The sequence below is a fragment of the Flavobacterium orientale genome (assembly GCF_014638005.1).
Lineage (GTDB): Bacteria > Bacteroidota > Bacteroidia > Flavobacteriales > Flavobacteriaceae > Flavobacterium > Flavobacterium orientale.
Window position 1 is genome coordinate 1 of record NZ_BMFG01000001.1, and the last position, 115,343, is coordinate 115,343.

Genomic DNA, 115,343 nt, shown 5'->3' on the forward strand with positions numbered 1-115,343 from the left:
CCATCACGGTGAATGTAACGGGCGGTTTAGGCGATTATGAGTATCAGTTAGACAACGGACCGTTCCAAGACAGTAATGTGTTTACAGATGTGAGTGCAGGAAGTCATACCATTACCGTTAGAGATAAAAACGACGGGGGTTGTGATACGGTGATTATCATCAAAACAGCCATCAATTATCCGTTATTCTTTACACCAAATGGGGATGGATATAATGATACATGGAATATTATTGGATTAGGTGACCAACCTAATGCAAAAATTTATATATTTGACCGCTATGGAAAACTACTCAAACAGATTAGTCCAACAAGCAATGGATGGAACGGAACTTTCAACGGACAGCCCGTGCCATCAACAGATTACTGGTTTACAGTAACCTATGAAGAAAACAATCAAACAAAAGAATTTAAAGCACATTTCTCATTAAAACGATAGCACATGAATCTTAAAAAAGGTTATTTACTTTTATTATTAGTATTTACACAATTTTCATATTCTCAAGAAGGTATTGCAGTTTATTCCGATTATTTAACCGATAATTTATATCTGATCCATCCATCAATGGCCGGAGCTGCAAATTGTGCTAAAGTCAGAATGACAGGAAGAAGACAATGGTTTGATCAGGATAATGCCCCTCAATTGAATACGGTAAGTTTTAATGGAAGAGTTGGCGAACAATCCGGTTTAGGGGTTATTTTATTCAGCGACAAGAACGGATACCACTCTCAAAGAGGAGCTAAGTTAACTTATGCACATCACATTATGTTTTCACGTAATGAGATTGATCTTAATCAACTATCTTTTGGTATGAGTGGAGCTTTGGTTCAAAGTCAGTTGGATGAAACCAGCTTCACTGAATTTGATCCCATCATTGGAGGAATTTATCAGAAGGATTCTTATTTCAATGTGGATATTGGAGCATCGTATTATTATTTAGATTTTTATACGCACTTCACTGTTAAAAATGCAATTGCCAATGTTAGAAGAGAAATTTATACCGAATTTGAATCTGATAATTTGAGAAAGTTTTTGTTTAGTGCCGGTTATGTTTTTGGGGATAGTGATAGAATTCAATGGGAACCATCCATCTTATTTCAATTGGTTGAACAAACAAAAGAAAAGTCGATTGATATCAACTTGAAGGCCTATAAAGATTTAGATTTTGGTAAAATATGGGGTGGGTTATCGTACAGAAGAAGTTTTGACGGAGCACAGTATGTAGATGGCAATGCAATCTCTGATCAAAAGTTACAATATATCACTCCTATATTAGGCGTAAATTATAATCAATTTATGTTTGCTTACACCTATTCCTATTTAGCGGGTAATGTGCGTTTTGATAACGCAGGTTTTCACCAGATTACTTTAGGTATTAATCTGTTCTGTAAGCGTGACAAGTTTGAGTGTAATTGTCCTGCAATTAATTAACAATTTTAAAATCCCGATTCATTCGGGATTTTTTATAGCATATAATATGGTTATTAAATCTGTAAACGGAAAGTCACCACAACTACCCTCGGATTGTTTTGTGGCTGAAAATGCGACTATAGTTGGCGATGTAACTTTAGGTGCCTCTTGCAGTGTTTGGTTTAACGCTGTGATTAGAGGTGATGTTCATTTTATTACAATAGGAAATAAAGTAAACATCCAAGATGGTGCTATTATTCATTGTACTTATCAAAAGCATCCTACCATTATTGGAAATAATGTTTCAATAGGGCATAATGCCATTGTTCATGGTTGTACTATTCATGACAATGTTTTAATAGGAATGGGTGCTATTGTGATGGATAATTGTATTGTTGAAAGCAATTCTATTATTGCTGCAGGAGCTGTAGTAACTCAAAACACAGTTGTGGAATCGGGGTCTATTTATGCCGGAGTTCCCGCAAAAAAGGTAAAGGAAATTGATCAATCTGCTTTTAAAGGAGAGATTGAGAGGATCGCAACTAATTATGTGATGTATTCCAGTTGGTTTAAAGAGTAATTAAAACTCTTTGAAAAGCACAGGGAAGTTGTGGTTAACTATTTTGGTTAGCACCTCCGGATTGCTGTTTGTATAGAAAATTTGAGTGCTTTTTTCAGTAGCAGCACTTCCGGTTATTTCTGTAATTATTTTTGCTGTTTGTTTGGCAACTGCTTGTCCTGAATCAATTATTTTAACGCTCTTGGGGAGTATTTTTTTTATTTGCGGAATCAAGTAGGGATAATGACTGCAACCGAGCACTAGGTAGTCTATATTGGCTTCAATCATTGGGTTTAGATAGGTTTCTAACAATTCTTTTATTTCCTTAGAATCTATTTTGCCTTCTTCAATAAGTTGTACTAAACCATATCCTATCTGTTCAATAATTTTTGTGTTTGGATAATTCAATACTGCTTTATGAAATAAGGCACTGTTCAACGTTCCTTTTGTTGCTAATATTCCGATGCTATTTGTTTTGGATTTGTTTGCCGCCGGTTTTATGGCGGGCTCAATGCCGATAAAGGGGACATTATATTTAGCTCTTAAATCTACAATAGCATTTGTGGTTGCTGTGTTACAGGCCACAACTATTACTTTACAGCCCATATCCAGCAGTAATTCAGTATTTTTAAAACTTAGTGATTGAATTTCTTTTTTGCTCTTACTACCATAGGGTGCGTTTTTACTATCAGCCAGATAAATGGTGTTTTCATTTGGAAGTAATTGATGAATTTCTTTCCAAATGGAAGTTCCGCCGATACCGGAATCAAAAAGGCCTATTGGAGCATTATTTGTCATAAAACAAATGTAAAAAAAAACTGCTCAAATGATTGAGCAGTTTACTATGAACTTTACGTTTATTTTAGAAACCTAATTCTTTTTTAACATCCGTAGTTAAATCAGGACCGTCGGCCAATAAAAGTCCAGTAGAATTAATAACATATTGGTATCCTTTTGCTTTTCCTACTTTTTCGATTGCAGCTTTAGCACGATCCATTAATGGTTTCATTAAATCCTCTTCTTTTTGATTTAATTCTTTTTGAGCCGTTTGTCTGTAATCTTGTATTCTTTTTTCCATGTCTTGCACTTCTTTCGCTCTTTCTGTATTTAATTGCTCAGTTACAGTCTCCGCTTCACGGTTGTATTTTTCTAATTTAGATTGGTATTCATCTACCATCGTTTTGAATTCTTTGTCATATGTTTTCTGAAGGTTGTCAAGTTGTTTTTGAGCTTCCATCATCGCAGGCATTTTAGACATAATTTCATTTGTATCTACGTGAGCGATTTTTGCCTGTGCAATAACTTGACTTGTGCTAAATAATAGAGTTGCAGCAATTAGTAAAGTTTTCAATTGTTTCATCATTTCTAAGTTTAATTATTTATTTAATTTTAATCTTTATTTTCGGTATTCTCTTTTGCTTTTTCTTCTCGTGCTTTTTTGGCAGCTTCACGATCTTCTAGTATTTTTTTCTTTCTTTCTTCAATTTCTTTCTTTCTGTCATCAATCAATTTCTGACGGGCTTCTTGTGCTTTTACTTTGTCATCTTCTGCTTTTGTCTTTGCCGCGTCTTTTTCAGGATTCTTTTCAGCTGTAGTTTCCTCTTCTTTTTTAGCCTCGCCTTCTTCCTTATCTGAAGACTTCTCAGAAACCGTGCCACTTTTTTTAGCCTCGCGTTCCTCTAAAAGTTTTTGTCTTCTATCTTCAAATTCTTTGCGTTTTAATTCGGCGGCTGCTTTTCTAAGTTCTGCAATACTATCTCTTGCTGATTTTCTTTCTTCCAGGATTTTTTTGCGTTCTGCTAAAGCCGGATTGTCATCAACAAAATCTTCTTTGCGTTCTTGTTCTTCTAATGCTTTTAATTGTTTGTTGGAAAGTTGCTGTCTTTTTTCAGCTCTAGTAAGTGTCCGAATTACTCGGTCACTCAAATCATGTCTTTTTGCTGCAAAAAGCAATGTCAAATCGGATGATTTGTCTAAAATAAAATCATATTTTTGGGCTTCAGCAATATCTTGTATGGCAGAAAAAACTTGATCTTGTATCGGCTTTACTAAAACCGCTTTTTGTGTCACTAAATCACCCAATGGGCCAAAACGTTTTTGTTGAAACTCAATTAACTCAGTTTCTAAAAAAGCAATTTCTTCTTCTCTTTCTTCAATCAATTCTTTAGTTAAAAGCACTTTTTCAGTTTTCAACGACTCTTTTAGTGTGTTTATTTCGTTCTTTTTAACGTCAATTTCTTGTTTCCACTTTTGGGCTTTCAGCTCTAATTGATTTTTAGCTTCGGTGTAGTCAGGGACATTCTGTAGAATATATTCCATATCAATATATCCGATTTTAACACCTCGAGTTTGTCCATAAACAAATGAGTTTACGGTTAAAAATAAAATTATAAAAAGTAAGTTTTTCATATTCTTTAAATTACATGGTAAATATAACTTAAAATAATAATTAAAATTGTTGTCCAATAATAAAATGTGTCTCCCAACCATTTTTTTGTACCTGACCCGGTAATGCATCAAAACCATGTCCGAAGTCAATTCCTAATAGACCAAAGGCCGGCATGAATACTCTAAGTCCAAAACCTGCGGAACGATTTAAGATAAATGGATTGTAGTTTTTAAAATCAGTATATGAGGCACCGGCTTCTAAAAATGACAATACATAGATTGATGTTGCAGATTTTAAGGTTATTGGATATCTTAATTCCAATGAAAATTTATTATAAATGGTACCTCCATCAACATTAGATAACGATTGGTTAGGATATCCTCTTAATTGAATTATTTCTCTTCCGTCTAAGGCAAAGTTTGCTAATCCATCACCACCTAAAAAGAAACGTTCAAAAGGCACTAAACCTCTGTCGTTATTGTAGGCTCCTAAGAATCCAAACTCTGTATTTGTACGAAGTACTAATGCTTTTTGCGGTGTTCCGGCAATTCGAGTAAACCAATCTGCTTTGAATTTAATTTTATAAAACTCTAACCAATTAAATTTTACTTGATCTACTTTACTTGGATCAGCTGCAGCATCTTGAAAATTTTCTACCCGATTTCCTCTAGTGGTTTGTGTGGGAAGTGCATCAACGAAATCACCTTCTTGAACAAAAACTCCATTGCTGTCAAAATAAGAGCTTCCGGTATGTTTGTATTTATAGGCTTCCTGATTTGGTAAATCAGCATAATCAACACCATTTAACAAAGAATAAGGTGGTGTGAATTTACCACTGATACTAAACTCAGATCCATAAATTGGATAAATTGGGTTAACGCCTTTACTGAATCTGCTTAAGCCGATTGTGTAAGCTAAATTTCTTGACGATCCATTTCCAAATGTAAATAGTCCGGTATTGTAGTTGTTTAGATTATAATATTGAAAACTTAACGATTGCGATAAAACGAAATAATCATCCGGAACTGATAGTTTTTTTGCGATACCAATACTTAACGAGGTGATATCAAAACTTCTTGATCTGTCTACGTCGCGACTAGCAAAATTATTCAAAAATTGTTTACTGTGAGAAATAGAAGTACTCAACTGAATTGGTCTTTTGTTTCCAAACCAAGGTTCGGTAAAAGTCAAACTATAAATTTGAAAAAAGTTACTTGCTTGAAGGCGAAGTGCCATTCTTTGTCCGTCACCCATAGGTAAAGGTTTATATGCCTTTTTATTGAAAATATTTGCAAGAGAAAAGTTATTAAAAGACAATCCTAAAGTTCCAATAAATCCGCCGGCACCATAACCTCCTTGTAATTCGATTTGACTGGCACCTTTTTCCACCAGGTTGTATTCAATATCAACAGTTCCGGCTCCCGGATCCACATTTTTAAATTTAGGGTCAATAGCTTCAGGATCAAAAAATCCTAATTGACCTATTTCACGAATAGTTCTAACTAAATCGTCTTTGCTGTATTTTTGGCCTGGTTTGGTTCTGAGTTCTCTATAAATTACTTTGTCATTTGTTTTGTCATTACCAACAACAGTAATTTTATTGAAATAAGCCAAAGGCCCTTCCATGATTCTAACTTCAAAATCTATGGTATCATTTTTTGTTCTAACTTCAACCGTATTGATAGTTGAGAAAAGATAACCGTTGTTTTGATAAAGGTTAGTAACGTCGAATGCGTCGGGTCTTGTTTTGTCTGCAATCCTTTTTTCTAAAAGTACACCATTATAAACATCCCCTTTTTGAATACCTAGTAATTGCGACAAATTTTCATCTGAATAAATAGTATTACCTAAGAATTTAATGTCTCCAAAATAATATCGATTTCCTTCTTCCACTTTTAAATTGATGGTAACCGTATTGTTTTTAGCATCAAAAGAAACACTGTCAGAAACTACACGTGCATCACGATATCCTTTTTCTTTGTACTTAGATACAATGTTTGTTAAGTCTTCTTTGTATTTGTCCTTTATGAATTTTGAACCTTTCCAAAATCTACCCGGAAACTGAACTTTAGTATTTTTCATTGCTTTTCTAATCTTTCCATCTGAAAGTTTAGAATTGCCATCAACTACGATTTGTTTTACTTTAATTTTTTTACCTCTATCGATGTTCACCACCATTTTCACTTGATTGGTGTCGGTAGTGTCAGGAATCGTGTTAATGGCAACTTTTGTATTATAAAAGCCGTCTTTTTTGTATTTATTTTCAATAAAGTTTCTAGTGTTTGTAATGAAGTTTTCATTTACAACAGTACCTTTAGAAAGTTTAGATTCCTTAATTATGGTTTCAGTTTTCGACTTTTTAAGACCTTGAATTTTAACATCACTAAGTTTTGGAAGTTCATTGATTTCAAGTTCCATAAAAATAGTATCACCTCTCACTTCGGTCATGTATAAATCAATGTCTCCAAAAAGACCCAATTTACCCAATTTTTTTATGGCATTACTTAATTCTTCTCCGGGAACAACAATGCGTTGTCCTTTTTCTAAACCGGCAAAAGTGATAATAGTTTGTTTGTTGAAGCTTAAATTTCCGGTTACTTCAATGTCTCCCAAAATATATTGTGAGCCTCTTTCATAATCGTTTTGTGCTTGTATAGTTCCCAAAAAAATACTACTAAACAGTAGTAGGAGTAGGGATGTATTAAATTTATCTAAAATCACTAATTTATTGTTTAATTTGTTCACTTGTTTTTCCAAATCTTCTTTCTCGGTTTTGATAACTTAAAATGGCTTTGTAGAAATCTTCTTCTAAAAAATCGGGCCATAATACATCAACAAAATAAAGTTCTGCATATGCAATTTGCCATAATAAAAAGTTGCTTATTCTGTGTTCGCCACTGGTTCTAATAAGCAAATCTACATCGGGTAAATTGTGCGTGTAAAGATGTTGATTTATAATTGATTCGTCAATACTTTCTAAAGAAATTATATTATTTTTAACTTTAAGAGCAATGTCTTTAATGGTTGATACCAGCTCTTCTCTTGAACCATAGCTCAATGCTAAGGTTAAGGTCATTGCGGAGTTTTCTTTGGTTATGTTAATAACTTCTAAAAGTTCTCTTTGAGCACCGGTTGGAAGCAAGGCAATTGTTCCAATAGTATTCAACTTTATATTGTTTTTTACTAATGTTGGAAGTTCATTTTTTAACGATTTAATCAATAAATTCATTAAAGTATCTACTTCAACTTTTGGTCTGTTCCAATTTTCTGTAGAAAAAGCATAGAGTGTCAGGTTTTCAATTCCTAGTTTAGCGGAAGCCTCAACTACTTGTCGAACGGCTTTGGTTCCGTTTTCATGACCAAAAACGCGAAGCATCCCTTTTTGTTTAGCCCAACGTCCATTGCCATCCATAATTATGGCGACGTGTTTTGGCAGTTTATCTTTTACTATAGAATTTTCTAAGCTCATTTATTAATTAGGGCAAAAACATGGGTTTTCACCAAAAGTATAAGTTAGTGTTATGCCTGAAAAGACATACCAATCATTACTGTTTAAATTTCCAAATCTCAGATTGCTGTAATCATTATTCTTAGGATTACTTCCATCCAAATTGTCTGTAAAAGTATAGCGAACTCCCGCTTCTATACCTATAACAAAATCATTATTTATTCTACTTTTAACTCCTAAAATAATAGGAATTGAAATACCTCTTTCTTTTGCATCTTCTCTAACAATGCCATCAAAAAAATACAATTCGTTATAACTGTAATAGTTTATACCGGTGGCAATATATGGCGTTGTTTGCGGTTTGAAATGATGCAAATCGAAATCAAAAAAATTAAACTCAAATCCCGCAGACAACTCGTTTATTGTGTTTTCAAACGAATAGCCTCTTTCTCTTCTTCCTGAAGCCTTTGAATCCGCGTCATCTGCCGCTATTTTGCTATGAGTAAAGCTAAATCTATAGGAATGTCTGGTGCTTCGGTTCCATTTATAGATTAAACCTAAAGCCACTTGATTTGGATTAATGAAGTTGGTTTTTCCTATATCGCCAATATAGTTTGAACCGCCTGCAAAAATGCCGACTTCATTAATTTGAGCGTTAGATAAAAGCCCACATGCCAAAAAGATAATCAAAATCAGTACTCTATTCATTGCTTTTGAAATAGCGTGCAAATATAACAATTATGAGAAGTTAACAGCTAAATAATTGGTATAAATCACATATTTATATTCAAAAAAAACGAAATATATAGGATAGTAGTATATGAGTTTGTAAAAGAAGCTGAAATTGAGGTTTAATTTCGCTTGTCTTCACCCCAAAGAAGTTTGTTTCGCAACGTATTTAAGAAGGTTTCGTTTTCAATTTCAACCATATTAATTTTGAAAGGTGTTCTTTTGATTGTCAGTATGGTGTTGTTTGAAAGCGTAGCAATTCTGCTGTCTAACGAAACCAAATAATTCTGCTCGCGTCCGGAAACTTTAATTTTGATTTCGGTTTTGTCAGGAATCACCAAAGGTCTTGCGTTGAGATTGTGAGGTGCAATTGGCGTGATGACTAAACTCTTCACATCGGGAGTAAGAACCGGTCCACCACAACTTAACGAATAACCTGTTGAGCCTGTTGGAGTTGAAATAATCAAACCGTCTGCCCAATAGGAAGTAAGAAATTCACCATTTAAGTAGGTTTCAAGTGTAATCATTGAAGTGGTATCTTTTCTACTGATTGAAATTTCATTCAAGGCAAAATTAATTTCTTTGATACTATTGTTTTTTGGAGAGGTTTCTAAACTAACCAACGTTCTTTTTGAAAGTGTGTATTTTTTATTCAGCACCTGCTGCATAAAAACTTCAATATTTTCTTTTTGAACTTTAGCCAAAAACCCCAATCTTCCGGCATTTACACCCAAAATTGGAATTCCGGTGTTTCTAACATAAGTAACAGCCCTCAATATGGAACCATCACCACCTATACTGAGTAACATATCAAAACTTGCGTCTAAATCAGCATGAGAAGAAAAGGTTTTGTATTCTTTTTTTAAAATGTCTTCTTGGTATAAAACTTTCAAAAATTCGGTTTCAATCACCAATTCCACATCATTTTTATTTAAAAAAACAAAAATATCACGAATAATCGGACGCGTATCGTTTTGATAATATTGACCGTAAATGGCAAATTTCATAGTTTAGATATTAAGATATTTGTCAAGATAATCAGAGCGATCTTTTAGATTTTGAATGTAAAAATCTTCTTGATGATCAGAAACTATTTCATAGGAATACCTGCGGAAGGTTTGAATTATTTCGTTCAAGCTTCCCAAAGTGGTTTTTATAGTAATTTGAACACTGTCGGGCGTAGCTTCAGATAAAAACATTCCTAAGATTTTACCATTGTTGGTTTCCACAATTTGAGCCACTTGACTCATCGAAAAATCTTTTGTCGCTTTTCTGACAATTATAATTCCGCCTTGTTCATTCATAAATGGGGTTTCATGAAAAAATTGAATTATGTCATTCAATTCATAATAGCCAACATATGCATTGGTTTCATCTAAAACAGGAACAATATTGGCATGATTTTGAGCAAAAACTTCCAAAACATCCAGCCATATCATTTGAGTTCTTGCAAAAAAACCTTCTAAAGTATAGCGATAATCCAATATGGTTTTGTTGTTGTCAAAAGTAATCACATCGTCAGCGGCAATATTTCCAATATAAACACCTTCAGAAACAACCGGAAAATGCGAGTAGGTCATGTCTGAAAAAAAATTCTGAACCGAATCAATGGTTTCATTTCCATCAAAAGGTTTGAAGTCGTTGATAATATAATTGGTGATGTCTAGCATTTACTTGTGAATTTTCGTTGCAAAATAATCAAAAAATAGCATATCTAGGCTTGTTTTAGTTTGTATTTTTGCAATCAGTTACTAAAGAAATGGTTTAAAATAATTATAATGACAAAGTTAAGTGTAAATATTAATAAAATTGCTACGTTACGAAATTCTCGTGGTGGAAATGTTCCCAGTGTGACACAAGTGGCTATTGATGTACAAAAATTTGGAGCTCATGGTGTGACTATTCATCCGCGACCCGACGAAAGACATATTCGTTATCAGGATGCCAGAGATTTGAAACCTTTGGTTTACACGGAATTTAATATAGAAGGTAATCCGGTTCAAAAATTTATTGATTTGGTTTTGGAGACTAAGCCAACGCAAGTAACATTGGTTCCTGATGCTGATGATGCATTAACATCAAATGCCGGATGGGATACGATAAAGAATCAATCTTTTTTAACCGAAGTTATTGCCGAATTTAAACGAAATTCTATCCGAACCTCCATTTTTGCTGATCCGGTTTTAGCCATGATTGAAGGAGCAAAAGCTACCGGAACGGACCGTATTGAATTGTATACAGAAAGTTTTGCACATCAGTATGGTTTAGGAAATACAAACGGCATTCAACCTTATGTTGAAGCGGCAAATCTATCCAATCAATTGGGTTTAGGAATTAATGCGGGTCATGATTTGAGTTTGGAAAATATCAAGTTTTTTAAAGAGCATATTCCGAATTTATTGGAGGTTTCAATCGGACATGCTTTAATTTGTGAGTCCCTTTATTTAGGGATTGAAAATGTGGTGAATATGTATTTACATAAATTAAAATAAATAACAATTTTATGTTGTATTCAAAAATTGAAGGCGAAGGTAAGCCGTTGGTCATCCTTCATGGTTTTTTAGGCATGTCTGACAATTGGAAAACATTGGGCACTCAATTTGCCGAACTTGGTTTTGAAACACATATGCTGGATTTGAGAAATCACGGCAGAAGTTTTCATTCAGAGGATTTCAATTATGAAGTCATGGCAAATGATGTTTTGGATTATTGTAAAGACAAGAATATTAGTAGTGCTGTTTTTTTGGGACATTCAATGGGCGGAAAGGTGGTGATGAATTTGGCAACAACTCATCCGGAATTGGTTGAAAAATTAATTGTTGCCGATATTGGCACACGATATTATAAACCCCATCATCAAGAAATTTTGGAAGGTTTAAATGCTGTTGATTTTTCGCAACAACCCAGTAGAAATGAAGTGGAAGACATTCTTAAAAATTATATTCCTGATTTTGGCACGCGTCAGTTTTTAATGAAGAGTTTGTATTGGGAAACCCCGGGTCAATTAGCATTCCGGTTTAATTTGAAAGTTTTTACGACTAAAGTTGAAGAAATTGGCAAAGCTCTTGAAGCACATCAAAAATTTGATAAGCCCACTTTATTTATAAAAGGAGGTCTTTCGAGGTATATTTTGGAAGAAGATTTTGAGTCCATCAGAAATCATTTCCCGATGGCAATATTTCAAACTATTCCAAACGTTGGACATTGGCTTCATGCAGAAAATCCAAAAGCATTTTTTGAAATTGTTAGTGAATTTATTCGTTAATTCATTTTTTTTCTTACTTTTATAATAAAAAACATACCGTATGAATTTAATAATTAGAATTATCGTAACAGCTGCATTGGTTTTACTTTTGGCTCATATTTTGCCGGGAGTTGCGGTTGCAAATTTTATGTCGGCGGTTTTAGTGGCTATAGTTTTGGGGTTATTAAATATTTTTATAAAACCCATTTTAGTGATTTTGACATTACCGATAACCATTCTTACTTTAGGACTTTTCCTTTTGGTAATTAATGCGTTAATCATACAATTTTCAGGCTATATTGTTGGCGGATTCAGCGTGTCCTCTTTTTGGTATGCCATGCTTTTCAGTATTGTTTTATCTGTTGCACAGTCAATTGTTTATAATCTTACAGGAGGAGAAAAGGGGTAGATTTGTCTTATTTCTGAAGTCCTAAAATTCAATTCATTATACTTGTTTGGGTTGCAAAAAAGTTATACTTTTGCAACCCAATTTTAGTATATAATAATAGAAGCAATGAATATTACAAGAACCAATGTTGATGCCCTAAATGCTGTGTTAACCGTTCCGGTTACCAAAGCCGATTATGCAGATAAAGTACAAAAAGTTTTGGCTGATTATCGCAAAAATGCCGCTATTCCCGGGTTTAGAAAAGGAACTGTGCCGATGAGTTTGATTCAAAAACAATACGGTAAAGCAGTATTATTAGAAGAAGTAAACAAAATTTTACAAGAGAAATTAAATTCGTATTTGGTTGAAGAAAAATTGGATATTTTAGGAAATCCACTTCCAAAAGTGACTCAAGATTTTGATTGGGAAACTGAAAATTACAATTTTGATTTTGAATTAGGACTTGCTCCTGAGTTTACGGTTGATCTTGCAGCAAAAAATGCTATCACGAGCTATACAATTATTGCAGATGATAAAATGTTGAACGATCAGGTGGAACGCATTCAAAAACAATACGGAAAATTAATTTCTAAAGAAACTGTTGAAGAAGGTGATGATTTGAATGTGACATTCATCAATGAAGCGAATGGAATTAACAATACTACATCAATTTCATTGGATGTTTTTAAAGACAAAAAAGCGGCAAAGAAATTTATTGGTAAAAAAGTTGGTGATGTAGTTTCAATTGGAACCAAAGGTTTGTTTGATGATGATCACAAACTAATGGATTACTTGAAAGTAGACCATGACTTGGTTCACGGATTAGATGTTGCTATTGATGTAAAAATTGAAGGTATCACAACCAGTGAAAAAGCAGAATTGAATCAAGAATTGTTTGATAAATTATTTGGCGAAGGTGTTGTAACTTCTGTTGAAGAAGTAAAAGCAAAAATTAAAGAAGATGCTGAAAAGCAATTTGTACAACAAGCAGATCAGAAATTTTTGAATGATGTTACAGAATTTTTACTAGAAAGTACAAAATTTGATTTGCCATCAGAGTTTTTGATTAAATGGTTACAAAATTCAGGTGAGCAACCGCTTTCAGAAGCACAAGCCAGAGAAGAATTTGCTAAATCAGAAAAAGGATTGCGTTATCAGTTGATTGAAGGAAAGATTATGGCCGAAAATCAATTGCAAATCACTTTTGAAGATTTAAAAGCATTTACTTCAGAATTAATAAAGAAACAAATGGCACAATTTGGTCAAATGAATCCTACTCAGGAAGATATTGACGGGATAGTAGCACGTGTTTTATCAAATCAAGATGAAACCCGTCGTTTGTCAGAACAAGTGATGAGCGAAAAAATGTTGCAACTTTTCAAAGAAAAAGTAAAAACTAAATCAAAAGAAGTTTCTTACGAACAGTTCGTTAAAGAAATGTATGGCGAATAAGCACTATCAAAAAAAATAGTATCTTTGAGCGTCAAATTTAGGTTTGACGCTTTTTTATTCTGAACTAGTTTCAGAAACGTTTTAAATTTTTAATTTTATAAACCTTAAGTATTTATACTATGAACTTCGGAAAAGAATTTAAAAAATTTGCTACCAAACACCACGGTGTGAATAGCATGTATTATGATAAAATTGTAGGAAGCATGACACCTTATATTATTGAAGAACGCCAGTTGAATGTTTCTCAATTGGATGTTTTTTCAAGGTTAATGATGGATAGAATTATCTTTTTAGGAACAGGTGTTGATGATCATATTGCAAACATTATCCAAGCTCAATTGTTGTTTTTAGAAAGTGTTGATGCTTCAAAAGACATTCAAATTTATATCAATTCTCCCGGTGGAAGTGTTTATGCCGGACTAGGAATTTATGACACCATGCAATATGTTAAGCCTGATGTAGCTACAATTTGTACAGGTATGGCAGCATCTATGGGAGCTGTTTTGTTATGTGCCGGTGCAGCAGGAAAACGTTCTGCATTACCACATTCACGAGTAATGATTCATCAACCATCGGGTGGTGCACAAGGTGTTGCAACTGATATGGAAATCAACTTAAAGGAAATGTTGAAGTTGAAAAATGAATTGTATGAAATCATCGCATTGCATTCAGGGCAAACTATAGAAAAAGTGTATCAGGATTCAGAGCGTGATTATTGGATGATTGCTGATGAAGCAAAGGAATATGGAATGATTGATGAAGTATTAAGAAGAAAATAGTTGTGGCTCGGGTAGTTTAATCAATTACCAAAACCCATAACCGATTACCCAAAAAAAATGGCAAAAGAAATTTTAGAATGTTCCTTCTGCGGAAGAAAAAAACCCGATACCAATCTATTGATTGCCGGAATTGATGCACACATCTGTGATCGTTGCATTGAGCAGGCCCATGGTATTGTTATGGAAGAATTAAAAACATCAAAAACATCCGGAAATTTAGGTGATTTGGTGTTGAAAAAGCCACTTGAAATCAGAACATTTCTTGATCAATATGTAATTGGGCAAGAACAAACAAAAAAAGTTTTGGCAGTTGCAGTTTACAATCACTACAAAAGATTGATGCAAAAGCAAAACGATGAAGAGGTTGAAATTGAAAAAAGCAACATTCTGATGGTTGGAGAAACCGGAACCGGAAAAACATTGGTTGCTAAAACTATTGCAAAGATGTTGAATGTTCCTTTGACTATAGTTGATGCTACCGTTTTAACAGAAGCAGGTTATGTTGGAGAAGATGTTGAAAGCATTCTAACCCGATTGCTTCAAGTTGCCGATTATGATGTAGCAAAAGCGGAACGCGGTATTGTGTTTATTGATGAAATTGATAAAATTGCCAGAAAAAGCGATAATCCATCAATTACTCGAGATGTTTCGGGTGAAGGTGTGCAACAAGCCTTACTTAAATTATTAGAAGGAACGGTGGTAAATGTTCCGCCAAAAGGAGGAAGAAAACATCCGGATCAAAAATTTATTGAGGTGAATACACAAAACATCCTATTCATAGCCGGTGGTGCTTTTGACGGAATTGATAAAGTGATATCAAAACGATTGAACAGACAAGCGGTAGGCTATAGTGCTTCGGCTAATTTGGACAAAATTGACAAGGATAATTTATTGCAGTATATCATACCAAAAGACGTAAAAGATTTTGGTTTGATTCCTGAGATTATTGGTCGATTACCGGTTCTAACGTATATGGATCCTTTGGATAGAGATGCTTTACGAGCTATTTTAACCGAACCAAAAAATGCTTTAATTAAACAATATCAAAAGCTGTTTTTGATGGATGGTGTTACGTTTACCATTGATGAGGAAGCACTCAATTTTATTGTAGAAAAAGCTTTAGAATATAAGTTAGGAGCAAGAGGGCTTCGTTCGCTTTGTGAAGCCATTTTAAACGATGCTATGTTTGAATTACCAAGCAGTGAAGAGAAAGTATTGCATATTGACAAAAGTTATGCAGAACATTCGTTAGATAAAAATTTATTGAAAAGGCTGAAAGCAGTTTCTTAGAAACTTCTATAAAATTAAACTAATCCTGAAATTATTGTTTCAGGATTTTTTTGTTTTAAAATGTTGGGGAGTTGTTCAACATCACATCGGCCAGGGCCACAACCCAGTCGTTTCGGGCCACAAGATAGTAGTGAAGTTACTAGTATCAGGAAAGCAATATAATTTAGCAGTTTTTTCATATCGAAATAATTTGCATGCTTTTCAGTTGTTCGAGATAGGTTCTTTCATTTGATAATCTCGGAATTTTGTGTTGTCCGCCTAACTTGTCATTTTCTTTTAACCAATCATAAAACAAACCTTGTCTGGCAACATTCACTTTAAGTTGATTTAAAGTCATGTTATTGAATCGTTTGGCTTCATAATCCGAATTTACATCCTGAATACATTGATCCAACAAACTACTAAAAAGAGCTAAATCTTTTGGCGGATATTTAAATTCAATCATCCATTCATGAGCACCTTTTTCTCTGTCTTTCATAAAAATGGGAGCAACAGTATAATCTACTACTTCATTTTGAGTAAGTTCACAGGCTTTTGCTAAGGCGTGGTCTGTATTTTCAACCATTAATTCTTCACCAAATACATTAATATGATGTTTGGTTCTTCCCGTAACTCGAATTCGATAAGGATTCAGGGAAGTAAACCTAACCGTGTCTCCGATTGAATAACGCCACAACCCGGAATTGGTGGTGATAATTAAAGCATAATTTTTGTTTAACTCGACTTCTGCCAATCGAATAATTTTTTGATTTGGTTTGCCAAAGGTATCTAACGGAATAAATTCATAGAAAATTCCATAATCCAACATTAGTAAAAGTTCATTGCTGTTGTTTTGGTCTTGAATAGCAAAAAAACCTTCAGATGCATTATAAATTTCGTAATAATTAAAATCTTTTTTCGGGAATAATTTTTTGTATTGATCGCGATAGGGGTCAAAACTTACACCGCCATGAAAATAAACTTCGGCATTTGGCCAAATTTCATTGATGGTATTTTTTCCGGTAACTTCTAATGCTTTATTTAATAAAACCAACATCCATGACGGAACGCCGGCCAAACTGGTAACGTCTTCCTGAATAGTTTCTTCAATAATAGCTTGTAGTTTCACTTCCCAATTTCCCATTAACGAAACACGATTACTTGGTGTGGAGCTGAATTCTGCCCAAATAGGCATGTTGTCAATTAAAATGGCAGATAAATCGCCAAAGAAAGTATTATTATCCTGATACAATTCTTTACTTCCACCCAAACGCAGACTTTTTCCAACAAACAATTTAGAATCTTCATTGTTATTTAAATACAAACTCAACAAATCTTTACTGGCTTTATAGTGGCAATTTTCCAGAGCTTCTGCACTAACGGGAATGAATTTGCTTTTAGCATTGGTAGTGCCGCTTGATTTTGCAAACCATTTTATTTGACTTGGCCAAAAAATGTTTTGCATGCCACAGCGGGTTTGTTCAATCATCGATTCTAATTCTTCATAGCTGGAAACCGGAACGCGATTTGAAAAAGTTTCATACGTTTTAATCGAATGAAAATCATATTGTCTGCCTAAAACGGTATTTTCTGCCGTTTTTATTAAGTTGAATAACAATTCTTCTTGTACCTCATTAGGATATTTAATAAACAATTCAATTTGATGGAATCGTTTTTTTAAAATCCAAGCAGCTATAGAATTTATTATTGGTAGTGGCATTAATTCCGATATTTAAATTGTCATCGTTTGATTTGAATATTGAAAACACAAAACCTAACTTTACGACTTCATCAAAAATAACAAATTTTGTTAAACGATGAAGCTAAATTTTAAAACTTTACAAGCAATGATTTACGAAGGAGTTCTGACAAAAATGCAAACCGAGTTTGGCAACCCCATTCAGTATTATTTAGTTTTTGAAAACAGTTTTTTAAATGTTAATCAACTGCTTGACAAAGAGATTGAAATTTCGTTTCAAGGGTATCAATGTTTGAATTGTGGCAAGAAAAAGAAAATTTTTCGTCAAGGTTTTTGTTATGATTGCTTCATGTCGAGTGCGGCAGTTGGGGATTGGATCATGAAACCCGAACTAAGTACGGCTCATTTAGACATTGAAGATCGTGATTTGACGTATGAAAAGAGAGTGCAATTGCAACCTCATATTGTTTATTTAGCGTTATCAAGTGAAATAAAAGTTGGCGTGACTCGTGGCACACAAGTGCCCACTCGATGGATTGATCAAGGTGCTTCTCAAGCCATTCCTATTGTTGAAGTGCCTAACCGATATTTAGCCGGAATTACAGAAGTTGCTTTAAAAAACAAGTATTCTGACAAAACCAATTGGCAAAAAATGTTGAAAAACGAAGTGGCTCCACTTGATTTAGTTCAAGAAAGATTAAAAGCCCAATCTTTTTTACCCAATGAAGTAATGCCTTATTTTTCGGAAAACAATTCAAAGTTGTATCAACTACATTATCCGGTATTAGAATATCCAAAAAAAGTGACTAGTTTAAATTTGGATAAATCACCCAACTTTCAAGGACGGCTTTCGGGAATTAAAGGTCAATATTTGCTATTTCAGGATGGAACTGTTTTTAATATCAGAACCTTTGAAGGCTATGTTGTAAAATTTCAATTATAAAATTTAAACTACATCGTTTTCGAAATACTTCACACTAATAAAATATAATATTCTTATAAAAGACTGATATTCGTCATGTTTTTTTTCCTTTAACTAGCGGAAATTTGTACCATAATTCAAAACCTCAACATTATGCTACAATTATTCAACTCAGTAAAAGGATTTATGTTATTACTATTTTTAGTAACAACTTCCTTAAGTTTTGCACAGAAAACTTTTCAACTTGATGCAAAACCACAATTAAAAATTTCGGGAACTTCCAGTTTACACGACTGGGATATGGTGTCAGAAATAGCAACAGGTAAACTTGATGCAACTTTTGAAGGCAATAAAATTACAGCCATAAAATCATTGGTTGTTGAAATGCCGGCAGAAAGCATCAAAAGCGGTAAAAACGGAATGGACAAAAATGCTTATAAAGCTTTAAAAACCAATCAATTTAAGACCGTTAAATTTGATTTAAAATCAGCCTCTAAGAATGCCGACGGTACATGGAATTTCACCGGAACATTCGCTATAGCCGGTGTTACAAAATCAGTTACATTAAAAATTAAAGAAACAGCTGTTTCAGGACAATCCGTTTTTGAAGGCACTTATGCTTTTAAATTAACCGATTATGATATTACACCACCAACTGCTTTAATGGGAACCGTAAAAACAGGCAATGATGTAAAAATAAGTTTCACAGTAAAATTCAAATAATTTTCAAAACAACCTCTTAATTAATTTAAAAATGAAAAATTTAATCACAACTGCCTTAGTACTATTTAGTACTTTGGCTATAGCACAAAAACAACAATATCAATTGGATAACTGGCGGCCTTATGATAAAACAGGACTATCCATGTTTGAAGCTCCAAAAGATACCGCTACAACTTTTGATCAAGTAAAAGTTAGAATTGGTGGAGCATTTGCTCTTCAGTATCAAGCATTAGACCATGAAAATAACGCTGATCCGGTTTTGAATGTGAACAATGTGAACACAAATCAATTAACAAATTTAGGAAACAACTTTAACTTAGCTACTGCAAATTTTGATATTGATGTGGCACTTTATGATGGTGTAAATTTACACTTACGTACCTATCTTTCTTCACGTCACCATCCGGAACCTTATGTAAAAGGTGGTTATATTCAATTTGATAAATTAGAATTCATCAGTCCCGGTTTTATGGAAGATGCAATGAAATATTTAACTATCAAAATAGGACATATGGAAAATAATTATGGAGATGCTCATTTCAGACGTTCTGATAATGCTCAAGCTTTATACAATCCATTTGTTGGAAATTATATCATGGATGCTTTTACAACCGAGGTTGGTGCAGAAGTATATTATAGAAGAAATGGTTGGATTGGTATGCTTGGTGCTACAAACGGCAAGTTAAATCAAACAACGAATGCTCCCGGCGTTACAAGTCCTTCCGTAATGGCAAAAATAGGTTATGATAAACAAATTAATGATGATCTTCGATTCCGTTTAACAGGTTCGTTATACAATACAGCCCAATCAGCAAGAACTTATCTTTATGGTGGTGACCGTGCCGGTTCAAGATACTATTTTGTAATGGAAAACACATTGGCTACTTCAGCAGGTAATTACTCTTCAGGGTTGGTAACACCAGGTTTTAATAATGAATTGACCGCAATTATGATTAATCCATTTTTGAAATACAAAGGTTTTGAATTCTTTGGAATGTATGAAACTGTAAGTGGTAAAACTAGAGTGGAAACTGATGAGAGAAACTTTCAACAAATTGGAGCAGAGTTAATTTATCGCTTTGGGAATAACGAAAATCTATATGTTGCAGGTAGATATAATAACGTTTCAGGAGAAACAGTGACCAATGACGATATTGATGTAACTCGATTTAATCTTGGTGCCGGTTGGTTTATGACAAAAAATATCTTAATGAAATTAGAATATGTAAACCAAAAGTATGATGGTTATGCAAAAACTAGTATTTTTAATGAAGGGAAATTTAATGGATTCGTTGCAGAAGCTGTAATTTCCTTCTAATAAAAAACAAAAAAGATGCGTGTTTTTAGTCTAATATTTATGATAACAGTAGCACTGTTTTCAACACCTAAAGATTATCTGTTGGTCAGTACAAAACAGTTTATTGTTAGAGGTACTACTTCAATTGGAGGTTTTGAATGTAATTATGATATGAACGCTAAAGACACGCTGTATTTTAATAAAGCACAAAAGTTAAATAAAATTTCACATTCAATTCCTGTTAAAAAATTTGGTTGCGGAAACTTTATTTTAAACCATGATTTTAGAAAAACACTTAAAGAAAAAGAGTTTCCTCAAATAGAAATTGAATTATCAAACTTTAAAAATCACAATAATCAATATAGCTGCGATCTTATTTTAAAATTGGTTGGAAAACAAAGAGTTTACAAAAACCTTCCTCTGAAAATTAACCAAAACAGATTGCATGGTAACATCATTTTAAACTTTAGTGATTTTGAATTAACACCACCCAAAAAAATGGGAGGAGCAATTAAAGTTGGAGAAGAAATAGAATTATTTATAAATTTATATACCCAATAGTGTTAGTTAGTTTCATAAAAAAACCCAAACGTTTCTTTTTCGTTTGGGTTTTTTGCCTTTCTAATTGTCTTTTTTCTTTTTATTAAGCAAACTATTGAGTCCCTCTTTTACTTTATCTTTCACGGCTTCTTCTGTTTTAGCTTTTACTTCTTCACTTGTTGTTGGTGTAGTTGCTTTAGTTGTATCTCCGGGTTTTGGATTCTGATTTAACAAATTTCCTAAAGCAGATGTTCCCTGATTAATTAGTTTTTGTTTTTGATATTCTACCAATTGATTGGCTAATTTTGTTGTAGCTTGTTTCATATCAGTAGAAATTTTCGGATTTGAAAAATTTCCACCAACCAAAGCATTTATTGGAATATTATCAAGTTTTGAAGCTTCTGCAGGTGTAAGCTTTGAAAGTAAACTAGTTACCTCGCTACCCAAATATTTTGTTGGGACGTCAAACTTAACGTTGTAATTCATTGCTTGGTCAAAACCATGAGAACCACCAACCGTAATTGCTATGTCTTGATATTTGATGTCAAATGGTGCTACATTTACTTTTCCGTCATTAAAAGTTAGTTTAGTTTTTAAATCGTTTAGATTAATTTTATTCAAATCAATAAAACTTATATGACTATCCAAACTACTCAAAAGGGTTGAATTTGAAGCATTTATTGTTGTAGAAAGTAATTGTCCAATTAAATCACCGGTAATGGTTTTTAAATCAGGAGTCAATTCAATAGGGTCTAAACTTCCTGATAAATTAATGGTAGAATTTAGTTTTCCGTTGATTGTGTTTGCAATAGGAGCAATGTTTTTCATCATGTCTAACATGGTGAAAGTTTCAGAAATGTTTACCTGCTTCATATCTAACCCCATAGTGAAAGTTGGTGTTTTAGTTTTGGTTGAAACCGTTCCGTTTACTCCAATTTGACCACCGAAAATAGAGGTTTTTAGATTTTCTAATGTAACTTTTTCATCTTTAATAATTATTTTTCCTGAAACATCTTTTAAGGTTAAATTGTCATATAAAACAGTTCCGGCAGTAGCGGTTAAACTGCAATCTAAAAAAGCCGGTATTTTCATAGCTTCACTAGGTTTTTCTCCTTCTTTTGTAGGTTCGGATGCAGTCATAAAATCAGCCACTGCAAATTGATTTGAAACCAAATTGAAGTTTCCTTTTAAATTTTTATCGTTAAATAAATAACCATAAAAATTTTCAATAATTCCGGTGATTTTTAAATCACTTTTTCCGGTTTTAGCATCAAACTTTTGAAGATTTAAGGTGCTGGGGTTGAACTGAACGATGGCTTCATTGATGTCCATTCCTTTTCCGGCATCATCAGTATATTTAAACCCTGTTACACTAACCAAACCGGCACTTTGAATGTTTTGGTAATTTTCTTTTTCAACCGATTGCATATCAAATTTAGTGGTAACATCAGCCTTTAAAATTCCTGTTAATGGTTTGTCCAATTTAATTGGATATGCTTTTGATAAATTTGATAAATTGATAGTTCCTTTTAAATCAGCATCTACTAAAGCATTTTCTGTTATGTTTTTAATGGTAGCTTTTGTGGTGAATACATCTTGATCAATTTTAAAAGATAGATTGTCAATGTTGACATAGGTATCGTTTAAAACGCCGGTTTCGTTTTTAATTTTTGTGTCAATCACAATGTTTTCAACTGTTTTTGGCAAATCAGGATATTTAAAAGAAGCATTATTAGAAGCAATTAACAGTTCAAAAGTTGGAATTGTTGTTTCAGAATAAAGTCCTTTTGCAAATCCTTTTATTTCAAAATCGCCAGATGTTTTGATTTTATCCAAGTCACCTTTGTAAGCCGATGGAATTAACCCCAAGAAGTTTTTAAATGATGAGGTTGGTGTGAAAAAAGTCAAATCATAATTTTGTCCGGCTTCAACTAATTGAATAAAACCTTTAAATTCTAGTGGTAATTGGTTAATTAAAGCTTTGTTGTCTTTAAATTCATATTTGCTATTTTCTAAATCAATTCCTAAAATGGCATCAAGATTTAAAGCGACGTTGTTCATGTAGTTGGTTTTGTCCATATCAAGAGACAAATTGGCTTTGGTAAAAGTAGCTAAATCTAACTTTGATTCGGCAAAATTTCCTTTTCCAGTGTGTTCAATTTGGTCAATAACCATTTTTATTTTTGAACTTTCATCAAAATAAACAAACTTCAAATTTTCAATTGTATAGTTCTGAATGTTTAAAGCAAAGGGTTTATTTTCATTGGCCTCATTCTCTTTTTCATCTTTTATTGCAATGTCAAAATTTCCAATGCCGTCTTTGTTAAACAGAATATTCACCAATCCGTTTTTACTCGAAAAAGATTCAATTTCCATTGCTTCACCATCCGATTTAAAAAGTTCTTTTACTGACATTCGTAAATTTACTTCTCCAGAATAGAACAAGGTGTCTCCCGCAAAAGGAGCTTTGTTGATTAAACTTAATTGGTCGATGGTGACATTTGCCTTTGGAAAACTTTTAAACAAACTGACGCTAACATCTTCAAATGCAACAGTTGCATCTACTTTTTCATTAATTGATTTTAAAACCAATTCTTTGATTTTGTTTTTAAACAAAAATGGAGTGGCAGCCAAAGCAATTATAGCTACTACTAAAAAAATTCCGAAACCTTTTAAAACTTTTTTTAACATGAGTTCATTTTTTTATTGGGGTACTTTACTTTATTAATCTAAAACTAATTCTTCGCCTCTTTTCAAATTAAAACGTTTTTGAAACATAAATACTACTGCATACAAAATGGGAGTATCTAATGCTGCAATAATTACTTTAAATAGAAAACCACTTATCAGTAATCCGTTGAACATTTCCCACGGAAGAATCTTGAAGTTACATAGCAAAAATAATACCGCAAATGTATCTACAAATTGCGATGTAAACGTGGAAAAGTTGTTTCTTAACCATAACATCTTTCCATTTGTAATTCGCTTCCAAAAATGAAAAATATAAATATCAATATATTGTGCCGCCAAATAAGCAATCATTGAGGCTAAAACGGCTAAAGCAGTTTGACCAAATACTTTTGAAAAAAGCACATCTGAAACCGGGGAATTTTCAATGGCCGGAACAGCATTGGCAACATAAATAATTCCTAATGAAAAAACTGAGGCAAAAATCCCCATCGTTACCACTTGATTGGCTTTTTTCTTTCCGTAAATTTCAGAGATGATGTCGGTAATTAAAAAGGTGATGGGGTAGGGTAAAATCCCTACCGAAATTTCAAATCTATACCATCCGAAAAAATCCCAATAAAAAAATTTCTGAAAAATTAAATTTGATACAACTAGTGAAGCAATAAACAAAGCTCCAAGAATCAGATAAATTTTGAAAGCAAGCAATCGGTCTTTCGTTTCCAATCTTTTTTTTAACAAATTTAATAAAATACGTTGTTTCTGAAGTTAATGAAAAATTAAAAAATAGTTCATTTCAAAAAAAAACCTCTTGTCAATTTTGGTTGCAAGAGGTTTGTTTAATTTTGTTCAAATATTATTTTATTCTTATTTCATAAGGCATCATGGCTTGAACGCCTTTTTGCTGACTCACTTTTTTAATTTGTTGTAAGGTTTGATAAGCTTCAATGCCAATTTCTTCACGAATATAGGCCTCTTTTGATTTTGCAAAAGGCAACGAATTGGAATCACTTAAAAAGTCCATAAAGTTTTTATCAAATTCAGGTAAGTTTTGAACTTTATATTTTTTGATTTTAGCCAATTTTGCAGCTTCTGCTAAAGCATTGTCCAATCCGCCTAGTTGATCAACTAAACCAAGTTCCAGTGCTTCTGTTCCGGTCCAAACTCTTCCTTGAGCAATTTCATCCACTTGAGCAAAAGTCATTTTTCTGCCTACGGCAACACGCGTCACAAATGTGGAATATATGTTTTCTATGCTTTCCGTAATTGTGGCTTTTAATGTTGGATCTAATGGCTTGAACACACTATATTCTGCGGCATTATCATGTGTTTTGATGATACTGGTGTTTATTCCGATTTTTTTAGAAAGTTCAGTCATGTTCGGAATTGCCCCAAAAACCCCAATCGATCCGGTTATGGTTGTTGGTTCTGCAATAATTTTATCAGCATTACAAGCGATATAATAACCTCCTGAGGCTGCCACATTGCCCATTGAAACTACTACAGGTTTTGCTTTTTTGGTTATTTCAATTTCTCTCCAAATTAATTCGGAAGTTAATGCACTTCCACCCGGACTATCAATTCGAAGCACAATGGCTTTTATATTTTCATCTTTTCTGGCTTCAATTAATGCTTTTCTCATGGCACCTTCACCAATAATAGTTACATCGCCATCACCTCCCATAATTTCTCCCTGAGCATAAATAACTGCAATTTTGTCTTTGGTGCTTACTTTTGACGGTTTAGTCAGAAAGTTTTGAGCATAATCAGCAATTTCAATGCTTTTATAATCTTCATCAAAATCAACTTTAAGAGCAGTTCGAATCCCGTCGTGGTATTCGTCTTCATAACCAATTTTATCAATTAATTTTGAAGATAATGCCAATTCAGGTGTTCTTGCGGATAGGTTAGTTGCAATACTGTTTAAACTATCAACACTAATTTTTCTACTTTTTGAAATGTCTTCCACGATACTAGTCCACACAGAATTCAACAACGAAGTCATTTGCTCTCTGTTTTCTTCACTGATTTCATTTTCTAAAAAAGGTTCCACCGCACTTTTGTATTTTCCATGACGAATAACCTCCATTTTCACACCTGATTTTTCTTGTAAGTCTTTAAAAAATAATATTTCAGAAGACAAGCCTTTGAATTCCATTTCTCCCACAGGATTTAAATATATCGTGTCAGCAACTGAATTCAAATAATAATCACGTTGGGTTAAATAGTTGGAATAAGCCACAACAAACTTTCCTGATTTTTTAAAATCAATTAATTTTTCACGCAATGATTTTGACTGGGCTAGACCTAATGATGAAAAGTTGTTTAAAATTGAAATTCCTTTAATTTTATCATCATTTTTAGCATGTTCAATAGCATTGATAACATCGGAAAATCCAACTTCAGTGTTTTTTGATAGAAATGTCACTAACGGGTCCGAATATTTTCCTTTGTAGTCAAGATAGATGTTTTCTAAATTCAGTTCAATCACTGAGTTTTTCTCTACTTTAACAATATCTGAATCACCACTTCCAAAGATGGCTCCTAGTAAGATAAACCCAAAGAAAACCAGCATCATAAAAACAAAAATTCCTATAACAGTAGCAATAATATTTCCTAAAAATTTCATAGTCTTTTAATTTACTTTAATAATATGTTAGTAGTCAGATTTTAGTTTACGTTACAAACTATTTTTAATTTTTTTAAATTTCCGATTTGCAAAGATACTCTTATCTAAAATAGTTTTAGTTATTTTGTCAAACTTATGGAAAAGCAGCATCAGGTAGTTTTATCGTTGGGAAGTAATTTGGGAGATCGGTTGGTTTTTATAGAAAAAGCAATCGATTTGATTCACCAAAAGGTTGGGACTATTGTCAAAATTTCCAGACTTTATGAAACTCCACCTTGGGGTTTTGACAGCGAACCGTTTTATAATTGTGCGTTACTGCTTCATACTTCAAAACCCGTAGAAGAAATTCTCATTTTAGTCTTAGGTATCGAAAAACAAATCGGAAGAACACGAACGGAAGAGTCCGGTTATCAAAAGCGAGAAATTGATATTGATGTCATCGCTTTTGATGATGCTATTGTAACTACTGAAAATTTGAAAATTCCGCATCCTCAAATGCACAATCGATTGTTTGTTTTGATTCCCATGCGAGATTTAAACTTGGATTGGAGGCATCCTATTCTGCAAAAATTTTTACCTGAACTGGTGCTTTTGGCTGAAGATAAAAGCAACTGTAGACTTGTGAAAGAATTGAAAACACCAATTGCTGATTTGAATTTACAAAAACTCAATTACATCGCTATTGAAGGGAATATTGGAGCAGGAAAAACAACTTTGGCTTCCAAAATTTCAGAAGATTTCAATGCAAAAATGGTTTTAGAACGTTTTGCCGACAACCCGTTTTTGCCAAAATTTTATGAAGATCAAAGTCGCTATGCTTTTCCGTTGGAAATGTCTTTTTTGGCTGACAGGTACCAACAATTATCAGATGATTTGGCTCAATTTGATTTGTTTAAAGATTTTATTGTAGCCGATTATCATATTTTTAAATCCTTGATTTTTGCCAAAGTAACTTTGACTGATGATGAATATCGCTTGTATAAAACCATGTTTGATATTATTTATAAAGAAATGCCCAAACCTGATTTGTATGTCTATTTGTATCAAAATACAGAGCAATTATTGGCCAATATAAAACACAGAGGAAGAAGTTATGAACAACAAATTCCTGCCGATTATTTAGATAAAATCAATCGGGGTTATTTGGATTATATTAAAACCCAAACCGATTTAAACATTCTAATCATCGATGTTTCTGACAAAGATTTTGTTGTAAATCAGGAAGATTATCTTTTTATTTTGGAGGAAATCCGAAAAAAAATCAAGTAATTTTTTCAAACGTCATTTTTTGAAACAAATCCCAAACCACAATCCCTGCACTAACTGAAATGTTTAAGGAATGTTTGGTTCCCAACTGCGGAATTTCAATCACTCCTTCACATTTTTGAATGGCTTCTTGCGAAACACCTTTAACTTCATTGCCAAAAATTAGAGCATATTTTTTGTTTTTTTCAACTTGAAAATCATTTAGCATTTTAGAATGTTCTACTTGTTCTACAGCCCAAACTGAATTACCATCATTTTTTACTTTTTCAATTGTTTTTATAACAGATTCCGCATATTCCCAAGTCACCGTTTCGGTAGCTCCTAAAGCCGTTTTGTGAATTTCTTTGTTGGGAGGAGTTGCAGTAATGCCACACAAATAGATTTTTTCAATCAAAAAAGCATCGGCAGTTCTAAAAACAGAACCAATGTTGTGTAAACTTCTAATATCATCTAAAATGATAGTAATGGGTGTTTTTTCAGCTTGCTTAAATTCGTCAATGTTTTTTCGTTCCAGTTCTGAATTGGCTAATTTTCTCATACGGCAAAAATAGGAAATGAATTTGATAATCTGAAAATTGAAGAATCTGAAAATTTTGGAATTTGGAAGTTGTGTTTTGAAATATCTATTTCGTATTTTTGAAATCCTAATCAAAATTCTAAACAATTGTCAGCCAAAACCAACGTAGTAAAAGAACCAAAGGAAACCCCTTTGATGAAACAATACAATCAAATCAAAGCAAAATATCCTGATGCGTGTTTGTTGTTTCGTGTGGGTGATTTCTATGAAACTTTTGGTGAAGATGCGGTTAGAGCTTCTCAAATTTTAGGTATTGTTTTGACCAAACGAGGTGCCGGTTCCGAAACCGAGACTGCATTGGCCGGATTTCCGCATCATTCCTTAAATACCTATTTGCCAAAATTGGTTAAAGCCGGACTTCGGGTTGCCATTTGCGATCAGTTGGAAGATCCGAAAATGACCAAAACCATTGTAAAAAGAGGTGTGACTGAATTAGTAACTCCCGGAGTTTCAATGAATGATGAGGTGTTGCATTCTAAAACCAATAATTTTTTGTCTGCAATTCATTTTGGAAAAAAACAATTAGGAATTTCATTTTTAGATGTGTCAACCGGAGAATTTTTAACTGCTCAAGGCAATGAAGAATACATTGACAAATTGTTGCAAAATTTTAATCCGAGTGAAATTTTAATTCCGAAACAAAATAAAAACCAGTTTAGAGAAATTTTTGGAGAAGATTATCATACTTTTTTTCTCGAAGATTGGGTGTATAACGAAGATTATGGAGTTGAGGTATTGACCAAACATTTCCAAACCAATTCATTAAAAGGTTTTGGCATCGAAGAATTACAAGAAGGCATTGTGGCTTCGGGAGCGGTTTTGTATTATCTATCAGAAACGCAACATAACAAAATCCAACACATTACTTCCATTCAACGAATTGCTGAAGATGCTTATGTTTGGATGGATCGTTTTACTATTCGAAATTTGGAATTGTATCACAGTACTAATCAAAATGCGGTTACACTTTTAGATGTTATCGACAAAACGCTCTCGCCAATGGGAGGAAGGTTGCTAAAACGTTGGTTGGCACTTCCGTTAAAAGATGCAGGTAAAATACGTTCGCGTCATGAAGTAGTTTCTTTTTTGAAAGAAAATCAGGAGGTGCTTCAAAAAATTCAATACCAAATCAAACAAATTTCCGATTTGGAGCGATTGATATCTAAAGTGGCAACCGGAAAAATTTCTCCTCGCGAGGTGATTTATTTATGTCAGTCTTTAGATGCCATCTTACCCATCAAAACCTTAGCTTTAGAAAGTAGTAATGAATCTTTGAAAGCCATTGGCGATAGTTTGCATAGTTGTGATTTGTTGCGAGAAAAGATAAAAACCACCTTAAATCCAGATGCTCCGGTTTCTATCAATAAAGGAAATGCAATTGCTAGTGGTATTCATATAGAATTGGACGAATTGCGTGCTATTTCAACATCTGGTAAAGAATATTTAGAAGGCATTGAAGCAAGAGAATCAGAACGAACTGGAATTTCATCGTTGAAAATTTCGTTCAATAATGTATTTGGCTATTACATTGAAGTTAGAAATACACACAAAGATAAAGTGCCACAAGAGTGGATTCGCAAACAAACCTTGGTCAATGCTGAGCGTTATATAACTGAAGAATTAAAAGAATATGAAACCAAAATTTTAGGTGCAGAAGATAAAATTCATCAATTAGAAACAAAGTTGTTTGAGCAATTGGTAATTTGGATTGGCACCTACATAAAGCCTGTTCAATTAAATGCTAGTTTAGTTGCTCAGTTGGATTGTTTGAATTCGTTTACGCAATTAGCAATAGATAACAATTATGTGCGTCCGGTGTTAGATGAAACTTTTGATTTAGAAATAACTAATGGACGTCATCCCGTAATTGAAAAACAACTCCCAATAGGAGTTCCCTATATTGCAAACGATGTTTTTTTAGACAGTCATTCACAACAGCTCATTATGATTACCGGACCCAATATGTCGGGGAAATCAGCTATTTTACGACAAACGGCATTGATTGTTTTGTTGGCTCAAATGGGAAGCTTTGTTCCTGCAGAGGCGGTTAGAATGGGTATTGTTGATAAAATATTTACCAGAGTAGGGGCGAGCGATAACATATCGATGGGTGAATCAACTTTTATGGTTGAAATGAATGAAACGGCTTCAATTCTAAACAATATTTCGGATAGAAGTTTGGTTTTATTGGATGAAATTGGAAGAGGAACCAGTACCTATGACGGAATTTCTATTGCTTGGGCTATTGCTGAGTATTTGCACCAACATCCTAATCAGCCAAAAACATTATTTGCCACACATTATCATGAATTGAATGAAATGGAAGTCACCTTTGAACGAATTCATAATTTTAATGTGTCCGTAAAAGAATTAAAAGATACCGTTTTATTTATTAGAAAGTTAGTAAAAGGAGGAACGGCTCACAGTTTTGGAATTCACGTAGCAAAAATGGCCGGAATACCACAGACAGTTATTTTAAAAGCACAAAAGATTTTAAAAAAATTAGAAAAAAATCATTCCAGCGAAGAATTATCAGGTATAAAATCGTCAAAAGATGATTTGCAATTAAGCTTTTTTAATTTAGATGATCCTTTGTTGGAGGAAATCAAAGAAGAAATTCTAAATATTGATATCAATACCCTTACGCCGGTTGAGGCTTTGATGAAATTAAATGAGATTAAAAGAATGTTGCAGAAAAAATAAAAGCTATTCTTTTAGTATTCAAAAAGTTACTTTTTAGTTGAGATTTTTTTTCAAAAAACACTTGTAAAAGTAAATAAATATAGTACATTTGCATCCGCATTGCTAAACAAGTGGTGCTGTTCTTATAAAAACCGTAATGCGAAAATAGCTCAGTTGGTAGAGCGCCACCTTGCCAAGGTGGAGGTCGCGGGTTCGAATCCCGTTTTTCGCTCAACTACCTTATAATGCTCGAGTGGTGGAATTGGTAGACACGCTGGACTTAAAATCCAGTGGGCAGTAATGCCCGTGCGGGTTCAAGTCCCGCCTTGAGTACAAAAGCTTCATTTGTTTTTACAAGTGGAGCTTTTTTTATTTACAAGATTCTGTATTTTAGTATGATTGTTTTACTTCGAAAGGAAATCGAATAGAATTAATAATGAACTTTGAAAGTTGAATATAAGCTTATGATTAGAACGCTTTGTGAAGTGAAGATTTTTTTTGACTTAATTCCAAAAAAAAATCCCGAACAAGTCGGGATTAATTTTTTTGTTAGCTTGCTGCTAATTACTGAGCTGGAGTTTCAGCTGGAGCTTCAGTAGCTTGAACTGTAGAGTCAATTTCCTGAACAGCTTCTTCAATTTGTTCTGTAGCTTCTTCAACTACTTCAGTTGCAGTTTCTTCAGTTGTTACTTCTTCTGCTTTTTCTTTACATGATACGAAAGAAACTGACATAGCAGCTACTAATACTAAGCTTAAAATTACTTTTTTCATCTTACTAAATTATAAAAGGTTAATTATTAATTCGAGGCAAAGATATAAATTTTTTGGTTCAACAAAATATTTTAGTTAATTTTTTTTAAAAAAAATAAAACTATTGTTTTTCAAACGTTTGAGCGTTGAAAATTAAGATAATTCTGATTCAAAAAAGAAACAATTATTTGTAGAATTATAAAGAACACAGATTACTGTTATTTTTTAGATTTTTTCTTATTCTTTTTTGGTGTAACAAGTGTCATTTCATCAATTAAATGATTAGCATTAGCATACTTATCAATTACAAATAAAATGTAGCGTACATCTACCATGATGTTTCTACAAATTTCAGGATCATAATAGATATCACTCATGGTTCCTTCCCAAACACGGTCAAAGTTTAGCCCTATTAAATTTCCGTGAGCATCAATTGCCGGACTTCCTGAATTTCCACCTGTTGTGTGGTTGGTTCCTATAAAGTTTACCGGCATTTTTCCATTTTCACCATAAGGGCCATAATCTTTAGCGTTATAAAGTTCAATTAATTTAGGCGACACATCAAATTCATAATCTCCAGGAATGTATTTTTCCATAACACCTTCCAGATAGGTTACCGGACTATAGTAAACAGCATCTGCGGGTGCATATCCTTTCACTTTGCCATAGGTTACTCGCAAAGTTGAATTGGCATCCGGAAAAATTCGAGCTTCTTTTGGACTTAATTCTAAAATACCTTTCATGTAAGTGCGTTGCAAGGCTGTGTTTTTCAAATTGATTTCATCAAATTTTGGAGCAACATTTTTGTTGTAAGCGTCAGCAAGCATTTTTACAAAAAGATAACCACTGTCTTGATTCATAGTTGCAACGGCAGTTTTTGCATCGCCACTTAACATTTCTTTCAAACCATTGTAGCTTGATAATTTTGAGGTTTTGAAAATTTCAGCGGTTTTGGCTTTTAAATCTTGATTCAATAGTTCTTGTGGCAACAATTCTTTAGGTGATTTTGTAGCATACATTTCGATTAATTGTTCCATTACTTTTTCATCAACTGTGGCATTGAAATCTTTATACAATTCTTCAAAACCCATTAAAAGATTTGTTTTTCTATCATTAAAAGCTTGTTCGCCTCTTAAATTATAAAGTTGTTCTAATTGATAAAGGCGGTATCCGAAACTCAATAATTCGGTGTTTCTCATGACCACTTCCATAAAATAATCGCGACTTAAAGCATAAGGAGCGATAGCTTTATAATTGGTTTCAAATTCAGAAAGAAGATTGCCATATTCGTTTTGTTTTCCTGCTTTGGCAACTTTGTTCATGAAGTCTTTTTCAAAATCTTTTTTGATTTGAATGGCATTCGATTTTATTAAACCTTTATTTTCGCCAATCCACTTTTTCCAATAATTAGCTACAGAAGCAAATTTGGCGGCATATTGAATTTTTATCGCTTTGTCTTTTCTCATAAAACCATCTTGAATTTTTAGAGCGACATCGCGAATTTCAATTTTGGCAGGGTTCAAATCATTTACAATTTGTTCCACTGCAACTGCCGGCAAATATTCTTGTGTTCTTCCCGGATAACCAAAAACCATTGTAAAGTCGTTTTCTTGAACACCACTTGTTGATACCGGAAAATAATGTTTTGGCGTGTAAGGCACATTTTCCGAAGAATAAGCTGCCGGACGATTGTTTTTGTCAGCATAAATTCTGAATAGAGCAAAATCACCGGTATGACGTGGCCAAACCCAATTGTCAGTATCAGAACCAAACTTCCCAATTGATGATGGTGGAGCCCCAACTAAACGAATGTCTTTAAACGTTTCAACTACAAACCAAATGTATTGATTACCGTCATAAAAAGTTCTGATTCTATTTTCTTGCCAACTTTCTTTTGGAAGTGAATTGGTCAAAGCGGAAATATTTTCTTGAATTTTCTTTTGTTTGTCAGCTTCGTTCGAAATGGTTTGTGTGTTTTCCAACACTTTGCTGGTAACATCTTCTATTTTTACAATAAATGTGACCACCATTCCCGGATTTGCTAATTCTTCGGATAAACTCATTGCCCAAAATCCTTTTTCTAAATAATCATTTTCTACGGTTGAATGGGATTGAATTTGGCCATATCCGCAATGATGATTCGTTAAAATTAATCCTTTAGGTGAAATGACTTCTGAAGTACAACCGTTATTAAAATGAGGAACGGCATCCTTCATGCTTGAATTGTTGACATCATAAATATCTTTGGCTGTCATTTTCATGCCAAGTGATTTCATTTCTTTTTCATTCATTCCTTCTAATAACGAAGGAATCCACATACCACCTTGTTGAGAAAAGGCAGAAAAACAAACAAAAAGTAATAATATACGTAAAAATTTCATGGTATTTAATTTAGTTTGGAAAGATACAATTTTTAGATAATTTGGTTTTTTATTTTAAGTTTTCATTAAGAATATGGGAAACAATCTTATCAGTTGCTCCTTTGTTCATTTGAACAAATGTGCTGCAGATATGACCTTTTTCATGACGAATAGCTTCGTTGTTGATTAGGTTTTTAAAGGCATCACTCATTTGATTCTGGTTTGCTATAGAAATACACCCTTCCATATTTACAAGAGCTATAGCTTCTGCAAAATGAGAGTAATTTGGACCAATAATAATAGGAACTCCAAATGTGGCAGGTTCTAGGAGATTGTGAACACCCGGATTTCCAAAACCGCCGCCAACATAAGCAATATCAGCATAGCTGTAAATTTTGGTTAAAATACCAATGGTGTCAATGATGAAAACATCATGTTCATTAATAGAAAGGTGACGACCTGAAGCTATATCAGAAAATAAAATGCATTTTTTTGACAACGATTTTTGTAAACCCTGAATTTGTTCCGATTTGATATTATGTGGAGCGATAATGAATTTTATGTTTTCAGTGGATTGATTGATAAAATTCACCAACAATTCTTCGTCTTTTGGCCAAGAACTTCCGATAACAATTGTCAACGTATTGTTTTTGAATTTTTCAATAAAATCCAAATGATTGTCGCGTTCTAAAATGGAAACAACGCGATCAAATCGGGTATCACCTGAAATACTAACATTTTGAAAACCTAATTGTTGTACTAATTTTTTAGAAGATTCATTTTGCACAAAAAAGTAATCAAATGAATTTAGAGCTTTTCTGTAAAAACCACCATACCATTTAAAAAACGCTTGATTTTCTCTAAAAATTCCCGAAATTAAATAGGTATTTATTTTTCTGTTTTTTAGTTCATTCAAATAATTGGGCCAAAATTCATATTTGATAAAAAACACCAATTCGGGATGAACACTATCTAAAAATTGATTCGCATTTTGTTTCGTATCAAGTGGTAAGTAAATAGTAATATCTGCAATTGTATTATTTTTTCGAACTTCATAACCTGAAGGAGAAAAAAATGTGACTACAAGTTTATGATTCGGAAAATGAGCTTTAATTTTTTCCATCACGGGTAATCCTTGTTCAAATTCGCCCAATGAAGCGGCGTGAAACCAAATGGATTTATCTGAATTAGAAATGTTTTTTGATAAAGTTTCAAAAACTGATTTTCGACCGTCAACAAAAAGTTTCATTTTCGGATTAAATAATGCGACAATTTTCAGAAAAAATCCGGCTATTGAAACTAGGAATGAATAGAAGCTTAACATGTAAAAAAAATTGTGATGCTAAAATACATTACTTTAAACAATTTTCATTGTTATCACCTCGCAAATAATTACTTTTGTTAGTTGAAACGAATTTTAAGTCGTTTTTAAAAAATTAAATCAATAAGCATGAGAAAACTTCAAATGGTTGACTTAAAAAGTCAATATGAAAAAATAAAACAAACTGTTGATACTTCTATTCAAGAAGTTTTAGATACAAATACTTATATCAATGGACCAAAAGTTCATGAATTTCAAAAGAGTTTAGAAGATTATTTAGGCGTAAAACACGTGATTCCTTGTGCAAATGGAACAGATGCTCTTCAAATTGCCATGATGGGATTGGGATTACAGCCGGGTGATGAAGTGATTACTGCTGATTTTACGTTTGCCGCAACGGTTGAAGTAATTGCTTTGTTGCAATTAACTCCTGTTTTAGTTGATGTGGACATGGTAAATATGAATATTTCGCTTGACGGAATCAGAAAAGCGATTACATCAAAAACAAAAGCGATTGTTCCGGTGCATTTGTTTGGAAGAGCCGCCAATATGGATGCGATTATGGACATTGCCAAAGAACATAATTTATATGTAATTGAAGATAATGCTCAAGCTATTGGTGCCAATTTTACTTCAAGAGATGGTGTAAAAAGGAAAGTGGGAACGATTGGTCATGTGGGTGCCACTTCGTTTTTCCCTTCAAAAAATCTAGGATGTTATGGTGATGGTGGAGCTATTTTTACCAATGATGATGCTTTGGCTCACACGATTCGTGGAATTGTAAACCACGGTATGTATGTGCGTTATCATCATGATGTTGTCGGGGTAAATTCTCGTTTAGATAGTATTCAAGCAGCGGTTTTAAATGCAAAATTACCCTTATTAGATGAATATAATGCGGCTCGTCAAGATGCTGCAAGAAAGTATTCAAAAGCGTTTGAAGGTCATAAAAATATTATTGCACCAATGATTTGTGACAGTTGTGATTGTCACGTTTTTCACCAATATACGTTGCGAATTATAGATGCCGATAGAAATGCTTTAATGGATCATTTGGTTAGTAAAGGAATTCCATGTGCGATTTATTACCCGATTCCGTTGCATTCACAAAAAGCATATGTTGATACTCGTTATAAAGAAGAAGATTTTCCGGTGACCAATCAATTGGTTCAAGAGGTAATTTCATTGCCAATGCATACCGAACTTGATGACGAACAAATCAAATTCATAACCGATTCAGTTTTAGAATTTTTTAGTTAATCATTCAAGTTTTATTCAATAAAATACATGAAAATAGTTGTCACAGGAGGTTTAGGGTTTATTGGGTCGCATACTGTTGTTGAATTACAAAACCAAGGATTTGAGGTTGTAATCATTGATAATTTATCCAATGCTTCTTTAGATGTTTTGGATGGCATTTTTTCAATAACAGGAAAGAAACCTGAATTTGAAAAAATGGATGTGAGAGACAAAGCTGCAGTGCAATCATTTTTTAAAAAATATTCCGATGTAACTGGGATTATACATTTTGCGGCTTCAAAAGCGGTTGGTGAAAGTGTAGAAAATCCTTTGTTGTATTATGAAAACAACATCAATTCTTTAGTTTATATTCTACAGGAATTACAACAAAAACCTGAAGCTCATTTTATTTTCAGTTCTTCGTGTACTGTTTATGGTCAAGCCAAAAATATGCCTATTACTGAAGATGCACCAATTCAGCCGCCAATGTCTCCATATGGAAACACTAAGCAGATTGGGGAAGAAATAATTTCAGATGTCGCCAAAATTTCTAATGTTAAAGCCGTTTTATTGCGATATTTTAATCCGATTGGAGCTCATGAAAGTTCTGCTATTGGCGAATTACCTTTAGGAGTTCCTCAAAATTTAGTGCCTTTTATTACTCAAACAGCAATGGGGTTACGAAATGAACTTTCTGTTTTTGGTAATGATTATCCAACTCCTGACGGAACTTGTATTCGGGATTACATTCATGTGGTAGATTTAGCAAAAGCTCACGTGGTTGCGTTGCAACGCTTGATTGACAAAAAGAATCTTGAAAATGTTGAAGTGTTTAATTTAGGAACAGGAAAAGGTTCTTCAGTTTTAGAAGTTATTCACGCTTTTGAAAAAGTAAGTCAAAAGAAATTACCATATAAAATTGTTGGCAGAAGAGAAGGCGATGTTATAGAAGCTTATGCGGATACCGAAAAAGCAAATAAAGTTTTGGGTTGGAAAACTGAACTCTCTTTGGAGCAAGCTTTGGAAAGTGCTTGGAAATGGGAGCGAAAAATCAGAAGTTAAGTTTATGTAATAATTCTTCGTTGACAAACAAATTAAAATAAAAAATCCCCATTTTTTAAGATGGGGATAATTTTTAGTTATTCAGTATCTGAATTACTCATTTTCAATGCTTATTCTGTTTATTCTACAGCGTTTTCTATAGCTTGGCCTGTTTCATCAACAGCATTTTCAATTGCATCTCCGGCTTCTTCGGCTGTGTTTTCAATATCGTTGCCTACAGCTTCAACTGCGTCTTCTGCTTTTTCTTCGGTTGTTTTTTCTTTACAAGAAACAACAAATAATGCTCCCATCAATACTAATCCTAAAAGTGTTTTTTTCATTTTGTTTATTTTTTAAAGTTAATAAATCCATTACCGGCAAATTAGGTGCCAAAGTTTAATTAAGCCGAAATAGTTTCCACTTCTTTGTTGATTTTATTCACTAATCCAACCAAAACTTTACCGGGCCCCACTTCTGTGAAACTTGAAGCACCATCAGCAATCATTTGTTGAACAGATTGTGTCCATTTTACCGGAGCAGTTAATTGAATGATTAAATTCTTTTTAATTTCTTCTGCATCTGAAACCGCACTTGCTGTAACGTTTTGATATACGGGACAAATAGGTTTTGAAAAAGTTGATGCTTCAATTGCAGCAGCTAGTTCTTCTCTTGCCGGCTCCATCATTGGAGAGTGGAATGCTCCTCCAACGGGAAGCAACAATGCTCTTTTTGCTCCGGCAGCTTTCATGGCTTCACAGGCTTTTTCTACTGCAGAAAATTCACCTGAAATAACCAATTGTCCAGGGCAATTATAATTTGCCGCCACAACAACACCATCAATAGCTTCGCAAACTTCTTCTACAATTCTGTCATCTAAACCTAAAACAGCAGCCATTGTTGAAGGTTTGATTTCACATGCTTTTTGCATGGCTAAGGCTCGTTGAGAAACTAGTTTTAAGCCGTCTTCAAAAGATAACGCTCCATTGGCAACTAAGGCAGAAAATTCACCTAAAGAATGTCCTGCAACCATATCCGGTTTAAAATCGGTTAAAGTTTTGGCCAAAATTACAGAATGTAAAAAAACGGCTGGTTGTGTCACCTTTGTTTCTTTTAACTCTTCAGCAGTTCCTTCAAACATGATGTCAGTAATACGGAAACCCAATATTTGATTGGCTTTTTCGAATAGTTCTTTTGCAATTGAAGAAGTTTCATATAATTCTTTGCCCATTCCTGTGAATTGAGCTCCTTGTCCCGGAAATACGTATGCTTTCATTATTTTTACTTTAAAGTTTAAGGTTTAAAAGTTTAATTAGACCTAAGCAAAAATACTATTTATTTCTGTAAAATGTTAAAGCACCTGACGGACATTTGTTAACTGTATCCATGATTTTTTCAGAAGTGGATCCGTCGATTTTAATCCAAGGTTTTTCTTTTGGTTGAAAAACATCAGGATTATTTCGAACGCAATTTCCGGAATGAATACATTTTCTTGCCTCCCAAACCACTGTTATTTCGCCGTTTGTATATTCTTTCTTTTCGTTATTTGGTTCCATATTTTTTTAATTTATGGTTTACAATACATCTCTAAGCTCAGGTGTTTTATCAAAAACACTTTTAGCAAAAGGGCACAATGGAATGATTTTTAAGTTCCTTTCTCGAGCCATGACAACCGCTTGGGTCACCATTTTTTTTCCAAAACCTTTGCCGTTATTACCGGGATTGACTTCCGTGTGATCAATGATAATTTTATCTTCACCGGCAAAAACAAAAGTCATTTTAGCTTCTGATTTACCGGCAACTTCAACAGAAAAGAAGCCGTTTTTATCGCTTATGTTTAGTTTTATTTCTTCTGACATAGTTTTAAATTTAAAATAAACCTGACAAGGATGTTCTTATCAGGTCTAAGTTACTAAAATTATTTGAGACTTTTATTATTCCATTGGAATATCCATTAGTAAAAGTTCAGCATCAGATGTAGTCGCTATTTCTAATTTTTCGGTATCCCAAATGCCCAATGCATCACGGGTATCTAAAGCTTGACCATTAATTGTTACGCTTCCTGAAATAACAAATGCATAAACGCCATTACCTTCTCTTTTAATAGTGTAATTTTCAGTCAAACCCTTTTCAAATTTACCCAAATGAAACCAAGCATCTTGATATATCCAAACACCTTCGTCATCAGGATTTGGGGATAAAATTTGTTGTAATTTATTATGTCTGTCATTCACATCTAATGTGATTTGTTGGTAACGAGGTTCCACATTTCTTTTGTTTGGAAACAACCAAATTTGTAACAATTTTGTTAGTTTGTCAGCATTCGGATTAAACTCACTATGACGAATTCCGGTTCCAGCACTCATTACTTGAACATCACCAAATTTGATGGTTTCGGCGTTTCCCATACTATCTTTGTGAGCCAAATCGCCTTCTAATGGAATGGTTATAATTTCCATATTATCATGTGGATGCATTCCAAATCCCATTCCGGCGGCAACGGTATCATCATTCAAAACTCTCAAAACGCCAAATTGAACTTTATCAGGATTGTACCAGTTGGCAAAACTAAAACTGTGATATGCATTCAACCATCCGTGATCAGCATGACCTCTTTCATTGGCTTTGTGTAAAATTGTGTTTTCCATGACCATAATTTTTTTATTATTTATAAGTACAAATTTACTACTCATTTTATGGTTTGATACTTAATGTAGGTTAAGAAATGAAGCTATTTTTTTATTTAGTATCTGAATATCAAACGAATAATGTTGTTGTTTTAAATTTATTCAGTATTTTTATGCAAACCAATATATACTAATCTTATGAAAAAAGAACTACTTACTTTATTGATGCTTAATTTGTGTTTGTTTTTGAGTTTGAATTGTCAAGATTCATTTAGTCAAAATTCTTCACAAGAACAGTTTGATCAAAATGAACTAGTTGCTAAAGTCATTCCAAACGCTTATGAGTCAACCGCAGGAGCACTCACTTTTAATGGACCTTTATCAAATTCTCAACGAACGTATCAATTGTTAATTGCATCTAGTCAATTAACAGATTTGATAGATAAGGAATTAACTTCTTTATCCTTTAGAATACCGGCCAATTCAACAGGGGCATGGCCTACTTCGCAAGTTGACTTTTCTAATTATGACATTTATTTGAGCCAATCTGTGTCTCCACCCAATAGAAGTTTGACTTCTTTTCCTAGTAATGTTGTTGGTGCACAAACTTTAGTTCGATCAGGCGGTTTGTCTATTCCTGCAGGAGCTTTTCCTAGTGGAAGTAATCCCAATCCATTTGGATTTCAAATTGTATTTTCAACAAATTGGCTTTATGTCGGGGGTGATTTGTTAATTGAAATAAGACATACAGGATATACAGGGACCTCAAGAAGTGTTGAAGCAATTGGTACAGCAGTAACAGGTTATGGAACATTATTCAGTGCTTGTTGGACTGGGAATTATACAGGAACTTCCGGAAGTCAAGGTAACTTTTCTGTTATTGAGTTAAGGGGTCAAGATGCACTAAGTATTGGAGATTTAGATCAAATGTTGTTTTCTGTTTTTCCAAATCCTGCAAATGACATGTTGAATTTTCAGGCTGAAGTGCCATTGAAAAATGTAAACATTTATAATAATGTAGGTCAATTAGTTTATAGCCAAAATTTGAGAAATACTTTTGAATCTATTATGGTTTCAGGTTTACACTCAGGGGTTTATATTGCTCAATTAGATACAGATTATGGAGTAAAGACCTTGAAATTTGTAAAGAAATAATTTCATAATAGCCGATTATTTAAGAAGATAATTTATCTTTTTAGTAATCGGCTTTTCATTTTACTAAAAAACTCAGGGGTCACACCAATATAAGATGCGATTTGTTTTTGAGGAACTCTTTGAATCAAGGTTGGGTATCTTTTACAGAATTTTTCAAAACGATCTTCTGCGGATAAACTTAAATTATCCATCAACCGCTCTTGATGAGCAACCAATGAATTTTCGGTTAAAATTCTAAAGAAGCGTTCCAACTTCGGAATGTCAAAATACAATTGCTCTTGATTTTCTTTTGATAACATAACCACTTCTGAATCTTCTAAAACTTCTATGAACAAATTGCCAGGCTTTTGAGAAAGTAAGCTGTACATGTCACCAATCCACCAACCTTCGCAGGCAAAATGTAGCACATGTTCCACAATATTGTCATTAATGTTGAAACTCCTCAGTAATCCCGAATTTACAAAATAAGATTCCTTGCAAATTTCTCCGGCATTGTGCAAAATGGTTTTTGCTTTGTAATGTTGCGTTTCAGTTTTAGACAAAAACAATTTTTTTTCCTCTTCAGAAAGTGAAACAATTTTTGATATGTTGTCTAAAATCAAAGCCATTATGCATTTACTTTTACCAATCTCGCCGCAGCTTTTGCCTTTTCTATAATTTCTTCCATCGGAGTTTCTAATGTGTCACTTACCAAAGCAACACCCATTCTGCGATACGGTCTTGAAGTAGGTTTGCCAAAAATTCTGAAGTCAGTTTTTGGTAAAGCAGCAATTTGCTCAATACCTGAATAAGTTGGATTGCTTGAATTTTCAGAAGCTAAAATTACGGCACTTGCTCCTGCTTTTTCTAAGGTGATTTCGGCAATCGGTAAGCTTAAAATAGCTCGTAAATGCAATTCAAATTCATTAAAATTTTGTGTTCCGGCTAACGTAACCATTCCGGTGTCGTGTGGTCTTGGCGATAATTCCGAAAAATAAACGCCTTCATTCGTCAAGAAAAATTCGACTCCAAATAATCCGGCTCCACCTAAGGCTTCTGTCACTTTGCGAGCCATTTCCTGAGCTTCCAAAATGTCTTTTTCTGAAACATTTGCCGGTTGCCAACTTTCTTGATAATCGCCACGTTCTTGTCGGTGACCAATTGGAGCACAAAATAAAGTAGGTAAATTATTGTTTTGAGTCACGGTTAATAACGTGATTTCGGAATTAAAATTGACAAATGCTTCCACAATTACTTCGACCACATCACCACGAGAACCTTCCACAGCATAATTCCAAGCTTTGGCAATGTCTTCGGTTGATTTGATAGTAGATTGTCCTTTTCCGGAGGAACTCATTAAAGGTTTTACTACACAAGGAATTCCAACTTCTGAAACCGCTTTTTCTAATTCATCTGAAGAAGTTGCGTATCGATAATTTGCTGTTCGTAATCCTAATTCTTTCGCTGCCAAATCACGAATGGCTTTTCGGTTCATAGTGAAATTTGCCGCTTTTGCGGATGGAACGACGGTTATGCCTTGTTTTTCGTAGTTATAAAAACGTTCGGTTCTAATGGCTTCAATTTCAGGAACGATAAAATCAGGTTGGTGTTTGGCGACAATTCGGTCGAGTTCGGCACCGTCTAACATATTGATGATTTCAAAACCGGGAGCCACTTGCATAGCGGGAGCATTTTCATAACTATCAACTGCAATGATGGTTTGGCCAATTCGTTGTGCGGCGATGACAAATTCTTTTCCGAGTTCTCCGGAACCTAGTAGGAGGATTTTTGACATTTTTAATGTGAATTATAAATAAAAAAAGCCCCAAGTTTCCTTGAGGCGGTATATGTTTTAAGCTAAAACTTCTTTGATTCTTCTTAAAGCTTCTATGAGTTGTTCCTCGCTTGTTGCATAAGAAAATCGAATACAATCAGGGTTTCCAAAGGCATCTCCGGTTACGGTTGCTACGTTGGCTTCAGCTAACAAATACATAGAAAAATCCGTTGCGTCTTTGATTAAAGTTCCACGTAATGTTTTTCCAAAGAATGACGATACATCGGGAAATACATAAAATGCACCTTCCGGAACGTTGATTTTTAGACCCGGAATTTCTTTGATTAAACCTACGACTAAATCTCTTCTTTTATGGAAAGCTTCCACCATGTAATTCAACACTTTTGGGTCGGCATCCACAGCAGCAATCGTAGCTCGTTGAGCAATAGAATTGGCTCCTGATGTGACTTGGCCTTGCATTTTTGTACACGCTTTTGCGATAAATTCCGGTGCTCCGATGTAACCGATTCTCCAACCTGTCATTGCGAAGGCTTTAGCAACTCCATTTACTGTGATGGTTTTTTCAAACATTCCCGGAACGGAAGCAATGCTGCAAAAAGTTCCTGAAAAATTGATGTGTTCGTAGATTTCATCAGCCACGACATAAATGTTTGGATACTTTTCCAACACTTTGGCAATGGCTGTAAATTCTTCACGACTGTAAACAGATCCGCTTGGGTTGCAAGGCGAACTGTACCAAATCATTTTGGTTTTTGGCGTGATGGCTTTTTCTAATTGTTCGGCGGTAATTTTAAAATCACTTTCTACGGAAGTTGGGACTTCAACAGGAATTCCTCCTGACATTTTGATGATTTCGTAATAACTTACCCAATATGGTGCGGGTAAAATAACTTCATCACCTTCGTTTAACATAACTTGAGCAATGTTGTAAAGTGATTGCTTTGCACCGGTTGAAACAACAATGTTTGCCGGTTTATAGTCTAAATTGTTATCTCTTTTGAATTTTCTACAAATAGCTTCTTTTAGTTCAGCATAACCATCAACCGGAGAATAAGTACTATAATTTTCGTCGATTGCTTTTTTTGCAGCATCTTTAATAAAATCAGGAGTGTTAAAATCAGGTTCGCCTAAACTTAAACTGATGATGTCTTTTCCTTGAGCTTTTAACTCTCTCGCCAATGCCGCCATAGCCAAGGTTTGAGAAGTAGATAAATTGTTAATTCTATCCGATAACGAATTCATTATAGTTGTGTTTTGTGTGTTTAAATTTTAAAAAGTAATCTACTTATGCCATTTGGGGTTCTTGACCTAACTCTTTCAAATGTTTGAAATGAGCAATAACAGCGGCTCTCATGGTTTTAAATTCATGATAAGGTAGATTACATTCTTTGGCAGTTTCTTTTACGATTTCACTAATTTTACCATAGTGAACGTGACTGATATTCGGGAAAATGTGGTGTTCAATTTGGTGATTTAATCCACCTGTATACCAATTAACAATCCAATTTTTTGGAGCAAAGTTTGCGGTCGTAAATAACTGGTGAATAGCCCAAGTGTTTTCAATTTCTCCATTTTCATCCGGCACAGGATTAGAAGTTTCTTCAACTACGTGTGCTAATTGAAAAACGATACTTAAAATTAAACCGGCTGTATAATGCATTACTGCAAAACCTAGAATTACTTTCCACCAAGTGATTCCCATAACCATTGGTAAAACAATCCAAATTGAGAAATAAATCACTTTGGTGATAATTAAAGTTGTCCATAAAAATTTAGGACTTTTTGGTTCACCATATGATAATTTACGTTTTAAGTAGGCTCTCATTTGTTTAAAGTCTGTAGTAATTGCCCAGTTGAAAGTCAACAATCCGTAGAGAAAAACAGAATAATAATGTTGAAATTTATGAAAATATCTCCATTCTGATTGTTTCGAAAAACGTATTACTCTTCCGGCATCTAAATCTTCGTCATGTCCAACAATATTTGTATAAGTATGATGTAAAACATTGTGTTGTACTTGCCAGTTGAAAACATTTCCGGCTAAAATGTAGATGCTGCCACCCATGATTTTGTTTAACCATGGTTTGTTTGAATAAGAACCGTGATTGCCATCATGCATTACATTCATTCCAACACCTGCCATTCCAACACCAATTACAACATTAAGTAAAAGATAGGTCCAAAACGGCATATCCATTGCTAGAAGGAAAAAGTAGGGTGTTAAGAAAATAGTAAACATAACTATTGTCTTAAGGTGAAGTTTCCAATTTCCGGTTTTTTGAATGTTATTTTCTTTGAAGTAGTTGTTTACGCGAGAGTTGAGCGTTCTAAAAAACTTTAGATTGTCTTGTTTTGAAAAAGTTGGAATTGTGGTATTCATGTAATTTATAAATTTTTTCAAAGGTAAGTATTAATATAAATCATAACGATGAACAAACAATAAAATTTCAACATCAAATTGTTTACTTTTGTTAAAAATGACACAATATGGAAGAAATTCTTAAGTATTTTCCTAATCTATCTGAAAATCAAGTAAATCAATTCGAAAAACTGAGTGAATTGTACCACGATTGGAATGCAAAAATCAATGTTATTTCTCGAAAAGACATTGATGAATTGTATGTTAAACATGTTTTGCATTCATTAGGAATCGCTAAAGTGATGGAATTTCAACCAAAATCGACGGTTTTAGATGTTGGAACCGGTGGAGGTTTTCCCGGAATTCCGTTAGCGATTCTGTTTCCTGAAACTCGATTTTATTTGATTGATGTGATTGCAAAAAAAATAAAAGTGGTTAACGAAGTAGCTGCTGCTTTAGAATTAAAAAATGTAAAAGCCGAACAATTACGTGCTGAGAATGTAAGAGGAGAATTTGATTTTATTGTAAGTCGAGCCGTAACCAATATGCCTGATTTTGTTTCATGGATAAAAGACAAAATCAAAAAACAACAAAATCATGAACTCAAAAACGGAATTTTATATTTAAAAGGTGGCGATTTAATCGAAGAATTAAAAGATTTCCCAAAAGCAACAGAATATAATTTATCGAATTATTTTTCGGAAGAATTTTTTGAAACGAAGAAAGTTGTGCATTTACCTTTGAAGTTTAAAGCATAAAAAAGTCCCGATTTTTGTCGGGACCCTTATTTATATCATGATTCAATTATCCTAAGAACGGATATCTATAATCTTCTGCTGTTACAAAAGTTTCTTTAATTGTTCTAGGAGAAACCCATCGCAATAAATTTTGAGCAGAACCTGCTTTGTCATTGGTTCCCGAAGCTCTTGCTCCTCCAAAAGGTTGCATTCCTACAACTGCTCCGGTTGGTTTATCGTTGATGTAGAAATTACCTGCACAATTTTCTAGAGCATGTGTTGCTTCTGTAATTGCATAACGATCTTGACTGAAAACAGCTCCTGTTAAGGCGTATTCTGAAGTTTGATCAATCAATTGTAATGTTTCTTTCCAGTTGGCATCTTCATAAATATAAACAGTTAAAACCGGACCAAATAATTCGGTTTCCATTGTTGCATATTTTGGATTGGTAGTCAAAATTACTGTTGGTTCAACAAAATAGCCTTTTGATTTATCATAGTTTCCGCCAAATAAAATTTCGGCATCACTATCTTTTTTTGCTTGATCAATGTATTTTGCTAATTTATCAAATGAACCTTCATGAATTACCGCAGTAAAGAAATTAGAAAAATCTTCCGGTGAACCCATTTTGATGGTTGCCATTTCTTTTGCCATTTCATCTTTTATTGCCGGCCACAAGCTTTTTGGATAGTAGGCTCTTGAAGCAGCTGAACATTTTTGACCTTGAAATTCAAAAGCACCTCTAATTGAGTTGGCAGCTACTTGTTTTACATTCGCACTTGGGTGTGCAATTATAAAATCTTTTCCTCCGGTTTCACCAACAATTCTTGGATAAGTTTTGTATTTGTGAATATTTGTTCCTATTTTTTTCCAGATTTCTTTAAACACAAAAGTAGAACCTGTATAATGAATTCCGGCAAAATCAGGATGATCAAAAATAGTATCTGAAATCATCACAGGGTCACCAAATACTACATTGATTACACCATCAGGAACTCCGGCTTCTTTGAATACGTCAATAATTATTTTTGCAGAAAACACTTGACTATCGCTTGGTTTCCAGATCACAACGTTGCCCATCATAGCTGCACTGGCAGGAAGATTTGCAGCAATTGCGGTAAAATTAAAAGGAGTAATTGCATAAACGAAACCTTCTAATGGTCTATACTCCACACGATTCCAAACGGATGAATCTGATGTGGGCTGGTCGTTATAAATTTGTGTCATGAATTCCACATTGTAACGCAAAAAGTCAATCAGTTCACAAGAAGCATCAATTTCTGCTTGATGAATGGTTTTTGATTGAGCAATCATGGTTGCAGCGTTTATTTTTGCACGATACGGACCGGCAATTAATTCTGCAGCTTTTAAGAAAATAGCAGCACGTTGTTCCCATGGCATGGCAGCCCAAGCTGTTCGCGATTCAAGAGCATTTGCTATAGCTTTATCAACATGACTTTTTTCAGCTAAATGATAGGTTCCTACAATATGTTGGTGGTCATGAGGAGCACTCATGTTTCTTGTTTTTCCGGTGCGAATTTCTTCTTTACCTATATATAATGGAACCTCAATTTTGGAATTCCATAGTTGTTTGTATGCTGCTAAAACAGCTTCTTTTTCAGGACTGTTAGGAGCGTATGATTTAACAGGTTCGTTAACCGCTTTTGGCACATGAAAAAATCCTTTAAGCATAGTGTTGTGTTTTTTAGAATTAGGAAATAAAATGAGTGCAAATGTACGAAAAATTAAATTTTCGATACATTACTTTGGTTTAAAATAAGAAAATGATAATTAGTTCAATGCAAAAGGTGCATTCAATCTGAAGGTTGGAACAATCACTTTAAATTTTCGAGTAGAAGTGAAATTAATCATGGTAAAAAAGCCTTTCATAGAACCAAGAGGTGAAGCCAATAAACAACCGGAGCTATAAACATGAGATTCGCCTGGTTTTAACACTGGTTTTTTTCCAATTACACCTTCGCCACTAACCACTTCTTTGTCGTTCAAAGAATCAAAAATTTCCCAATAACGGGACATCAATTGTACTGAATCTTTGCTGTGGTTTTCAATGGTAATATGGTAACTAAAGGCAAAATGAAGCTTGTAGTTTTTGAAGTAAGTACCTTCAAAACTAGTTGCGACTGAAATTTTTATACCTCTGGTTATTTGCGAAACCATAATTAATACATTAAAAATACAATTACAAACATAAAAACTGCTACTAATAAAGCAGTTATGCTCAACATAAAGTTCAAAATTACAAATTTTATAATTGTAATCAATCTACTTTGTTGATAAAAATTTCTTAATGCTTTGTAAAAATAAAAAGGAATACCAAGGCCATAGAGTGTGGATAAATCAAATGGCACGAAAATATTTAATAATTCATCAATGAAGACTAAGATAAAGAAGAACGACATAAAATTAAAAACAAACACTAAGTGTTCGGCATAGTTTAAATGCATTCTGAAGTATATTATGGAAAATACAATGGTTATAAATGGAAGTGAGATAAAAAGTAAAAAAGGAATTTTAGCCATAACGTAATCAAAAAATGCCTTTTTACTTTTTTTGTCATTGAAATCCAACATGTGGCTGTCTATGCTTTTTTTGAAAATGTACCTGTTCCAGCCTGTGTTTTTATATTCTAGAACAGCAAGACAAGAATCAATGTTTGTGCTTTTTGTTTCGCCATAATAATCTAAAAATGTTTGCCACTTTTTATATGATTTTATTACAAAATTTAATTTTTCAAGTTCGCTTTCTTTTTTAAACACTTTGGGTAGTGTGTCTGTTTTATTATCTTTTTGTTGATTTTGAACTATTGAATCAAGCTGATTAAAATCTGTATTGGTTGAATCAATTGCGATAAAATCTTTTCTCAATTGATTTCTTATTTTATTTGGACTGGGCTCGTTTGCGTAGGAAGCTGTTTCTAATGGATGATTGTAACCAATATTATATTTGTCTAAAAATCCGGAAAAAATAAAATAGAGTAAAGATACACTCAAGTAAAATCGAAAAGGATTGGCATAAAATAGCCTTTTTCCATTTATAAAATCTAAAGCTGCTTTTCCCGGTTTGGTAAAAAGAGAGACAACAGTTCTTTTTATTTTGGAATCATAAGCATAAAAATTAGATAGAAATTCTTCTATAAAATTTTTAATTGTAAGTCGTTTAGTCGTGTTTTTTTGACCACAATTAGAACAAAATCGATCACTAGAATCAAGTGGGTGGTTGCAATTTAAGCATTTGGTTCCCCTATAATCTTTTCTTTTTTTTGTTGCCATGAAAAATATTACTTAATAATATTGATGGAACTTGCATTCCCGCGGCCTATAATTCTGTCATATCGGTCATTGTTTGCTCTGTAATACACCAAAACATCATAGTTGTTTTCAGTTTGAAAAAAATTACCGTCTAATGCATTTTCAAAATCTACTTTTCCGTTTGAGTCAGCTAATGTATATTGGTAATTGGTAAATCCTTGTTTTAAAATTAATGCTTTTTCATAAAGTCCGTTATCTTTATTAAAATCTAATTTGAACTCCGGAATTAAAGCATAATTGTTGAACATTCCTGTGATATAAATGTCCTTTTTTCCAAAATAGGTTGGAGCACTTAAACTAAAAAACACCCAACTGTAATCTGCTTCAACAGCATCGTTAGTAGAAGCGTTTATATTTCTCGGCAAAAATATCCCATTGGCATCGGGGAAAAAAGTATAGGGAACATTTCCTCTGGCTGGGTTGGTATACAAATACGTATTATAAATTCCTCCCTGAGATTCAATACGTCTAACGCCATTTAGTGCAACCCTGATGTCTTTATTGTCAAATGCTAAAAACTCATTTCCGGCCCAAAATTGTGTTTCTTTATCATAACGATATATTAGCTCAGTTCCCAAAGTAAACATAGGTTTTACATTTGTAATTGCAGTATTGAAAATACCGTTTTGTAATAATAAAACTTTTATGTTTTTAACCGGGTCTTGAAGTAAAAGATTGTTGGGTCTGATGGTAAATTCTAAATTGTGTTTTTGAGCAATATACTTTACATCTCGAGGGTTTTTTACTTGTGTCGGAACAGAAACAATGTCTTCATATAAGATAAATTTTCTTGAAAAAACTACTTCTTGATTGTTGTTTAATATTCTTATTATATAGTTTCCACTTACAAGAAAAGCTCTAGTAAATTGGTTAGGAAATGACAATCTGTAGTGCGAATACAACTGCAAGGTGTTAAATGAATTTTCATAATCAATAATTCTTTGATTGTCTAACCCGGAAATGTATTCGTTAAGATTAAGTTGCGATTTTTTCCAATCATAGTCACAATGTGTGATGGTGTAATAATAATTGGCCTCATCGCCATATAAATCATCAAAAATTAATCTAAAACTATCTCCTAATCTAAATATTGGCACTACGTTTTGTCCGCCTTGAACAAATGCAATGCTTTTGATGTTATATGCTGGATGCACCTCATTTAGAATTTGAGAGAATAAATTACTGCTTGAGAAGATAATAAGTAGAAGTAAAATTTTACGTGACATATTTCTTGTTTAGATTCAAAACGTAAATATACTAAATATCGCTTAGTTTTAAATTAAGATTTTTACTTAGTCTATTTTTTACAAGTTTAGCCATTTTTTTTTCATTTGTATAATAGGTAGTAAGTTGTTAATCTTGGCATTTAATTTATTTAGAATCAATATAAATAAATAGAAATCGATTAGACATTTGTTAATTCATATAGGGGGTTTGTATTTTAATTTTTAAATTTGCACCGTTTAAAATTATGTAAAAACATTTACTAATCATACCTTCAAAACATATGTCTAAAGACATTCGAATCAAGAAAGGATTAGACTTGAAATTGGTGGGAGAGGCTCAACCAAAAGTTGATGCGATTTCTCGCTCACAAGTTTACTCTATTAAACCTTCTGACTTTCATAAAGTTACACCTAAATTGGTGTTAAAAGAAGGAGCCGAAGTTAAAGCAGGAGAAGCTATTTTTTATTCCAAAGACGATGAAGCAGTTAAGTTTGTTTCGCCGGTTAGTGGAAAAATTGTAGAAATCAAACGTGGAGACAAACGTGTTATTTTGGAAATCAGAATACAAGCTGATGCACAAGACAGTTATGTTGAACACGGCAAGAAAAATCCAAATGAAATGTCGGGCGACCAAGTAAAAGCACATTTGCTTGCTTCAGGTTGTTGGCCTTTTATCAAACAACGTCCATATGATGTTGTGGCAAATTCTTCAGATTCTCCAAAAGCAATTTTTATTTCCGCATACAGTTCGGCACCTTTATCTGCCGATGTTGAGGTGGCTTTAAAAGATAAATTAACTCAATTTCAAGCCGGAATTGATGCTTTGTCAAAATTAACCCAAGGTAAAGTTCATCTTTCAGTAAACGGAAAGGTAAATTCAATTTTCAGTTCTGTTTCGGGAGTACAATTACATAAAGTTTTTGGTCCGCATCCATCAGGAAATGTTGGTGTTCAAATTTCAAAAATTGACCCAATAAATGCTGGAGAGAGAGTTTGGATAGTTGCTCCTCAAGATGTTGCTATTATTGGTGATTTATTCTTAACCGGAAAGTTTGATGCTACTAAAGTAATCGCTTTGACAGGTTCAGAGGTTGCAAATCCTCAATATTATTCAGTAAAATTTGGTGCTCAAATGAAAGATGTTGTTTCAGGAAAACTTTCTTCAGACAATGTTCGAATCATTTCAGGTGATGTTTTTACTGGAGATAAAGTTTCTAAAGATGGAAATTTAGGCTTTTATTCTAATACAGTTACTGTTATTCCTGAAGGAAATCAATACAGAATGTTTGGTTGGTTGCCATTTGCCGGTGCAAATAAACACAGTATGCAACGCACAGCTTTATCATGGTTAATGCCAGGTAAAAAATATGTTGCTGATACTAATTTAAATGGTGAAGAGCGAGCTTTGGTTGTAACCGGAGAAATGGAAAAAGTAATGCCATTAGATATTTATCCAATGCAATTGTTAAAAGCATGTTTGGCAAATGACATTGAAAAAATGGAAAATTTAGGAATCTACGAAGTAGCTCCTGAAGATTTTGCGTTGATTGATTATACAAATACTTCTAAGTTAGAAGCACAAGTAATCATCAGAGAAGCCTTGGATTTAATGATTAACGAAGTAGGTTAAATAAATAGCTATGAAGTTTTTAAGAGATAAAATAGACCAAATAAAAAAGCCTTTCGGAAAAGGCGAAAAATTGGAAAAATTTGCACCGGCTGTGAATGCGTTGGATACGTTTTTATATGTTCCAAATCATACAACTAAGCACGGAGCTCACATTAGAGATGCAGTAGATTTAAAGCGTACCATGATTACTGTGGTTTTAGCTTTAGTTCCTGCATTGATTTTTGGAACTTGGAATGCAGGTTACCAAAGTTTGTCACAAATTCAAGAAGTAGTTCCATTTATGGATGCTTTAATTCACGGAGCTTGGAAAGTATTGCCAATGATTGCCGTTTCTTATGGTGTTGGACTGGGAATTGAATTCTACTTTGCCATCGTAAGAGGTCATGAAGTAAACGAAGGCTATCTAGTTACCGGATTATTAATCCCGATGATTATGCCAATCGACTTACCATTGTGGATGTTGGCTTTGTCGGTAATTTTTGCCGTAATTATTGGTAAAGAAGCCTTCGGAGGAACCGGAATGAATATTTTAAATCCGGCTTTAACAGCTAGAGCATTTGCTTTCTTTGCCTATCCTACTTATATGTCAGGAGATAAAATTTGGGTTTCTGATGCTTCAACAACAGATGCTATTTCCGGAGAAACAATCTTAGGTAAATTAGCTGCCGGTCAAGAAGCAGGTTATGATATGTGGAGTATGTTCGCGGGAACAATACCGGGATCAATTTCAGAAACATCCGTACTTTGGATTTTGGTTGGTGCCGTCATTTTAGTCATCACGGGAGTTGGAAGTTGGAGAATCATTGTTAGCGGATTTTTAGGAGCCGCAGTAATGGCATTCTTATTCGAATTGTGGGGAGCAAATACCTTAATGGATTTTGGGATGCTACACTTATTAGTGGGTGGTTTAGCTTTTGGTATTGTTTTTATGGCAACCGACCCGGTTTCTGCCGCTCAAACCAATCGAGGAAAATGGATTTACGGATTTTTGATCGGATTCTTTAGTATTATGATTAGAGTTTTCAATCCTGCTTATCCCGAAGGAGTAATGTTAGCTATATTGTTATTAAACGTATTTGCACCAACCATTGACCATTATGTTGTGGAAGCTAACGTTAAAAGAAGAAAGAAAAGAGTTGCTAAACAATTAAAAACTGCTTAATCATGGATAGAAATAGTAACGGATATACGTTTTTATTTGCCGGAATTATGGTGGTAGTCGTGGGAGCTTTATTGGCTTTTGCAGCTACATCATTAAAACCGATGCAAGATGTCAACGTAAAAAATGAAAAAATGCAAAACATTCTATCTACCATTGGTGTAACGGATGTTTCAAGAGAAGAAGCACAAGGAAAATTCGACGAATTTATCAAAGAACAATTGGCTTTAAAGGTGGATGGTTCAACTGATGAAGCGGTTAATGCCTTCAATATAGATTTAAAAGCTGAGTTGAAAAAGGACCCGGAAGCACAACGTTTTCCGATCTATGTAGCCGAAAAAGACGGAAGCAAATTTTATATTATTCCACTACGTGGTGCCGGACTTTGGGATGCTATTTGGGGTTACATCGCTTTAAAAGATGACTTCAATACAATTGCCGGAGTATCTTTTGATCACAAAGCAGAAACACCCGGTTTAGGAGCAGAAATTAAACAACAATGGTTTTTAGATTATTTTAAAGATGAAAAAATCTTTGATAAAGACGGAAATCTAGTTGGTGTTGCTGTAGCCAAAGGAAATAATGATAAGGTGACTAAAGATGATAATAAAGTAGATGCTATTTCTGGTGCAACAATCACTGGAGATGGTGTTACCAATATGATCAAAGAACGTTTAGCTCATTACAAACAATATATTGATAATCAAAAAGGCAAATTAGCCTCTAATAATTAAAATCATGGCTGAAGAGAAAGAAAGTTTATTTTCTAAAAGAAATAGAGGTCTTTTATCAGACCCATTAAATGACAATAATCCAATTACGGTTCAAGTTTTGGGAATTTGTTCAGCGTTAGCAATTACGGTTCAGTTAAAACCTGCTATTGTAATGTCAATTGCTGTATTGTTTGTAATGGCATTTAGTAATATGATTATTTCACTTTTAAGAAATTCTATTCCTAATCGTATTCGTATTATTGTTCAATTGGTAATTGTTGCTTCATTGGTAATTATCGTTGACCAAGTGTTAAAAGCGTATGCGTATGATGTGAGTAAAGAATTATCGGTTTTCGTTGGATTAATTATTACAAACTGTATTGTAATGGGACGTTTAGAAGCGTTTGCTTTAGGTAACGGTGTTTGGAGATCATTCTTAGACGGAATCGGAAATGCATTTGGATATGCTTGGATATTAATAGCCGTAGCATTTTTTAGAGAATTATTAGGTTCAGGAAAGTTATTAGGGTTTCAAGTTGTTCCACAATCATTTTATGATATGGGTTATGAAAATAACGGTTTGATGTTGTTGTCTCCTATGGCTTTGATTGTAGTTGGAATCATCATCTGGATTCAACGTTCAAAAAACCGTAAATTAATCGAAAAACACTAATCATAGCCTAGCTATTAAACTATTATAACATGCAAGAATTAGCAAGTTTATTTGTAAAAAGTATTTTCATTGAAAATATGATTTTCGCCTACTTCTTAGGAATGTGTTCCTATTTGGCGGTATCAAAAACAGTAAAAACAGCGGTTGGTTTAGGTGTTGCTGTAATCTTCGTTTTAACGATTACAGTTCCAATCAACTTTTTGTTAGACAATTATTTATTAAAACAAGGAGCTTTATCTTGGTTGGGAGCTGAGTATGCTGATATCGATTTGAGCTTTTTAAGTTTCATCATGTTCATCGCTGTTATTGCTTCGATGGTACAATTAGTAGAGATGATTGTTGAAAAATTTGCACCGGCTTTATATGGAGCATTAGGTATTTTCCTTCCGTTAATTGCCGTAAACTGTGCAATTCTAGGAGGATCTTTATTTATGCAACAAAAAGATTTTGGCGGGGTAACAGAAGCGGTAACCTATGGTTTTGGTTCCGGCATCGGATGGTTTTTAGCGATTTTAGCTATTGCTGCTATTCGTGAAAAGATAGCTTACTCTCATGTTCCTGCTCCACTTCGTGGTTTAGGAATTACTTTCCTAATCACAGGATTGATGGCGTTAGGTTTTATGAGTTTTATGGGAATTAAAATATAAATATTTAAGATACGATATAATGAATACACCAGTAATCATAGCCAGTGTTGTAGTTTTTCTTGTAATTGTTTTCCTTCTAGTAGCAATGTTATTAGGTGCAAAAGCAAAATTATTACCTTCCGGGCCGGTAAAAATTAAAATCAACGGAGAAAACGAATTAGAAGTAGAATCAGGAAATACACTACTTACTACACTAGGAAATAGCAAAATTTTCCTTCCATCTGCTTGTGGTGGAGGTGGAACTTGCATTCAGTGTAAATGTATTGTAACTAATGGTGGTGGATCTATTCTTCCAACAGAAGAACCACATTTTACAAGAAAAGAAATTGCTCAAGGTTGGCGTTTAGGATGTCAGGTAAAAGTGAAAAATGATATGATTATTGAAGTACCTGAAGAGGTTTTCGGAATCAAAAAATTTGAAGCTAAAGTATATTCCAACTACAATGTTGCCTCATTTATTAAAGAATTTATTGTTGAATTGCCAGATGATATGCATTATGAAGCTGGGGGTTATATTCAAATTGAAATTCCTAAATGTGAAGTAAAATATTCAGATATTGACATCACAGCTCATCCCGAAGAACATCCTGGTGAACCTGAAAAATTCAAAGCAGAATGGGATAAATTTAATTTATGGCCATTAGTAATGAAAAATACCGAATTAGTTGAAAGAGCTTATTCGATGGCTTCTTATCCTGCAGAAGGAAGAAAAATCATGTTGAATGTTCGTGTAGCTACTCCACCATGGGACAGAGCTAAAAATGGTTGGGCAGCAGTGAACCCTGGAATTGCCTCATCTTACATTTTCTCTAGAAAAGCTGGTGATCCTGTTATTGTGTCAGGACCTTATGGAGAATTTTTCATCAACGAAAGTGAGTCAGAAATGCTATATGTTGGAGGAGGAGCAGGAATGGCACCAATGCGTTCACATTTATATCACCTTTTCAGAACCGTTAAAACAGGAAGAAAAGTTACCTATTGGTATGGTGGTCGTTCAAAACGTGAATTATTCTATGTTGATCACTTTAGAGCTTTGGAAAAAGATTTCCCTAACTTTAAATTCTACATGGCTTTATCAGAACCGTTACCAGAAGATAATTGGAAAGTAAAAGACGGAACAAGTGGAGAAGGAGATGGATTTGTTGGATTTATTCACAATGTTGTAATTGATAACTATTTGTCTAAACACGATAGCCCCGAAGATATTGAATTGTATTTCTGTGGTCCACCAATGATGAACAATGCCGTTCAAAAAATGGGTGAAGATTTTGGAATGCCACCTGAAAATATCCGTTTTGATGACTTTGGAGGATAATTATAAATAGAAACCGATACAGAAATGTGTCGGTTTTTTTGTTTTAATTAAGAGTTGTTTTTCTTAATTCTAACTACTTTTGTAGTATGAATATTTTGACCGAACAAGAACTTCACAATTTAGCAATGAACCATGTCGGAAAAGAACTCGAAAGCCAAGGTTTTGAGTTCATTGCGGTTAATAGTCAACTCAAACGACATCCACAGTTTGTTTGTGTGGACAAATCCACCAATACATTGCATTTCGTTTTAGTCACTGTTTTTAATTATCCAAACAATCCTGAAGACTATGATGCTATTTGGATGGAAACTTTTAAAGAACATGCCGTAAAACTAAAAGCAAAAGTCCTTTATGCAGGAGTAGGAATTGCAAACGCGTTAGATTATGAAAAACCAGTTACAAGAAATGAAGATTACATCATCAGTTACAAAGGAATTAAAGAGATTAGTTAGTGTTTTCGTTATTGCTTTTTTATTAATCAGTTGCGAATATTCCAAAAAGGAGCAAATTTTTATCTTACAAGGAGAAGCCCAAGGGAGCACCTACGCAATTAAATATATCAGTTCAAATGAAACAATAAAAAAAGCTTCAATTGATTCACTTCTATTGGAGTTTGATTTGTCTTTGTCAACTTATCGACCCGATTCAAAGATTTCCAAAATCAATAACGGAGATACTACTATAGTTGTAGATGATTTTTTTTCTAAAACATTTACTACCTCGCAAGAAATTTATCAAGCTACAGACAAGCTTTTTGATCCAACTATCGGTGTTTTAGTTAACGCATATGGATTTGGCCCAACTAAAGAAAAAATCGATTTAAATCAGTCCAAAATTGATAGTTTATTGACCTATGTAGGTTTCGATAAAGTTAAGTTAAATGAGGATAACACTATTTCTAAAAAACATTCCGAAACTTATTTTGATTTTAATGCTATTGCCCAAGGTTATTCTGTTGATGTTGTGTCAGAATTTTTAAAATCAAAAGGCATTCAAAATGCAATTGTTGAAATTGGCGGTGAAATTTATGCATTTGGAAAAAACACGGTTGAAGATAAAAATTGGATTGTTGGAATTGATGATCCAACACAATCACCGGAAGAGCGAACTTTAATAGCTAAAATCAAGTTGGAAAATCTTGGAATGGCAACATCGGGTAACTATCGAAAAGTGAAAACAGATAGTCTTACGGGTCAAAAATTTGTTCATATTATAAATCCCAAAACCGGGATTTCTGAAAAAAGCACTGTTTTAAGTGCCACAGTTTTAGCACCAAAATGTATAGATGCCGATGGATATGCTACCGCATTTATGATTATGGATTTGGAAGAATCTAAGAAATTATTAGCATTAAGAGATGATTTATATGTTTTGTTGATTTACACTAATGAGGACAATCAAATGCAACAATTTAAAACGACTAATTTTCAAGCACTTATTTTAGAATGATTCTAAATGTAGGGTATTACGTTAAAAAAAATATAATAAATTTTAACACATGAAGTTATAGGTTTAGTTTTACAATAATCAATAAACTTATACACATGAAAAAACTCAACAAACTAGTATTGTTCTTACTAGCATTGCCAGCTTTGGTTTTTGCTCAAGAATTAAAAATGGACAGTCCAATTCCATTAGATCCTAGTGTAAAAACAGGAAAACTTAAAAACGGATTAACCTATTATATCAAGAAAAATAAGAAACCTGAAAACAAAGTCGATTTACGATTGATTGTTAATGCAGGTTCCATATTAGAAAATGATGACCAACAAGGTTTAGCACATTTCATGGAACATATGTGTTTCAACGGAACAAAACGTTTCCCTAAGAATACTTTAGTGGATTATTTGCAAAGTATTGGTGTGAAATTTGGTCAACATTTGAATGCCTATACTAGTTTTGATGAGACAGTTTATTTTTTACCAATTCCTTCAGATGACAATGAAAAACTTACCAAAGGATTTGAGATTTTAGAAGATTGGGCATTTAATACGGTACTAACTCCTGAAGAAATTGACAAAGAAAGGGGTGTAGTTTTAGAGGAGTATCGAATTGGTTTAGGAGCGGATAAGCGAATGATGGGTCAGTTTATGCCAAAAATGATGTATAATTCAATGTATGCCAAACGACTTCCAATCGGAAAAAAAGAAATCCTTGAAAATTTTACTCATGATAAAGTGGTTAACTTTTATAAAGATTGGTATCGCCCAAATTTGATGAGTATAATTGCAATTGGAGATATTGATGTTGATCAAATTGAAAAATTGATAATTAAACATTTTAGTTCGTACCAGAATCCGAAAAATGAAAAGCCCAGAAAAACATTTGATGTTCCTAATCATAAAGAAACATTTGTAGCCATCGAAAGTGATAAAGAAGCGGCATTTTCACAAGTACAATTGCTTTATAAGGATTATGATGAACCAAAATTGGTTAAAACAATAGGTGATTATAGACAAGAATTGGTGAAGAATCTTTTTAGTACCATGTTGAATAATCGATTAAGTGAGATAGCTAATGATCCAAATCCTCCATATACTTTTGGAAGTACCTATTATGGAGGAACATATGCCAGAACCAAAAATGCTTTTCAATCTTTTGCAATGGTAGCAGAAGATAAGCAGTTAGAAGCATTAAAAGTTTTGGTAACAGAAAATGAACGTGTAAAAGCTTTTGGTTTTACACAAGCAGAATTAGAACGAGCAAAAACATCTATGCTGACAAGTGTTGAAAGAAGATATAATGAAAAGGATAAAACAGAGTCAAATCGTTTTATGACATCTTTTCAACGCAATTTTTTAATCAATCAGCCGGCACCAAGTATAGAATGGACTTTTGAAACCACTAAAGCATTGTTGCCTTCCATAACTTTAAAAGAAACAAATTCTTTAATTGCTAATTATATTAAAGATGATAACAGAGTAATCATTTTTACAGGCCCTGAAAAAGAAGGTTTAGTAAAACCTACAGAACAGCAAACATTAGATGCTATTTCTATAGATAAAGCTAGCTTAAAACCATATGAAGAAACAGTTTTAGCTGAAAGTTTAATTCGAAATCCTCTTAAGCCAGGCAGTATTTTGAATAAAGAAAAAAATGATAAAATTGGTATCACGACACTTACGCTTTCGAATGGAGCAAAGGTTACCTATAAAAAAACCGATTTTAAAAACGATGAAATTTTATTTGAAGCATTAAGTTTTGGAGGTTCTAATTTAATTTCTAATGCCGAATATGAAAAAGTACAATGGGCAATGGGAGGCTTGACAGAAGCCGGAATATCAGGGATGAAATTAAATGATTTGAATAAATTCATGACCGGTAAAGTAGCAAGAGTTTATCCCTATGTAGGTAGTTTTTCCGAAGGGATGAATGGCTCAGCTGCTCCTAAAGATTTTGAATATCTAATGCAAATGATTCATGCTTATTTTACTGATTTGAATTTTGATCAAGAAGCATTTGAAAGTTATAAAGCTAAAGAAAGTTCTTTTATGGCAAATATGTCTTCAATGCCCTCGATGTTTTTTCAAAAAGAATTATATAGTTATTTATTAAAGGATAATCCTAGATTTTTTGGAATAATTCCTGACGAAGCTGCTTGGAAAAAAACAGATTATAAGTTAGCTTATGATAAATATAAAGAGCGTTTTGCAAATGCAGGTGACTTTAATTTTTACTTTGTAGGTAATATTGATGAACAAAAACTTGAAGAATTTTCAATCCAATATTTAGCTTCATTACCATCCGTTTCAACAAAAGAAAAAGCAGTTGATTTAGGGCATAGAATGCTGAAAGGAGAGCATAAAAAAATCATCAATAAAGGTAAAGATCCAAAAAGCACAGTTAATATTATGTTTTATGGTGATACTAACTATGATGCTAAAGAGGCATTAGCATTTAGAGCATTAGGTGAAGTACTTACTATTAAGCTTGTTGAAGAACTTCGTGAAAATGAAAGTGGGGTCTATGGCGTAAGTGCAAGAGGCAGTATGAATAAAGTTCCAAACGGAAGCTATAATTTTTCAATAAACTTTCCTTGTGGACCAGAAAATGCTGAGACTTTGACTCAATCTGCTTTGAGAGAATTAAATAAAATTATAGAAAACGGACCAGAAGATAAAGATGTAAATAAGTTTAAAGAAGCTGAAAAATTAGATTACAAAGAAAAAATAAAACAAAATAATTATTGGATGTCTAATTTAACAAGAGCTTATACAAATAGTACTTCTGCTGAAGAAATTTTGCAAGTGGAACAGAAAATAGAAGCTGTATCAGCAAAAGATATTCAAGCTGTAGCCAAAAAATATCTAACAAAGGATAAAGTAGTAGCTATGTTAATGCCAGAAGAATAATTAAGAAATCATCTGATTTTTTTACTTACCCACGGTTGAAACCCGTGGGTTTGTTTTTTAAGAGCAATGAAAAAAAGTTAAAAAAAAAATTATTTAAAACAAACCGGAATAATTTCCCCCTTTGCCAAACAATATTTCTCCACCAATTCCGGTGAAATTTTTGACGTATAATCTTCTTCAATAACTTTGAAACCAATGCTTCTCAATTTGTTAAAATAATCTCTGCCATAAATCCGAACGTGGTCATATTGGCCAAATATTTTTGCCCGCTCTTTTTCATCTGTGATCGAGTCATCTGAAAAGGTAGTCGTTCTCGATAAATCTTGTGGAATCTGAAAAATCCCCATTCCGCCTGGTTTTAAAACACGATACAATTCCTGCATGGCTTTTGTATCATCAGGAATGTGCTCCAAGACATGATTGCACAAAATCACATCATACGAATTGTCTTCAAACGGAAGATTACATATATCTGCTTTCACATCCGCTAAAGGTGAAAATAAATCAGTAGTTATATAATTTAAATTTTTTTGATTTCTGAAACGTTTATAAAATGCTTGCTCAGGAGCAAAATGTAGTACTTTTTTTGGGGCTGTAAAAAAATCAGTTTCTTCATTCAAATACAACCACAACAGCCGATGTCTTTCCAGTGAAAGTGTGCTTGGAGACAACACATTATTGCGTTGCTTTCCATAACCATATGGTAAAAACATCTTGAAACTTTTTCCGTCAATTGGGTCGGTAAACCGACTTCCTTTCAATAAAAATTCCATGATTGGTCTTGCCACATAACTCAACCGAATAAGAATAGGTCGTGGAATGGTATTTAATATGAATTTAAATATTTTTTTTATCATATTACCAAAGGTAACTTTCTAAATTCATTCTCTTCATCACTCACAATCCCCAATGCATCATATACATATTGAAACGTAGAAAGCAACTCAGGTTTGCCATCAATCAACGCCACATTGTGTTCAAAATGAGCACTTGGTTTCATATCAGCCGTCAAAATCGTCCAACCGTCTTTTAGTTGTTTGATGTTTTTTGTCCCCATGTTAATCATCGGCTCAATCGCAACCACCATACCTTCTACAAACAATTTTCCACGTCCTTTTTTACCATAATTAGGCATTTCCGGATCTTCGTGCATTTTTCGTCCCAAACCGTGGCCTACTAATTCGCGAACAACGCCATAACCATTTGATTCGCAATGCTTTTGAATTGCATTTCCCACATCTTCCACACGATTACCCGCTCTAAATTCCCGAATCCCAACATATAATGATTCTTTGGTTACTTTCAAAAGCCTTTTCGTCTCTGGAGTCACTTCACCAATCTCAAAAGAATAAGCGTGATCACCATAAAACTCATTCATCAAAACCCCACAATCCACCGAAATTACATCCCCACTTTCTAACGGTTTGTTGTTAGGAATCCCGTGAACCACCTGAGCATTAGGACTCATACACAACGAATTTGGAAAACCATATAAGCCCAAAAAAGCTGGAACACCGCCATTGTCACGAATAAATTCTTCGGCCAATTTGTCTAAGTATAACGTCGTTACACCAGGCTTAATCTCCTTTGCAATCATGCCAAGTGTTTTCGAAACCAATAGCGAACTGGCACGCATCAACTCAATTTCTTCTCGGGTTTTTGGAATAATCATAGTCAAAATTTAAAGTGGCAAAGGTACACAATTTTATTATTTTTTATTAGAAGCAAAATCCCATCATCCACTACAAGCTTTTTTGTCTTGTTGCGTTTTTCTAAGAGCAAAATTCCGATAGCTATCGGGACCTTTGGTCGCTCTTTTTGCCAAAGAAAAACTGCAACAATCCAGCAAAAGGCTTTCTGTCAGCCGACAGGTGTGGTTCGCTACTACCGGGGCTAAAAATCCCAAAAACAATGAGAAATATCAGTTTTTAAACAGATTTTCACCCTTATCTTTGTTCAAAATTTAGGAAATATGAGCAAATATGTAACAGCTGAAGAGGCCGTAAAAGTAGTAAAATCCGGAGATAGGGTTTATTTACAGGCGGCTGCAGCAACACCGTCTGTTTTAACCAAAGCATTGACACAACGAGCATCCGAACTAAAAAATGTAGAAATTTGCCACCTTCACACCGAAGGCGAAGCACCTTATGCTAATCCCGATTTAGCAGAAAGTTTTCATGTTAATTCTTTCTTTATCGGAGCAAATGTTCGTCATACACTAAAAGCCGGTAACGGTTCCTATACCCCTGTTTTTCTTAGCGAATTACCCAATTTATTTCGTAAAAATGTACTGCCCTTAGATGTGGTTTTTATACACGTTTCACCACCTGATAGACACGGTTATTGTTCACTTGGCGTTTCTGTTGAAGCTTCATTAGCCGCAATAGAGAATGCAAAAATTGTTATTGCCCAGGTGAATCCACAAATGCCACGTACTTTCGGCGACGGAATTCTTCACGAATCTGAAATTGATTATTTAGTTCCTGTTAATGAATCTATTTTTTCACATCAAATAGATGAATTTACACCCGAAGAAGAAAAGATTGGCGAATATATTGCCTCACTAATTGAAGATAGAAGTACGCTTCAAATGGGAATTGGGTCTATTCCAAATGCTGCTTTAAGTAAATTATCAAATCATAAAGATTTGGGATTACACACCGAAATGTTTTCGGATGGCGTTATTGATTTAATTGAAAAAGATGTCATCAATTGCAACTACAAAGGTACTACACGTGGTCGTGTTTTGGCTACATTTTTAATGGGTTCACGCCGTCTGTATGATTTTGTTGATGACAATTCTTTTATAGAAATGAAAGAATCATCAGCGGTAAATGACACAGCAAGAATTCGTAAAAACCCAAAAATGGTCGCTATTAATTCAGCCATTGAAGTAGATATTACGGGTCAAGTTTGTGCTGATTCCATTGGAGGGAAAATGTATTCCGGAGTGGGAGGTCAGATGGATTTTATCAGAGGAGCTTCGTTGAGTGTAGGAGGAAAAGCAATTATTGCTTTGCCATCTCAAACCCGAAGAGGAGAAAGCAGAATAGTTCCTTTTTTGAAACAAGGGGCAGGTGTTGTAACTACAAGGTCACATGTGCAATACATTATTACGGAGTATGGAATTGCTAATTTATATGGCAAAACCTTAAAACAACGTGCTGCTGAAATGGTCAGAATTGCACATCCAAATCACAGAGAATGGATTGAGAAAACTTATTATGAAATGATGGAGATTAAAAAAATGATTTGCTAGTTTTATTATATTATACCTGACAGGTTTTTGAACCTGTCAGGTATATCCAAAGATTTAAAACTTAATTATTAAACTGCGGATTTGCAATCAACTTAAACAAATCTGCATTAGCAACAAAAAATCGAAATTCGGTTTCAATTTGTTGCAAACTCGTACTTAGCAAACTGTTTTCTCTGGAATTTATTAAAAACAAGGAGCTTTCTCCAAAAAAGAATATTCTTTCTTCAGCATCGAGCATCGTAGTAAAATCATTCACCAATTCATTCGCAATTGCAATCTGATTTTTCAATGAACTGATTTCTTCCAATTGATAGTCAATTTTATTTCTAAGGACTTGATCTTCAAATTTTAGATCTAATTCAGCATCTTGCAGTTTCAATTTGGCAATTTTAAAATTTCCTCTTTCTTTTCTCAAAAACAAAGGAAAACTAAAATTTATGCCATACTTATAATTCACGGTATTAAAATCCCTCACAAATTCCGGTTCCGACAAATAATTGTAATTTAGGTCGATAGTTGGTTTTAATAAATCGCCTTTCAACTGTTTGTCCACTTCTAAAATCGAAACTTTATTTTGCAACGATCGAATCTTCGGGTGATTTTGAAAGTCAATATCGGCTAACAATAAACCGTTTGTTTTTAATGTATTTTCAACCTTTTTTTCTAATTCACTTTCAGGTGAAATACCATCTTGTAATTCTAACGGAAGATTATTTTCAAACCATAAAAAATTGGATAATTCCAATTTAGATTTAAGCAATTTTAAACGCGATTGTTCCAAACTCAGTTTTCTGGATTTTACTAAAATTCCGGCTTCAATACTATCAATGGCAGGTCGATCTCCGGCAGTAATTAATCCTTTAATTCCATTAAAACGCACTTCCGCATTCGTTAAAAAAGTTTCATATAATTTGTATTCATTATAACTTCTATACCAATTAAAATAGCCGTTTGCTGCGGCATAAAGCACGTTGGCTACTTCCAAATCTCTTTCGGCTTGTGATAAATTAGCATAAATTTTAGCTTTTCTCAAATCGGCCATTCGATTATTAATAAGCAATCCTTGACCAATCGGAACAGAAATTCCCGCCATCGCCAATCCGTTTGCCGGAACTGTATTTTGAGGATTCAAATACACACCTTCCATTTGATCAAAACCGGCTTTAATTTCAATTCCATACCAAGTTGGAATTTTAAACGTCGCATTTAATAAGTCATAATATTCCGTTGATTTGAATTGTTTATTTTCATAGTCCACTTCAATTTTTGGATCAAATCCACCACGAGCTGCAATAATTCCGGCTTGAGCTTGACTCACTTCTAAGTTGGCTTGCTTGACCAACGGATGAAATTGCTTGACATAACCCAAATAAGCATCCAAAGTCAAAATAGAATCAGAAGCATTATTTTGCGACCAAGAAATAGCGGATAAAAACAGTAAAATTGGCAAAATTCTTTTCATCAAATACCTATTTTTTAGTTTCATTGGTTTGTGTTGGCGTATAAAAATTCGGTGGGAATCCGTTTAATTTTCGCCACAATTCATACCAAATCGGAACATTATCTAGTAGAGCAAATGTTTGAGCACCCGCACCAATGTTGAGTTCTTTTGGCCACGGTTTATCGTTAGGATCTTGGGCAATTAAAACGCGGTATTTTCCATTCACACTAATAAAATTTTCGACAGCAATAATTTCGCCACCAAATGTTCCGTAGGAGGAATTTGGCCAGCCGCTAAAAACGATGGTTGGCCAGCCATCAAACCAAACTCGCACTTTTTCACCTTTGTGAATTAACGGCATATCGATGGGTTGAATATACGTTTCAACCGCAATATCATATTTTGATGGCATAATGCTCACAACCGGCGTTCCTTCTTTAATCGTTTCTCCAATTCCGGATTGCAAAGCACGGTTTACATACCCATTTTGCGGAGCTTTGATGTAATAAAGTTCGTTCCGCATTTTATAATTCGTAACCTGATTCTGCAATTTATTCACTTGAGCTTCCGTGTCAAATTGACTGCTTAATGCGGTAAAACGTTCGCTTTGAGCTTTCGAAATTTTATCGGTATATTCTGCTGTGATTCTATTAATTTCAACTTTTGCATTGATTAATTCGTTTCTGGCGGTTAATAATTTATTTTGCTGTGTGATGATTTTTGCTTCTGCATCTTGCAATTTCAATCGTTTATCCTCCACATCGGTCATTGGTTTTAGACCTTCTTTATTTAAATCTTCCGAACGTTTAAATTGGGTTTGAGCAATTTTAAGTTGCGTTTTCACTGCTTCCAAATCCATACTGTCACTTTTTACTTTTAAAAGTGATTGTTCTATTTTGTTTCTGGCTTGTTCTAATTTTAAAATTCGTTCGCGTTCAATAGCGGCAATTTGAGACGAAAGTGAGTTGGCTTTTCCTTCGTACGATTCTTCCGAAAGCATTTTCGCCTTCATTTGGTTTTCTGTATTATCAACCAAATTAGGGTCAAAATAATCTTCTTTTACCTCCGAAATAAATAAAATTGTATCACCTTTATTCACATATTGACCTTCTGCAACATACCATTTTTCAATTCGTCCGGCAATGGCAGTATGAATTGTTTGCGGACGTTGTTCAGGTGAAATGGTGGTCACAAAACCGGTTCCTTGAATATTTTGCGTCCAAGGTAGCAAGACAAACAGAAAACTTCCGATAAAAAACCACATTAAAAGTCGATTGAACGTTTTAAAATAACGTCTTTCACTCAATTTCCGAATGGTTTTAAACCGAGTTAGATTTACTTTTTCGTTGATATTATTTTTAGCGATATTCAGCATATTACTTGGTGTCTGAAATTAATTTTCCTTTTTCTAATGTGATGATTCGGTCACATTTTTGTTTCCAATATTCATTTTTAGAAGTCACAATTACTGTCCAATTATTTTCTTCTGATAAAATGAAATCGATGATTTCTTTACTTTCGTCATCATCCATTTTATCAAAAGGATTTTCTAAAAATAGAATAAGCGGATCATTCACAATTGCTCTCGCCAAGAGAATTTTTTGAGTTAACGAAGTTGGCAATTGTTTTCCGTCGGTTAGAATTTTTTCGTCTAATCCTTTTGGCATTTTCTTGATAACATCGGTTAATTTTAGTTTGTCCATCACCCATTTTACTCGTTCGGTGGATACGAAAGCATTTTTGAACGTAATATTTTCCAAAATTGAACCTTCAAATAATGATTGACCTTCTGTAATTATTCCAATTTGAGCTCGATATTGTTCGATATCTATTTTATTATAATGTTCATCGTTAATATAAATCGAACTACTATTGGTATGAATTAATCCCGCCAAAATGCGAAGCAAAGTTGTTTTGCCGGAACCATTTCTTCCATCCAAATATATTTTTTCGTTTTGGTTGATATGAAGCGAAATTGCGTTTAGAATTTTCTTGTTCGAATCTGGAAAAGCAAAATTTAGCTCATCAATTTCAAAATGAATATTTTTATAACAGTAGGTACTATCGGAAGTTTCATCCTCTTCAATTTCCATATCAACTACTTGACCAATTTTTTCCAAAGAGGTTAAAACATCATAAAATGTTTCTAATCCAACGATGATTTTTTCAACCGAATTTATCACTAACAAAATGATGATTTCTGCTGCCACAAACTGACCAATGTTCAATTGTTGATTGATTACCAGATAACCGCCAATTAACAATAAACCAGCGGAAATTAACGCTTTGAAACCAATTAATTGGATGAATTGTCGTTTGATGACTTCAAAATGGCTTTCTCTGGATTTGAGGTATTCAGTTACTAGTTTATCATTTTTGGTCAATGCAAATTCTGATTCGATTTTACTCTTAAAACCAAAATAATTTCTGGCAATTTCTTGAATCCAGTGAGCTACTTTGTATTTGTATTTTGATTCCGTTAAACTTGTTTTCAAACCGGTTTCAAAGGACATTCTGAAAATTAAATACAAAACAATAAACAGTAAAAGGCCGAAAAGTATAAATAACGGATGATAAATGGAAAGTAAAAGTAACCCGAAAATGATTTGTAATAACGAGTCAGAATAATCTAAAATTAATTTTGCAACACTTTTTTGAACCGTGATTGTGTCAAAAAAACGATTGGCTAATTCCGGTGGATAACTGTTGTTAAATTCTGTGTATTTAATTTTAGGAAAACGATAGGAAAATTCGAATGACGACCGGATAAATATTTTTTGTTGAATGGTTTCTGTAATTCTAAGTTGCATCAAACGTAAAATTCCATTAAAAACTACACCTAAAATTACGATTGCTACGAGAATAATCCACGACAAACTAACTCGTCCTCCTTGAATAAGGTTGATGATTGCTTGAACTCCTAATGGCAATGAAAGGCTAACAATTCCTGAAAAAACTGCATAAAAAAACACTTGATAAATGTCTTTTTTATCTAATTTTAATAGGTTTATAAAACGTTTTAAAGGAGATTTTGATGATTTTTCCATAGTTAGTTAATCTGTTTTAAAACTAAAGATTTGAAAAATTCAGTTGGTGTTATTTCGTCTGAACAATCGGTTATTGATTTAAAATGGGTTTTTAAGAAATGTTGGTGTAAAGCACCTTCCACAACTGTCGAAATCAAACTTTTTGCGTAAGGAAAAGTTGGATTTACATCGTTTACCATTTCAATCATTCGATTAATGACGCGTTTATAAATTTGAAAATAACCTTCTTTGTTTTCTTCGTCCACTTCTTTAGTTAGATAAGATTTTGAGAACTCACAAATAATAATTTTGTTTAAAATCATTTCATTTATGTGTGGGTGATTGTTGTCTGTAAAAATTTCTTCTGTCACAATTTCTATGGCTTTCATCAATTTATCTTGTGGATTTGAAATACTGTTGGTGGAAAGCACTAATTTGAATTCTACCCAGCCCCAATACCAAGAAGTTAAGTAAAGCAAAAGTTTGTGTTTGCTCTCAAAGTAGCGATAAATCGAGCTTTCATTCGAACCAATTTTTTGTCCTAATTTTTTAAAAGTAAAATTATCAAATCCAATTTCATCAATCAAAAGAATGCTTTGTTCAATAATTTTTTTACCCAAATCTGATGTTTCAGGATCTTTTAGATAGATTTTTGAACTAATTGCTACTTTAAGACCGCCAAGTATAGATTGCATAATCGCATAATTAATAAATTATATCGCAAAGATAATAGTAAAGCTATTAATCTAGCAAGTTATTAACTTATTTTTAATAAAAAAAACCACTGATTAGTGGCTTTTTATTGTTTGAATAATTCAAAATTATACTAATTCTTTACCGGTCATAGCAAGTGGTTTTTCAATTTCCATAATTTTTAAGATTGTTGGAGCCATATCACCCAAAACACCATTTGCTATAAAATTCCTATCGGGATCTACTAAAATAACCGGAACCGGATTTGTTGTATGAGCTGTATTTGGCGAGCCATCTGGGTTAATCATCGTTTCACAATTGCCGTGATCAGCAATTACAATTGTGGTGTAATTATTAGCTAGTGCTGTTTCTATTACTTCTTTTACACAAATGTCAACGGCTTCACATGCTTTAACTGCTGCTTCCATAACGCCGGTGTGTCCCACCATATCGCCATTGGCAAAATTTAAACACACAAAATCAACCTCGCCTTTTTTTAATTCAGGAATCAAAGCATCTTTTAATTCAAAAGCACTCATTTCGGGTTTTAAATCATAAGTTGCTACTTTAGGGGAATTTCTTAATATTCGTGTTTCGCCTTCAAAAGTATCTTCTTGACCACCTGAAAAGAAAAAAGTAACATGAGGATATTTTTCGGTTTCAGCAATTCTAATTTGCTTTTTGTTATTTTTGGCTAGTACTTCTCCTAATGTTTCAGTGATGTTGTCTTTGTTGTAAATGACTTTGATGTTTTTATAGGTTTCATCATAATTGGTCAACGTGACATAATATAAATCCAATTGGTGCATATTTTGCTCATGACAATCAAACTGAGTCAAAACTTCCGTTAATTGTCTCCCGCGATCGGTTCTAAAATTAAAGAATATAACGACATCACCATTTTTAATTGTAGTTAATGGTTTGTTGTTTTCATCCACCATAATAATGGGTTGAATAAATTCGTCAGTAACCTCTTTTGCATAATTGTCTTGAAGACTGTCAACTGCATTTTGTGAATGATTTCCAATGCCATTTACCAAAAGATCATAAGCAAGTTTAACACGTTCCCATCTTCTGTCTCTATCCATGGCATAATACCTACCAATGATTGAAGCTAATTTTGCGGTAGTGTTTTTACAATAATTTTCAATTTCTGAAATAAATCGAACACCTGATTTAGGGTCAACATCTCTTCCATCAGTAAAAGCGTGAATGTAGACGTTTTTCAAACCAAAATCTTGAGTTGCATCAACCAAGCCTTTTAAATGTTCTATGTGTGAATGAACACCACCATCTGAAACCAATCCTAAAAAATGAACATCCTTTTGATTTGTTTTGGCATATTGAAAAGCTTCTTGTAATACCTTTTCATTATTTAAAGTTTTGTGTTGAACTGCCAAATTAATTCGTGTCAACTCCTGATAAACAATTCGGCCGGCACCTAAATTCATGTGACCAACTTCAGAATTTCCCATTTGACCTTCCGGAAGACCAACGTTCAATCCGTCCGTTCGTAGTTCGGCATTTGGATAATTTCTGTAAAGTGAATCAATAAAAGGTGTGTTGGCGTTGTCAATTGCGGAAACTTTTGGATCGGGAGAATGGCCCCATCCGTCTAAAATCATCAGGATTACTTTCTTGTTCATTTTAATAAATTTGAAACAAAGATAAGTAATGCAGAACTTTTTAAAAGAATGAGTTAGGCTTTTTTAATCCAATTTTTAGCTTTATTGTAATCTATAAAATAGCGTAAGCTAATAGAGAAGACATGATTCAAATTAGTTTCGAACAAATTACTCACATTAGAGCCATAATTTTTATTGATATCATTAGTAAAGTCCTGAGCGTTATTTCTATATAATGCCGTGATTTGACTTCCCGGAGCAAACCACCATGAATAGGACAAATCGAAATTCCATAAATTGAAATTTACATCTTTATCTGTTGTATAGTTTTGATTTTCTTCAAAACTCCCATCTTCAAGAAGTGTATGAAATTTTATGTTTTCAGCAAATGAAAAATAATGTCTTGAAGTTAAATTTAAAGTCATTTTGTCATTTATAGCATATTTTCCGGTTAACGAATTGGTAAACGTAGACCTATTTCTCTCTGCTAAAATAATGTCGTCATTCATAAAATCAACCCAGCCTATGTCGCTATTTTGACGGTTATAATTGGCACTATAAATCAAAGTTAATCTGTCGTTAAAACGATATCTCGGGCTAACAAAAAAGTTATAGTTTATTCTATTTTCTTGTTTAAAAATTCTAATATTAGGTTCAATATCAAGAGCAAATTTTCTGTTGTAATTTGATGAGAAAAAAATGTTAGCATATACATTTTCAGGAATGGCTAAAACACGCCCGGAAACACGTGACTCATAAAAATTGAATGTTTGAACAGGACTAATTAATAAGTTGTAACCAATGTAATCGTTTTTTAAAGTTGTTGAATTTATATTTGCTTTTAACCAGTGCTCTTGAAGTTTTCCGGTAGTATTTTCAATTTCAATATAATAATCTGTGTTAACTCGAAATGAATTATATCTTTTAGTTGGGTTTAAAATTCTATAATTATAATAGGCATAAATATTATGATAATTGGTCACAAAATTTATTCCCAAGTCGTTAATGTCAAATTGTTCAGAAACATATTTCGTTGCAATTCCATATCTGGATTTTCCAAAAGTTTTTGCTACATTAAAATAGCCTGAAAACCCATTTGAATTTTCTGCATCATAAATACTGCTCATTTTTAGATCTCCCGAAACATTATATTTATTGCCCGAAGTGTTGATGTCAAATATAACGGCACTAACATTTGCATCACGAAAATCGCCAACTCTTGTTACATTTGTATTAATAAAAGATACGGAAGAATTCTTATTAAAACGTTGATCAAAAACCAGAATATTATAGTTTGAGAGTGGTTCAACAACAACATTTCTAGATTCGTTGTTTTGAGTATTTAAAACCCTTGCAGTTGTTTTTTCGGTTATCGCATTTAAAAAACCAATCCCCAAACCATCATCGGTTCTTCCGGAAATTTTTACTGCATTTAATAAATTAACTGTATTTGGATATTCTACAACTTGTTCTCCTTCATTTGTAGCAGGATAAGTTGAAGGAGGACCACCTATTCTTCTTGAATAAAGTAAATCTCCTTTTGAAAATAAATCAGTTCCTTCTGTAAAGAACGGGCGGTTTTCATTAAATTGTTGTTCGAATGGACCCAGATTTAGAACAACATTATCAAATGCAGCTTGACCAAAATCAGGTACTAAGATGGCGTCAAGAGTGAAAGAATCATTGATGCCATATTTTATATCCATACCCACTTTTGCGGTGCTTATTGTGTTTGTAGCAGAAGATTCAACATAACCCGAAGTATAAGGAATAAAGAATAATCGGGTAGGAGGTTTAATGTTTTCAATTCCGGTCAAAACTCCAGCTTGATTTATAACATTCCCGATGTTTCTGTCGATAAAACTCCAAGTAAATTTTTGTCTGTCACGTCTAATTTCTCTTAAAATATTCAATCCCCATGTTTGGCTATCTTCTTTGGAAAATCGAAGTGCTGCAAAAGGGATTTCCATTTCTACAACCCAACCATAATCTGTAATTTGAACCTTGCTATCCCAAATTGCATCCCATGAAAAATCTTCATTATTTTCAGTTGCTAAACAGTCCATTTGAACCCCAGAGGCACTAACAAAAAAGCGAAAATCTTGCTGACCGTCGTTAAAACCATTGATAAAAACACCAAAATGATCAGAAACACCAAATCGATCACGTTGTGTAATTTCTTTGTTTATCAAATTCGGATTATCATATAAAATTGCACCTATATATATTGAATTGTCACTATATAAAATTTTTACTTCTGTTTTTCTATCATTGAATTCCCGTTGACCATTGTCCGGTTCAAACATAATAAAATCTGATGCAGGAAGTGCTTCTTGCCAAATGGATTCATCTAATTTTCCATCTATAACTATAGGTTGCGAAGTCTTTACAGCTTGAACAGATTTCTTTTGACTATATAAGTTTGAAGTTGTTGTAACCAAAAAAAACAGAAGAAAGAATGGGGCAAATTTTTTCATATAGGAATATAAAACGTTCAAATTTAGATAATAGATTTTTACTTACAATTACTTTATCATTTTCTTAAGAAATTGAAGTTGGAATATTTAATAGAGTGCTTATTTTAAAAAATGTTACAGATTTATATACGATTAAGTAAAAATGTGCGTTAATTTAACTTGTGAAAAAAATATAACAAATTTAAAGTGAAATGTTTATGAATTAATTGAACTAACGTTTGGTTTTTAATTTTTAATATTTACTTTTGGAGCCCCAAGTCTAACAGTAACTTATAGAATTTCAATGACATACAAAATATTTACAGTTTTGTTGACGATATGTTTAACATCTTCAACAACGTTCAAAACAAGTACCGACCCCAAATTAGTTGCCGTAAATGCAGCTGTTACTTTTGAATCAAAAGTCAATTCTGCCTATACTGAATTGAAAAATTCAAATTTCACCATTCTTCCTGATATGCAGAGTTTTTCATCTGCTCTTGAAGGTTTTTATCAATTGAAGGAAACGGGAAAAATCAAAAAAGATGTTTTAACAATTATTGATTTTACGTTGTCTTCAACCGAAAAAAGAATGTGGGTTATTGATATGACTACTCACAAAATTTTATACCACACGTTAGTTGCTCACGGCAGAAACACCGGTGAGGAATTTGCAAAACAATTTTCAAACAGAGAAGAATCGTATCAGAGTAGTTTAGGATTTTATGCTACTGCAGAAACCTATATTGGAAAACATGGATTTTCATTGCGTTTAGATGGTTTAGAAAAAGGCATCAATGATAAAGCAAGAGATCGTGCAATTGTAATTCATGGTGCAGATTATGTTTCTGATAAATTTGTAAAACAAACCGGCAGGTTAGGAAGAAGTCAAGGTTGTCCTGCATTACCGGTTGAATTGACAAAAGATATTATCAATGTAATAAAAGAAAAATCATGTCTTTTCATTTATTATCCTTCACCAAAATACACGGTTCAATCTAAATTAGTTTCTTAGTTTTTTATACAGTTCAGCATCTAAGTTATAAATGTCATCTCTGAAAATAAGTTGACCATTTTCACTCCATGCGGTCCAATATAATAAATGGATGTAACAATTTTGATTAATGTTTACATTTTTTGTAGTGCCTTCTTCCAGAATTTCGTCTATTGTTTCTTTATTCCATTTTTCAGGATCATTCAAAAGGTATTCTGTTAACTCAAAAGGATTTTGAACCCGAACACATCCTGAACTTATTGACCTATTTTCGCGTTCAAAATACCCTCGAGTGTTCGTGTCGTGAAGATAAACTGAAAATCTGTTTGGGAACATGATTTTCACTAATCCCAATGAATTATTTGGTCCCGGACTTTGCACATAACGATAATTTCTGGCTTTAGAGGCTTGCCAATTTTCAGCTGAAACAATTTGTCCTTTTGAATCATAAACAGTAATGTTCTTTTTGGCCAAATAACTTCTATTTTTTTGAGTTGCGGGAATCACATCTTCTTTTAAAATAGTTGGTGGCACTGTCCAAGTTGGATTAAACACCACATAACTCAATTTTGAAGAAAGAATTGGCGTGCTTCTTTTTGCGGTTCCAACAATAACTTTATGAGTTCTTGAAGTGTCCTTGTCTTTAATGGCCAATAAAGTGTAATCAGGAATATTGATTATCAAATGGTCTTTTTCAAATTCTTTTGGATACCATCTCCAACGTTCCATGTTGGCAATAATTTGTGCTTTTCTTTTTTCTTTTGAAAAATTTAAGGCAGCAACAGTTCCTTTTCCAATAACACCATCCGGAGCTAAACCGTGACGCATTTGGAATTTTTTTATTGCATTTTGAGTTGATTCATCATAAATTGACGTCAAACTATCAAGAGGTTTTAAATCGTTCCAATACATCAATCTTCTCTTAATTGGAATAATTACATCGTTTGTGTCGTTTGCAACAATTTTTTCTGAAATTTCAATTTTGCTCAAATCGTCTTTTGGAAAAGTTTCCAATAATTTTAGTGCTTCTTCTAAACTTTGATACACTTTGTGTTTTGGTTTTACTCTAAAAAGTGCATAATCGAAAGAATCTTTTTTTTGAAAATCAAGTAAGTGTTCTTGGATGTCTATTTTGTTTTTTTTCAAATCCCAATCTTTATAAAGCGATTTGGGATCAAGTGAACCTACAGCTACTTTTTTTATGTATTGAATCAGATTTTTGGTTAGTAAAAAATCATAGTCAACTAATTCATTGTCATTTAATTTTTGAAATGATTTTTCATTTTTGTTTATTTTTTTTAAATCAAAATCTTTTGAATGGAGCCCATCAAATTCAACAGATTGAAATAATTGAACCAAATTTTCACGACACGAATGATTTGACCAAAATGTTTTTAATGCATTTTTTTTGTAAAAAGAAATCAGAATAGAATCGTTAGATTTTGAAAGAAAAACAGAATCAATTGCTACGATTCTATTTTCAACGGTATTAATTGTAATTTCATCTTCTACATCAGTTTCAATGAGTTTATTTTTGTCTTTACAAGAAAAGGTGGTAATAAGCAATATAATGAAAAAGTAAATTCTACTCATACTAGAAACGAATCGGATTAAGTTTTTTAAACATTACAAAATGTTTGCCAATATTTTCAATAAAAAAGGAATCGCCACAAATTTGATAGCCTTTCTTTTCATAAAAACCTACAGCGTTTTCGCGAGCATTAAACCAAATTAAAGTGCCGTAATATTTAACTGCATGATTTTCAGCTTCAAAAAGTAACTCTTCGCCATAACCCATTTTTTGATGGTGTTTTAAAACGGCCATTCCTCTTACTTGAAATTGTTTTTTTGAATCAAAAAAAACATGATTTTTTTCAAACACAGAAACAACTCCAACCAATGCGGCGTTGATATACAAACCTAAATGAATGGTTGAAGTTAAATCATCACCATCAAATTTGCAGGAATCCATCGATTGTCCTTCTCTTAAAACGGGATGTCTAACAGAATAGGTCTCAAGTGAGCTTATTTCTTTGATGGTTTTCATGTAAGAGTTCGAATTTTTCCTGAAAACTAAAGATATAACAAATTAAAAATAAAACCATTAGAAATTTAAAAATGTTTTCATGATTAAATTGTTACGAAGCGATTAAATATTTTTAAAAAAAACTTGCATTGAAGAAAACTAATTTTCTATATTTGCACTCACAAAAGCGGAAGTAGCTCAGTTGGTAGAGCTCCAGCCTTCCAAGCTGGTTGTCGCGAGTTCGAGCCTCGTCTTCCGCTCTAAAAAAAACCTCAAACGAAAGTTTGAGGTTTTTTGTTTTTATCAATGTTATAAAAAATTAAAAATTCATTTTACTTTCTGCCGGCAATTCTAAAGGTTCTTTATTGGGTTGAAATAATCTAGCGGTTAATGCTCCTTTTAATACTATTGAATCCCCTTTCACATCAAGCCAGCTTCCTTCGCGTAGGCCCAAAACAGAAAGGTTGTTGAATTGATGAAATTCTTTAATTCTGGTTTCACGCGTTTCGCCCATGTGTGTTGAATTTGTATCAGGATCCAAATAATGCGGATTTAAATTAAACGGAATTACTCCCAGCGTTTCAAAACTTGGCGGATAAATAATCGGCATGTCGTTTGTGGTTTGCATAGAAATGCCACAAATGTTACTTCCGGCACTGGTTCCTAAATAGGGAGTTCCGTTTTCAAGTGCTTGTTTTAAAACGGTCATACAATTATTTTTATACAATTGCGAAACCAACAAAAAAGTGTTGCCACCACCTGTGAAAATTCCCTTTGCATTTAGAATGGCTTCTGATGGATTTTTAAATTCATGCAAACCTTTTACGGCAATATTTATAGTTGAAAAAACAGCTTTCACTTTCGCGGTATAATCATCGTGTGAAACGCCTCCGGGTCTGGCATATGGAATGAAAATGATTTCAGAACAACCTTTAAAGTGTTCTTTTAATTCCGGCAATAGATAGTCTAAATAACCACCGTTATGTAAAGTTGAAGTGCTAGCAATGAGTAGGTTTTTCATTAAAATTTATTTAAAACAAAGTTACTTAATATTGGTTATTCAAATTTAATTATGCCTTTAAACTTTCAGATTAACAAAATATTAGTAAGTGATTGGGAGTAAATTAAGGGAAACAGTTGTTATTTTTACAAAACAAATTTTGCAAATGGATTTTTTTTGTTGTTCAAAGCAATAGCTTTTATCCGTAAAAATTCGTAAATTCGTTAGAATAATTAAGGTTTTAAATCAATCATTTTATTTGTGATAAAAAAATACTTATATCTATTTTTTATTTCCTTTTTTGCTATTCAAGTAATGGCTCAAGAGAATTCTGAAAAAATCATAAAAGGTAAAATTGAAGTAGAAGGTGCTTCATCTGAAGGAGTTCATGTTTTAAATTTAGTCAATGAAAAATCAACAGTTTCAGATAGTAAAGGTGATTTTTCAATTTTAGCTAAAGAAGATGACTTGTTGGTTTTTTCTGCAATTCATTTAGAATATGCCCGAAAAAGCATTAGTAAAAAAGAATTTGAAGCTGGTTTTGTTTCAATTAAATTACAAGAAAAAATTACAGAACTGGAAGAAGTAGTAGTTACCGAATACACAAAAATTAACGCTAAAGATTTAGGAATTATTGATTATACTCCAAAAAAATATACACCAGCTGAACGAAAATTATATACTGCAACTTCAGGTGGTGGAATTCTTCCAATTGATCCTATTTTGAATTGGATTTCAGGACGAACTAAAATGCTGAAGAAAGAAATTTTAGTTGAAAAACGAGAATTTTTATTAGAAAAATTGGATGATTTTTATGATGGAGATTTTTTTAATAACACCTTAAAAATACCCGAATTATATGTAGATGGTTTTAAATATTATGTGGTAGAAGATACAGATTTGGCAAAAGCTTTAAATCAAAAAAACAAAACAAGATCTACATTTTTATTAAGTAAATTGGCCGCCGATTTTAATGAATTTTTAAAAGATGAAAACTAAAACATTACTTTTTTTTATTTTACTTTTTGTTTCTAATTCTTTTGGACAAATTGTTCCTCGAGAAATTTTGCGTGGTCAAGTGGTTTCTGATTCCATAGAGATTGAACGAGTAACCATTTTTAATATCTCATCTAACAAAGGAGCTGTTTCAGATGATTTGGGTTATTTTACACTTTATGCAAGACCAACAGATACTTTAGTTTTTTCGAGTGTAGTAATAAAGCCAACAAAATTGGTTTTGACTGAGTTAGATTTTACTATCAAAATAATGAAAGTGAAATTAAATGTTAGAGTTAATGAATTGGACGAAGTAATTGTTTCACCTTTTTCATTGTCCGGAGATTTAGTCAAGGATAATAAAAATTTAAAAGTAACCATGATCAATCCTGAAATCAATAAATTGGAAGCAAAGGATTTAATGATTGAAGGCGATGAATATTCTTCTCCTAAAAACAGAGCGATGCTTCCCGATGGTAGCATGGAATATGCTATGGATTTGAAACGAATTGGAAAATCAATTTATAATTTCTTTGCAAAAGATAAACCAAAAGAATCCAATTATACTAATGATAAATATTTTCAAGATGTGGTTAAAGAAAAATTCACATATCACTTTTTTACTGAAACACTCGGTTTGAAACATGATGAGATTGGACTCTTTTTAAGTTATTGTGAGAATGATTCTTCTGTAAAAAAGTTATTAGCACCAAATAAAGAAATTGAACTTATTGACTATTTGATTTCTAAAAGTGAGATATATAAAAAAATACCTAAAAATTAAAATGCTAAAAAAAATAAGCTTTTTTTCTCTTGTAGTGCTAATATGTTTAAGCTTAACGGCTGTTTCGGTTCACAAATTTTATGTTTCCATTAATCAAATAAATTATTCACAAGAGAAGAAAGAACTTCAAATTACTTCGCGATTTTTTATTGATGATGTTAATAATGCGTTACAAAAGAGGCATAAATCACAATTCTATTTAGGTTCAGATAGAGAAACATCCGAAATGGATAAACACCTTGAAAATTATTTCCTTGAAAATTTCTCTATAAAAGTTAATGGAAAACCTTCTGTTGTTCAGATTGTTAATCGCGAAATTGAAGACGATGTGATTATAATTTATGCAGTTTCCAAAAGCAAATCAAAAATTTCTTCTATCGAAGTCAAAAACACGATGCTTTTTGATTTTATCTCTGAACAACAAAATATTATCCATAGTTCAATTCTAGGAAAAAAGAAAAGTGCTTTGTTAACTGTGAGTAAATCAGTTGATGTGTTAAAATATTAAAAAAACACGCAGTTCCTTTTTTAAAATTCTTATTTTCGAAGCTTAAATCAATTAAAATGAAGAATAGTTTACTTCTATTGCTTATTCCGGCTATTTTGTTTTCTCAAGAAAAGGCAGAAACCAAAAAAGAGCAAGGTCATTACGACAACAATAAATTCAGTCAAAATTATGATCTTTATGCCACGCCAAACATGTTCAGAACGGCTTCCGGAGCACCCGGTCCGGCTTATTATCAGCAACAAGCAGATTATAAAATGAACATCATTTTAGATGATAAAAACAAAAAATTATATGGTGAACAAACTGTCACTTATTTTAATAATTCACCCGATGTTTTAGAATATCTGTGGGTACAATTAGATCAAAATCAAAAAGCCAGAGATTCGAAAACACCATTGGTAGAAAATCAATCGGTGAATAGTGTTTTGCCTGTTGATGGATTTTCTAAAACCTATCTAGAGGAAAAATTTGATGGTGGCTTCAAAATTGAGTATGTTCATGATGCCAAAGGAAATCCGCTTTCCTACACAGTAAATAATACTATGATGCGTATTAATTTAACAACTCCTTTAAAATCAAAGGAAAGTGCGTCATTTTCTATCAAATGGTGGTATAATGTTAACAATTATAGAATTAATCGGGATAGATCAGGTTATGAAGAATTTGAAAAAGATGGGAACCGATTATATGTTATTGCTCAGTTTTTTCCAAGAATGGCAGTATACAATGATGTTGAAGGCTGGCAAAACATGCAGTTTTGGGGAACAGGTGAGTTTGCACTTACATTTGGAAATTATGATGTTAATATTACCGTTCCAGCTGATCATGTTTTGGAAGCTACCGGAGTTTTGTTAAATCGAAAAGAAGTGTTTACGCCTGAACAAATAAAAAGATATGAATTGGCCGAAAAAACATTTGACAAACCGGTTTTAGTTATTACTCCTGAAGAAGCAAAAGCTAATGAAAAAGGATTTTCAGATAAAACAAAAACATGGAAATTCAGAGCAGAGAATGTGAGAGATTTTGCTTTTTCATCTTCCAGAAAGTTTATATATGATGCGATGGCAGTTAAGTTAGATACCAAAAATGTTATGGCAATTTCGTTATATCCAAATGAAAGTAATCCACTTTGGGAAGAATATTCAACCCGTGCTGTTGCTCAAACTTTGAAAACGTATTCCAGACATACCTTTGACTATCCTTATCATAAAGCTATTTCAATTTCCGCTGAAGATCAAGGAATGGAATATCCAATGATTTGTTGGAATTATGGGAGACCAAATCAAGATGGTTATGTTTCGGATAGAATCAAATACGGAATGATAAGCGTGATTATTCATGAAATTGGACACAATTATTTCCCTATGATTGTTAATTCAGACGAACGTCAATGGAGTTGGATGGACGAGGGTTTAGATACTTTTTTACAATATTTAGCCGAACAAGATTTTATGGAAAATTATCCGTCAAGTAGAGGTCCGGCTCATAAAATTGTGCCTTATATGAGTGGTAGTCAACAGTTCTTAGAGCCCATTATGTCGAACTCAGAAGTTATTCATCAGTTTGGTGCTAATGCTTATGGAAAGCCGGCAACAGCTTTAAATATTTTGAGAGAAACAATTATGGGTCGCGAATTGTTTGACCATGCATTTAAAACTTACGCTAACAGATGGAAATTCAAACATCCAACTCCTGAAGATTTTTTCAGAACAATGGAAGATGCTTCTGCTGTTGATTTGGACTGGTTTTGGAGAGGATGGTTTTATTCTACCGATTATGTAGATATTGAAATTACTGATGTAAAACAATATTATGTAACCGAAACTCCAACCGAAGAACTAAAAAATGCGACCGTTAGAAGAGGTCGTTTTGGTAATGCAAGCGGACCATTTGTTTATCTTGTTGAAAGCAATCATAAAGAATTGAAAAACGATAAGAAAAAAGCTTTAGCAATTGAAGAATTTAAAGATTTGGAGGCTTTTTTAAATACGAAATTTACACCTCAGGAAAAAGCAGCTTTAAAATCTCCAAAGTTCTTTTATGAAGTTAATTTTGGAAAACCCGGAGGTTTAATTATGCCAATAATTGTTGAGTTAACTTTTGAAGATGGTACTACTGAATTACACAAATTCCCGGAACAAATTTGGAGAAAAAACAATCAAACTGCCAAACGCGTTTTTGCAACGGATAAGAAAGTTACAAAATTTCAAGTGGATCCAAAATTAGAAACAGCTGATATTGATGTTGACAATAACGTTTGGCCTAGAGAAAAATCAGAATCTAAATTTGAATCGTCTCAAAAGAAATAAACTTTGTACTTTTGCTGTAAAGAAATTGGATTATGTTTGGAATTGGTGGTAGCGAATTATTGTTTATTATTTTTATAGTACTGATGCTTTTTGGATCGGATAAGATACCTGAAATTGCAAGATCAGCAGGTAAATTTATGAAACATCTCAAGCATGCTACAAATGACATAAAAAGCGAGATTCAAAAAAGTGCAGAAGCCAACGGGATTGATACCAACAATATTACAGGAGGAATTTCAGAAGAAATTGACAAAGTAAAACAAAGTTTTAGTGATACGGTGGATTCTACGGCATCTATTGATACTAATTTTACAACCGAAATAGAAAAGGTAAAAGAAGACATAGAACAAATCACAGGACCCATCAAAAGACAGTTTTAACCTTGGAAGAACTAATTCAACTCGATAAAAATTTATTTCTTTTTCTCAACAACCTTGGATCAGAACAATGGGATGGTTTTTGGTTATTTATCACCAAACAATTGCATTGGTCACCGTTATTTGTTTTTGTTTTCTACTTCATCATCAAAAAAATCGGTTGGAAACAATTTGGAATTTTAGTACTTTTTCTAGCGGCTTTAATTCTCGTCACTGACCAATTAACCAATCTTAGCAAGTACATGTTCGAACGTCTTCGACCTTGTAGTGACCCAACTTTAGAAGGTCAAGTTCGAGAAGTGTTAGAACGAAGTTCGTATGGTTATTTTTCGGGTCACGCTTCTAGTTCTATGGCAACCACGACTTTTATTTTTTTTCTATTTAGAAATCATTTTAAGTATTTATTTTTGTTATTCCTTTTTCCATTGATTTTTGCTTACAGTCGCATTTATCTCGGATTGCATTTTCCTGCAGATATTATTTCAGGCTATATTTTCGGAATTTTTACCGGAACTTTATTTTATCGTATTTATAAAATAATGCAGCCTAAGTATTTCCCGACCAATTAAAGCACCCGACTCACCGTTAATCCATCTCGAATAGGCAACAACACCGTTTCTACTCTCGGGTCATTCTTTAAACGTTGATTGTATTCCAATAAAATTTTCGTACTCAAATCGCCTTCTTTCAAAGGTTCAACTACTTTTCCTGACCATAACACATTATCTGATAAAATAATTCCGCCTTTGTTCATTTTTGGAACTATCAATTCATAGTAGTTTAGGTAGTTCTCTTTATCCGCATCAATAAAAACCAAATCAAATTTTGTTTCTAAGGTTGGAATAATAGCTACAGCTTCACCCAAGTGTTGCATAATCTGACTTCCCCAAGGCGATTTATCAAAATATTTCCGTTGAAAATCAACCAATTCTTCTTTGATGTCAATGGTATGAACAATTCCGTTTTCTTGCATGCCTTCACACAAACATAAGGTAGCATAACCCGTATAAGTCCCAATTTCTAAAATAGAAGTTGGTCGAATTAATTTCGATAACATACTCAAAACCCGTCCCTGAAAATGTCCACTCAACATTCGAGGCAACAATATTTTTTGGTAGGTTTCTTTGTTTAATAGGGCTAATAATTCCGGTTCATCTTGCGAATGAGCCGTCACGTAATCTTCTAAATCTTCGGAAAGGAAATGCATGTAAAATGATTTTCGACAAAATTACAAATTACAAATCAATCAATTCCGTAAATAGTTCCTATTTTTGCACCATGAATACCACCAAAAAAGACATTCGGGCATTAACCAAAACACAACTACGGGATTTTTTTGTGGCCAATGGCGACAAAGCTTTCCGTGGCAATCAAGTGTATGAATGGTTGTGGAGCAAAAAAGTGTATTCTTTTGAAGACATGACCAATGTTTCCAAAGAAACTCGTCAAATGTTGGAAGATAATTTTGTTATTAACCACATCAAAGTAGATCAAATGCAACGGAGCGAAGACGGAACTGTGAAAAACGCAGTTCGTTTGTATGATGGCTTGGTGGTTGAAAGCGTTTTAATTCCCACCGCAACTCGAACCACCGCTTGCGTTTCCAGTCAAGTAGGTTGTAGTTTAGATTGTAATTTTTGTGCAACGGCTCGTTTAAAGCGAATGCGAAACTTAAACCCTGACGAAATTTACGATCAAGTGGTTGCCATCGATAACGAAAGCCGTTTGTATTTTGATCGACCGCTTTCTAACATCGTTTTTATGGGAATGGGCGAACCATTGATGAATTATAACAACGTCATCAAAGCCATCGAAATGATTACTTCGCCGGAAGGATTAGGAATGTCGCCCAAACGAATCACACTTTCGACTTCGGGAATTCCTAAAATGATTAAAAAAATGGCCGATGAAGAAGTGAAATTCAAATTAGCCGTTTCGCTACATTCAGCAATCGATGAGATTCGTGCTGAAATCATGCCTTTTTCCAAAAGTTTTCCGCTGAAAGAATTGCGTGAAAGTTTAGAATATTGGTACCAAAAAACCAAAAGCAAGATTACCTATGAATATGTAGTTTGGAAAGGAATCAACGACGATAAAAAATCAATTGATGCCTTGGTGAAATTCTGCAAGTATGTGCCTTGCAAAGTCAATTTAATTGAATATAACCCCATTGATGATGGAATGTTTCAACAGGCTTCGGATGCTGCTTTAGAAGAATATGTGAAAGCGTTAGACAAAATCGGCGTGATCGCCAAAGTGCGAAGAAGCCGTGGAAAAGATATTGATGCCGCTTGTGGTCAATTGGCCAATAAAAACGAAGCAGTTTCCTAATAATTCAAGTTGTGATTTTCTAACTTTCTAACTATCTTTGAACTTTCATGAAAATCACCGAACAAATCAAGCAACCCATCATCAAAGAGATGGAACTTTTTGAAAAAAAGTTCTATGAATCGATGTCTTCCAAAGTGGCGTTGCTCAACAGAATCACCTATTATATCGTAAACCGAAAAGGAAAACAAATGCGTCCGATGTTTGTGTTCCTTACAGCCAAAATGGTGTCGGAAGGTTTTGTAAACGAACGAACCTATCGCGGTGCTTCGGTTATCGAATTGATTCACACGGCTACACTAGTACATGACGACGTTGTGGATGACAGTAATCGCCGTCGCGGATTTTTTTCCATTAATGCGTTGTGGAAAAACAAAATCGCCGTTTTAGTGGGTGATTTTTTATTATCCAAAGGATTACTGCTTTCTATTGATAACAATGATTTTGATTTATTGAAAATCATTTCTGTTGCCGTTCGTGAAATGAGTGAAGGTGAATTACTTCAAATTGAAAAAGCCAGAAGATTAGATATTACAGAAGACATTTACTACGAAATCATCCGCCAAAAAACGGCTACGTTAATTGCAGCTTGTTGTTCGCTTGGAGCTTGTTCGGTTTTACCCGAGAATCAAGAAGTGGTCGAAAAAATGAGGAAATTTGGCGAACTAATCGGAATGGCTTTTCAAATTAAAGATGATTTATTTGATTATACAGACGAAGCTATTGGCAAACCTACCGGAATTGATATCAAAGAGCAAAAAATGACGCTTCCTCTTATTTATGTCTTAAATAATTGTACTTCCAAGGAAAAAAGTTGGCTCATCAATTCTATCAAAAATCATAATAAAGACAAAAAAAGAGTCAAAGAGGTTATTGCTTTTGTGAAAAACAATAACGGATTAGACTATGCTGAACAGAAAATGATTCAATACCAACAGGAAGCTTTGCAACTTTTAAATAATTTTCCAACTTCAGCATACAAAGATGCTTTGATTTTGATGGTGAATTATGTGATTGAGAGAAAGAAATAATTTTGTAGGGAGTTGATAGTAGGGAGTTTTCAGTCTTAGTCTCGGTTTTGTCATTTTGCAAGATGACGAAGTCGAAATAAAAATCTCCTGCGAAGCAGGCAAAACTGTTTTTACAATAAAAGTTTATCATACTTAATTATTTTTAATTAATTTTAAATTATTGAATTTTAATTAGTTACTATTTTTTTAAATTTTTTTTCAAACCCCATGCAACCAAATTCAAACTTCATTCGTCTATAACTATAGAATCTGATTTTAAACAAATTGTTAAACGGAAGTGACCATTTATCAATTACAGCAAAAAATGAAAGTAATCAACTTACATCAAGACGAAAAAGACCTTATCTGCTTAGCTGTCGAAAATAATCGACATGCTCAACATCAGATATACACAAAATTTTCGCCAAAAATGTTGGGCGTTTGCAGACAATACATCAAAGATTTGCACCAAGCCGAAGATGTAATGATTACCGCTTTTATGAAAGTTTTTTCTAGTTTGAAAAATTTTGAACACAAAGGCAGTTTTGAAGGTTGGATTAGACGGATTATGATAAATGAATGTATTTCGTTTATCAGAGTTCAAAAACAAGTAAAGTTTATTGAAGACGAAACTTTTTTTGAAGAACGGCATAACGATATCGAAAGTAAATTTTCAGTGGATGACATTCAGTTTCTTATCGATAGTTTGCCTGATGGTTACAAGATGGTTTTCAATCTTTATGCTATCGAGGGTTACAAACATCAGGAAATTGCCGTAATGCTGGGAATTAATGAAGGAACATCAAAATCGCAATTGTCACACGCCAGAAAGATGCTTCAAAATCTGATTAACAAGTTAAAAAATTATGAAAATGGAACCGAATAATATAGAAAAACAAATTAAAGAAAAGTTGAGTCAACGAGAGATTCAACCTTCTGCAAATGCATGGGATCGTTTGGATGCGATGCTTTCTGTTGAAGAGCAAAAGCCAAAAAGAAATTACAAATGGCTTTCTATTGCGGCAGTTTTTGTGGGATTTACGGTGATTGGAATTTTTATGATGAATAAAGAAAATTCAAATGAAAATGTAATTCCATCTAATCCTGTTGTTTTAGAAAATGAAATGGAAACAATTAAAAATGAAATTAGAATTGATTCTGAAAATGTTTTTTCAGAAGTAGAAAAAACAGCAGTTGTAAACAATCAAACAACAAAAAAAATTATAGAATCAAAAACCGAAATCAACCCTAAAAAAGACATTATTTTAGATGTTCAGCCTATCAAAGAAAATCCAATTGTTGAGAATAAAATTATTGAAAAATCAACAAACAGTTATATAAATCCTGAATCTCTTTTGGCTGAAATAACTTCCGGTGAAAAAGTAAAACTGAAAGAATTGCCATTAAAACCTCAAGTAAAGGTTGATGCAAATATGCTGCTGAATTCAGCAGAAAATGAAGTCAATGAAAGTTTCAGAAATAAAGTTATTCAAACCTTTAACGATAAATATAACGCAGCTAAATCATCATTAGCTAACAGAAATCACGAATAAAAACAATCAAATCACGAACAGTTAAATTTTTAAATTATGCAGAAAATTATTTTTTATGTAGCAGTATTGCTATGTGCCTTTGCAACGCAATTGTATGGTCAAGTTACTTTTGAAGAAAAAGCGAAAGTTATTTCACAAAACATTCAAAAGATAACAGCAGAAGAGAAAGAAGCCCTTAAAAATGAGGTTGAAGACATTAATAAGCTTTTGGAAAACGGAGTAATTTCTAAAGAAAAAGCTGACGCTGAAAAATTAAAAGCAGCTGAAGTCAGAGCTAAAAACATTGAAACTCGTGTGGCTGAAGAAGAACAAAAATTGACTTCACTGGTTAGAGATCAAGTCGATGGAAATATTGCCACAAAAACGACCCAAGATGTTGATACGGTTAGAATGGGAAGAAATAGATTTATAATTTCCTACGAACGAGGTAAGAAAGATGATAAAGATTACAAACCTTGTAAGCCTCATTATGAAAAACGAACAACATCGCAATTTGTATTTTCTTTTGGTTTGAACAATTTAATTACAGACGGTAATCTTGGTTCATTAGAAGATAGCGATTTTAGAGTTTGGGGCTCACATTCCTATGAATGGGGATTATCATATAATACCAGAATTTTTAAAAATGATAATTTACTGCATTTAAAATACGGTTTATCGGTAATGTATAACAATTTAAGACCTACAGATAATCGATATTTTGTAAAGAATGGAGATCAAACCGAATTGCAGGATTTTGGTTTAGATTTGAGAGAAAGCCGTTTTAGAAATGTTCAGTTGGTGGTTCCAATGCATTTAGAATTTGATTTTACACCAAAAACCATTGACGAAGATGGCGTTACCCGATTTAAAACACATAGAACATTCAGATTAGGAGTTGGAGGTTTTGCAGGGTTTAATGTAAAAAATAAACAAATTTTAAAATATAAAGAAGATGATGTTCGAGTGAAAATAAAAGAAAAAGGCGATTTTAATACAAATCCAATTGTTTATGGTTTGTCAACTTACATCGGTTATAAAGAAACAAGTTTGTATTTAAAATATAATTTAAACACCTTGTTCAAAGACAATCCGGTTGATCAAAACAATATTTCTTTAGGAGTTCGATTCGATTTCAATTAATCTTTTGTTAGTTTATACTTTTAAAAATGGCACTTAATTTTGAGTGCCATTTTTTATTTTTGGTAGTAAATCTAAATAAGGAATTATGTACTTTTACAATCTTTCCAATTTAAGCTCGTGATTACACAAAACACCATCGATTTAGTATTTGAAACCGCCCGAGTTGAGGAGGTGATTGGTGATTTTGTTCAACTCAAACGTGCCGGAAGTAATATGAAAGGCTTGAGTCCGTTTTCCAATGAAAAATCTCCGTCTTTTATGGTTTCTCCTGTAAAGCAAATTTGGAAAGATTTTAGTACCGGAAAAGGAGGAAACTCCGTTACTTTTTTAATGGAACATGAACATTTTTCATTTCCGGAAGCCATTCGCTATTTAGCAAAAAAATACAATATCGAAATTGAAGAAACTGTTTCAAGCGATGAAGATAAGGCTGTAGCCAATGAAAAAGAGAGCATGTATTTGGTTTCTGAATTCGCAAGTAAATATTTTCAACATGTGTTGTGGGAAGAAGAAGAAGGTAAAGCAATCGGATTATCGTATTTTAAAGAACGTGGTTTTTCTACTGGAACGATCAAAAAATTCAACTTAGGTTATTCGCCGAATACATGGGATGCATTTACTAAAGAAGCTCTCGGAAAAGCATACAAACTAGAATATTTAGAAAAAACCGGACTAACCATTGTTGGTGAAGACAAACAGTTTGACCGATTCAAAGGAAGAGTGATGTTCCCAATACAAAGTATGTCAGGAAGAGTACTTGGTTTTGGCGGTAGAATTTTGACTAATGATAAAAAAGCGGCCAAATATTTGAATTCACCCGAAAGTGAAATTTACCATAAAAGTAATGTGCTTTACGGAATTTTTCATGCCAAACAAGCCATTGCTAAGCTTGATAATTGTTTTTTGGTAGAAGGTTACACCGATGTGATTCAAATGCATCAATCCGGAATTGAAAACGTTGTTTCTTCTTCAGGAACGGCATTAACGCCAAATCAAATTCGATTAATTAATCGATTGACGAAAAATATTACGGTGCTTTTTGATGGCGATGCGGCGGGTTTACGAGCTTCTCTTCGCGGAATCGACTTGATTTTGGAAGAAGGAATGAACGTCAAAGTTTGTACTTTTCCAGATGGAGATGACCCGGATAGTTTTGCCAAAAAAACACCTTATGAAGAATTGATAAAGTATTTAGACGAAAATGCTAAAGACTTTATTCAGTTCAAAGCTTCTTTGTTAATGCAAGATGCTAAGAATGATCCTATCAAAAAAGCCGAATTAATTAGGGATATGGTGACGAGTATTTCTAAAATTCCTGATAGAATTAAAAGAGAAATTTACATTCAGGAATGTAGTCGAATCATGGATATCTCTGAAGATGTTTTGTTTAGCACGTTGGCACAAATGGCTCAAAAAGATTTGTCTGAGGCCAATAAAAAATTCAAACAAGAACAAAAAGCGTTTGATGTAGTTAAAAATGAAACGGATCAAAATGTTTCAAAAGTTGATATTGTTACCTTATTAGAAAAGTCAATCCTCGAAATTTTAATGCTTTACGGACATCATGAAGTAGAATTTGAAAATGTTTTTGTTCAATTTGATGAAAATGGGAAAGAGGTTGAAATTATTGAAAAGGTAAAACAAAAAATTTATGAACGTATATATTTGAGTTTACAAGAAGACGAAATCGAATTGGCGAATCCGGTTTTTAATGCTATTTATATTGATTTAGTTTCACAATACCACCAAAATGAATTGTTTGATAAAAATAATTATCTCAACAACTTATCGCCGGAACATGCGGATGTAGTTACAGATATTTTAATGAATGATGAAAAATACCAATTGCATGGTTGGTTAGATAAAAAGCAGGTTTTTGTTAAGGAGAAAGATGATTTTGAAATTCTATCTCGATTGGTATCCGAAACAATAGTTACCTTTAGGGAATATCTTATCAATAAAATTAATAGAGAATTGATGTTGCAAATTCAGGAAGATGCACCTGAATTTACACCAGAAGAAATAATAACCTTAATAAACGATTACAACAAACTCAAAGTTACGATTACCCGTAGAATTGGAAGAATGCGAACAGATTATAACTAAAAAAGACCCCAATTGAGGTCTTTTTTCTATTAAACGATTTCTAATGTTTTTGCTTTATTAACTAAATCCACTAGGTTGGTAACATTCAATTTGGTCAGTAATCGCAATTTATAAGTACTGATGGTTTTTTCATTCAATCCTAAAATTTTAGAGATTTCATTATTTTTCTTCCCATCACTCAAAAAGCGTAGTACTTCAATTTCGCGATTGGATAGTTTTCTATACAAACGCTCGCTTTTGTTTTGTTTTGCAATTAATGCTAAGTTTTTCTTAACGGTATCACTATAAATAATCGCTCCGTGGCTAACTTTTGTAATTGTATTACCTAAAGTTTCCAATTTTGAAGTTTTATGTAAATAGGATGAAACACCGGCTTTCAAAGCATTTGGTGCATAGATGTTTTCAGACAGATTGCTGAAAATAATAATTTTTGTGCTTGGAAATTCCTTTAAAAGAAATTTCACCATATTTAAACTGCTCAAACCCTCAAGTTCAAGGTCTAAAATTAATACGTCTACGGGTTTGATTTTAAGTAAGTCTAAAATCATATTATAATTGCCTACATGGCCAACTAAACTGATTTCAGCATGATCCTTAAAATACGATTTAACCCCAAAGTGAACAACAGGTTGGTTGTCGGCTAAACAAACTTTAATCATGATAAGTGGTATTTTGGTTGAAATGATTAATTTTATTAGGGCTGTTAAAGATAACATAAATTTTTCATTTATGTAGTAAAAATGTTAAAAATTTTTATTTCTTTAGTAGGAAAATTTGATTTCATTAGGGATTTCACAAACTGGAATGGGTCTCATTTTGTGTTGATTAGCAGAATTTAATCTTTTAAAAATTGTAAAAACTTCTTTTTCTCTTCCTGAGAAATCTGTTGCTAATTTTCCTTCAGCCTCTTTATTCATCGCCCATTCCAATTCGTCATAGCTAGCTCCAAGTTGGTCTTCGTCAGTGCGACTATCGCCAAATAAACCATCAGTAGGTTGAGCTACTAAAATTGAATTGGGAACTTTTAGAAATGCTCCTAATTTATATACTTCTGATTTCATTAAATCAGCAATCGGACTTAAATCTACGCCTCCATCACCATATTTTGTATAAAAACCAACTCCAAAATCTTCAACTTTGTTTCCGGTTCCGGCTACTAACAAACCATGAATTCCTGCAAAATAATACAAAGTTGTCATTCTAAGTCGGGCTCTCGTGTTGGCTAAAGTAAGTGCTTGTTGTGGATGTGATTCATAATCAGGTAAGCATTTTTTGAAAGTTTCAAAGGAATTGGTCAAATCCACATTCAAACTTTCTACATTAGGAAATCTATTTTTTAATTGTTGAATGTGTTCTCTTTTTCTATCTACATGACTTTGAGCTTGATGTATGGGTAATTCCAAACATAAAGTCTTTAAACCGGTTTGAGCACATAGTGTTGAAGTTACCGCACTATCAATTCCTCCGGAAACACCAACAACAAAACCGTTTACTTTTGCGTTTAAGGCATAATCTTTTAGCCAATTTACTATGAAATTGTTTATTTTTTCAATAGCAAGAGTATTTTTTGGTGTCATTTGTTATCTAGTAAATTGAGCATTGTATATTTGCAAAGCCTTATTTTTTTGTAAAAGTAAAAAAACATTTGATAAAAGGTCTTAACACATTATATTTTTAAATATGTCAAAGAAAATTTTATTTTTCGTTTGCTTTTTGTTCCTCTTTTCGTGTAATGAAAAATCTTCTTTACCAAAAGAAATTGAAGAATTGTCTGTTGATTTAAATATAGTTCGTTTTGACAAATTTCTCTATGAAACACCAATTTCCGAATTCAAAACGATGCGTTCTGAATATTCTGTTTTTTTTCCGGAGGAAATTGCTGATTCTGTTTTTATAAACAAAATTCAAGATCCATTGTATAGAGAATTGTATGAAGAGGTTCAAAAAAAATACAGTGATTTTACTCCGGTTCAAAATGAAATTGAAGACCTTTATAGACATATAAAATTCTATTTCCCTGATTTTAAAATGCCTTCAACAATCACAACTTTGATTAGTGAAATGGAATACCAAAACAAAGTGATTCTGACCGATAGTTTGATGATTCTTTCGTTAGACTTATATTTAGGGAAAGACCATAAATATTATGTAGGTGAATTTCCGGGTTATTTTTGCCAAACTTTTGAGCGTTCTCAAATTCTACCGGATATTGTCACTGAATTCAATACTAAAGTAACTACCCCAGCAAGAGACAGAATGTTTATTTCGCAAATGATTTATTATGGAAAAGAACTTTATTTAAAAGATATTTTGCTGCCCGATTATGCTGATTATGATAAAATAGGTTATACCAAAGAACAGTTGGAGTGGTGTGAAGCTAACGAAAATGAGATGTGGCTCAATTTTATTCAAGAATCTTATTTATATAGTACTGATTTAAAATTAGTTCACCGATTTATTGCTCCGGCACCATTTTCAAAGTTCTATCTTGATATTGACAATGAATCCACGGGTCGTGTTGGTGTGTGGTTAGGTTGGCAAATTGTGCGTTCTTATATGAAAAACAATAATGTATCTTTGCAGCAATTATTAGCTATGGATGCTAGAGAATTATTTGAATTATCCCGATATAAACCCAAAAAGTAATGGCAACGAAACAATCTGAAATAAATCTTTTTATAGAATTAGACGAAAATCAAATTCCTGAAAAGTTACAATGGTCTGCTGAGGATGGTGGCGTTGTAAATCAAGAATCGAAAGCAATATTATTGTCGGTTTGGAACAATCAAGAAAAGCAAACTATGAAGATTGATTTGTGGACCAAAGATATGCCTGTTGATGAAATGAAACGTTTTTTCTACGAAACATTAGTCGCCATGTCAGACACTTATGAACGAGCCACAACTGATACTAAAATGGCAGACACTATGCGTGATTTTTGTGAATATTTTGCTGAAAAGCTAGAGTTAAAATCTTAAAAAGTATTCGTCTTAAAGAACTGCTGATTGATATCGTCAATAAAAGTCAAAATGGATTCTTTTCCCAAGGCTTCTGTTGATGAAGTTACAAAATGTTGCGGCATTTCTTCCCAACCATTGGCCAAAACTTGTTTTTTGTAAGCTGAAATATGGGAATCGATTTTGGTTTTTCCAATTTTGTCAGCTTTGGTAAAAACGATACAAAATGGCACCTCGGTTACGCCAAGATAATTTATAAATTCAAGGTCAATTTTTTGAGCTTCAAGTCGGATGTCAATTAACACAAAAGCACAAACCAATTGTTCTCTTTTTTCAAAATAATCAGTAATGAACTTTTGAAAAATTTCTTTCGTCCTTTTAGACACTTTTGCATATCCATAACCTGGTAAATCAACCAAAAACCAATTGCTGTTAATTTTAAAATGATTAATCAGTTGTGTTTTTCCCGGTTTTGATGAGGTTTTTGCTAAGTTTTTGTGATTCGTCAACATGTTGATCAACGATGATTTTCCAACATTCGATCTTCCAATAAAAGCATATTCCGGAAGCGGGTCTTTCGGACATTTGCTTACTTCGGAATTACTAATTATAAACTCAGCGGTATTTATCTTCATAACTTAAATAAAAAATCCCTTTGTAAAGGGAATTATAAATTTGATTTTTTTAACCATTCTAAAAGCAAACGGTTAAATTCATCAGGATGTTCCATCATGGCAGCATGTCCACATTTATCAATCCAGTACAAATCAGAATTTGGTAATAGTTTGTCAAATTCTACAGCCACTTCTGGGGGCGTTACTTTGTCATTTTTTCCCCAAATTATACAAGTTGGAGTTGTCATTTTTGGCAAATCTTTAGCCATATTATGACGAATTGCACTTTTGGCTATGGTTAATGTTTTGATTAATTTGATTCTGTCATTAACCGTTTGATAAACATCGTCAATTATTTCCTTAGTTGCAACTGTTGGGTCATAAAATACGTCTTCGGCTTTTTTACGGATGTATTCATAATCACCTCGTTTCGGATAACTATCACCCATTGCACTTTCGTAAAGTCCTGAACTGCCTGTGATTACAAGTCCGGCCATTTTTTCAGGGTACATTTTAGTATGATATAAGGCAATATGTCCGCCTAAAGAATTTCCTAATAAAATAACTTTCTCATATCCTTTAAACGTGATAAAGTCTTTTACATATTTTGAAAAAGCTTTGACGTTAGTTTTTAAAATGTTTTGTGTATAAATAGGAAGTTCAGGTATTACAACTTTATATCCTTCTTTTGGAAAAAAGTTTGCCACACCGTCAAAATTACTCAATCCTCCCATTAAACCGTGTAAAACAATTATTGGGGTTCCTTCGCCTGCTTCAAAATAAGAGTATTTCCCTTCTTTTTTAAAGTTGTCTTTCATTAAAAAATGATTATTCAATTCCTCACAAATATAAGATTTTATAGATTAAAATAAATTTTTCAAAAATTTATTTATCAAAGAAGTTTTAAAGCAACTTTATTTATTTTTTTCAAATCTTAACAATCATAAAATCAATATTTTATTTATTTTTTTCACTTTCTTTTATTCCTTAATTTTTTTGAATAAAATGCAGTAAAAATGCCAATTGTTGTTTTTTATTGTTTTAAATCGTTTGTTTTTTGATGATTTGTTAAATATAACTTAAAAAATTGGACAGCTGCATTTTAGTCAAAATTTAATAGTAGTGGTAAAACTTATCAACAAAGTGGTAATTTGTGGTAATTTGTGGTAAAATATTTTTATTTTTGCTACTATTACACACAAACTCAATTCAATTGAATAGTATAATTGGAACATATGAATGTAAAGTTGATGCTAAAGGAAGGCTCATGTTGCCGGCTCCTTTAAAAAAGCAATTGGCGTCATCGTTGCAAGAAGGTTTTGTGTTGAAGCGTTCGGTTTTTCAACCTTGTTTGGAATTGTATCCGATGGCGGAATGGAATGTTTTGATGAATAAAGTAAATAAGTTAAACAAGTTTGTTAAAAAGAACAATGATTTTATTCGTCGGTTTACCGCCGGAGTTAAAGTGGTAGAAATTGATAATCTGGGAAGGTTGTTAATTCCAAAAGATTTAGTGGTTTTTGCTTCAATAAAAAAAGATTTGGTATTGTCTTCAGCAGTGAATATTGTTGAAATATGGGACAAAGATTTATATGAAAAATCAATTGATGATGCAACAATTGATTTTGCCGATTTGGCTGAAGATGTAATGGGAAATATAAATGACGATGATAATGGAATATCATAACCCGGTTCTTTTAAAAGAATCTATAGATGGTCTAAACATAAATCCGGATGGAGTTTATGTTGATGTGACCTTTGGTGGTGGCGGACATTCCAAAGAAATTCTTAGCAGGTTGAGTCCAAAAGGCAGATTGTTTGCTTTTGATCAAGATCAAGATGCATGGGAAAATGCTTTGAACGACGAACGGTTTTGTTTGATTAAAGAAAATTTCAGATTCATCAAAAACTTTTTAAGATTTCAAGGAGTCAAGTCTGTTGATGGAATTTTAGCTGATTTGGGAGTTTCTTCACATCAATTTGATGTGGCTGAACGAGGTTTTTCAACCCGTTTTGATGCGGAACTGGATATGAGAATGAATCAAAAAGGAGATTTAAGTGCATTCATGGTGGTTAATAATTATGAAGAAGCCGCTTTAAAAAAATTATTTTTTGAGTTTGGAGAATTAAAAAATGCCGGAGCTATTGCAAATACAATTGTTTTAGCTAGAAAAGATCATCCTATTAAAAACACAGAACAATTAAAACAAGTCTTGAGCAGATTTTTACCGGCTCATAAAAGTCATAAAATATTAGCTCAAATATATCAAGCCATTCGAATTGAAGTGAATCAAGAAATGGAAGTTTTAAAAGAATTTTTAACTCAGTCGTTGGAAATTTTAAAGCCACAAGGCAGATTGAGTGTAATTTCTTATCATTCATTAGAAGATCGTTTGGTAAAAAGATTCATGAAAAACGGCATGTTTGAAGGTGAACCTGAACGTGATTTTTTTGGCAATTTTTCTGTACCGCTGAAGCATATAGGTAAATTGATAGTGCCAACTAATGATGAAATACGAATAAACAACAGAGCCAGAAGTGCAAAACTAAGAATAGCAGAAAAAGTCTAAAATGAAGGGAAGTGTTTATAACATATTAAAAGCTCGGTTTTTAGTAAATGAAGATGCTTCAAGGAACTGGAAGTTTATAGTTTTCTTGATTTTTTTAGCCATGTTGATGATAAATAACATTCACCGCTATGAAAAGAAAGTTTTTAGAACTTTAGAATTAGCAAAAGAAGTAAAAGAATACAGGTCTGAATTTGTTGACAGACGATCGGAACTGATGAAATTGAAAATGGAAAGCACCATTTCAAGCAAAATGGAACAAAGAGGAATAGTGCCCTCATCAGTTCCTCCAAAGAAAATAAAAGTAATAACTGAAACCAAAAATTGATAAACTAAAAATGGAAGCAAACGATAAACATATCTTATATAGAATGTATCTGACTGCTTTCGTTGTGTTAGTTTTGGCTATTGCAATTGCGGTTAAACTTGCCAATATTCAAATAGTTGAGGGTGATCATTACAGAAAATTAGCATTAGAAAGAACGGTAAAAAACTTTGTAATTCCTGCCAATAAAGGAAATATTTATTCTGCTGACGGAAGTCTTTTAGCTACTTCAATTCCTAATTACAAAATCAGATTTGACGCACTTGCTCCAACAAAAGATGATTTTAATGAAAATCTGCAACCCCTTTGTGATTCACTTTCAACAATGTTGGGAAAGCCAAGTCAATTTTATAAATCAGAATTATTAAAAGCAAGGTCTTCCAAAAACAGGTATTATTTGATAGCCCGAAGTTTAAGTTATACAGAATATATTCGAATAAAGAGTTTTCCACTATTTAATAAAGGACCTTATAAAGGTGGGATTATTACAGAACAAAGAACAATTCGCGAACATCCAATCGGATTAATTGCAGAACGAACAATTGGTTATGAAAGAATAACTCCAAACGGTAATCCTGACGGAAAAGGTATTGAATGGGCCTTTAAAGATTATTTGAACGGCAATGACGGAAAACGATTAATGCAAAAAATGTCCAAAGGACAATGGAAGCCAATTCGTGATGAAAACGAAATTGAACCACAAGACGGTTATGATGTAATTTCTACAATTGATGTTTATATGCAAGACATTGCTCATCATGCCTTGTTGAAACAATTACAATATTATGAAGCCGATCATGGATGTGTTGTTGTTATGGAAACAAAAACCGGACATGTTAAAGCAATTTCAAATTTAGGAAGAGATAAAAACGGAAACTATTCTGAAACCATAAATTATGCGATCCAAGAATCTCACGAACCGGGTTCTACCTTTAAAATATTGGATTTATTAGCTCTTTTTGAAGATAAAAAAGCCGATACCAACACGGTTTACGATTCAAACGGAGGTGAAATTACTTATTACAACAGAAGAGTAAGAGACTCAAAAAAAGGGGGTTATGGAAAAATAACGTTAGCTCGAGGATTTGAACTGTCTTCCAACACTGTTTTAGTTCAAGCAGTTTATGAGAACTATAAAACCAATCCTCAAAAATTTGTCGATCACATTAAACGTATGAAATTGCATGAGCCACTTGGTCTACAGTTAAAAGGAGAAGGAAAGCCTATTATTCCTCAACCTGGTGAAAAAAATTGGTATGGTACCACTTTACCTTGGATGGCTTATGGTTATAATGTTTCCATGACGCCACTTCAAACCTTGACCTTATATAATGCTGTAGCAAACGATGGCGAAATGGTTAAGCCTTTGTTTGTTAAAGAAGTAAAAGAATGGAATAAAACAATTAAAACTTTTGAAAAAGAAGTAATTGTATCTCAAATAGCATCAAAAGAAACAATTGACAAAGTGAAAGTGGTTTTGGAAAATGTAGTAAAACGCGGAACAGGTTCAAAACTATATTCTAAAGATTTTTCAATGGCAGGAAAAACAGGCACGGCTCAAATAAATTATGCTACCAAAGCCAATCTGTATTATGCCTCATCATTTGTGGGTTATTTTCCAGCGGATCAACCTAAATATTCGTGTATAGTTGTAATTCATAAACCAAGTATAACAAAAGGATATTATGGTGCGGATGTTTCCGGACCGGTTTTTAAAAGAATTGCACAAAAAGTGTTTACTGATGTGCCGTCTACAAACGAAGTTAGAGAATCAGATAAATCAAATGAAATTCAAGATGCCAATTTTGAAAAATATTATACGCTGATAAATAAAGATTCAAAAACGATTCCCAATGTGGTTGGAATGGCCGGAATGGACGCCGTTGCATTGTTTGAAAATTTAAAAATGAAAGTAAAAATAATCGGACAAGGAAAAGTAAAAAAACAATCCATTCATCCGGGTGAACCTTTACAACAAAACAAAACTATAATCCTTGAATTGTCATGATGCAATTAAAAGACATATTATATAAAGTAAGCATTGAGGCAGTAAAAGGTGCAACCGATTTGTCAATCAATAAACTCGAATTCGATTCTAGAAAAATTGAGTTCAATGATGTGTTTATTGCTATTGAAGGGTCACTTTCAGATGGTCACACGTTTATTGATAAAGCATTAAATAATGGTGCAGTCGCCGTTATCTGCAATAGATTTCCGGATGTAATTGTAAATGGAGTAACCTATATTCAAGTAAAAGACACCAATCTTGCTTTAGCATTAATGGCATCTAATTATTATGGAAATCCATCTAAAGATTTAAAATTGGTTGGAATAACCGGAACAAATGGAAAAACAACAGTGGCTTCTTTGTTGTATCAATTGTTTAAAAATGCAGGATTTAAAGTTGGATTAATTTCTACTGTAAAAATTTTGGTAGATGAAGTTGAATACAAAGCAACGCATACTACGCCTGATTCTTTAACCATTAATTTCTATTTGGATGAAATGATAAAAGCGGGTGTTTCACATTGTTTTATGGAAGTAAGTTCACACGGTATTCATCAAAAACGCACAAAAGCATTAGAATTTGCAGGAGGTGTTTTTACCAATTTATCACATGACCACTTAGATTATCACAATTCCTTTGCTGAATATAGAGATGTAAAAAAATCATTCTTTGATGAAATGTCAAAGTCAGCTTTTGTTGTTACCAATACTGATGATAAAAACGGAAGTTTTATGATTCAAAATTCGGCAGCTAAAAAAGTGACTTATGCTCTAAAATCATATGCCGATTATAAAGCATTAATTCTTGAAAACCAATTGAACGGATTGCTTTTAAAAATTAATGAAAATGAGGTTTGGGTCAAATTAATTGGAGCTTTCAATGCCTATAATCTCTTAGCTATTTATGCAACTGCCGTTGAATTGGGATTAGAAAATTTTGAAGTGCTGCGTTTGATTTCAAATTTGGAAAGTGTTTCCGGAAGATTTCAATTTTTTATCACTAAAAATAAAATCACAACCATTGTTGATTATGCTCACACACCAGATGCTTTAGAAAATGTGTTGGATACGATTAATGAAATTCGAACCAAAAACGAACAACTTATTACAATTGTGGGATGTGGCGGAGATAGAGATGTGACTAAAAGACCTATCATGGCTAAGATTGCCACAACATTAAGCGATAAAGTGATTTTAACTTCAGACAACCCAAGAAGTGAAGATCCAATAGATATTATTCAACAAATGGAGAAAGGAGTTGAATTACAAAATCAAAAAAAGACATTGTCAATTGTTGATAGAGCTCAAGCTATAAAAGTAGCTTGTCAATTAGCCAATACAAATGATATAATTCTTATTGCCGGAAAAGGTCATGAGAATTATCAAGAGATAAAAGGGGTAAAGTATCATTTTGACGATATGGAAACCATAAAAGAAGTTTTAAATCAACTTGATAAATAAAAACCTATGTTGTACTATCTATTTGAGTATTTAGACAAATCAGCTGACATTCCGGGAACAGGTGTTTTTCAATATATAACGTTCCGTTCGGGTTTGGCCGTTTTAATGTCGCTTTTGATTTCTACAATTTATGGTAAAAAAATTATCAACTTTTTGAGAAACCAACAAGTTGGTGAAACCGTTAGAGAACTAGGTTTAGAAGGTCAAACTCAAAAAGCGGGTACGCCAACAATGGGTGGACTCATCATCATTCTGGCCACCTTGATTCCGGTGCTTTTATTGACAAAATTAGATAATATTTATATCGTCTTACTGATTGTTACCACCCTTTGGATGGGAACAATCGGATTTATTGATGATTACATCAAAATATTTAAAAAAGACAAAGAAGGATTAAAAGGAAAATTTAAAGTTATTGGTCAAGTGGGGCTTGGTCTAATTGTTGGCTCAGTATTATATTTTCATCCTGGAGTTACAGTTAGAAAAGATACTCAGAGAACAAATATTTTACAAACAACTGAAACAGCCGTTCCGTCAATTGCTTTAGAAGAAAAATCAACAGCAACCACTATTCCTTTTTTTAAAAATAATGAATTTGATTATGCTGAAGTAATTTCCTTTTTAGGTGATGGATTTCAAGATTATGCTTGGTTGATTTTTATTCCGGTAGTAATATTTATTATCACCGCGGTTTCAAACGGAGCAAATTTAACCGATGGCATCGATGGACTTGCTGCGGGAACTTCTGCAATTTCAGTTCTTACGCTTGGTATTTTCACATTCGTTTCTGGTAATATTATTTTTTCCAATTACCTCAATATAATGTATATCCCAAATTCGGGTGAAATGACGGTTTTCATATCAGCTTTTGTTGGGTCGTTGATTGGATTTTTATGGTATAACAGTTATCCCGCAGCTGTATTCATGGGAGATACGGGAAGTTTAACTATCGGTGGAATCATTGCCGTTATTGCCATTGCTATTAGAAAAGAATTGCTTATTCCGGTAATCTGCGGAATATTTTTAGCCGAAAATTTATCTGTGGTTTTACAAGTAAGTTATTTCAAATACACCAAAAAGAAATTTGGCGAAGGAAAACGAATTTTCCTCATGTCACCCTTGCATCATCATTTTCAAAAGAAAGGATATCATGAAAGTAAAATTGTTACCCGATTTTGGATTGTTGGGATTTTGCTGGCTATTCTTTCAATTGTAACCCTTAAATTAAGATAAGATGCGATTGGTGATTTTAGGTGGAGGCGAAAGCGGAGTTGGAACCGCAATTCTCGGAAAGAAAAAAGGATATGATGTGTTTCTTTCTGATTTTGGAATGATTAAAGAAAATTATAAAGAAGTTCTAACGCTTAACGGCATTAAATGGGAAGAATCAAAGCATACAGAATCAAAAATTTTGAATGCTGATGTGGTGATGAAAAGTCCTGGAATTCCGGATAAAGTAGAAATTGTAAAAAAATTAAAGGCTTTATCCATTCCGGTTATTTCAGAGATTGAATTTGCATCACAATTTACCAATGCTATAACCATAGGAATTACAGGTAGCAACGGAAAGACCACAACAACAATGCTAACTTATCATTTGCTAAAATCCGGAGGATTAAATGTAGGCCTAGCCGGAAATATAGGTAAAAGTTTTGCTTGGCAAGTGGCAGATGAAAATTATGATGTTTATGTATTGGAGTTAAGTAGTTTTCAATTGGATGGAATAATCAATTATAAACCACATATTGCTATTATCACAAATATAAGTCCCGATCATTTGGATCGCTATGAATACAAGTATGAAAAATATATAAATTCAAAATTTAGAATAACAAAGAATCAAACAGCAGATGATTATTTAATCTATGATGCTGATGACCAAGAAATAAAAAATTGGCTCCTAAACAACAAAACTAATGCTCAATTGATTCCTTTTTCGCTACTAGACAAACACGAAAAAGGAGGATTTTTAAATCAAAACACTATGGAACTTTACATCAACGAAGAAGAATTTACAATGGACACAAAATCCATCGCTCTTGAGGGAAAACACAATATGAAAAATGCAATGGCAGCTGCTTCGGTAGCTCAATTAATGCGAATCAGAAAACAAACCATTCGCGAAAGCCTATCTAATTTTCAAGGTGTTGAACATCGCTTGGAGAAAGTCCTAAAAATTCAAAATGTTCTGTATGTAAACGACAGCAAAGCTACTAATGTTAACGCTACCTTTTTTGCCCTAGATAGTATGAACACCCCAACAGTTTGGATAGTTGGGGGTGTTGACAAAGGAAATGATTATTCAGAATTGATGCCTTTGGTTCGTGAAAAAGTGAAAGCAATTATTTGTTTGGGTGTTGATAATAAAAAAATTATTGATGCTTTTGGAAATGTGGTAGATGTGATGGTTGAGGTAGGAAGCATGAACGATGCTGTTCGAACAGCTCTTCATTTAACTGAAAAAGGGGATACTGTTTTGTTATCACCTGCTTGTGCAAGTTTTGATTTATTTGAAAATTACGAAGACAGAGGGCGTCAATTCAAACAAGCAGTTAGAAATTTATAGCAGTTAGAAATTATGAAAACAATTTTAAAACACATAAAAGGAGATAAAGTTATTTGGGCATTGGTTGCTCTTTTGGCTCTGTTTTCGTTTATGCCTGTTTTTAGTGCGAGTAGTAATTTAGCTTATGCCGGTCATGGAACCGGAAACACACTTGGTTACTTGGTAAAACACTTAATTCACGTGTCGTTAGGATTTTTTGTTATTTATCAAATTCATAGAATTCCCTATCATTATTATAGAAGTATATCCCGATTCTTATTGCCATTTATTTGGATTTTATTGGCTTACACCTTGTTTTTTGGAGTAGAAAAAGGAAATGCCAGACGATGGGTTGAAATTGGCGGTATTTCATTACAGCCTTCAACTTTTGCATTTATAATCCTAATGGTTTTTGTGGCTCGTTATTTGTCAAAAACACACAAAGAACCAATTACATTCAAATCGTCTTTCGTTGATTTATGGATTCCGGTGGGACTTACATTGATTTTAATCTTACCGGCAAATTTTTCTACGGCAGCTTTTATGTTTCTGATGGTTTCTATGTTGGTTTTTATTGGAAAGTACCCTTTGAAGTATCTTGGAATAATATTTGCGTCAGGATTGTTGTTGCTAATTTCATTTGTCGGAGTAGCCAAAGTTTTAAAAGCGGTTAACCCTGATAAAGTCCCACATATTTTTGAACGTGTTGAAACTTGGGAAAACAGAATTACAAGGTATTCTGATAATTCGGTTAAAGATCCTGATGAGGTTTATCAAATTGAAAGAGCCAAAACAGCCATTGCTACCGGAGGACTTTATGGTCTTGGCCCTGGTAAAAGTGTCCAGAAAAATTTCTTACCACAGTCATCATCCGATTTTATATATGCTGTAATTGTTGAAGAATTTGGTTTGGCAGGTGGTTTTACAATCATTGGAATTTATTTGTTGTTGCTTTTTAGAATAATAGTAACTGCTCAAAAAACCAATACACTTTTTGGACGATTAGTGGTGGTTGGTTTAGGTTTTCCTATTGTTTTTCAAGCCATGATAAACATGGGAGTTGCGGTTGAATTACTGCCAACAACAGGACAAACCCTACCTTTAATTAGTAGTGGAGGAAGTTCGATTTGGGTAACATGTTTAGCCATAGGAATCATTTTGAATGTTACTAAAAAGGACGAAGAGATTGCTGCTGAAAATGCTGAGAAAAACAAAAGAGATGCTGCTCTTCAACGAATAATTGATAAACAAATTAAAGATGAAGAAGAAAGTGGATTGCCTTCAGAAAATGAATCGATAAAAGATACATCAAACGAAGATAATCCAATGAATGTTGTTTTAAATAAATAATGGAATGAAGAAACTAAAATTCATAATTAGTGGCGGCGGAACGGGTGGACATATCTATCCGGCAATTGCTATTGCTGATGAATTGAAGTTAGAATTCCCCGATTGCGAAATTTTGTTTGTGGGTGCAAAAGATAAAATGGAAATGCAAAAAGTACCGCAAGCGGGTTATGAAATAAAAGGGTTGTGGATTTCCGGAATTCAACGAAGATTAACGTTTGACAATGCATTATTTCCTTTGAAATTATCGCAAAGTTTATTGAAATCACTGCGAATAGTAAATGATTTCAAGCCTAATGTAGTTATAGGAACCGGTGGATTTGCGTCCGGACCATTATTAAAAGCCGCTTCAATTCTTGGAGTACCAACGTTAATTCAAGAGCAAAATTCCTATCCGGGAATTACCAATAAATGGTTGAGCAAAAAAGCCAATCGGATTTGTGTAGCCTATGAAAATTTGGAGCGTTTTTTTCCAAAAGATAAAATTGTTTTAACAGGAAACCCGGTTCGTCAGGATTTGATTTCTTCAGAAGGAAATAGAGAAGAAGCAATGCAATATTTTTCCCTGAATCCTTCAAAAAAGACACTCTTAATTTTGGGAGGAAGTCTAGGAGCACGACGAATTAACCAACTAATTGCAAAAGAAATTGATGCAATTTTAGGCTTCGGTGTTCAAGTTTTTTGGCAATGCGGAAAATTGTATTTTGAAGAATACAAACATTTTAACGAAAGGGAAAATGTAACTGTTGTAGCGTTTATTGACAGAATGGATTTGATTTATACAGCGGCTGATTTTGTTGTTTCAAGAGCAGGAGCTTCATCGGTTTCAGAATTGTGTTTGGTGGGAAAACCAATAATTTTTATTCCATCTCCAAACGTTGCCGAAGATCATCAAACCAAAAATGCAAGAGCAATTGTTGATAAGCAAGGAGCTTTGCTAATTGAAGAAAAAAGTCTCGAGATGGAATTTCTAAAGCAGTTGAATTCATTGTTTTCTGATGAATTATTACAAAAGGAATTAAGTGCAAATTGTAAAAAATTAGCCAAACCCAATGCAACTAAAGAAATTGTTGCAGAAATAAAAAAATTAATTGCATAAATGAATCTTAATCAAATACATAACGTTTTTTTCATTGGTATCGGTGGCATCGGAATGAGTGCACTTGCTCGTTATTTTCATTCTATTGGAAAAAATGTTTCCGGTTATGACAAAACAGCCACATCGCTTACAGACGATTTGATTGTAGCTGGAATGAATATTCATTTTGAGGATTCAATTGGTTTAATTCCAAGTGATTATTTTGTAGAAAACACTTTGGTGGTTATAACTCCGGCAATTCCGGTTACACATTCACAATGGAATTATTTTATTGAACGAGATTTTACCATTAAAAAAAGAGCTGAAGTTTTAGGAATTATTACCAAAGATACTTTTTGTTTTGCAGTTGCCGGGACTCACGGAAAAACAACAACTTCCAGTATTTTAGGTCATATAATGTATGAAAGTGGTGCAGATGCTACTTCCTTTTTGGGAGGAATTGTAGAAAATTACAACACCAATTTAATTGGAAACGGTAAATCAATTACAGTAGTTGAAGCCGATGAGTTTGACAGGTCGTTTTTACATTTACATCCTGACATGGCTTGTGTGACTTCAATGGATGCAGATCATTTAGATATTTATGGCGATAGCACTTCCATTGAAGCTTCTTTTGTTGAATTTGCAAATAAAATTCAAGACAAATCAAAATTATTCATTCCCAACAGTCTTCCTTTATCGGGAACCACCATTGGAATTAATGAAAAAGCAGATTTTCAAGCATTAAATGTAAGAATTGAAAATAGTGCTTATGTTTTTGACATAAAAACACCAACAGATTATATTTCTGGAGTAAAATTTAAACTACCCGGGAAACACAATTTGATGAATGCATTAATGGCTTTTTCAATGGCAAATTCCTATGGAATTTCTAAAGAAAAAATTGTGAAATCATTAGCATCATTTGCCGGAATTAAAAGAAGATTTTCTTATCAAATTCAACTGGAAAATTTAATTTATATTGATGATTATGCTCATCATCCAACAGAAATTGAAGCTGTTCATAATGCCGTTAGAGAACTTTACCCAAACAAAAAAGTGATGGCCGTTTTTCAGCCGCATTTATATTCAAGAACTCGTGATTTTATTGATGGCTTTGCAAAAAGTTTGGAGGTTTTTGACGAAATAATTTTATTAGATATTTATCCGGCTCGAGAATTGCCAATTGAAGGAGTTACTTCTTCTTGGTTGTTGTCTAAAATTATTAATTCCAATAAAAAAATTGTACAAAAAGACGAATTGTTGCAAGCATTAGTAATGAGTGACGCTACAGTTTATGTTACAATTGGAGCAGGTGATATAGGTGAATTAGTAGATCCAATTAAAAAAGCATTGTATGAAAAAACATTTTAACTGGACCAATTTGCGTTTGTTGCTGGTTTTAGGATTGGTTGTATTTCTTTTTGCCTTTTCTACAAAGCGAAATGAACAACGAAAATTAACAAAATCTATAGTAGAATTTGTTGGAGAAGACCAACTTTTTGTAACTCATGAAACGGTTAATAAATTGTTAATAGAAAATAAAAAAGATGCTTCAGCTATTAGGAAAGTTGCGTTAGATTTGAATAGTTTGGAATTTGCCATAAATCAGCATGACATGGTTGAGAAATCTCAAGTCTATGTTAGTATTGATGGCATCTTAAAAGCAGTAGTAAAACAAAAAACACCAATAGCAAGAGTTTTTAATGCTAATGAGTCTTACTATATTGATTATGAGGGAACAAAAATGCCGTTGTCTGACATTCATACAGCAAGAGTTCCACTAATTTCAGGCATGAATAGTCAAGACGAATTGCCTCAACTGATTGGTTTATTACGGCATATTTATGATTCCGAATTTTTGAAAAGAAATATCATTGGAATTCAAATTTCACCAACAGGTCAGTTGATGATGAAGAATAGAAACTTTGATTATGTGATTGATTTTGGAAAATCGTTAGCTTTTGAAGATAAATTTAAAAATTACGAAGCTTTTTTTTACAAAGCAATTCAAGATAGTTCGATATATCAATACAAAAAAATTGATTTGAAATATTCGCAACAAGTGGTTTGCACAAAATAACACGAAGTATGGAAAAACAAAACATTGCAGTAGGTTTAGACATTGGTACAACAAAAATTGTAGCAATGATTGGCAAGAAAAATGAATACGGAAAACTTGAAATTTTAGGTGTTGGTAAATCTAAAAGTTTAGGCGTACATCGTGGTGTGGTGAATAATATTACACAAACCATACAATCCATCCAAGCGGCAATAACAGAAGCTGAAGAAAAATCAGGTTATAGCATCAAAGATGTTGTGGTTGGAATCGCAGGTCAACACATCAGGAGTATTCAGCATAGTGATTACATTAGTAGACCTAATCCCGATGAAGTGATTGGCGATAAAGATATTGAACAATTAATCAATCAGGTTCATAAATTGGCAATGCTTCCGGGTGAAGAAATCATTCATGTTTTACCTCAAGAATTTAAAATTGATGGTCAATCTGAAATCAAAGAACCTATCGGAATGTATGGTGGTCGATTAGAAAGTAGTTTTCATGTGGTTGTTGGTCAAGCAGCTTCCATTAGAAATGTTGGTCGATGCATTCAAAGCTCCGGAATTGAATTGTCAGGATTGACATTAGAACCATTAGCTTCGGCCGATGCTGTTTTGAGCCAAGAAGAAAAAGAAGCAGGTGTGGCTTTGATTGATATTGGTGGTGGAACAACGGATTTGGCAATTTTTAAAGATGGAATTATCAGACATACAGCCGTAATTCCATTTGGCGGAAATGTCATCACAGATGACATCAAAGAAGGTTGCTCTATTATTGAAAAACAAGCGGAGTTGTTAAAAGTGAAATTTGGATCAGCTTGGCCCGGAGAAAATAAAGACAACGAAATTGTTTCAATTCCCGGACTTAGAGGTAGAGATCCAAAAGAAATTTCTTTGAAAAACCTTTCAAAAATTATTAATGCAAGAGTTGTAGAAATAATTGAACAGGTTTTTACAGAAATAAAAGCCTATGGTCATGAAGATCCAAGAAAGAAATTAATTGCCGGAATTGTTTTAACCGGAGGTGGTGCACAATTAAAACACATCAAACAATTGGTTGAATATATCACCGGAATGGATACAAGAATTGGTTATCCAAACGAACATTTGGCGGGAAATTCTGATGAAGAAATTTCAAGTCCGTTATATGCCACAGCTGTTGGTTTGGTGATGAATAGTATTGGAAACAATTCAAAAAGTGCCGTGCCAATGTGTGAAATGGAACAACCGGTAAAAGTTGAAGTAAAAAAACAAGAAGAAAGTATTCCTGAAGCCCCAAAATCAGAAATAAAAGAAGAAACGACTGAAGGTAAAATCAAACGTTCCTTTTTTGACAAGTATGTAGAAAAAATAAAAGAATTTTTAGACAACGCTGAATAGCCTGAAATTCAGATTAGTTAATAAAATTAAAATAGCAAAAACCAAGTAGTATGATAAGCAACTCAGATTTTGGAAGTATTTCATTTGATTTACCAAAAAACCAATCAAATGTAATTAAAGTGATAGGTGTTGGAGGTGGCGGTAGCAATGCCATCAACCACATGTTTAAATTAGGAATTAAAGGCGTAGATTTTGTGGTTTGTAATACCGACTCACAAGCTCTACAAAACAGCCCTGTTCCTAATAAGATTCAGTTGGGAGTAAATTTAACTGAGGGTTTAGGGGCAGGAGCAAATCCTGAAGTAGGCCAACAGTCAGCCATGGAAAGCATGGAAGAAATTGAAACCATGTTGGATAGAAATACCAAAATGATTTTTATTACTGCCGGAATGGGTGGTGGGACAGGTACAGGTGCTGCTCCCGTAATTGCTCAAATGGCAAAAGAAAAAGACATTTTAACGGTTGGAATTGTAACTATGCCTTTTCAATTTGAAGGTAAAGTTCGATTGGAACAAGCCATGTCCGGAATTGAACGATTAAGAAAACAAGTAGATTCTCTAATTGTTATAAACAACAACAAATTGAGAGAAGTTTATGGAAATTTAGGTTTCAAAGCCGGGTTTTCAAAAGCTGATGAAGTTTTAGCTACTGCTTCCAGAGGAATTGCAGAGGTTATTACGCATCACTATACTCAAAATATTGACTTAAAAGATGCTAAGACCGTATTGTCTAACAGCGGAACAGCAATTATGGGTTCTGCTATTGCATCAGGAGAAACCAGAGCGAAAGATGCTATTATTTCAGCTTTGGATTCACCACTTCTTAATGATAATAAAATTACAGGAGCTAAAAACGTATTGTTGCTTATCGTTTCCGGTTCTTCAGAAATTACTATTGATGAAATTGGTGAAATCAATGATCACATTCAAGCGGAAGCTGGCTTTAATGCCAATATCATTATGGGTGTTGGTGAAGATGAATCGTTGAATGATTCAATTGCCGTAACTATTATTGCCACGGGTTTTAACATTGAACAACAAAAAGGAATTGTAAATGTTGAACCTAAAAAAATAATTCATTCTTTAGAAGATAGTCAGTCTAGTTCAATTAATTTGTTATCTAATGTTGTCGATTCTGTTACTGATTTCAAAAAAGAAGAAGCAACTACAAAACCTGTAGTTGAAGATAAAATTGTGTTTGAATTGATCGAAGAAATAGAAGTTGTAGCTCCAACTACGGTTTCCGAGTTAATTACAACTACAGAAGCAATCAGAAATATTGAAACAACCTACGAAATAGTTTCTCCGATCTTTGAAAATCAATTGATAAATACTACTTCTGAAATTTCAGAAATAATGGTTAACGAACCTGAATTTGTCATTGTTCAAAAGAAAGAACAAATCGCTTTTACATTTGATTTACCTACTGCTACTCATCATGTAAAAGAAGAAAAAAACACCTTTTTTGACCTCAATCAAGAAACTACAAATGAAATTAAGGTAAACAATCCGGTTCAAGTTATTCCAATGACTGAATTAAATGAAACAGGAGTTGTTCGTTATTCTTTAGAAGAATATATGGAAATTGAAAATGACTTGCTTAGTTCAAAACCAGTTGTTTCTAAAGTTGAAGAGCCTATTCAGGAAGAGTTGAACATCACGATGAAGAATGTTGAGCCTGTATCTGATAAGTTTTCAACAGCACACGAAGAAATTAATCCGATGGAAATGACAATTGAAGAAACTTTGAAATTTCGTGCCGATGAAAGAAGAAAGAAATTAAAAGATTTCAATTATAAATTTCATAACAATTCAAACAGAATTGAAGAATTAGAAAAAGAACCGGCTTTCAAAAGAACCGGAGTTGATATTTCTTCAAATCCAATTTCTAACAATTCATCAAGAATTTCTTTAGGAACAGATAGTAATGATGATATTCAATTGCGTTCAAATAATTCATTTTTACACGATAATGTAGATTAATTCTACTAACTAACCTACCTTGTTCAACCCGAAAATGACACTGTTGTTTTCGGGTTATTTTTTTTACATTTGCAACTTGTTTTAAACACGATAAAATTAAAAAACCATGAGTTTACAAAATACAATTAATGAAGAAATAAAAAACGCGATGCGAGCCAAAGATACTTTGTCTTTAGAGGCATTGCGAGCGGTTAAATCAGCTATTTTAATGGCATTAACAGAAACGGGTTCAAAAGACGAATTATCCTCTGAAGAAGAGATAAAATTGTTGCAGCGTTTGGTAAAGCAAAGAAAAGACAGTGCGGCAATATATGTTCAACAAGGAAGACAAGATTTGGCTGAGCCGGAATTGTTACAATCTGCTGTCATTGAAAAATTCTTACCAAAACAATTAACAGAAGCAGAAGTAGAAGTAGCAGTTGCTCAAATTATTTCAGAGAATGGATTTTCAGGAATGGCTTCAATGGGTCAATTGATGGGAATTGCTTCAAAACAATTAGGAGGAAGTGCCGACGGCAAAACTATTTCAACTATCGTTAAAAAGCTTTTAGCATAATTTTATTTGTTGTAGATTCGCACACTAAATAAAAAAAAGGGCCTCGTAGTTCAACTGGATAGAATATCAGATTTCGGCTCTGATGGTTGGGGGTTCGAACCCCTCCGAGGTCACTTTTCAAAAATAATAAAAGAAACATTACTCCAATAACTTTGGTGTTTTTGTTTCTTTTTTTGTTTATGAGGATATTGTAATAAATTAATAATTTAATTTTTTAATATATTTACATAATTGTCCCAACTATACTTTTCATGGTAATTGTACTCCTTTTATTGATAATTCTTATTCTTCTTATTTTGTTATTGTTTTCTGCTATTGTATTGAACACAATCGAGCACTACCATCTAAAGTTTTTTAACAAGCCGGTTTTTGTTCATTTTTACATCTCACCTAAAGTTTTATCTGATAAAGAAAGAAATATTCTCAACAATAAAATTGAGTTTTACAAAAAATTAGACCCAAAAAGAAAGAGTTATTTTGAACATCGAGTAGCCAAATTTATTTCACACTATCAATTTGTGTCAAAAGAAGATTTAGTGGTGACAGATGAAATGAAATTAATGATAGCGGGAACAGCTGTAAAAGTAACTTTCGGAATGCGAAAATACCTGCTTGATGTATTTGATAAAATAATTTTATATCCCAATATTTATTATTCAACAATTAATGACGCTTGGCATAAAGGTGAATTTAATCCTCGAATGAAAGCTTTGGTTTTTTCATGGCAAGATTTTCTAGATGGTTATGAATATTCTAATGATAATTTGAATTTAGGAATTCACGAATTTGCTCATGCGGTTCATATGCATGGATTAAAACGAACAGATGCTAGTTCGTTACAGTTTGCAAAAATGTATGTTAAGATTAGAGAATATATTGAAAAACCGGAGGTTTTAAATAAATTGATTGAATCAAATTATTTCAGAATTTACGCCTACTCCAATCATTTTGAGTTCATAGCTGTAATTTTAGAACACTTCTTTGAAACCCCTGAACAATTCCAAGAAGAACATCCTGAGCTTTTTAATAAAGTAAGAAAAATGATAAATCTTTAATTTAAGGTTACTTATATATGAAAATTTAATCGATTTAGGTCTGACTTAAGTCATTTTTTTTGTAAATTTATAAAAGCAATTTTGCTTCATAATTAAACACTTCGAGTTATGAAACAGAAAGTTCCTGTGTCATCTATTATGACAAAAAATGTGGTTAAACTAAATATAACTGATGACTTAACAAAGGCAGAATCTTTATTTAAAAAATACCATATCAGACACATTCCTGTAGTAAAAGACAATACAATTGTAGGTATGTTAAGTTTTACCGATTTACTACGTATATCTTTTGTAGATGCAGTTGACGACGACGACGATGTGGTAGATGTTACAGTTTACAATATGTTTACGGTTGAACAGGTAATGGCAAAAAAATTAACGACAGTTTCTCCTGAAACAACCATAAAAGAAGTTGCAGAAATCTTGGCCTCAAAAGAGTTTCATGCTTTGCCGGTTGTTGAGGGTGATTTATTGGTAGGTATTGTAACAACTACCGACTTAATAAAATATTTAATTGATCAATATTAGGTGGGAAACCTATTTAGTCAAATAGTTCTTAACATTTTTGTTAAATGAATTAATAATATTTATATCTTTATTTAAAATTATTAATCATTTAATCTTTAAAAACATGAAAAAAACTACTTTAATGAGTGTTTCAAAGTCGAAATTGACTTTGATTTTTTTATTACTTTTATCGGGATTATCTTTTGGACAAACAGACTTTTACTTTGCTTTGCCAGGAAATGGCTCAACTTCTCAAAACGGAAGAGCACCCCAAGGTGCACAAAGGTATAATAGATCAGTTTGGTTAATTTCTGCTGCTGAAATGTCAGCTTCTGGTTTGACTACAGGTACATCTTTTAATTCAATCACATTTTCATATACTGTTCCTCAAAATATTGCTACCTCGGGCAATATGATTGTATACCTCGAAAACACTTCTGATATAGCAAATAACAAATCTACAAATTGGGCTACCGCTATTGGTGGTATGACTGTTGTTAGTAATGGAGCTGTAACTATTCCTGCATCTGAAACTTTTACAATTACATTTGCGGGTGGAAGCCCTTTTACTTATAGTGGTAGTGGGCTTTATGTGGCATTTGATTATTCAAATCCTGCTGGAACCTTATCAACACCTAATACTGGGTTGTGTACAACGACATTGACTGGAGGATTAAAAAGTGCGATGTCAACAACAGCAGCTCCTACTACCATTGCTGCTTCAAACTGGAGGCCTCAAACCGTTTTAGGTATTGCTGTCAGTTGTGCCAGACCTGTAACATTAAATTTTTCTCCAACAAGCACAACAAGTGCTACTCTGAGTTGGACAACAATTGCACCAGACAGTACTATTGAATGGGGACCTATTGGCTTTACACAAGGATCAGGAACTACATTGTCCAATGTAACAAGTCCTTATCTATTAGGTGGTTTGGCAGCCAGTTCAAATTATAGTTATTATGTTAGATCAAATTGTGCTGTATCAAATTCAAGTATTTGGGCTGGACCAATAGACTTTCATACGGTTTATGAACCGGTAACACCACCGTACACTGCTGGATTTGAAGTAAATTCTTTACCATTCGTTGGATGGTCAGCTAGTGGTACAGGTGGAAACGACTGGTTTATTAATCCTGGTGCAGCTTTGGCTCAGGAAGGGAATAATGCAGCTGCTGTTGTTACTGGTACAACTGTAGCTAATAATTGGATGTTTTCAAGAGGGGTGAATTTAGTTGCTGACCAACAGGCAACAATAACTTACTATGTGAGAAATTTTGTTAATGGTTCAACAAATATAGCTAGTTATCAATTACGAGTAGGTACTTCGCCAAATTCTGTTGATCAAACAACAACTTTGCTTTCTGAAGCTAACATTAATAATGTAACTTATGCTTTAAAAACAGTAAATTATACTCCAACTGTTACGGGAACTTATTATTTTGGGTTTTTACACAATTCTCCTGCTAATGCTGTGGGGACACATGCATTTTTGATGGATAATTTTAATATTCAACAGACATTATCTGTTAATGATTTAGTGTCTTCTTCAATGAAAATATATCCTAATCCATCTAAGGATTTTGTAACTATTGAAAGTGATAATAATTATATGATTGATGCAATTCAAATAACAGATTTGAACGGAAGAATTATTGATTCTTATTCGGTTAATGCAAATGAATACGGTTTAAATATTTCTAACTTATCAAAAGGTGTTTATTTAATTAGAATAGCTACCGATAATGGAGTAGGGGTTAAGAAGCTTGTTAAAGAGTAATTGATTTAATTGATATATTAGAAAAGGCTATTCATATTACTTGAATAGCCTTTTTTTATAATTATTAGATTTTCGCTTTTATAAAAGTAATTTTTTCAATTCACTAATTGTTTCTGTTGGGTTTTCTGCTTTAAACACAAAATTTCCCGCAACTAAAACATCGGCACCGCAATCGACCAATTGTTTAGCATTTTTGTTAGTTACGCCTCCATCAATTTCTATTAAAGTTGAGGCATTATTGCGAATGATTATTTCTTTTAATTGCTTTACTTTAGTATAAGTTTGTTCAATAAAAGACTGTCCACCAAACCCCGGATTTACACTCATCAAGCAAACTAAATCAATATCTTTAATGATATCTACTAGTAAACTAACCGGTGTGTGAGGATTTAACGCAACACCTGCTTTCATGCCTT

Annotated in this window: 108 protein-coding genes and 4 tRNA genes (1 of these 112 running past the window's edge); 65 read left to right on the plus strand and 47 right to left on the minus strand. The window is 33.2% G+C overall.

Annotation, left to right across the window (positions count from 1 at the left end; all coding sequences use genetic code 11):
* The 3 genes from IEV15_RS00005 to IEV15_RS00015 form a co-directional block, all read left to right on the plus strand.
* Positions 1-437 (plus strand): T9SS type B sorting domain-containing protein (locus IEV15_RS00005; protein WP_188360447.1); only part of this gene is annotated, 437 nt, incomplete at its 5' end.
* Positions 438-440: 3 nt separating this feature from the next.
* Positions 441-1,430 carry a PorP/SprF family type IX secretion system membrane protein gene (locus IEV15_RS00010; RefSeq protein ID WP_188360448.1) on the plus strand — a complete coding sequence of 330 codons (990 nt, stop codon included), beginning with the start codon at positions 441-443 and terminating at the stop codon, positions 1,428-1,430.
* Between the two features lie 46 nt (positions 1,431-1,476).
* Positions 1,477-1,989 (plus strand): gamma carbonic anhydrase family protein, encoded by a 513-nt coding sequence (locus tag IEV15_RS00015; RefSeq protein WP_188360449.1) that lies wholly within the window; start codon positions 1,477-1,479, stop codon positions 1,987-1,989.
* On the opposite strand, the gene murI is transcribed toward IEV15_RS00015, so the two are convergent.
* From murI to IEV15_RS00055, 8 genes are all read right to left on the minus strand, one after another.
* Entirely contained in the window at positions 1,990-2,766 is a 777-nt protein-coding gene (gene murI / locus IEV15_RS00020; RefSeq protein ID WP_188360450.1) for a glutamate racemase, read from the minus strand.
* 64 nt (positions 2,767-2,830) lie between these two features.
* On the minus strand, positions 2,831-3,328 hold the full coding sequence (locus IEV15_RS00025) for an OmpH/Skp family outer membrane protein (RefSeq protein ID WP_188360451.1): 498 nt from the start codon (positions 3,326-3,328) through the stop codon (positions 2,831-2,833).
* Positions 3,329-3,357: 29 nt separating this feature from the next.
* Complete coding sequence (locus tag IEV15_RS00030; protein ID WP_188360452.1) at positions 3,358-4,377, minus strand: OmpH/Skp family outer membrane protein; 1,020 nt, start codon at positions 4,375-4,377, stop codon at positions 3,358-3,360.
* Between the two features lie 40 nt (positions 4,378-4,417).
* Positions 4,418-7,102, minus strand: coding sequence for an outer membrane protein assembly factor BamA (gene bamA, locus IEV15_RS00035; RefSeq protein WP_229734060.1), 2,685 nt, complete (start codon positions 7,100-7,102; stop codon positions 4,418-4,420).
* Positions 7,083-7,826, minus strand: coding sequence for an undecaprenyl pyrophosphate synthase (uppS, locus tag IEV15_RS00040; RefSeq protein WP_188360454.1), 744 nt, complete (start codon positions 7,824-7,826; stop codon positions 7,083-7,085). Before uppS ends, bamA begins: the two co-directional genes overlap by 20 nt.
* Positions 7,827-7,829: 3 nt before the next feature.
* Positions 7,830-8,513, minus strand: coding sequence for a type IX secretion system protein PorG (gene porG / locus IEV15_RS00045; protein WP_188360455.1), 684 nt, complete (start codon positions 8,511-8,513; stop codon positions 7,830-7,832).
* Positions 8,514-8,656: 143 nt separating this feature from the next.
* A complete protein-coding gene (locus IEV15_RS00050; RefSeq protein WP_188360456.1) occupies positions 8,657-9,541 on the minus strand; it encodes an NAD kinase in 885 nt (294 codons plus the stop codon).
* Positions 9,542-9,544: 3 nt separating this feature from the next.
* The gene (locus IEV15_RS00055; protein ID WP_188360457.1) at positions 9,545-10,204 is read right to left on the minus strand and encodes a CBS domain-containing protein; all 660 of its coding nucleotides are present in this window, start codon (positions 10,202-10,204) and stop codon (positions 9,545-9,547) included.
* 108 nt (positions 10,205-10,312) lie between these two features.
* Between IEV15_RS00055 and IEV15_RS00060 the strand changes: the two genes are divergently transcribed.
* The 6 genes from IEV15_RS00060 to clpX all read left to right on the plus strand — a co-directional run bounded on the left by IEV15_RS00060 (position 10,313) and on the right by clpX (position 15,687).
* Complete coding sequence (locus tag IEV15_RS00060) at positions 10,313-11,026, plus strand: pyridoxine 5'-phosphate synthase (RefSeq protein ID WP_188360458.1); 714 nt, start codon at positions 10,313-10,315, stop codon at positions 11,024-11,026.
* 11 nt (positions 11,027-11,037) lie between these two features.
* Complete coding sequence (locus IEV15_RS00065) at positions 11,038-11,799, plus strand: alpha/beta fold hydrolase (protein WP_188360459.1); 762 nt, start codon at positions 11,038-11,040, stop codon at positions 11,797-11,799.
* A gap of 40 nt (positions 11,800-11,839) precedes the next feature.
* A complete protein-coding gene (locus IEV15_RS00070) occupies positions 11,840-12,187 on the plus strand; it encodes a phage holin family protein (RefSeq protein ID WP_188360460.1) in 348 nt (115 codons plus the stop codon).
* A gap of 105 nt (positions 12,188-12,292) precedes the next feature.
* Positions 12,293-13,618, plus strand: a complete 1,326-nt coding sequence (gene tig, locus IEV15_RS00075; RefSeq protein ID WP_188360461.1) for a trigger factor — start codon at positions 12,293-12,295, stop codon at positions 13,616-13,618.
* 119 nt (positions 13,619-13,737) lie between these two features.
* A complete protein-coding gene (gene clpP, locus IEV15_RS00080; protein WP_188360462.1) occupies positions 13,738-14,397 on the plus strand; it encodes an ATP-dependent Clp endopeptidase proteolytic subunit ClpP in 660 nt (219 codons plus the stop codon).
* Between the two features lie 57 nt (positions 14,398-14,454).
* On the plus strand, positions 14,455-15,687 hold the full coding sequence (gene clpX, locus IEV15_RS00085; RefSeq protein ID WP_188360463.1) for an ATP-dependent Clp protease ATP-binding subunit ClpX: 1,233 nt from the start codon (positions 14,455-14,457) through the stop codon (positions 15,685-15,687).
* Between the two features lie 14 nt (positions 15,688-15,701).
* On the opposite strand, the gene IEV15_RS00090 is transcribed toward clpX, so the two are convergent.
* Positions 15,702-15,866, minus strand: a complete 165-nt coding sequence (locus IEV15_RS00090) for a hypothetical protein (RefSeq protein WP_188360464.1) — start codon at positions 15,864-15,866, stop codon at positions 15,702-15,704.
* Positions 15,863-17,386, minus strand: a complete 1,524-nt coding sequence (locus IEV15_RS00095) for a GH3 auxin-responsive promoter family protein (protein ID WP_188360465.1) — start codon at positions 17,384-17,386, stop codon at positions 15,863-15,865. Before IEV15_RS00095 ends, IEV15_RS00090 begins: the two co-directional genes overlap by 4 nt.
* A 127-nt stretch (positions 17,387-17,513) precedes the next feature.
* On the opposite strand from IEV15_RS00095, the gene IEV15_RS00100 reads away from it, so the two are divergent.
* The 4 genes from IEV15_RS00100 to IEV15_RS00115 all read left to right on the plus strand — a co-directional run bounded on the left by IEV15_RS00100 (position 17,514) and on the right by IEV15_RS00115 (position 20,868).
* Positions 17,514-18,308, plus strand: coding sequence for a DUF2797 domain-containing protein (locus IEV15_RS00100; RefSeq protein ID WP_188360466.1), 795 nt, complete (start codon positions 17,514-17,516; stop codon positions 18,306-18,308).
* A gap of 132 nt (positions 18,309-18,440) precedes the next feature.
* Entirely contained in the window at positions 18,441-19,010 is a 570-nt protein-coding gene (locus IEV15_RS00105) for a YceI family protein (RefSeq protein WP_229734061.1), read from the plus strand.
* Positions 19,011-19,041: 31 nt separating this feature from the next.
* Positions 19,042-20,328, plus strand: a complete 1,287-nt coding sequence (locus tag IEV15_RS00110; protein ID WP_188360467.1) for a hypothetical protein — start codon at positions 19,042-19,044, stop codon at positions 20,326-20,328.
* Positions 20,329-20,343: 15 nt separating this feature from the next.
* The gene (locus tag IEV15_RS00115) at positions 20,344-20,868 is read left to right on the plus strand and encodes a YceI family protein (protein ID WP_188360468.1); all 525 of its coding nucleotides are present in this window, start codon (positions 20,344-20,346) and stop codon (positions 20,866-20,868) included.
* A gap of 60 nt (positions 20,869-20,928) precedes the next feature.
* Here the strand turns inward: IEV15_RS00115 and IEV15_RS00120 are convergent, their stop codons facing one another.
* The 3 genes from IEV15_RS00120 to sppA all read right to left on the minus strand — a co-directional run bounded on the left by IEV15_RS00120 (position 20,929) and on the right by sppA (position 26,164).
* Complete coding sequence (locus IEV15_RS00120) at positions 20,929-23,538, minus strand: AsmA-like C-terminal region-containing protein (protein WP_188360469.1); 2,610 nt, start codon at positions 23,536-23,538, stop codon at positions 20,929-20,931.
* 33 nt (positions 23,539-23,571) lie between these two features.
* Positions 23,572-24,276, minus strand: a complete 705-nt coding sequence (locus IEV15_RS00125; RefSeq protein ID WP_229734062.1) for a queuosine precursor transporter — start codon at positions 24,274-24,276, stop codon at positions 23,572-23,574.
* Positions 24,277-24,391: 115 nt separating this feature from the next.
* Complete coding sequence (sppA, locus tag IEV15_RS00130; protein ID WP_188360470.1) at positions 24,392-26,164, minus strand: signal peptide peptidase SppA; 1,773 nt, start codon at positions 26,162-26,164, stop codon at positions 24,392-24,394.
* 135 nt (positions 26,165-26,299) lie between these two features.
* Here sppA and folK point away from each other — a divergent pair, with 135 nt between their 5' ends.
* Complete coding sequence (gene folK, locus IEV15_RS00135; RefSeq protein ID WP_188360471.1) at positions 26,300-27,433, plus strand: 2-amino-4-hydroxy-6-hydroxymethyldihydropteridine diphosphokinase; 1,134 nt, start codon at positions 26,300-26,302, stop codon at positions 27,431-27,433.
* Here the strand turns inward: folK and IEV15_RS00140 are convergent.
* Complete coding sequence (locus IEV15_RS00140; RefSeq protein WP_188360472.1) at positions 27,426-27,968, minus strand: RNA methyltransferase; 543 nt, start codon at positions 27,966-27,968, stop codon at positions 27,426-27,428. The two genes, folK and IEV15_RS00140, sit on opposite strands and share 8 nt — an antisense overlap.
* 174 nt (positions 27,969-28,142) lie before the next feature.
* Between IEV15_RS00140 and mutS the strand changes: the two genes are divergently transcribed.
* The 3 genes from mutS (at position 28,143) to IEV15_RS00155 (ending at position 31,022) form a co-directional block, all read left to right on the plus strand.
* Positions 28,143-30,710 (plus strand): DNA mismatch repair protein MutS, encoded by a 2,568-nt coding sequence (gene mutS, locus IEV15_RS00145; protein ID WP_188360915.1) that lies wholly within the window; start codon positions 28,143-28,145, stop codon positions 30,708-30,710.
* Positions 30,711-30,848: 138 nt separating this feature from the next.
* A tRNA-Gly gene (locus IEV15_RS00150) sits at positions 30,849-30,921 on the plus strand.
* 15 nt (positions 30,922-30,936) lie between these two features.
* Positions 30,937-31,022: transfer RNA gene (locus IEV15_RS00155), tRNA-Leu, on the plus strand.
* Positions 31,023-31,253: 231 nt separating this feature from the next.
* On the opposite strand, the gene IEV15_RS00160 is transcribed toward IEV15_RS00155, so the two are convergent.
* The 3 genes from IEV15_RS00160 to IEV15_RS00170 all read right to left on the minus strand — a co-directional run bounded on the left by IEV15_RS00160 (position 31,254) and on the right by IEV15_RS00170 (position 35,123).
* Positions 31,254-31,421: a hypothetical protein gene (locus IEV15_RS00160; RefSeq protein WP_229734063.1), complete on the minus strand. Its 168-nt coding sequence runs from the start codon at positions 31,419-31,421 to the stop codon at positions 31,254-31,256.
* A 236-nt stretch (positions 31,422-31,657) separates the two neighbouring features.
* On the minus strand, positions 31,658-33,820 hold the full coding sequence (locus IEV15_RS00165) for a S46 family peptidase (RefSeq protein WP_188360474.1): 2,163 nt from the start codon (positions 33,818-33,820) through the stop codon (positions 31,658-31,660).
* A 49-nt stretch (positions 33,821-33,869) separates the two neighbouring features.
* Entirely contained in the window at positions 33,870-35,123 is a 1,254-nt protein-coding gene (locus IEV15_RS00170) for a 3-deoxy-D-manno-octulosonic acid transferase (protein ID WP_188360475.1), read from the minus strand.
* A gap of 126 nt (positions 35,124-35,249) precedes the next feature.
* Between IEV15_RS00170 and IEV15_RS00175 the strand changes: the two genes are divergently transcribed.
* Positions 35,250-36,380, plus strand: a complete 1,131-nt coding sequence (locus IEV15_RS00175; protein ID WP_188360476.1) for a DegT/DnrJ/EryC1/StrS family aminotransferase — start codon at positions 35,250-35,252, stop codon at positions 36,378-36,380.
* Between the two features lie 27 nt (positions 36,381-36,407).
* On the plus strand, positions 36,408-37,421 hold the full coding sequence (galE, locus tag IEV15_RS00180; RefSeq protein ID WP_188360477.1) for a UDP-glucose 4-epimerase GalE: 1,014 nt from the start codon (positions 36,408-36,410) through the stop codon (positions 37,419-37,421).
* A 119-nt stretch (positions 37,422-37,540) separates the two neighbouring features.
* Here galE and IEV15_RS00185 read toward each other — a convergent pair whose 3' ends face one another.
* The 5 genes from IEV15_RS00185 to IEV15_RS00205 form a co-directional block, all read right to left on the minus strand.
* Entirely contained in the window at positions 37,541-37,741 is a 201-nt protein-coding gene (locus IEV15_RS00185; RefSeq protein ID WP_188360478.1) for a hypothetical protein, read from the minus strand.
* A gap of 59 nt (positions 37,742-37,800) precedes the next feature.
* Complete coding sequence (gene fabD, locus IEV15_RS00190) at positions 37,801-38,673, minus strand: ACP S-malonyltransferase (protein ID WP_188360479.1); 873 nt, start codon at positions 38,671-38,673, stop codon at positions 37,801-37,803.
* Between the two features lie 55 nt (positions 38,674-38,728).
* The gene (locus IEV15_RS00195; protein WP_188360480.1) at positions 38,729-38,953 is read right to left on the minus strand and encodes a (4Fe-4S)-binding protein; all 225 of its coding nucleotides are present in this window, start codon (positions 38,951-38,953) and stop codon (positions 38,729-38,731) included.
* Between the two features lie 18 nt (positions 38,954-38,971).
* The gene (locus IEV15_RS00200; protein ID WP_188360481.1) at positions 38,972-39,256 is read right to left on the minus strand and encodes a GNAT family N-acetyltransferase; all 285 of its coding nucleotides are present in this window, start codon (positions 39,254-39,256) and stop codon (positions 38,972-38,974) included.
* A 75-nt stretch (positions 39,257-39,331) separates the two neighbouring features.
* Positions 39,332-40,045: a pirin family protein gene (locus IEV15_RS00205; protein WP_188360482.1), complete on the minus strand. Its 714-nt coding sequence runs from the start codon at positions 40,043-40,045 to the stop codon at positions 39,332-39,334.
* A 177-nt stretch (positions 40,046-40,222) separates the two neighbouring features.
* Here IEV15_RS00205 and IEV15_RS00210 point away from each other — a divergent pair, with 177 nt between their 5' ends.
* Positions 40,223-41,179: a T9SS type A sorting domain-containing protein gene (locus IEV15_RS00210; RefSeq protein WP_188360483.1), complete on the plus strand. Its 957-nt coding sequence runs from the start codon at positions 40,223-40,225 to the stop codon at positions 41,177-41,179.
* Positions 41,180-41,211: 32 nt separating this feature from the next.
* Here the strand turns inward: IEV15_RS00210 and IEV15_RS00215 are convergent, their stop codons facing one another.
* Genes IEV15_RS00215 through IEV15_RS00230 form a run of 4 tightly spaced genes read right to left on the minus strand, consistent with a single transcriptional unit; the run spans position 41,212 to position 45,333 of the window.
* A complete protein-coding gene (locus IEV15_RS00215) occupies positions 41,212-41,787 on the minus strand; it encodes a Crp/Fnr family transcriptional regulator (RefSeq protein WP_188360484.1) in 576 nt (191 codons plus the stop codon).
* Entirely contained in the window at positions 41,787-42,953 is a 1,167-nt protein-coding gene (gene purT / locus IEV15_RS00220; protein WP_188360485.1) for a formate-dependent phosphoribosylglycinamide formyltransferase, read from the minus strand. The genes IEV15_RS00215 and purT overlap by 1 nt, the downstream gene beginning before the upstream one ends.
* 57 nt (positions 42,954-43,010) lie before the next feature.
* The gene (locus IEV15_RS00225; protein ID WP_188360486.1) at positions 43,011-44,195 is read right to left on the minus strand and encodes a pyridoxal phosphate-dependent aminotransferase; all 1,185 of its coding nucleotides are present in this window, start codon (positions 44,193-44,195) and stop codon (positions 43,011-43,013) included.
* A 43-nt stretch (positions 44,196-44,238) separates the two neighbouring features.
* Positions 44,239-45,333 (minus strand): fatty acid desaturase family protein, encoded by a 1,095-nt coding sequence (locus IEV15_RS00230; RefSeq protein ID WP_188360487.1) that lies wholly within the window; start codon positions 45,331-45,333, stop codon positions 44,239-44,241.
* A 107-nt stretch (positions 45,334-45,440) separates the two neighbouring features.
* Between IEV15_RS00230 and rsmG the strand changes: the two genes are divergently transcribed.
* Complete coding sequence (rsmG, locus tag IEV15_RS00235) at positions 45,441-46,070, plus strand: 16S rRNA (guanine(527)-N(7))-methyltransferase RsmG (RefSeq protein WP_188360488.1); 630 nt, start codon at positions 45,441-45,443, stop codon at positions 46,068-46,070.
* A 46-nt stretch (positions 46,071-46,116) separates the two neighbouring features.
* On the opposite strand, the gene pruA is transcribed toward rsmG, so the two are convergent.
* The 4 genes from pruA to IEV15_RS00255 all read right to left on the minus strand — a co-directional run bounded on the left by pruA (position 46,117) and on the right by IEV15_RS00255 (position 50,605).
* Positions 46,117-47,742 (minus strand): L-glutamate gamma-semialdehyde dehydrogenase, encoded by a 1,626-nt coding sequence (gene pruA / locus IEV15_RS00240; RefSeq protein ID WP_188360489.1) that lies wholly within the window; start codon positions 47,740-47,742, stop codon positions 46,117-46,119.
* Between the two features lie 99 nt (positions 47,743-47,841).
* Positions 47,842-48,228, minus strand: a complete 387-nt coding sequence (gene apaG, locus IEV15_RS00245; RefSeq protein ID WP_188360490.1) for a Co2+/Mg2+ efflux facilitator ApaG/CorD — start codon at positions 48,226-48,228, stop codon at positions 47,842-47,844.
* Between the two features lie 2 nt (positions 48,229-48,230).
* Positions 48,231-49,340 carry a DUF3667 domain-containing protein gene (locus IEV15_RS00250; protein ID WP_188360491.1) on the minus strand — a complete coding sequence of 370 codons (1,110 nt, stop codon included), beginning with the start codon at positions 49,338-49,340 and terminating at the stop codon, positions 48,231-48,233.
* Between the two features lie 8 nt (positions 49,341-49,348).
* Positions 49,349-50,605 (minus strand): type IX secretion system plug protein, encoded by a 1,257-nt coding sequence (locus IEV15_RS00255; RefSeq protein WP_188360492.1) that lies wholly within the window; start codon positions 50,603-50,605, stop codon positions 49,349-49,351.
* 281 nt (positions 50,606-50,886) lie between these two features.
* On the opposite strand from IEV15_RS00255, the gene IEV15_RS00260 reads away from it, so the two are divergent.
* The 9 genes from IEV15_RS00260 (at position 50,887) to IEV15_RS00300 (ending at position 61,095) form a co-directional block, all read left to right on the plus strand.
* Complete coding sequence (locus tag IEV15_RS00260; protein WP_188360493.1) at positions 50,887-52,236, plus strand: Na(+)-translocating NADH-quinone reductase subunit A; 1,350 nt, start codon at positions 50,887-50,889, stop codon at positions 52,234-52,236.
* 10 nt (positions 52,237-52,246) lie between these two features.
* Positions 52,247-53,398: an NADH:ubiquinone reductase (Na(+)-transporting) subunit B gene (locus IEV15_RS00265; RefSeq protein ID WP_188360494.1), complete on the plus strand. Its 1,152-nt coding sequence runs from the start codon at positions 52,247-52,249 to the stop codon at positions 53,396-53,398.
* 2 nt (positions 53,399-53,400) lie between these two features.
* Complete coding sequence (locus tag IEV15_RS00270) at positions 53,401-54,129, plus strand: Na(+)-translocating NADH-quinone reductase subunit C (protein WP_188360495.1); 729 nt, start codon at positions 53,401-53,403, stop codon at positions 54,127-54,129.
* Between the two features lie 4 nt (positions 54,130-54,133).
* A complete protein-coding gene (locus IEV15_RS00275; protein WP_188360496.1) occupies positions 54,134-54,781 on the plus strand; it encodes an NADH:ubiquinone reductase (Na(+)-transporting) subunit D in 648 nt (215 codons plus the stop codon).
* Positions 54,782-54,810: 29 nt separating this feature from the next.
* Positions 54,811-55,428 (plus strand): NADH:ubiquinone reductase (Na(+)-transporting) subunit E, encoded by a 618-nt coding sequence (nqrE, locus tag IEV15_RS00280; protein WP_188360497.1) that lies wholly within the window; start codon positions 54,811-54,813, stop codon positions 55,426-55,428.
* A 19-nt stretch (positions 55,429-55,447) separates the two neighbouring features.
* Positions 55,448-56,743, plus strand: coding sequence for an NADH:ubiquinone reductase (Na(+)-transporting) subunit F (gene nqrF, locus IEV15_RS00285; protein ID WP_188360498.1), 1,296 nt, complete (start codon positions 55,448-55,450; stop codon positions 56,741-56,743).
* A gap of 86 nt (positions 56,744-56,829) precedes the next feature.
* Positions 56,830-57,195, plus strand: coding sequence for a DUF8840 domain-containing protein (locus tag IEV15_RS00290; RefSeq protein ID WP_188360499.1), 366 nt, complete (start codon positions 56,830-56,832; stop codon positions 57,193-57,195).
* Entirely contained in the window at positions 57,149-58,192 is a 1,044-nt protein-coding gene (locus tag IEV15_RS00295; RefSeq protein ID WP_188360916.1) for an FAD:protein FMN transferase, read from the plus strand. Before IEV15_RS00290 ends, IEV15_RS00295 begins: the two co-directional genes overlap by 47 nt.
* A 95-nt stretch (positions 58,193-58,287) precedes the next feature.
* Positions 58,288-61,095, plus strand: coding sequence for a M16 family metallopeptidase (locus IEV15_RS00300; RefSeq protein WP_188360500.1), 2,808 nt, complete (start codon positions 58,288-58,290; stop codon positions 61,093-61,095).
* Between the two features lie 89 nt (positions 61,096-61,184).
* Here IEV15_RS00300 and IEV15_RS00305 read toward each other — a convergent pair whose 3' ends face one another.
* Positions 61,185-61,949 (minus strand): class I SAM-dependent methyltransferase, encoded by a 765-nt coding sequence (locus tag IEV15_RS00305; RefSeq protein WP_188360917.1) that lies wholly within the window; start codon positions 61,947-61,949, stop codon positions 61,185-61,187.
* Positions 61,949-62,767, minus strand: coding sequence for a type I methionyl aminopeptidase (gene map / locus IEV15_RS00310; RefSeq protein WP_188360501.1), 819 nt, complete (start codon positions 62,765-62,767; stop codon positions 61,949-61,951). Before map ends, IEV15_RS00305 begins: the two co-directional genes overlap by 1 nt.
* A gap of 300 nt (positions 62,768-63,067) precedes the next feature.
* On the opposite strand from map, the gene IEV15_RS00315 reads away from it, so the two are divergent.
* Positions 63,068-64,354 carry an acetyl-CoA hydrolase/transferase family protein gene (locus IEV15_RS00315; RefSeq protein ID WP_188360502.1) on the plus strand — a complete coding sequence of 429 codons (1,287 nt, stop codon included), beginning with the start codon at positions 63,068-63,070 and terminating at the stop codon, positions 64,352-64,354.
* Positions 64,355-64,415: 61 nt separating this feature from the next.
* Here the strand turns inward: IEV15_RS00315 and IEV15_RS00320 are convergent, their stop codons facing one another.
* The 6 genes from IEV15_RS00320 to IEV15_RS00345 form a co-directional block, all read right to left on the minus strand.
* Complete coding sequence (locus IEV15_RS00320) at positions 64,416-65,816, minus strand: TolC family protein (protein WP_188360503.1); 1,401 nt, start codon at positions 65,814-65,816, stop codon at positions 64,416-64,418.
* 7 nt (positions 65,817-65,823) lie between these two features.
* Positions 65,824-67,170 (minus strand): HlyD family secretion protein, encoded by a 1,347-nt coding sequence (locus tag IEV15_RS00325; protein ID WP_188360504.1) that lies wholly within the window; start codon positions 67,168-67,170, stop codon positions 65,824-65,826.
* Position 67,171: 1 nt separating this feature from the next.
* A complete protein-coding gene (locus IEV15_RS00330) occupies positions 67,172-68,842 on the minus strand; it encodes a peptidase domain-containing ABC transporter (protein WP_188360505.1) in 1,671 nt (556 codons plus the stop codon).
* Positions 68,843-68,844: 2 nt separating this feature from the next.
* On the minus strand, positions 68,845-69,516 hold the full coding sequence (locus IEV15_RS00335; protein ID WP_188360506.1) for a TetR/AcrR family transcriptional regulator: 672 nt from the start codon (positions 69,514-69,516) through the stop codon (positions 68,845-68,847).
* A gap of 126 nt (positions 69,517-69,642) precedes the next feature.
* Positions 69,643-71,160, minus strand: coding sequence for a 2,3-bisphosphoglycerate-independent phosphoglycerate mutase (gene gpmI / locus IEV15_RS00340; protein ID WP_188360507.1), 1,518 nt, complete (start codon positions 71,158-71,160; stop codon positions 69,643-69,645).
* A 53-nt stretch (positions 71,161-71,213) separates the two neighbouring features.
* A complete protein-coding gene (locus IEV15_RS00345) occupies positions 71,214-73,616 on the minus strand; it encodes a DUF5916 domain-containing protein (protein ID WP_188360508.1) in 2,403 nt (800 codons plus the stop codon).
* A gap of 283 nt (positions 73,617-73,899) precedes the next feature.
* On the opposite strand from IEV15_RS00345, the gene IEV15_RS00350 reads away from it, so the two are divergent.
* Positions 73,900-74,610, plus strand: a complete 711-nt coding sequence (locus IEV15_RS00350) for a murein L,D-transpeptidase catalytic domain family protein (protein ID WP_188360509.1) — start codon at positions 73,900-73,902, stop codon at positions 74,608-74,610.
* Here the strand turns inward: IEV15_RS00350 and IEV15_RS00355 are convergent.
* Together IEV15_RS00355 and IEV15_RS00360 are read right to left on the minus strand one after the other, a co-directional pair.
* Positions 74,599-76,182 (minus strand): L,D-transpeptidase family protein, encoded by a 1,584-nt coding sequence (locus IEV15_RS00355; protein ID WP_188360510.1) that lies wholly within the window; start codon positions 76,180-76,182, stop codon positions 74,599-74,601. The genes IEV15_RS00350 and IEV15_RS00355 overlap by 12 nt on opposite strands.
* 1 nt (position 76,183) lies before the next feature.
* Entirely contained in the window at positions 76,184-76,636 is a 453-nt protein-coding gene (locus IEV15_RS00360; protein ID WP_188360511.1) for a GNAT family N-acetyltransferase, read from the minus strand.
* A 166-nt stretch (positions 76,637-76,802) separates the two neighbouring features.
* On the opposite strand from IEV15_RS00360, the gene IEV15_RS00365 reads away from it, so the two are divergent.
* A tRNA-Gly gene (locus IEV15_RS00365) sits at positions 76,803-76,875 on the plus strand.
* 59 nt (positions 76,876-76,934) lie between these two features.
* Here IEV15_RS00365 and pepE read toward each other — a convergent pair.
* On the minus strand, positions 76,935-77,636 hold the full coding sequence (gene pepE, locus IEV15_RS00370) for a dipeptidase PepE (RefSeq protein WP_188360512.1): 702 nt from the start codon (positions 77,634-77,636) through the stop codon (positions 76,935-76,937).
* Positions 77,637-77,876: 240 nt separating this feature from the next.
* Between pepE and IEV15_RS00375 the strand changes: the two genes are divergently transcribed.
* Genes IEV15_RS00375 through IEV15_RS00400 form a run of 6 tightly spaced genes read left to right on the plus strand, consistent with a single transcriptional unit; the run spans position 77,877 to position 83,158 of the window.
* Positions 77,877-78,614, plus strand: a complete 738-nt coding sequence (locus tag IEV15_RS00375; RefSeq protein ID WP_188360513.1) for a peptidase associated/transthyretin-like domain-containing protein — start codon at positions 77,877-77,879, stop codon at positions 78,612-78,614.
* Positions 78,604-79,395 carry a BamP family beta-barrel-assembly machinery protein gene (bamP, locus tag IEV15_RS00380; RefSeq protein ID WP_188360514.1) on the plus strand — a complete coding sequence of 264 codons (792 nt, stop codon included), beginning with the start codon at positions 78,604-78,606 and terminating at the stop codon, positions 79,393-79,395. The genes IEV15_RS00375 and bamP overlap by 11 nt, the downstream gene beginning before the upstream one ends.
* A gap of 1 nt (position 79,396) precedes the next feature.
* Positions 79,397-79,903: a DUF6702 family protein gene (locus IEV15_RS00385; RefSeq protein ID WP_188360515.1), complete on the plus strand. Its 507-nt coding sequence runs from the start codon at positions 79,397-79,399 to the stop codon at positions 79,901-79,903.
* A 56-nt stretch (positions 79,904-79,959) separates the two neighbouring features.
* Complete coding sequence (locus tag IEV15_RS00390) at positions 79,960-82,212, plus strand: M1 family metallopeptidase (protein ID WP_188360516.1); 2,253 nt, start codon at positions 79,960-79,962, stop codon at positions 82,210-82,212.
* Between the two features lie 32 nt (positions 82,213-82,244).
* Positions 82,245-82,592: a Sec-independent protein translocase subunit TatA/TatB gene (locus IEV15_RS00395; protein WP_188360517.1), complete on the plus strand. Its 348-nt coding sequence runs from the start codon at positions 82,245-82,247 to the stop codon at positions 82,590-82,592.
* A 2-nt stretch (positions 82,593-82,594) separates the two neighbouring features.
* Positions 82,595-83,158 (plus strand): phosphatase PAP2 family protein, encoded by a 564-nt coding sequence (locus IEV15_RS00400; RefSeq protein WP_188360518.1) that lies wholly within the window; start codon positions 82,595-82,597, stop codon positions 83,156-83,158.
* Here the strand turns inward: IEV15_RS00400 and IEV15_RS00405 are convergent.
* Complete coding sequence (locus tag IEV15_RS00405) at positions 83,155-83,796, minus strand: O-methyltransferase (protein WP_188360519.1); 642 nt, start codon at positions 83,794-83,796, stop codon at positions 83,155-83,157. The genes IEV15_RS00400 and IEV15_RS00405 overlap by 4 nt on opposite strands.
* A 71-nt stretch (positions 83,797-83,867) precedes the next feature.
* Between IEV15_RS00405 and rlmN the strand changes: the two genes are divergently transcribed.
* The 6 genes from rlmN (at position 83,868) to dnaG (ending at position 90,708) form a co-directional block, all read left to right on the plus strand.
* Positions 83,868-84,920 carry a dual-specificity RNA methyltransferase RlmN gene (gene rlmN / locus IEV15_RS00410; protein ID WP_188360918.1) on the plus strand — a complete coding sequence of 351 codons (1,053 nt, stop codon included), beginning with the start codon at positions 83,868-83,870 and terminating at the stop codon, positions 84,918-84,920.
* Between the two features lie 47 nt (positions 84,921-84,967).
* Positions 84,968-85,948: a polyprenyl synthetase family protein gene (locus tag IEV15_RS00415; RefSeq protein WP_188360520.1), complete on the plus strand. Its 981-nt coding sequence runs from the start codon at positions 84,968-84,970 to the stop codon at positions 85,946-85,948.
* Positions 85,949-86,252: 304 nt separating this feature from the next.
* Complete coding sequence (locus IEV15_RS00420) at positions 86,253-86,813, plus strand: RNA polymerase sigma factor (protein WP_188360521.1); 561 nt, start codon at positions 86,253-86,255, stop codon at positions 86,811-86,813.
* Positions 86,800-87,480: a hypothetical protein gene (locus tag IEV15_RS00425; RefSeq protein ID WP_188360522.1), complete on the plus strand. Its 681-nt coding sequence runs from the start codon at positions 86,800-86,802 to the stop codon at positions 87,478-87,480. Before IEV15_RS00420 ends, IEV15_RS00425 begins: the two co-directional genes overlap by 14 nt.
* 36 nt (positions 87,481-87,516) lie before the next feature.
* Entirely contained in the window at positions 87,517-88,602 is a 1,086-nt protein-coding gene (locus tag IEV15_RS00430) for a hypothetical protein (RefSeq protein WP_188360523.1), read from the plus strand.
* 117 nt (positions 88,603-88,719) lie between these two features.
* Positions 88,720-90,708 (plus strand): DNA primase, encoded by a 1,989-nt coding sequence (gene dnaG, locus IEV15_RS00435; protein ID WP_188360524.1) that lies wholly within the window; start codon positions 88,720-88,722, stop codon positions 90,706-90,708.
* Positions 90,709-90,737: 29 nt separating this feature from the next.
* Here the strand turns inward: dnaG and IEV15_RS00440 are convergent, their stop codons facing one another.
* Positions 90,738-91,367: a response regulator transcription factor gene (locus IEV15_RS00440; protein WP_188360525.1), complete on the minus strand. Its 630-nt coding sequence runs from the start codon at positions 91,365-91,367 to the stop codon at positions 90,738-90,740.
* Between the two features lie 102 nt (positions 91,368-91,469).
* Positions 91,470-92,285 carry an NAD(+) synthase gene (gene nadE / locus IEV15_RS00445; RefSeq protein ID WP_188360526.1) on the minus strand — a complete coding sequence of 272 codons (816 nt, stop codon included), beginning with the start codon at positions 92,283-92,285 and terminating at the stop codon, positions 91,470-91,472.
* Positions 92,286-92,388: 103 nt separating this feature from the next.
* Here nadE and gldB point away from each other — a divergent pair, with 103 nt between their 5' ends.
* On the plus strand, positions 92,389-93,354 hold the full coding sequence (gene gldB / locus IEV15_RS00450) for a gliding motility lipoprotein GldB (protein WP_188360527.1): 966 nt from the start codon (positions 92,389-92,391) through the stop codon (positions 93,352-93,354).
* The gene (gene gldC, locus IEV15_RS00455) at positions 93,354-93,686 is read left to right on the plus strand and encodes a gliding motility protein GldC (protein ID WP_188360528.1); all 333 of its coding nucleotides are present in this window, start codon (positions 93,354-93,356) and stop codon (positions 93,684-93,686) included. The genes gldB and gldC overlap by 1 nt, the downstream gene beginning before the upstream one ends.
* On the opposite strand, the gene yihA is transcribed toward gldC, so the two are convergent.
* The gene (yihA, locus tag IEV15_RS00460; RefSeq protein ID WP_188360529.1) at positions 93,683-94,300 is read right to left on the minus strand and encodes a ribosome biogenesis GTP-binding protein YihA/YsxC; all 618 of its coding nucleotides are present in this window, start codon (positions 94,298-94,300) and stop codon (positions 93,683-93,685) included. The two genes, gldC and yihA, sit on opposite strands and share 4 nt — an antisense overlap.
* A 32-nt stretch (positions 94,301-94,332) precedes the next feature.
* Positions 94,333-95,097, minus strand: a complete 765-nt coding sequence (locus IEV15_RS00465) for an alpha/beta fold hydrolase (protein WP_188360530.1) — start codon at positions 95,095-95,097, stop codon at positions 94,333-94,335.
* A gap of 395 nt (positions 95,098-95,492) precedes the next feature.
* Here IEV15_RS00465 and mraZ point away from each other — a divergent pair, with 395 nt between their 5' ends.
* The 18 genes from mraZ to IEV15_RS00555 all read left to right on the plus strand — a co-directional run bounded on the left by mraZ (position 95,493) and on the right by IEV15_RS00555 (position 114,927).
* Positions 95,493-95,966 (plus strand): division/cell wall cluster transcriptional repressor MraZ, encoded by a 474-nt coding sequence (mraZ, locus tag IEV15_RS00470; protein ID WP_188360531.1) that lies wholly within the window; start codon positions 95,493-95,495, stop codon positions 95,964-95,966.
* Positions 95,941-96,849: a 16S rRNA (cytosine(1402)-N(4))-methyltransferase RsmH gene (gene rsmH, locus IEV15_RS00475; protein ID WP_188360532.1), complete on the plus strand. Its 909-nt coding sequence runs from the start codon at positions 95,941-95,943 to the stop codon at positions 96,847-96,849. The genes mraZ and rsmH overlap by 26 nt, the downstream gene beginning before the upstream one ends.
* Position 96,850: 1 nt before the next feature.
* A complete protein-coding gene (locus IEV15_RS00480) occupies positions 96,851-97,174 on the plus strand; it encodes an FtsL-like putative cell division protein (RefSeq protein WP_188360533.1) in 324 nt (107 codons plus the stop codon).
* Between the two features lie 10 nt (positions 97,175-97,184).
* A complete protein-coding gene (locus tag IEV15_RS00485; protein ID WP_188360534.1) occupies positions 97,185-99,179 on the plus strand; it encodes a PASTA domain-containing penicillin-binding protein in 1,995 nt (664 codons plus the stop codon).
* Complete coding sequence (locus tag IEV15_RS00490) at positions 99,176-100,639, plus strand: UDP-N-acetylmuramoyl-L-alanyl-D-glutamate--2,6-diaminopimelate ligase (RefSeq protein ID WP_188360535.1); 1,464 nt, start codon at positions 99,176-99,178, stop codon at positions 100,637-100,639. The genes IEV15_RS00485 and IEV15_RS00490 overlap by 4 nt, the downstream gene beginning before the upstream one ends.
* 6 nt (positions 100,640-100,645) lie before the next feature.
* Positions 100,646-101,872 carry a phospho-N-acetylmuramoyl-pentapeptide-transferase gene (gene mraY, locus IEV15_RS00495; RefSeq protein ID WP_188360536.1) on the plus strand — a complete coding sequence of 409 codons (1,227 nt, stop codon included), beginning with the start codon at positions 100,646-100,648 and terminating at the stop codon, positions 101,870-101,872.
* Position 101,873: 1 nt separating this feature from the next.
* Complete coding sequence (murD, locus tag IEV15_RS00500) at positions 101,874-103,205, plus strand: UDP-N-acetylmuramoyl-L-alanine--D-glutamate ligase (protein WP_188360537.1); 1,332 nt, start codon at positions 101,874-101,876, stop codon at positions 103,203-103,205.
* A 12-nt stretch (positions 103,206-103,217) separates the two neighbouring features.
* Positions 103,218-104,534 (plus strand): FtsW/RodA/SpoVE family cell cycle protein, encoded by a 1,317-nt coding sequence (locus tag IEV15_RS00505; RefSeq protein WP_188360538.1) that lies wholly within the window; start codon positions 103,218-103,220, stop codon positions 104,532-104,534.
* 4 nt (positions 104,535-104,538) lie between these two features.
* Positions 104,539-105,630 carry an undecaprenyldiphospho-muramoylpentapeptide beta-N-acetylglucosaminyltransferase gene (gene murG, locus IEV15_RS00510; protein ID WP_188360539.1) on the plus strand — a complete coding sequence of 364 codons (1,092 nt, stop codon included), beginning with the start codon at positions 104,539-104,541 and terminating at the stop codon, positions 105,628-105,630.
* Positions 105,631-106,983 carry a UDP-N-acetylmuramate--L-alanine ligase gene (murC, locus tag IEV15_RS00515; protein ID WP_188360540.1) on the plus strand — a complete coding sequence of 451 codons (1,353 nt, stop codon included), beginning with the start codon at positions 105,631-105,633 and terminating at the stop codon, positions 106,981-106,983.
* Complete coding sequence (locus IEV15_RS00520; protein WP_188360541.1) at positions 106,967-107,692, plus strand: cell division protein FtsQ/DivIB; 726 nt, start codon at positions 106,967-106,969, stop codon at positions 107,690-107,692. The genes murC and IEV15_RS00520 overlap by 17 nt, the downstream gene beginning before the upstream one ends.
* Positions 107,693-107,700: 8 nt before the next feature.
* Entirely contained in the window at positions 107,701-109,050 is a 1,350-nt protein-coding gene (gene ftsA / locus IEV15_RS00525; RefSeq protein WP_188360542.1) for a cell division protein FtsA, read from the plus strand.
* A 50-nt stretch (positions 109,051-109,100) separates the two neighbouring features.
* On the plus strand, positions 109,101-111,032 hold the full coding sequence (gene ftsZ / locus IEV15_RS00530) for a cell division protein FtsZ (RefSeq protein WP_188360543.1): 1,932 nt from the start codon (positions 109,101-109,103) through the stop codon (positions 111,030-111,032).
* 106 nt (positions 111,033-111,138) lie between these two features.
* Positions 111,139-111,588, plus strand: a complete 450-nt coding sequence (locus IEV15_RS00535) for a GatB/YqeY domain-containing protein (protein WP_188360544.1) — start codon at positions 111,139-111,141, stop codon at positions 111,586-111,588.
* A gap of 39 nt (positions 111,589-111,627) precedes the next feature.
* Positions 111,628-111,701: transfer RNA gene (locus IEV15_RS00540), tRNA-Arg, on the plus strand.
* Between the two features lie 138 nt (positions 111,702-111,839).
* Positions 111,840-112,643 carry a zinc-dependent peptidase gene (locus tag IEV15_RS00545; protein ID WP_188360545.1) on the plus strand — a complete coding sequence of 268 codons (804 nt, stop codon included), beginning with the start codon at positions 111,840-111,842 and terminating at the stop codon, positions 112,641-112,643.
* Between the two features lie 108 nt (positions 112,644-112,751).
* The gene (locus tag IEV15_RS00550) at positions 112,752-113,171 is read left to right on the plus strand and encodes a CBS domain-containing protein (protein WP_188360546.1); all 420 of its coding nucleotides are present in this window, start codon (positions 112,752-112,754) and stop codon (positions 113,169-113,171) included.
* Positions 113,172-113,274: 103 nt separating this feature from the next.
* Complete coding sequence (locus IEV15_RS00555; RefSeq protein ID WP_188360547.1) at positions 113,275-114,927, plus strand: T9SS type A sorting domain-containing protein; 1,653 nt, start codon at positions 113,275-113,277, stop codon at positions 114,925-114,927.
* Positions 114,928-115,005: 78 nt separating this feature from the next.
* Here the strand turns inward: IEV15_RS00555 and rpe are convergent, their stop codons facing one another.
* Positions 115,006-115,343 carry the 3' portion of a ribulose-phosphate 3-epimerase gene (rpe, locus tag IEV15_RS00560; protein ID WP_188360548.1) on the minus strand. The gene runs 322 nt beyond the window's last position, so only the last 338 of its 660 coding nucleotides appear in the window; its start codon lies off the right edge, out of view; the stop codon is at positions 115,006-115,008.

Coding starts and splice junctions, on each gene's coding strand:
- IEV15_RS00385 (WP_188360515.1), top strand. CDS start 79,397: ATGCTAAAAAAAATAAGCTTTTTTTCTCTTGTAGTGCTAATATGTTTA.
- murI (WP_188360450.1), bottom strand. CDS start 2,766: ATGACAAATAATGCTCCAATAGGCCTTTTTGATTCCGGTATCGGCGGA.
- tig (WP_188360461.1), top strand. CDS start 12,293: ATGAATATTACAAGAACCAATGTTGATGCCCTAAATGCTGTGTTAACC.
- IEV15_RS00295 (WP_188360916.1), top strand. CDS start 57,149: ATGAAGATTACATCATCAGTTACAAAGGAATTAAAGAGATTAGTTAGT.
- nqrE (WP_188360497.1), top strand. CDS start 54,811: ATGCAAGAATTAGCAAGTTTATTTGTAAAAAGTATTTTCATTGAAAAT.
- IEV15_RS00275 (WP_188360496.1), top strand. CDS start 54,134: ATGGCTGAAGAGAAAGAAAGTTTATTTTCTAAAAGAAATAGAGGTCTT.
- IEV15_RS00255 (WP_188360492.1), bottom strand. CDS start 50,605: ATGTCACGTAAAATTTTACTTCTACTTATTATCTTCTCAAGCAGTAAT.
- IEV15_RS00345 (WP_188360508.1), bottom strand. CDS start 73,616: ATGAAAAAATTTGCCCCATTCTTTCTTCTGTTTTTTTTGGTTACAACA.
- IEV15_RS00430 (WP_188360523.1), top strand. CDS start 87,517: ATGCAGAAAATTATTTTTTATGTAGCAGTATTGCTATGTGCCTTTGCA.
- folK (WP_188360471.1), top strand. CDS start 26,300: ATGGAAAAGCAGCATCAGGTAGTTTTATCGTTGGGAAGTAATTTGGGA.
- IEV15_RS00485 (WP_188360534.1), top strand. CDS start 97,185: ATGGAAGCAAACGATAAACATATCTTATATAGAATGTATCTGACTGCT.
- nadE (WP_188360526.1), bottom strand. CDS start 92,285: ATGACACCAAAAAATACTCTTGCTATTGAAAAAATAAACAATTTCATA.
- IEV15_RS00290 (WP_188360499.1), top strand. CDS start 56,830: ATGAATATTTTGACCGAACAAGAACTTCACAATTTAGCAATGAACCAT.
- IEV15_RS00425 (WP_188360522.1), top strand. CDS start 86,800: ATGGAACCGAATAATATAGAAAAACAAATTAAAGAAAAGTTGAGTCAA.
- IEV15_RS00415 (WP_188360520.1), top strand. CDS start 84,968: ATGAAAATCACCGAACAAATCAAGCAACCCATCATCAAAGAGATGGAA.
- IEV15_RS00505 (WP_188360538.1), top strand. CDS start 103,218: ATGAAAACAATTTTAAAACACATAAAAGGAGATAAAGTTATTTGGGCA.
- murC (WP_188360540.1), top strand. CDS start 105,631: ATGAATCTTAATCAAATACATAACGTTTTTTTCATTGGTATCGGTGGC.
- ftsA (WP_188360542.1), top strand. CDS start 107,701: ATGGAAAAACAAAACATTGCAGTAGGTTTAGACATTGGTACAACAAAA.
- IEV15_RS00185 (WP_188360478.1), bottom strand. CDS start 37,741: ATGAAAAAAACACTTTTAGGATTAGTATTGATGGGAGCATTATTTGTT.
- IEV15_RS00115 (WP_188360468.1), top strand. CDS start 20,344: ATGCGTGTTTTTAGTCTAATATTTATGATAACAGTAGCACTGTTTTCA.
- IEV15_RS00065 (WP_188360459.1), top strand. CDS start 11,038: ATGTTGTATTCAAAAATTGAAGGCGAAGGTAAGCCGTTGGTCATCCTT.
- IEV15_RS00140 (WP_188360472.1), bottom strand. CDS start 27,968: ATGAGAAAATTAGCCAATTCAGAACTGGAACGAAAAAACATTGACGAA.
- IEV15_RS00200 (WP_188360481.1), bottom strand. CDS start 39,256: ATGTCAGAAGAAATAAAACTAAACATAAGCGATAAAAACGGCTTCTTT.
- IEV15_RS00195 (WP_188360480.1), bottom strand. CDS start 38,953: ATGGAACCAAATAACGAAAAGAAAGAATATACAAACGGCGAAATAACA.
- bamP (WP_188360514.1), top strand. CDS start 78,604: ATGAAAACTAAAACATTACTTTTTTTTATTTTACTTTTTGTTTCTAAT.
- IEV15_RS00405 (WP_188360519.1), bottom strand. CDS start 83,796: ATGCATTTCCTTTCCGAAGATTTAGAAGATTACGTGACGGCTCATTCG.
- apaG (WP_188360490.1), bottom strand. CDS start 48,228: ATGGTTTCGCAAATAACCAGAGGTATAAAAATTTCAGTCGCAACTAGT.
- IEV15_RS00070 (WP_188360460.1), top strand. CDS start 11,840: ATGAATTTAATAATTAGAATTATCGTAACAGCTGCATTGGTTTTACTT.
- IEV15_RS00165 (WP_188360474.1), bottom strand. CDS start 33,820: ATGAAATTTTTACGTATATTATTACTTTTTGTTTGTTTTTCTGCCTTT.
- IEV15_RS00225 (WP_188360486.1), bottom strand. CDS start 44,195: ATGAATTCGTTATCGGATAGAATTAACAATTTATCTACTTCTCAAACC.
- IEV15_RS00110 (WP_188360467.1), top strand. CDS start 19,042: ATGAAAAATTTAATCACAACTGCCTTAGTACTATTTAGTACTTTGGCT.
- IEV15_RS00025 (WP_188360451.1), bottom strand. CDS start 3,328: ATGAAACAATTGAAAACTTTACTAATTGCTGCAACTCTATTATTTAGC.
- gldB (WP_188360527.1), top strand. CDS start 92,389: ATGTCAAAGAAAATTTTATTTTTCGTTTGCTTTTTGTTCCTCTTTTCG.
- IEV15_RS00170 (WP_188360475.1), bottom strand. CDS start 35,123: ATGTTAAGCTTCTATTCATTCCTAGTTTCAATAGCCGGATTTTTTCTG.
- IEV15_RS00320 (WP_188360503.1), bottom strand. CDS start 65,816: ATGAAAAGAATTTTGCCAATTTTACTGTTTTTATCCGCTATTTCTTGG.
- IEV15_RS00015 (WP_188360449.1), top strand. CDS start 1,477: ATGGTTATTAAATCTGTAAACGGAAAGTCACCACAACTACCCTCGGAT.
- IEV15_RS00100 (WP_188360466.1), top strand. CDS start 17,514: ATGATTTACGAAGGAGTTCTGACAAAAATGCAAACCGAGTTTGGCAAC.
- IEV15_RS00480 (WP_188360533.1), top strand. CDS start 96,851: ATGAAGGGAAGTGTTTATAACATATTAAAAGCTCGGTTTTTAGTAAAT.
- rsmH (WP_188360532.1), top strand. CDS start 95,941: ATGACGATGATAATGGAATATCATAACCCGGTTCTTTTAAAAGAATCT.
- IEV15_RS00465 (WP_188360530.1), bottom strand. CDS start 95,097: ATGAAAGACAACTTTAAAAAAGAAGGGAAATACTCTTATTTTGAAGCA.
- galE (WP_188360477.1), top strand. CDS start 36,408: ATGAAAATAGTTGTCACAGGAGGTTTAGGGTTTATTGGGTCGCATACT.
- IEV15_RS00520 (WP_188360541.1), top strand. CDS start 106,967: ATGAAAAAACATTTTAACTGGACCAATTTGCGTTTGTTGCTGGTTTTA.
- nqrF (WP_188360498.1), top strand. CDS start 55,448: ATGAATACACCAGTAATCATAGCCAGTGTTGTAGTTTTTCTTGTAATT.
- IEV15_RS00010 (WP_188360448.1), top strand. CDS start 441: ATGAATCTTAAAAAAGGTTATTTACTTTTATTATTAGTATTTACACAA.
- IEV15_RS00105 (WP_229734061.1), top strand. CDS start 18,441: ATGCTACAATTATTCAACTCAGTAAAAGGATTTATGTTATTACTATTT.
- IEV15_RS00095 (WP_188360465.1), bottom strand. CDS start 17,386: ATGCCACTACCAATAATAAATTCTATAGCTGCTTGGATTTTAAAAAAA.
- murD (WP_188360537.1), top strand. CDS start 101,874: ATGCGATTGGTGATTTTAGGTGGAGGCGAAAGCGGAGTTGGAACCGCA.
- IEV15_RS00330 (WP_188360505.1), bottom strand. CDS start 68,842: ATGGAAAAATCATCAAAATCTCCTTTAAAACGTTTTATAAACCTATTA.
- IEV15_RS00545 (WP_188360545.1), top strand. CDS start 111,840: ATGGTAATTGTACTCCTTTTATTGATAATTCTTATTCTTCTTATTTTG.
- fabD (WP_188360479.1), bottom strand. CDS start 38,673: ATGAAAGCATACGTATTTCCGGGACAAGGAGCTCAATTCACAGGAATG.
- IEV15_RS00550 (WP_188360546.1), top strand. CDS start 112,752: ATGAAACAGAAAGTTCCTGTGTCATCTATTATGACAAAAAATGTGGTT.
- gldC (WP_188360528.1), top strand. CDS start 93,354: ATGGCAACGAAACAATCTGAAATAAATCTTTTTATAGAATTAGACGAA.
- pruA (WP_188360489.1), bottom strand. CDS start 47,742: ATGCTTAAAGGATTTTTTCATGTGCCAAAAGCGGTTAACGAACCTGTT.
- IEV15_RS00270 (WP_188360495.1), top strand. CDS start 53,401: ATGGATAGAAATAGTAACGGATATACGTTTTTATTTGCCGGAATTATG.
- IEV15_RS00420 (WP_188360521.1), top strand. CDS start 86,253: ATGAAAGTAATCAACTTACATCAAGACGAAAAAGACCTTATCTGCTTA.
- IEV15_RS00060 (WP_188360458.1), top strand. CDS start 10,313: ATGACAAAGTTAAGTGTAAATATTAATAAAATTGCTACGTTACGAAAT.
- clpX (WP_188360463.1), top strand. CDS start 14,455: ATGGCAAAAGAAATTTTAGAATGTTCCTTCTGCGGAAGAAAAAAACCC.
- rsmG (WP_188360488.1), top strand. CDS start 45,441: ATGGAAGAAATTCTTAAGTATTTTCCTAATCTATCTGAAAATCAAGTA.
- IEV15_RS00215 (WP_188360484.1), bottom strand. CDS start 41,787: ATGGCTTTGATTTTAGACAACATATCAAAAATTGTTTCACTTTCTGAA.
- clpP (WP_188360462.1), top strand. CDS start 13,738: ATGAACTTCGGAAAAGAATTTAAAAAATTTGCTACCAAACACCACGGT.
- IEV15_RS00030 (WP_188360452.1), bottom strand. CDS start 4,377: ATGAAAAACTTACTTTTTATAATTTTATTTTTAACCGTAAACTCATTT.
- IEV15_RS00090 (WP_188360464.1), bottom strand. CDS start 15,866: ATGAAAAAACTGCTAAATTATATTGCTTTCCTGATACTAGTAACTTCA.
- IEV15_RS00350 (WP_188360509.1), top strand. CDS start 73,900: ATGACATACAAAATATTTACAGTTTTGTTGACGATATGTTTAACATCT.
- IEV15_RS00160 (WP_229734063.1), bottom strand. CDS start 31,421: ATGTCAGTTTCTTTCGTATCATGTAAAGAAAAAGCAGAAGAAGTAACA.
- IEV15_RS00210 (WP_188360483.1), top strand. CDS start 40,223: ATGAAAAAAGAACTACTTACTTTATTGATGCTTAATTTGTGTTTGTTT.
- IEV15_RS00355 (WP_188360510.1), bottom strand. CDS start 76,182: ATGAGTAGAATTTACTTTTTCATTATATTGCTTATTACCACCTTTTCT.
- IEV15_RS00260 (WP_188360493.1), top strand. CDS start 50,887: ATGTCTAAAGACATTCGAATCAAGAAAGGATTAGACTTGAAATTGGTG.
- IEV15_RS00325 (WP_188360504.1), bottom strand. CDS start 67,170: ATGCTGAATATCGCTAAAAATAATATCAACGAAAAAGTAAATCTAACT.
- IEV15_RS00390 (WP_188360516.1), top strand. CDS start 79,960: ATGAAGAATAGTTTACTTCTATTGCTTATTCCGGCTATTTTGTTTTCT.
- IEV15_RS00230 (WP_188360487.1), bottom strand. CDS start 45,333: ATGAATACCACAATTCCAACTTTTTCAAAACAAGACAATCTAAAGTTT.
- IEV15_RS00055 (WP_188360457.1), bottom strand. CDS start 10,204: ATGCTAGACATCACCAATTATATTATCAACGACTTCAAACCTTTTGAT.
- yihA (WP_188360529.1), bottom strand. CDS start 94,300: ATGAAGATAAATACCGCTGAGTTTATAATTAGTAATTCCGAAGTAAGC.
- IEV15_RS00120 (WP_188360469.1), bottom strand. CDS start 23,538: ATGTTAAAAAAAGTTTTAAAAGGTTTCGGAATTTTTTTAGTAGTAGCT.
- murG (WP_188360539.1), top strand. CDS start 104,539: ATGAAGAAACTAAAATTCATAATTAGTGGCGGCGGAACGGGTGGACAT.
- IEV15_RS00440 (WP_188360525.1), bottom strand. CDS start 91,367: ATGATTAAAGTTTGTTTAGCCGACAACCAACCTGTTGTTCACTTTGGG.
- rlmN (WP_188360918.1), top strand. CDS start 83,868: ATGAATACCACCAAAAAAGACATTCGGGCATTAACCAAAACACAACTA.
- sppA (WP_188360470.1), bottom strand. CDS start 26,164: ATGAAATTTTTAGGAAATATTATTGCTACTGTTATAGGAATTTTTGTT.
- IEV15_RS00490 (WP_188360535.1), top strand. CDS start 99,176: ATGATGCAATTAAAAGACATATTATATAAAGTAAGCATTGAGGCAGTA.
- mraY (WP_188360536.1), top strand. CDS start 100,646: ATGTTGTACTATCTATTTGAGTATTTAGACAAATCAGCTGACATTCCG.
- IEV15_RS00205 (WP_188360482.1), bottom strand. CDS start 40,045: ATGGAAAACACAATTTTACACAAAGCCAATGAAAGAGGTCATGCTGAT.
- pepE (WP_188360512.1), bottom strand. CDS start 77,636: ATGAAAAACCTACTCATTGCTAGCACTTCAACTTTACATAACGGTGGT.
- uppS (WP_188360454.1), bottom strand. CDS start 7,826: ATGAGCTTAGAAAATTCTATAGTAAAAGATAAACTGCCAAAACACGTC.
- IEV15_RS00335 (WP_188360506.1), bottom strand. CDS start 69,516: ATGCAATCTATACTTGGCGGTCTTAAAGTAGCAATTAGTTCAAAAATC.
- mutS (WP_188360915.1), top strand. CDS start 28,143: ATGAAACAATACAATCAAATCAAAGCAAAATATCCTGATGCGTGTTTG.
- map (WP_188360501.1), bottom strand. CDS start 62,767: ATGATTATTCCAAAAACCCGAGAAGAAATTGAGTTGATGCGTGCCAGT.
- IEV15_RS00050 (WP_188360456.1), bottom strand. CDS start 9,541: ATGAAATTTGCCATTTACGGTCAATATTATCAAAACGATACGCGTCCG.
- IEV15_RS00300 (WP_188360500.1), top strand. CDS start 58,288: ATGAAAAAACTCAACAAACTAGTATTGTTCTTACTAGCATTGCCAGCT.
- IEV15_RS00315 (WP_188360502.1), top strand. CDS start 63,068: ATGAGCAAATATGTAACAGCTGAAGAGGCCGTAAAAGTAGTAAAATCC.
- ftsZ (WP_188360543.1), top strand. CDS start 109,101: ATGATAAGCAACTCAGATTTTGGAAGTATTTCATTTGATTTACCAAAA.
- gpmI (WP_188360507.1), bottom strand. CDS start 71,160: ATGAACAAGAAAGTAATCCTGATGATTTTAGACGGATGGGGCCATTCT.
- IEV15_RS00250 (WP_188360491.1), bottom strand. CDS start 49,340: ATGGCAACAAAAAAAAGAAAAGATTATAGGGGAACCAAATGCTTAAAT.
- IEV15_RS00395 (WP_188360517.1), top strand. CDS start 82,245: ATGTTTGGAATTGGTGGTAGCGAATTATTGTTTATTATTTTTATAGTA.
- purT (WP_188360485.1), bottom strand. CDS start 42,953: ATGTCAAAAATCCTCCTACTAGGTTCCGGAGAACTCGGAAAAGAATTT.
- IEV15_RS00265 (WP_188360494.1), top strand. CDS start 52,247: ATGAAGTTTTTAAGAGATAAAATAGACCAAATAAAAAAGCCTTTCGGA.
- IEV15_RS00555 (WP_188360547.1), top strand. CDS start 113,275: ATGAAAAAAACTACTTTAATGAGTGTTTCAAAGTCGAAATTGACTTTG.
- porG (WP_188360455.1), bottom strand. CDS start 8,513: ATGAATAGAGTACTGATTTTGATTATCTTTTTGGCATGTGGGCTTTTA.
- IEV15_RS00535 (WP_188360544.1), top strand. CDS start 111,139: ATGAGTTTACAAAATACAATTAATGAAGAAATAAAAAACGCGATGCGA.
- IEV15_RS00360 (WP_188360511.1), bottom strand. CDS start 76,636: ATGAAAACCATCAAAGAAATAAGCTCACTTGAGACCTATTCTGTTAGA.
- IEV15_RS00175 (WP_188360476.1), top strand. CDS start 35,250: ATGAGAAAACTTCAAATGGTTGACTTAAAAAGTCAATATGAAAAAATA.